The sequence below is a fragment of the Haloferax larsenii genome, assembly GCF_024730625.1.
Lineage (GTDB): Archaea > Halobacteriota > Halobacteria > Halobacteriales > Haloferacaceae > Haloferax > Haloferax larsenii.
In genome coordinates this window covers 1849890-1962368 of record NZ_CP078063.1, presented here as the reverse complement: position 1 = coordinate 1962368, position 112479 = coordinate 1849890, and the positions used below count along the sequence as shown (strand labels likewise).

The window sequence follows — 112479 nt, the reverse complement described above, 5'->3', positions numbered from 1 at the left end:
GTCCGACGGCGGCACGCGGGTTCGCGCACTCTCGAAGCTCCGAAAGCTTCGGGAACTCGTGGAGTACTACGACACACCGTACGTGGTCTCTGCGCGGCCGAGTTCGCACCTCCAGCTTCGCGCCCCCCGTGAGTTAGCTGGGCTGGGAGACGTCATCGGTTTCGACCGCGAGCAGGTTCTCGATGGACTGCGTGAGTGGGGCCGACTCGCCGAGCGCAATCGCGAACTGATGTCCGAGTCGTTCATAGCCCCGGGTGTCGAACGTGGCCGATATGAAGAAGACACTTGAGGAACACGCCGACCGCTTTTCGGACATCGCCTCCGACTACGACGACTCCCAAGACAGCGAAGCGTACCGCGCGTGCGTCTCGCTCGTCGTCCACTACGCCGACCCCTCCGATGACGACACCGTACTCGACCTCGGGACCGGAACGGGCGCTATCGCGCTCGCACTCGCACCCGATGCGAAGCGGGTCGTCGGCCGCGACATCAGCGAGGGGATGCTCGAACAAGCGCGGACGAAAGCAGCCGAGGTCGGCATCGAGAACGTCGAGTTCGGCGAAGGCCGGTTCCGCGACCCGAACGTGGACGACGCAGAGGATATCGACATCGTCGTCTCGAACTTCGCTATGCACCACCTCTCGGACGAGGAAAAGCGCGAGGCTATCGAGGTCATCGCCGACCTCGAACCGGAGCGATTCGTCCTCGGTGACGTGATGTTCTTCGGCGAACCGAACCCCGACGAACCGTTCTACTCGCCCGAAGTCGACGACCCCTCGACCGTGGGATATCTCGCCGACGCGCTCACCGACGCCGGATTCGTCCTCACGGCCGTCGAAGCCGTCCACGAGCAGGTCGGCGTCCTCGTCGCGGAACGCGCCCCACCAGTGGACGAGTAGCGATACGAGCACCTGAACACACCCAATGAAACACCTGCCCAAACATCTGCGACCGCGATGGCGATATCTCGCGGTCGAAGTCGAGACGTGGCCGGACGCGAGCCTCAACCGCGGCTCGTTCCAGCGAGAGCTGTGGTACGCCGCACAGAACCTCTTCGGCGACGCCGGGAGCGCCGACGCCGACCTGACGGTTCTCGGATTCGACTCCGACGAGTGTGTCGCCGAGACTATCGTTCGCGCTCGTCGCGGCCACGTCGACGAGGCGAGAGCCGCGCTCGCTTGCATCGACGACATCGGCGGCGACCCAGTGGGCGTCAGAGTGCGAGGCGTCTCCGGTACGGTGCGTGCCTGTTCGGAAAGGTATTTACACGGCCGGGCCGGATTTTCTGAGCAGAGAGACGTCGTGTTCGAGAACGAATCCCGGACCGCAACTGTCCGCGACTCACTCTTGGACGTAAGCGGCCCGGACGGGTTCACGGGCGCGACGCAACTCGATCTCGAGTGATATTCCATGCAGGGACAAGCGCAACAACAGGCGTACGACCGCGGGATTACTATCTTCTCGCCGGACGGTCGACTCTATCAGGTCGAGTACGCTCGCGAGGCCGTAAAGCGCGGCACCGCGAGTATCGGCGTGCGAACGCCCGAGGGTGTCGTCCTCGCGGCGGACAAGCGTTCTCGCTCGCCGCTGATGGAGCCGACGAGTGTCGAAAAGATTCACAAAGCAGACGACCACATCGGTATCGCGAGCGCCGGCCACGTCGCCGACGCCCGCCAGCTTATCGACTTCGCCCGTCGTCAGTCGCAGGTCAACCGCCTGCGCTACGGCGAGCCAATCGGTATCGAGACGCTGACCAAGGAAGTCACCGACCACATCCAGCAGTACACGCAGGTCGGTGGTGCCCGTCCGTTCGGTGTCGCCCTCCTCATCGGCGGCGTCGAAAACGGCACGCCGCGCCTCTACGAGACGGACCCCTCGGGGACGCCCTACGAGTGGAAGGCCGTCTCCATCGGTGCCGACCGCGGTGACCTCCAGGAGTACCTCGAAGAGAACTACTCCGACGAGCTAACCCTCGACGAGGGTGTCGCACTGGCACTGGAGGCCGTCGCCTCCGCCAGCGAAGGTGGCATCCGCCCCGACGGCATCGACGTCGCGACCGTCTCGGCCGAGTCCGAGCGCTTCGTCGAACTCTCGAACGACGACATCGAGGAACACCTCGTCGCCAACGACCTGCTGGCGACTGAGGAAGACGACGGCGACGACGACGACGAACCGGCCGAAGAATAGACCGCATCCCGCGGTTCGTTCTTTCTTCTGTACTACTCGACCAGTTACGACGGATCTCGCCGGAGTTCCGTCACCACCAGCCTCGATTGGGCGTTGCGGGGCGACACAGACCCGTCGCTCGACGGGGGACGGCGTCAGTCGAAAATCGCAGCAGACGGTGTGTCGTGCGCTCGGACGAAGCGTCTCAGTACTCTTCGTAGGCGAGGTTCATCAGCCACTGCGAGAAGGCGTTGCTGTTGGCGTTGATTTCCTCTTCGCCGATAAAGGGCGAGAGCATGTCTCCGGCCATCAGCATCGAGAAGGCGAGGTCGCGGGCGGCGGGTTCGAGATAGTAGGTGTTGTGCCCGTTGTAGACGGTCGAGGTTCGCTTGATGAGGTCGAGCGACTCCAGGACTTCGGCGATGCGACTCCCTTTGCGGGAGGAGATGTCGAGTTCTTTCCAGAAGTCGCTCTGGTGGATGCCGCCAGACTCGCGGATGAGTTCCAGTCCCGCGCGCTCGTCAGAAGAGAGGTCGGCTTCGGCTTCGCTCACGCTCATACAATCTACACGTGGGGCGAGTGGTTTAACGGTGACGTTCGACCGGTTCGAAGGCGGTCTCACACGGCGGCCCGTCGGCGAATTCGTACGACTGCTCGCCGTCGCCGAGCGTGATGACCGACGACGAACGCGTGCCGAATCGTTCCTCCGGGTCGTGGACACAGACGCCGTAGTCGTGGTCGCCGAGGACCGACCGCGCTCGCTCGCGCCACGCCGCCATCTCCTCACCCGGGTCGGGTTGAAGTGCTTCCCAGACGCGCCGAGCGTTGTCGGCCTGCTGTTCGCCCACTTCGGGGCGCTTCTCGGGGACGAACCACGAGTCGGGAGTGCCGACGTTGACGACGACGTGGACGCCCGGGTCGAAGTTCCGAACCGACACGCTACCGTCCCACTCGAAGAGGAACGCGGCGTTCTCGTCGGCGACGACGAGATTGAACCCGTCGTAGGTGTGGTCGTCGATGGAGTGTTCGACGAACCGGGCGGCGTCCTCGGCCGTCTCGTGTCGCAGCGCGTCGCGGACGAGGTGACCGCGGGAGCGCTCACCGCCGCCCTCGACGTCGACCCAGCGATTGGTGATACCGACGAAGACGCCGTCGTCGTTGTAGCCGACCCACGTGCCGCCCGCTTCGGCGTCTCGGGGAGCGACTATCGCGGGTCCATCACCGTCGGCAAAGTTTTGTGGTGGTTCTGCGGGCCTGTCGAGAAGTTCGTCGCGGTTGGCGGCGACGACGACTGGAGTCTCTTCGAACACCCGCCACGCGAGGATGAGTGTGCACACGGGAGTGGGTAGGGTCCCGTGGTGCAAAAATGCGTGTCTCGGAAGTGGTGTCTCTCGCGCAGTTCAGACCTCGGCTTCGCGAAACTCGATTGTCTCGTCTGAAACGACGATTGAGAGTTCGATACTGTCCGGTCGTGGGCCGAACGACTGTGTTTTCGATGGCCCACCCACGACAGACACCGAGACCTCGTGGTTCGAGTCCATCGCCGGAATGTCTTCGAACGTCGCTCCCGACTCGGGATGCGCCGACGAATACGGATTCTCCCGTGGCCCGAGTTCGAGTCGTCGCTCGAACACGGGGAGGGACTCGGCTGACGGTGTGACAACCACCTCGACGGTGACTGCCACTTTGCGGTGATTGAGGACAGTCAAGTCGTTCGCTTCCCACAGGCCCAACTCCTCGGTCGTTGTGTGTGTCGCTGTCGTCTCCGGTGTGTTCGTCGTCGGGACTGCCGTCTCGGGCGCAGTTTGCGTCGGGCTTTGGATTCGTGGTGCTGTACACCCTGCGACAGCGGTGGCTGTGAGTGTCACTGCACAGGTGAGAAACCGCCGTCTGCCCAGCTGAGAGCGGTCGCTCACTCGTCCGACAACTCCTCGACTCGCGCTTCTAACTCCTCGACGCGCTGTTCGAGGTCGTCTTCGTGTCCCGACACGCGGGCGAGAATCGACTTCACTGCGAGCCCGCCGACGAGAACGAGGGCCAGCACGAACGGAACGGCGATTGCGAGAACTCCGGGAAACTGCGGGGAGAGGACCATATCCGTGATACGCCGGAGACGTATCAAATGTTTGTCTATCTTTCGTCTTCGAACCGACTCACGTCTCGCGACGCGAGCGCGACGTTCACGGCCGCGACGTTCTCCGGCACGTCGTGGACGCGGACGATGTCGGCCCCGCGGTCCGCGGCGATGGCCGTCCCGGCGATAGTCGCCGCGAGATTGTCGCCGGTCTCTTCGCCGACGAGCGTGAACATCGACTTGTGGGAGTGGCCGACGAGAATCGGGCAGCCGAGCGCGCGGAACTCGTCGATGCGTCCGAGGAGTTCGAAGCTCTCCGCCGCCGACTTGCCGAATCCGAGACCGGGGTCGACGATGATGTTTCGTCGCGGAATCCCGGCTTTCTCGGCGAGGAGGATTCGTTCTGTGAGTTCGTCGATGACGTCCTCGACCACGTCGTCGTAGTCTACGTCTTTGTCGGGAATCACCGGCGCGTCGATGCTGTGCATGACGATAACCGGAACGTCGCGTTCGGCTGCGAGGAACCGCATCTCGGGGTCTTCGAGACCGGTCACGTCGTTGAGGATGTCCGCACCGGCGTCGAGGGCCGCCTCGGCGACGGCGGCCTTCCGGGTGTCTACGGAGACGAGTGCGTCGAGGTCCGAGATGGCTTCGATGACAGGGGTCACGCGACGAATCTCCTCGTCCACCGGCACCTCGTCGGCACCGGGGCGGGTGCTCTCGCCGCCGACGTCGATGATATCGACGCCCGCGTCCACCATCGCCTGCGCCTGTTCGACGGCGTCGTCGATGTCGTAGAAGTCGCCGCCGTCGTGGAAACTGTCCGGCGTGACGTTCAGGATGCCCATGACGGATGTCCCGTCTTCCCACGGGTAGCCGTGGTCGTCCGACGAGACGCGAATGCCGAGTTGCGCTCGAATCTCCTCGGCCAGTTGAGGGAGCGCGTACTGCTGGTCGTGCAGTTTCTCGGTCACGCGGAGGAACTGGCTCATCGTCCCCATCAGGACGATATCGATGAGTTCGCCGCCCGAGTCGTGACCGGAGGTTGCGCACTCGCCGCCCTCGGCGAGGAAGCCCTCTTTGAGGTACTGGGCCTGTCGGCGCTGAACGCGGGTGTGGACGACGCGGTGGACGCCCTTGCCACGCATGTGTTTGATGCCGCCCGAGGTGACGTTGGCGCGTTCGAGCGTCTCGCGGGAGTCGTCGAGCGTCCGGTGTCGCTTCGGGATTATCGCTCGCGTCCACGTCGTCCGCGCCTCGGCGACGCAGTACAGCGAGCCGACCACGAGGACGAGGTCGTCTTCGTCGGCGCGGGAGCGTGCTGCGTCGAGCGCAGACGCCACAGCACCCCGAGTCGAGACCGATTCGACCCCGGCAGATTCGAAGACCGACGCGAGGATATCGGCGTCTTCGGCGCGAGAGATATCGGCCTCGCAAGTGACGACCGAGTCGATATCGGGGAGTTCGGAAATCATCCCGCGGTGGTCCTTGTCGTGCATCGCGCCGTAGACGAGGTGCAGGTCGTCGTAGTCGAACTCGTCGAGGACGGTCGCGAGTTCCCTGCACGCGGCCGGGTTGTGCGCGCCGTCGAGAACGACGAGGGGGTCGGCCCCCATGACTTCGAAGCGACCGGGCCAGTGGGCGTTTCGTAGGCCGCGGCGAATCGCCTCGGCGGTGATGTCGGGTGCGACCTGCCGAGCGACGGTCACGGCGATACCGGCATTTTGGGCTTGGTACGAGCCTAAGAGCGGAACTCTCACGTCCTGCGTCTCGTCGTCGGTCTCGATTGAGACGGCCGCTTCTTGGTGGTTGACGCGGCCGCCGTACTCGACGCGAACGTCGCTTTCGGCGTCTTCGCCTTTCGGGTGGACGGTCACGACGTCGCCGACTTCGTCGCGGATGACGTCCAGTGCGTCACCTGTCGCACCGGTCACGAGCGGTGCGCCCGCCGGGGCGACTGCAGCCTTCGTCTTCGCAATCTCCTCGACGGTGTCGCCGAGGATGGCGGTGTGTTCGAGCGAGACGTTCGTGACCGTACTCGCGATGGGGTCGACGACGCTCGTCGCGTCGAGTTCGCCGCCCATGCCGACTTCGAGGACGGCCACGTCCACGTCGGCGCGAGCGAAGTACCAGATTCCGAGCGCGGTCATCGTCTCGAAGAACGTGAGGGGCGTTCCGTTTGCGGCTTGCTCGACGAGATACGGTTTCGCCTCCTCGACAAAGTCCGAGAGGGCCGATTTCGATATCTTTCGACTGTCGACGCGAACGCGTTCGCGCACGTCGTCGAAGTGCGGCGACGTGTACAGGCCGACGCTGCGACCGCTCTCGCGGAGCGTCGATTCGAGCATCCGGGCGGTGCTCCCCTTTCCGTTCGACCCCGCAATCTGCACGAACGAAACGTCCTCGTGGGGGTCGCCGAGGTGAGAAAGTAGCCGCTGTATCGACTCGGTCCCCGGCTTGATTTGGAAGCGCCGGAGGTCGAAAAGGAAGTTCACCGCCTCGTGGTACTCCATACGCGAAAATCCCGTAGGGCGGGCTTAGGCCTAACGCTCCACACCGGGCGCGGTCACTCGTCGATGTGAACGACGAGGACTGGCCGGTGGGCGTTCTCGACGACGCGCTCTGTGACGCTGCCGAGCGCGGTGAGTTTGTCGCGGCCGGTCCGTCCGTGGGTTCCCATCACGACCACGTCGATGTCGTGTTCGTCTGCATATTCGAGGATGACACGGTGCGGAACGCCTTCGCGGACGCCAGTCTTCGTCTCGCACTCACCTTCGCAGGCTTCGGCGCACGTTTCGACCGCTTCGATAGCATCGTCTCGAAGCGACTGGATGACTGCGTCCTGTTGGTCACCGCCCGCGGCGAGATAGACCCGCTGGTCGACGACCGAGAGGACGTGAACCGTCGAGTCCGGCCCGGCGAGTTCGAGCGCGTGGTCGACTGCCTTCATCGTCCCCGGACTCCCGTCGGTCGGAACCAAGATATCCTCGTACATACCCCGGAATTCTACTCGCCGCCACTTGAAGTGTCGCGTTGATTTTCACGGCCGGGGAGGGCCTTTCGTCGACCAGTGAGAAGCGGCCTCCGACTACCGCGCGGGTATCGTCTGGCGGTATCGTTCTGTGTCCTCGTGGAAGCAGTCGCCCACCATGACGGCGTCGGCACCGGCGTCGAGAATTTCGTCGACCTGCTGGCGACGCTCGATTCCGCCGCCGTAGACCAGCGCCGTGTCGTCGAGATACTGCGCCGCGGCCGCAACGTCCTCGGGGCCACCGTAGGTTCCGGAGTACTCGATGTAGAACACCGGGAACTGATAGAACGACTCGGTCGCCAGCGCAGCGCCCGCGACTTCCTCCGGCGTGAAAGTCGTCTCGACGTTCGTCTCCGCCGCCGCTTTCGAATCGAGATTCTGAATGACGTACCCCTCCCCAACAACCTTCTCTGCGAGTTCTGCGACGACCTCGCGCCCTTTCGACGCGACGAGCCCGCCGACGAGTGGAACGCTCGACCCAATCATCTCGTCTGGTTTGGCTCCGATTTCGGTGAAGAACTCGACGTGCTTGCCCACGAAATTTCCCTTATCGCCGTTGTAGACTGCCGGCACGAGGAGGTAGTCGACGGCCTCGATAGTCTCCTTGGAGACGTGGTCCGAACTGTTCGGCTCTTGAAACAGCGGCAGGTTCGGGAACGCTGCCCGAATTCGGTCGATTGCAGCGAGGCAGTTCTCCTCGGTCACTCCATCCGACCCACCGACGATGACGGCGTCAGTGTCGCCGAGCACGCTCGCGTCGTCCGGAAATTCCTTCGCTGGATCGACTTTCGTAATGTGGGTCACGGTCCCCCAGTCAAATGACACCATGGTACACAGTCAGATGGCCGCATTATCAATCTCTCGAATTGCATTTGATTTTGACATTCTGTGCGCCGGCGGGTCGAATACGCGTTGAATGAGTCCTGGCTGCGCCAATTTCGCAAGTACTACAGTTCGATTTCCGCGGCGCTCGTGGGTGGTCGTGGTGTCGGGTATCGAAAACGAGGTTGGTCAGTGGTGGTGTCGTGACGGAAATCGCGTGAGACGAGCGCAGCGAGTCTCACTGACTTCCGTCACTCTTTCGCCCCGCTCAGTCGTGCCTAAAGCACCTCTGCCCCGTAAACACCATCGCAATCCCGCGCTCGTTGCAGGCTTCGATAACGTCGTCGTCGTTCACCGACCCACCGGGCTGGATGACCGCCTCGATACCCGCGTCGGCCGCCTTCTCCACGCCGTCCGGGAACGGGAAGAACGCGTCGGAGGCCATGATGGCACCCTGCGCGTCCTTGCCCTCGGCGTGTTCCTCGGCCTTCATCGACGCGAGTTCGACAGCGTCGACGCGGGAGACCTGCCCCATACCGACACCGACCGTCTCGGTGCCCTTGGCGAAGAGGATGCCGTTGGACTTCACGTGCTTCAGGACCTTCCACGCGAACAGCATCGTCTCTAACTGCTCGTCGGTCGGCTCTTTCTCGGTGACGATTTCGAGGTCGTCGAGCGTCGGTGTCCACATGTCGCGCTCTTGGACGAGTCGCCCGCCGACGAGTGCCTTTTCCGTGTAGGTCTCGGTGCGCTCGCCGAGTTCGCCCACATTGAGGACGCGCAGGTTCTTCTTCTCGGTCAGCACGTCGAGCGCGTCGTCGGTGTAGCCGGGCGCGACGACGACTTCCTTGAACGAGTCGATGATGAGTTCGGCCGTCTCGGCGTCGCACTCACGGTTGAGGGCGACGATGCCGCCGAAGGCGCTCATCGGGTCCGTGGCGAGTGCGTCGGCGTAGGCTTCCGCGAGGGTGTCCGCGGTGGCACAGCCGGCGGGGTTGGTGTGCTTGATGACCGCCGCGGCAGGCTCGTCGAACTCCTTGATGAGATTGAGCGCGCCGTCGGCGTCGTTGTAGTTGTTGTACGACAGACCCTTCGCACCCTCGTTGAGCTGGGGTGCGCCGACGACCGAGGCCTCGTCGCACGTCTCGTCCACGTAGACGGCGGCGTCCTGATGCGGGTTCTCGCCGTACCGGAGCGTGTCGTAGCGGTCCTCGGAGGTGACGCGGCGCTCGGGAAGCCCGGCGTCCACGTCGCCCTCGACGGTGACCGAGTCACCTTCGACCGTCACGCGACCCTCAGCGAACCAGCGGACTGCGCGCGGGTAGGCCTTGAACTCGGCCTCGTAGAGAACGCGGTGCTTCAGGTCGTCTTCGTCGTCGTCGCCGTAGACGGGGACGGACTCTTGTGTGACGATTGGGCCGCCGTCGACTTCCTCGTCGACGACGTGGACCGTACAGCCGGTTGTCTTGACACCCGCGTCGAGAACCTGCTCGTGGGCGTTCATTCCCGGGAACGCGGGGAGCAGCGAGGGGTGGACGTTGAGCGTCGTCGGAGCCTCGTCGAGGAACGTCGCGGTGAGAACGCGCATGTAGCCGTCCAGACAGACGATGTCGAAGTCGTAGTCTGCGAGCGCGTCGAGGATGCGCTGTTCGTGTGATTCGCGGGACTCGTCGTCGCCGCGCTCGACGACTTCTGTCGGGACATCGTGTTCGGCCGCCCAGTCGAGGATGGGTGCCTCGGCGCGGTTCGAGACGACGACGCCGAGGTCGGCCCCGCCCGGAGCGCGGTCGGCGATATTGCGGAGGTTTCGTCCACGGTTGCTGGCGAGTCCGGCGATGGTGAGCATGTGAAAGAGGCGTGTCGCAGTCCTCAAAGTGGTTGCGGTCCGAGCGGGCGAATATATCCTCGTTTGTGTATATGTATTCGAAGACTTCGGGCGAAACGGGCGACAAATATTCACACCTATGCCTACATTCGTGTTCCGGCGCGGAGCCGAACCACCACCGTTTAACCCCCCGCACCGAGTCAGGTCAGCCATGACCGACGCCGACCGGAACGACCCGCTGTATGCGGTGTCACCGCTCGACGGGCGCTACGCCTCCCGAACAGCACCGCTGGCACCGCACGTGAGCGAGGCCGCGCTCATGCGTGCTCGTGTGCACGTAGAAGTCGAATATCTTCTCGCGCTTTCGGACCTCGACGAGACGCCGCTTTCGTTTTCGGACGCCGAGCGCGCGGACCTCAGAGCGCTCTACGAGGAGTTCGACGCCGACGACGCCGACCTGGTAAAGCGCCTCGAAGTCGAGGGCGCAGAAGGGTTCTCGGCGACGAATCACGACGTGAAGGCCGTCGAGTACTTCATCCGCACCGAGACGCCGGAGTCGGTCCACCCGTGGATTCACTTCGGGCTGACCTCCGAGGACGTGAACAACCTCTCGCACCGGCTGATGGTCAAGGGAGCCGTCGAAGAAGTCCTCGTGCCCGAACTCCGCGAGGTTCGCGACGAACTCGTCGCACTCGCACAGGAGTACCGCGACGTCCCGATGCTCGCGCGCACCCACGGCCAGCCCGCCACGCCGACGACGTTCGGCAAGGAGATGACCGTCTACGCCTCTCGCGTTGGTCGCGCACTCGCCCGCATCGAAGCCGCGAACGATGCAATCTCGGGCAAACTCGCCGGTGCCTCGGGGACTTATGCGGCCCACGTCGCCGCGTACCCGGATGTCGATTGGCGCGCCTTCTCCCGCGAGTTCGTCTCGTCGCTCGGCTTCGAACACACCGCGCTGGCGACGCAGGTCAACCCCTGTGACGACCTCGCGGCGCTGTTCGACGCCTTCCGCGGCGTCAACAACGTCATTCTCGACCTCGACCGCGACGCGTGGCTCTACGTCTCGGACCGCTATCTCGGACAGGAAGCCGTCGAGGGCGAAACTGGCTCGTCGACGATGCCCCACAAGGTCAACCCCATCGACTTCGAGAACTCCGAGGGTAACCTCTCGAAGGCGAACTCGGACCTCACGTTCCTCGCGGACTACGTGACTACCTCGCGCCTTCAGCGCGACCTCTCGGATTCGACCGTCAAGCGCAACATTGGAGCCGCGTTCGCTCACTCGCTTATCGGCTACAAGAAGACGCTGGCCGGACTCGGCAAGGTCGTCCCGAACGAACACGTCATGCGCGAAGAACTGGACGACACGCCCGCCATCATCGGCGAGGCGGTGCAGACGATTCTCCGACGCGAGGGCGACACGCAAGCCTACGAGCGGGTGAAGGAACTCACTCGCGGACGCGAAGTGACGCTCTCTGACTTCCACGACCTGTTTGCCGACCTCGACGTAAGCGAAGAGACCCGCGAGGAACTGCTGGCGCTCACGCCTGCGACCTACGTCGGACTCGCCGACGAACTCGTCGACGACGCCGACAACTGAGTAGTCGGATTCGTTTCTCGTTTTTCGCGTCTCTCTTCGTTCGCTCGCTTCGCGCGCTGTGAGACACTCGTCACTCGGTGGTAAGTAGCAGAAACGTACCGCGGATGCCGGCCAACTGGGCACGGTCGTCAGCCGGTAGCGGTACTGGCACGGGATTCGGTGAACGCCGACACGGTTGGGCTGGACAGTTGGTCCGCACGAGGCGGCGCGTCATGGGCTGGTAGGACGACGCGGGGCGTCCACCGTACTATCAATTATTTACTCAGCATAGAATAAGTCTTTTGGTGGGGTGGTGCGTTTGTCCTCATATGAAGGCTATCGCCGTCAAGCGCGGGAAAGAAAAACCGGTCGTCATCGAGAAACCGCGACCGGAACCCGAGGCAGGGGAGGCACTCGTTCGGACGCTCCGCGTCGGAGTGGACGGAACCGACCACGAGGTCATCGCCGGGGGGCATGGGGGGTTTCCTGAGGGGGAAGACCACCTCGTCATCGGTCACGAAGCAGTCGGTGTCGTCGTCGACCCCAACGACTCCGAGTTAGAAGAAGGCGACATCGTCGTGCCGACGGTTCGCCGCCCGCCTGCGTCGGGGACGAACGAGTACTTCGAGAAGGACCAACCCGACATGGCCCCCGACGGCGCGTACGTCGAGCGCGGCATCGTCGGCGCGCACGGATACATGTCCGAATACTTCACCAGCCCCGCGAAGTACCTGGTTCGTATCCCTCGGTCGCAAGCAGAACTCGGCTTTCTCATCGAACCTCTCTCTATCACCGAAAAGGCGCTCGAACACGCCTACGCGACCCGGTCGGCGTTCGACTGGGACCCCTCCTCGGCGCTGGTTCTCGGAAACGGCAGTCTCGGTCTGCTGACGCTCGCGATGCTGAAGGCTGACGACAAGGCCTACGAGTCGCTCTACTGTCTGGGCCGCCGTGACCGACCCGACCCGACCATCGACATCATCGAAAAACTCGGCGGGACGTACGTCGATTCGCGGGAGACGCCGGTCGACGAGATTCCGGAGACACACGAGCACATGGACTTCATCTACGAGGCGACGGGCTTCCCGAAGCACCCGATTCAGTCGGTGCAGGCGTTGGCTCCGAACGGCGTGGCTGCCCTCCTCGGCGTCCCGAACGACTGGTCGTTCGAAGTCGACGCCGGGGCGTTCCACCGTGAGATGGTGCTGCACAACAAGGCACTCGTCGGGAGCGTCAACTCCCACGTTCGCCACTTCGAGGCCGCGACAGTCACGTTCACGAAGCTTCCACGGTGGTTCCTCGACGACCTCGTCACTGGCGTCTACCCGGTTTCGGAGTTCGAGGAAGCGTTCGACGACGACGACACCACTATAAAAACGGCCATCGAATTCGGCACTGTATGAAGAACGTCGACGACCTCATCGCCAGCGCTGCCGAGCTGGCGGACCGAGGTCTCTCGAAAGGAGAGATTGCAGACGAACTCAACGTCTCGCGCGAGACGGCGAGCTGGTTGGTCGAGCGGAGCGGTACCGCGACCGAACCCGAACCGGTCGAAGAGCCCGACGGCCCACACGACATCCACGTCGACTGGAACGCCATCGGAAGCGGTGGCGCTCGCCTCACGTACGTCGGGCGCGCGCTCGCCGACCTGCTGACCGAGTCCGACGGCCCTGCCGAGGTCACGGTCGGTATCGAGAAAGCGGGCGTCCCCCTCGCGACTGTCGTCTCCCGCGAACTGGAGACCTCCCTCGGGTCGTACTCCCCCGCGAAACACCAGTGGGACGAAGGCGACATCGACGACATCAGCGGTGGCTTCTCTCGGAACTTCGCGCCGGTCGAAGGCCGCGAGTGTTTCATCGTCGACGACACCGTGACCAGCGGCACGACGCTCAAAGAGACCATCGAGGCCATCCGTGCCGAGGGCGGCGTCCCGCTCGCCTGTGTCGTCATCGTCGACAAACAAGGCGTCGAGGAAATCGACGGCGTCCCCGTTCACTCGCTTATCAACGTCGTCCGCGTCGGCGAGCAGTAACGTCGCCGGCGACGCGACGTATTCGGTGACGCAACGTCTTCCGTGGCACGACCATTCCGTGACGCGACGCAGTCCGTGACACGACCATTCCGTGACGCGACGCAGTCCGTGACACGACACCTTCTGTGATGCGACGATTTCTGTGACGTAACGCAGTCCACGACGCAACCCATTTGTCGTCGCGGCCGCTACGTGGTGCCATGACGTTCCAACCGGAGAGTTTCGACCCAGACGAGGTCGACGCGCGCGTCGAGGAAGCCATCGAGAACAACCACGTCGTCCTGTTCATGAAGGGGAACCGCCTGATGCCCCAGTGTGGCTACTCCGCGAAGGCGCTCGAACTCATCTCGACGTACGTCGACGAATTCGAGACAATCGACGTCCTCCCGGCGCTGCCGCACTTCCGTGAGGCACTCGACGAACGGAGTGGCTGGGAGACCATCCCCCAAACGTTCGTCGACGGCGAGTTCATTGGCGGGAGCGACATTCTCGAAGAACTCGACGAGCGCGGCGAACTCGAATCGACACTCACTGACGCCAACTAATCGCCCGACTGCGGGGGGATTGTTCCAACGAATCGCCATCAAATCGAAAGGGGAGGCAATATAAGCCTTCGCTGCGTAAGACAACACAGGTATCGAAACCGCGTGTGCCCGCACCGTGGCTCATCGTCGATACCGAAGCCAACAATGTCAGGCCGCGTATATCGACTTCATTCGACGCTGGAACTGCCACTCGAAGAGGTAATGGATTACTTCGAGAACGACCCCGACCTCCCACCGGAGGTTGAGGACGTGGACATCACGCGCCGCAACAACACTCTCATCATCAAGGCCGTCTCCGCCGACGACAACCTCAGCAAGTACACGCCGACGGCCCAACTGAAAGCGAGCGTGACCGAGAACCGCGTGTACGAGGAGGAGCCACCCCGTGCGGGTGCGCCAGCCTGGGGTGAAGAAGAAGAGGAGATTCCGTCCGAACTCGTCGAGTTCGCCTGTTTCAAAGGCGACCTCGAAACCGTACTGCAGAACACCGCGCTTCAGTACCCCATGTTCCTCGTTCTTCGGGAGATTGCCCTGTTGTCCGAGAAGGGGACGCTAACCGCGATTACGGAAGACGACGGCGACCTGCAAGCCACGCGCATCGTCGAGGGCGAGAAGCGTGCTGCCTCGGTCGAAGTCGTCGAGAACCCACAGCAGAACTCGTCCGGTGACAGCGGTGTCAACTGGCGCGACAACAAGTTCATCTCCTGACCTCGCTCGGTCTCTCGTCTCGTATCCAACGACGACGAACTGAGTGTGCGGCCAGACCCTTGTTTTGTGGTAGCACACGACGGCTACCTCCGCAGACAAAAGGAATTTATGGCGCGTAATTATATGTAATTACGAGTCATGTCGCAAGCCTTCCCAGACTACCTCGACGTCGACTACACCGACGGTGAGGGGGAGACGCCGGACGACTACCCGAGTATCGAGGACAAAATCGAAAAGGCCATCGAAGTCACGAAACAGGGCCTCGAACAGTACGAAAACCCCGCCGTCATGTGGACTGGTGGGAAGGACTCGACGCTCACGCTCTACTTCATCAAGGAAGTCGCAGAGAAGTACGACCTCGAAGTCCCTCCGGCGGTCTTCATCGACCACTACCAGCACTTCGACGAAATCATGGACTTCGTCGAGCACTGGGCCGAGGAGTGGGACCTCGACGTCATCTGGGCGCGTAACGAGGACGTCGGCGAGTACGTCGACGAGCACGGTCTCGAACCCGGCGACGACATCGACGTCTCGGAACTCTCCGAGCACAACCAGCACCACATCCGCAACATCCTGGAGTACGACGAGGACACCTTCCCGTTCCTCCTCGACACCTACGTCGGCAACCACCTCCTGAAGACCGTCGCGCTCAACGACACGCTCGAAGAGTACGACATCGACGGCGTCATCTCCGGCGTCCGCTGGGACGAACAGGAAGCCCGCGCCGACGAGACGTTCTTCAGCCCCCGCCACGACCCCGACATCTACCCGCCGCACGACCGCATCCAACCCATCCTCCAGTTCGAAGAGAGCGCCGTCTGGGACGCCTTCTGGTACTTCGCGGTCCCGGACACCGTCGAGAACTACCCCGACGACGGCTACGTCCCCGAGAGCGACACCGACCTCCCCGAGGGCGTCGAACAGGAAGACATCCCGGTCTCGCCGAAGTACTTCGCCGGCTTCCGCAGCCTCGGTAGTGAAGTTTCGACGGACAAGTCCGCCGAAGAACCGGCGTGGAAACAGGACATGGCGAACACGACCGAGCGCGCGGGCCGCGCCCAGGACAAAGAGGACCTGATGGAGCGCCTGCGCGACCTCGGCTACATGTAACACGCGGCGACCATTCTTCGACGACGAGGTTTCTTTCGGCGGTCGTTTTTTTCTTGCCTAACGGTCGATAATGGCCGCTTACCGACTCGTTAGCGCGAAAACATAGATATCCGTTCCACCCGATGAGTGAGTCATGGTTGTTGCCTTCCCGGAGTATCTCGACCTCGATTACAGCGCGGGCCGAGAACAGACCGCGTCCGACTATCCGACCCTCGAAGACAAACTCGAAAAGGCGGCCGAAGTCACCGCGACGGCGCTCGAACAGTACGAGAACCCCGCCGTCATGTGGACTGGCGGGAAGGATTCGACTGTCGTCCTCTACGTCGTCCGCGAAGTTGCCGCCGACATGGGCGTGCCCGTCCCGCCGGTCGTCTTCATCGACCACTTCGAGCACTTCGACGAGACAGAGGCGTTCGTCCACGAGTGGACCGAGAAGTGGGACCTCGACCTCGTCGTCGCCCGCAACGAAGACATCGCTCGTCTCGGTGCCGACCCGGGCGACGAACTCGCGCTGTCGGACCTGAGCGAGGAGACCCGACGCGAACTCGACCGCCTCGGCTACGAGGGTGACACGCTCGTCCTCGACGCCGACACCTTCGAGGGCAACCACCTCCTGAAGACCGTCGCCCTCAACGACGTGATTTCGGACCACGAGTTCGACGGCATCTTCTCGGGCGTCCGCTGGGACGAACAGGAAGCCCGCGCCGACGAGACGTTCTTCAGCCCCCGCCACGAGTCCGAGAAGTACCCCCCACACGACCGCGTGCACTCGATTCTCCAGTTCGAGGAGGCGGACGTGTGGGCGGCGTTCTGGAACTACATCGTCCCCGACTCGGTCGATGGCTACCCGGTGGGCCACGTCCCCGAAACGTCCGACGACCTCCCCGAGGGCATCGCTCCCTCGGACCTCCCCGTCTCGCCGAAGTACTTCGAGGGCTACCGCTCGCTCGGAACCGAATCCGGGTCGGCGAAGACCGAGGACCGCCCGGCATGGGTGCAGGACCTTGGCGCGAGCAAGGAACGCGAGGGCAGAGCGCAGGACAAAGAGGACCTGATGGGACGGCTTCGGGACTTGGGATACATGTAGAAAAATATACATTAGAACACTCACGAGGCACACTCGTGCCCTCGCTTGACCCTCCACAACGACGTCTCATTGTCCTCTCGCTCGGTGCTGCGGTCCTCTTCGCGGCTATCTTCGCACCCATTGGGTCCGTCTTTTGGACCTACGAGTACACCGCCGAACCCGTCGAACCAACCACTGCGGGACTCGACGGGTGGTTAGGCTGGCCCGAAAAGACCGCTGTGTGCGCTGGGTCCTGTACACTTGCGCCAACCGTCCGGGACGGCGGTCCACGAGTCGTCTCGAACCCGGCCTACGAGGGTGCGAACGCGTTCGATAGGGAGAAGACGCTCGTCGTGTTTCCGAACAACGACCACGCGTTCTACCGACCGAACGCCACACACTACGACAACGGCACGGTTCGTGTTGCACTCACTCCAGTCTCGAATGCCACGGCGCTCGAACTGGCGTCTACTCCAGCGAGCGCGCTCCCGCGAGGTGTGCAACGAATCGTTCGAGAAGGGACCGTTCGAACGGGTCGTCCGCTCATCGGGACTGAAGTCTGGAAACGTACCGACGCCGTCGTCTCGTACGACGGCTCGTACTACCGAGACTATGTGGCCACAGACCGTGAGAACATGAACGGCGCGCTGTTCATGGTCCGAATGGCCCTCTTTTTCACTGGGGTTGGACTCTGCTACTGGGCTGGTCGAATCGACTGACGCTGCCCCACGTTCCTTTAGCACCCACTGTGAGACGAATCGTCCCCACTGGGACCATTTGGCCCCACTTGGTTGGGAAACCCTATTATTGGGCTAGGTTGGTTCTAGCAGGAATTTTTTAGTGACAGTAGACAATAACAACCAATTGTTGGTGAGAAAGCCCAATGATTGAAACAACGATTCGAAACCCCGAGAAGCACGAGACGTTGAAAGCAGACAGCCAAGGCCGCGTCAACCTCGGCGTCAAGTACGCCGGTCGCGTCGTCGAAATCGTCGTCGCGGACTCCGAAGAAGAGCAGTCCGAGACCATTGGCCTCCAGCAGGTCATCGGCGACCGGCCGATGGAAGACCACGAACGACAGGGAATGCTGTTCGTCCGTCTGTTCGGTATCGACCACTCGCTCGTCGAAGACGGCGCTGAAGTGGTTGCCGACGACGACGACGACGCCAGTGTGCAGTCAGACGTCGTCGGTCTCTCCGACGTGGACTGGTCGAAGGGCTACCTCCTCGACGACGAGAACGTCGCTCGCTTCGAGTTCGACCAAGACGCCGACTCGCAGTTCCCGTTCAGCGAGGAAATCACGGCCGAACCCACGGGTGTGACGCTCGACGAAGACACCTACGACGACCCGGTGTACTGCTACGAGAACGACGCCGGTGACACCTCCGCGATAGCGGGTGAACTCGTCGCGCACGTCAAGCGTATCTTCGGATACGACCCTACCGAGGAGTTGTCGAACGTCCGCGTTCACCCCGACCACGCTCCTCGCCCGGTGATGTTCCGAGACCCCGACAGCGAACGATATATCGCGATTGCGCCGCGCGTCCCCGAGTAAGCCGAAACTCCACACCGTAGCGCCTATCTCCCCCAACCCGCTATCGCCCCCATGGCATCCGAGTGGGTCAGCCTCTTCTCCGGCGGGAAGGACTCCTCGTGGGCGCTTTACCGCGCGCTCGAAGAGGGACTGAACGTCTCCCGTCTCCTGACCGTCCACCCAAGCGACGACTCGTATATGTACCACGTTCCCGCGACGGACCTCACCGCCCTCGCGGCCGAGAGCATCGGCATCGAGCAAGTGAACGTCCATCCCGGCGACCTCGATGCGGCCGCCGCCGAGGACTCCGGCGCACAGGGTGACGCGGAACTCGAACCCCTCGAAGCGGCCGTCTCGGACCTCCAGTCGGAACTCGACGTCGCGGGCGTCACCGCGGGCGCTATCGAGAGCGAGTTCCAGACGAACCGGATTCAGGGAATGTGCGACCGCCTCGAAATCGACCTGTTTGCCCCGCTGTGGCAGGAAGACCCGTGGGACCTCGGCCACGCGATGCTCGACGCTGGCTTCGAAATCACGCTGATTCAGGTCGCGGCGCACGGCCTCGACGAGTCGTGGCTCGGCCGAACTCTCGACGCGGACGCACTCGCCGAACTCGCCGAACTCAACGACGACTACGGCGTCCACATCCTCGGCGAAGGCGGCGAGTTCGAGACGTTCGTCACCGACGGGCCGCATATGGACCGCCCAATCGAACTCGAATACGAGACGGTGTGGGAACGGACGCGCGGCCACCTCGACATTACCGACGCTTACCTCGGATAAACCGGTCGTCCGGGGGCGTCTCGGTCGGTACTCAGGAAACGTCGTAACTCACGACCGAGAAGGAGAGAAACCGAACCGATACAACGAGTTACTCTTTGTACCCGTTCGTCAACTGCGAGTGCGCGCCGATGAGCGCGTTCGAGAGGTCGAGGTTCTCGATTCGAGTCTCTTCGTCGACGATAGAGCCCTTGAGTTCGGCGTTTCGAATCGTCGCACCGGGGAAGACGACCGACTCTTCGAGGTGGGAGTCCTCGACGACCGCGTCGGCCATCACGTGGACGTTCGTGCCGAGCGTCGAGTTTTCGACGGTCGCACTCTCGTGAACGAAGTTCTCGCCGTCGAGATACCAGGCGACCGCGTCGAGATAGCTCTGGGGCGTTCCGATGTCGAACCACGCGTCGTCGAAGGTGTACGCAAAGAGGTCACCGTTTTTCTGGAGCCACTGCATGAACCACCCGGGTTCGTCGGGGTTGTTGTCGCCCGCGAGGTACTCGTCGAACTTCGGGAGGTCGTCCGCCGGGAGCGCGTAGCAGGCAATCGAGACGAGCGTACTCTTCGGGTCATCGGGTTTCTCCTGGAAGTCGATGACGCGGTCGCCGTCGAGTTGGACCAGCCCGTAGGATTTCGCGCGTTCGCGGCTTCCAACGTCGTAGGCGGCCAGACACGGCGCTTCCTTCTCGTAGAAGAAGTCGACGAAGTCGCCGACGTCGAAGCTGATGAGGTTGTCGCCGGCGATGACGACGAGGTCTTCGTCGACTTCCTCGCGGTCGATGAGTTGGGCGAGCGCGCCGACGACACCGAACTTCTCGTCTTCGGCACTCGTATCTTCGACAGAGAGCGTCGGCTTTTCGAACGGGGAGTCGGCGAGATACTCCTCGAACGCACCGGCGAAGCGCTCGTTCGTACTCACGAACACCTCCGAGACGCGGTCGTCGGCTTCGAGGTCCTCGAAGATTGTGTCGATGACGGTGTCTTCACCCACCGGCAAGAACATCTTCGGGCGATGTTTGGTAATCGGCCACAGACGCGTCGCGTACCCACCTGCAAGGACGACTGCTTTCATACCCTTGAGGTCCCGCCACGAGTTCAAGGCCTTTTTGCATCCTCTCTATTCTACTGACAATTCGCAGTCCGATTGGGCAGAAGGGATTTTCCCTTCGCCTCCCAAGGAGTCGATATGACCGACCGGGAGTCTTCTGCGACGACTCGACAGCGTATCGCCGACGCGCTCCGTTCTGACCCCGCGACAGCCTCCGAGCTTTCGACGACGGTTGGCGTTCCCGCCTCCTCGGTGTACGGCCATCTCCAGCACGTCGCACGGTCGATTCACGGCGACGACGACGAACAGTTCCTCGTCGCCCCGCCGGAGTGCCGAGACTGCGGCTTCAGCGCCTTCGACGACCCGGTGAACTACCCCTCGCGGTGTCCCGAGTGCCGAAGCGAGGGAATCGAAGAAGCCGTGTTCAAAATCGAGTAGCGACCCTCAGAACTGCGCGATATTTCTGTTGTGGTACTCGAGGTACGTCCCGTCGAGTTCGTGGTCCTCGCGGAGGTGTAACGTCGTTCCATCGAGTGACTGTTCGTAGGCGTGCGAGATTACGAGCGTGTCCGGGTCGACTGCAATCGTTCCGTAATCGAAGTCTGCGTGGTGGTCGGGACAGAGTACGAGCAGGTTCGAACGGACGTCTGGCCCCTCGTGTGGTTTTCCGAGTGGTTTGAGGTGATGGGCTTCTGCGTACCCTTGGTCGACCGCCCGACGGCGACGTGCACCGCAGACTTGACAGGTGAAGGAATATCGCTCTTTCAGGTCGAGCGCCTGCTGTGTGTTCCGAATGACTCTGCTCCGGGTCGATTCGGTTCGCTCAGGAGAAGCTAAGTCCGCTCCTGCTTCGACTGGGTCTACCCGCTCGCGTGCGTCCCGACGTCGCTGGAGCGTGAACCGGAACACGTCCCGGTCGCTCGAATCGAACGGTCCCTTTTCGCAGCGAAGGACTTCGACTTTCCCTTGGTATTCCCACTTGCCGTCGCCGCTTCCTCGGTGAAAAAAGAAGATTGGAAGCGGTGCCTCGATTGCATTTGCGAGGTATTTGTTCCCCGCGGTGAGCGTTTGGTCTCCGGTGCGACCCTCACCGATGTAGGTGAACTGCCCACCCGTGACGTCGTCGGCGTACGGACCGGTTTCCGAAGAAAATAGTCGAAGATAGCGCTGGTCGTCCTCGTCGTAGCAAATCTCGATTCCGCGGCCGGTCATACCTCGGTCGAACCGACGCTCGAGTTCTGCCCCGTCGAATTTCTCACCCGGCTCGAGCGAGAGTTCAGAGAGTTTCACACGAGCGCTAACGCCCGACCTGTCAAAGAATATTGCTTCTCGCCCGGTCGCGATGTCTCCTCGCTATTCGAGGTCCAGCTCGTCCAGCAGCGTCTGTGCCCCTGCCGCCGACGACCCCGGACCGCGGGCCGTAATCAGGTCGCCGTCGATGGTGACACTGGTCTCACTGTCGAGTTCAGCGTCCCAGTTGCCGCCGACGGCCTTCACCTCGTCTTCGACCCAGTACGGGAGCTTCCGACCGTCCGGAAGCAGGTCGGCGTCGTCGACGATGTCTTCCTCCCACTCGTTCGGGAAGCCGGTCACGTCGCGGCCGTCGACGAGGTACGAGCCGTCGGCTTCGCGGGTGAACGCGAGGATGCCGACCGCGTGGCAGACGACGAGAGCCTTACTCTCGTCGCCCGCAACAGCCTGCAGGAGCGCCTGTCGAGCGTGTCGGTCCTGATTGACGTCCCACGCGGTTCCGTGGCCGCCGGGGAACACGACCGCGTCGTATTCGCGGGCGTCGGCCGCCGCGAGTCGCTCGGGGTTCTGCAGTCGCTCGTCGGTTTCGTGGACCTCCACGACGTGCTCGGCGAGTTCCTCACCGACAGCATCGGGGTCGACAGAGCGCTCGTCGACGACCGGAACGTCGCCTGTCGGTGTCGCAACGGTGATATCGACGCCCGCGTCGGTCAGCGTCGTCAGCGGTTCGATACATTCCTCGCCCCAGTAGCCATGCTCGCTTACGATAAAGAGTGCTGACGTCATCGACGCGAGGTACGGACTGGGGATAAAAAGGCAGCCGGGAGGCGGAAACCCGCTGTGGGTTCTCGCCGAATCGTCGCAGTGCGTTGCTTAGTCGTCGCTTACGGGCGATTCGACAGTCACGCTCTCATCGACGAGGTGACAAGCGGCGGTCGACCCTCGCTCCGACGTTTCGAGGGCGGGGGCGTCCCGTTCGCACACGGTGCTAAACGCCTCGTCGAGGGTCCGTTTCGCGTTGTCGTGGTCGCCGGAGACGAGTGCGTCGAGGCCTTCCGAAAGGACTGTTTCTGCCGCCGCGTCCGAGAGCGTCTCGGGGATGTCGAACTCGCGTCGGAGTTCGCGCTTGACGGCGTCGTCGGGAACGGCCTCCGTGTCGTTTGCGACCCCCTCGGCGACGAGGAACGAACGCACGTCTTCGACATCGAGACCGCTATCGACGCGGAGTCGCAGGTCGAGGACGTGCCGCCACTCGTCTTGGTCGAGGTCGAACTCCGCGGGTGGGATGACCTCGGGACAGCGCGTGTGGAACCGGCAGCCAGACGGCGGATTCGACGGACTCGGCACGTCGCCGGTGAGTTCTATCTGCTCGTTGCGGCGGGTCGGGTCCGGCGTCGGAATCGACGAGAGGAGTGCGCGCGTGTAGGGATGTTGCGGGTCGGTAAACAGCGTCTCCGTGTCCGCAACCTCGACGATTTCGCCGAGGTACATCACGGCCACGCGGTCGCACACCTCGCGGACCACGCCGAGGTCGTGGCTGATGAACACGATAGCGAGGTCGAACTCGTCTTGCAAGTCGCGCATCAGCGAGATAATCTCGGCCTGGATGGACACGTCCAGCGCGGAGACCGGCTCGTCGGCGACGATGATGTCCGGATTGAGGACCAGCGCCCGCGCGAGGGCGATGCGCTGTTTCTGCCCGCCGGAGAACTCGTGTGGGTAGCGGTCGAAGTCCGACGCCGATAGTCCGACGCGTTCGAGCAGGTTCTCGACGATGCGACGGCGACGACTTCGGTCGCGCATCCCGTGGATTTCGAGCGGTTCGGCGACCGACTCGCCGACGCTCATCCGCGGGTCGAAACTCGACGACGGGTCTTGGAACATCATCTGCGCCCGTCGGCGGAAGGACTTCAGTCGCGTGTCGTCGAACTCGGTGATGTCCTCGCCGTCGAAGACGATATCGCCGTCTGTCGGGTCCTCTAACCGAAGGAGCGACGTCGCGGCCGTGGACTTGCCACAGCCGGACTCGCCGACCAGTCCGAGCGTCTCGCCAGATTCGACGTCGAAGGAGATGCCATCGACCGCTTTCACCCGGCCGACTTCCTTCTTGAGGACGCCCTCTGTAATCGGGTAGTGCTTCTTGAGTCCGCGAACCGACAGCAGTGGGTCAGAACTCATCGGTCGTCACCTCCGGATTCGCTCGCGTCTGCGGGCGTTCCGCCCTCGGAACCCCCATCGGTCGCAGTCGATTCCGAGACGGCGTCGCCCCGGATGACCGAGGCGTCGTATCCCGGACCGTAGTACACACAGGCGGCTTCGTGGTCGGTCCCCACGTCGAGCGGTTCCGGATGGTCGCCCGTGCGACAGTCGGCAGTCGCGTGCGGACACCGCGGATGGAATCGGCACCCCGCGGGCGGGTTCTTCGGGTCGGGGAGCGTGCCGCCGATGGGTTCCATCGACTTCCCCTGTCCGGGGAGACACCCGAGTAGAGCTTTCGTGTACGGGTGCGACGGCTGTTCGAACACGTCGTAGACGGGGCCGGTCTCCATCACCTTCCCCGAGTACATGACGACGACTCGGTCCGCGATTTCGGCGACGACGCCGAGGTCGTGGGTGACGAAGACGATGCTCATTCCGAACTCGTCTTGTAGGTCGCGGAGGAGTCGGAGAATCTGCGCTTGAATCGTCACGTCGAGCGCCGTCGTCGGTTCGTCGGCGATGAGGAGGTCCGGGTCGGCAGCCAGCGCCATGGCGATGACCACGCGCTGTTTCATGCCGCCGGAGAACTCGTGGGGGTAGTCGTCGATGCGGGCGGTCGCCTCCGGGATGCCGACGCGGTCGAGGAGGTCGATAGCGCGGTCGCGCGCTGCCTCTTTCGACACGTCTCTGTGGAGACGAATCGCTTCGACGATTTGCGCCCCGACCGGGTAGACCGGGTTGAGCGCGCTCTGCGGATTCTGGAAGACGTGGGCGATTCGGCCGCCACGAATGTCTTCGAGGCGCTTTTCGGACGCCTCGGTGAGGTCTTCGCCGTCGAACAGAATCTCGCCGCCGGCGATTTCTCCCGGCGGCATCGGGATGAGTTTCGTGATGGACTCGCAGGCGACCGTCTTCCCCGACCCGGACTCACCGACGACACACACCGTCTCGCCGCGCGCGACGTCGAAGGAGACGCCGTCGACGGCGCGAACAGTGCCTTCGTCGGTGTTGAACTGGACGTGCAGGTCGCGGATAGACAGAAGTGGGTCAGTCATGCATCTCCCTCCGAGCGTGGGTCGAGCGCGTCACGCAACGCGTCGCCGACGAAGTTGAACGCCAGCACGGTGAAAAACAGGAACACGCCGGGAATCGTCGCAATCCACCACGCGCTGTCGAGGTCGCCGCGACCCGAGGAGATGACCTGCCCCCACGACGGCGTCGAGGGGTCGGTCAGTCCGAGGAACGCGAACGTCGCTTCGAACAGGATAAACGACGGGATGAGAAGCGTCGCGGCCGTGATGACCGTGTTCGACACGTTCGGCATCAGGTGTCGGCGGATTATCCAGCCGTCCGAGGCCCCGGCGTTTTCGGCGGCCTGAATGTACGATTCTTCGCGTCGCTGGAGCGCTTCGGAGCGAACCAGTCGGGCGATACCGCCCCACCCGAGGAAGCCGAAAATCGTGATGAGTAAGAACAGACTCGGCTTGAACAGGTAGGTCACGATGAGGAACAGGAAGAACGTCGGGAACGTCTGCTGGATGTCGACGTAGCGCATCAGCAGTTCGTCGACGAGACCGGAGAAGTACGCCGCCGACGTGCCGACGACGGTCCCGATGCTGATGACGATGAGCATGGTGATGAGACCGACTTGCATGCTCACGCGCATGCCGAAGACGACGAGTCTGGCGATGCCTTTCCCGTCGCTGGTCGTCCCGAGTGGGTACTTCCACGTTCCGTGACACAGTCCGTCTGCGGCCTGTCCGACACAACTCGTGGGGACGCTGGAGTCGACGCTGAGGAACACCGGCGGTTGATACGCCGCGAGGACGTTCAACTCGGGTTTCGCGATGAGCATCGGCCCGAACGTCCCGAGGACGAACACCACGAGCAGGTAGATGGCGCTGATGACCGCAGCGCGGTTCTTCTTGAATCGCCGCCAGTAGTACGCCGTCAGACGGCGGTTTTCGGCGAGCGGCCACGCTACGAAGAACACGCCCGCGAGGAGCGTGAGGAGGAACAGCCAGTTCGTCCCCGAGACGAGTGCATCCTCGGTAAGGAACACGTCGTAGACGACTGCGACGAGGTACGCCAACGAAGAGACACCGAGTGCCAGCGTCCGCCGGGGGAAGCCGAGTCCACCCACGTCGTCCCAGTCAACATCCTCGAATCGCTCGGTTGCGGCCGTCTCGGAGCGCGTATCGGCCGCCATTATCGGTCACCGTAGCTGATTCGCGGGTCCAACACGGTGTAGGCGATGTCTTGGACGAGATTCCCGATGATTGCGATAAACACCGGGATGAGCGTCGTCGCCATGACGAGCGCCGTGTCCTGTTGGATAATCGCTTTGTAACTCAACAGCCCGAGACCGGGAATCTGGAAGACCACCTCCGTGATGTACGCCCCGGCGAACAGCAGGCCGAGGATGTCGGCGACCAAGATGGTCATGAGCGGCACGAGCGCCGGTCTGAAGATGTGCCGGACGAGGACGCGCCAGTCGTCTGCGCCCTTCGCCCGCGCCGTCTTCACGAAGTCGGCGTGGACGTACTCCAGCGCCTCAGCGCGGGAGTAGCGCATGTTGCCGGCGATGGCTCCAGTCGAGAGGACGATGATTGGCAAGATGAGTTGCTTGGCGTTCGCAACCGTCCAGACACCTCGTCCTGTTTGGTAGTAACTGGGTAACCACCCCAAGTCCACGGCGAACACCAGTATCAACATGATACCGAACCAGAAGTTCGGGATGCTGATGCCGAAGAAGGCTGTGAACGTCCCGAAGTAGTCGGTCAGCGTGTACTGGTGAGTCGCCGAATACAGCCCGATTGCGTACCCGGCGATGATGGAGATAAGCGTCGCTGGAACGGCGTACATCAACGAGTAGGGGTACGCCTGGGCGATGGCGTCTAACACCGGTTGGTTCCGCGTGAACGACCACCCCCAGTTGAGCGTCGCCATGTTCACCATGTAGTTCTTGTACCGGGTCAACAGCGGTTCGTCGCGGCCGGTAATCTCGTCGAACGTCTCCTGTGCCTCGTCCACGTCGCCACCTTGGGTCGCGGCTTTGAACGCGAAGGCCGTCTGGCCGTCACCGGGAGCGACGGCAAGGAGGCCAAAGGTGATACTCAAGATGAGATACGTCGCAATCACTGCCCACGCGACGCGGCGAGCGACGTACCAATGCATGCTCATCGGGGACCCTCCAGATTCACTCGAATTTGTAGTCGCCCGACAGGTTGTCGGCGAGCATCTGTTTGGCTTGCGCAGCGCCGTAGTTCTCGCCGATGCCGGTCTTTTCGACCTTCGAGTCGTCGAACCAGTCGGAGTATTCAGGCTGGTGCGTGTGCGCGACCTTGGCGTAGCCACGGTCGATGTTCTCGACGATGGTCTTCTTGTTCACACCCAGCGAGAGCGCCTTGCGGACTTCGCGGGTGCGCAGTTGGTCCCAGCCGTTGGCGCGCTGGTTGTACGCGAGAATCGAACAGAACGCGTTGGGCGTCTGGATGACCTTCGTCGACGAGAGGTCTTCGAACTTCTTCGCCTTCGAGGAGGGGAGCATCAACTGGTCGATTTCGCCAGTCTCGAACGCCGACAGTCGAGTCGACTGCTCGCCGAACACTTGCATCTTGTACTCCTCGAAGTTCGGCGTGCCGTCGTAGCCCTCGACGTCGCGGAGGTAGTAGTCCTCGTTGCGCTTGGCGACGAACACGGACTCTCGGTCCCAGCGCTCGAAGGTGTACGGCCCGAGGTTGCCGGAGTAGGTAATCTCCTGAATCGCCGTCGATTGGTTGAGTTTGTTGCCGCCGTCGTCCATGTCGCGGTACTTCTCGACGAGACCCTTCGGCAGGCACATCGCACCCCACATAATCGGCTTCTTGATGAACGCCGGGTCGACTTCGGGGAGCTGGATTTCGAAGCTCAGTTTCCCCGTCTTCTCGACCGGGATTGGCTCTTCGCCACGGAACCATTTGGACTGGTTCACGTCGCCCGCCCAGTTGTCCTCGGCCTGATGGACTTCCTTGATGTAGTACACCCAGTCGTCGGCGGTCATCTGGCCGTAGTCGCCACCCCACTGGAGGTTGTCACGGAGGGTGAACTCGTAGTTCTGCTTGTCGTCGGTGTCGATGGACTCGACCCATCGGTAGACGACTTCGTTGTTGTTGTCGAACGAGTACGCTCCGTCGAGCGTGAGCCCGAGACGGTCCGAAGACGACTCGTCGTTGATGCGAATCGGATTGAGCGTCTTCGCGTCCGTACCGGCACCGTAGCTGTAGCCGCCGGACATCGTCGCCGAGCCACCGGATTCGCCACGGAAGTACTGCTGGTAATTGTATCCGATGCTTTGCCCGGGTTTGATACCCTGCACGTCCTTCTGGAAGCCGTTGAGGTCCACGGAGAACTCGTAGAAGTTCACCGGTTGGTCGTGGCTGAGGACGCCGAAGACGTTGGCGAGGAGTTCCTGACGCTTTGCCTCGTCAGTCTCCTGGGATGCTTCGTCGAGCATGCCCGCGATGTCCTCGCTCGGGCGATAGCCGTAGAAGTTGACCGTAGACTGTTTTCGCTTCTTCTCGCTCGTCCAGAAGGGTCGAATCGAGGTCGGCGTTCGGGGATAGGAGTTGAAGCCGATGCCGAGCATGAGGTCCCACTGCTCTTGGCTCGTGGCCTCGTCGCGCGGGCCGGCGTTGAACGAAGAACGCTCCTCGCCGTCTTCGGGTTTGTACGTGTTCTGGGCGTACTTCGACAGCATCGTGTTGAACGGAACACCCGTCAACTCGACACCGATTCCCATCTTCCCATACTCCTGTTTCATGAACTGGGCGATGGTCTTGGTCGTCTCGCTGCCCGTGCTGTAGACCATGCTCAGCGAAACCTGTTCGCCGTCGGGTCCGACCAAGGTGTCACCGAGGTCCCCGGCGGGCGTCGCGGTCGAATCGCCGCCACCGCCACCGCCGTCGCCAGCGGTGGTCGTGGTGTCGTCGTTCCCACCAGTACATCCTGCAAGACCGACAATTCCACCCGCACCAAGCGTCCGAAGGAGTGACCGTCTATCTAGATTGACATTGTTACGTGATGCCATATCGTCACTGACAGTCAATAATGTAAATAACCTTCGATTATTTATGGTATGACACCGACACCCCGAAGCTGTCTTCGAAAACGAATGAACTATTTAATTGAGGCCAAAGAAGTGATAAACTCGATTCAACCGAGACGACAATGTCTCAATCGGCGATGTATCTATATTCCGTAAATACAAAGTGAGGAAAAAGTCCGCGCTTCAGTCGTCGCCGTGTTGGTCGACGATGACGACTTCGCCGTCTTCGACGGTGACGTTGATGAGCGTCTTGACGTGGTGTCCGGAGTCGTCGAGTTCGTTCGGCCCGGCCTTCTTGATGATTGCCACGGTGTCGACGACGTCCGCACCGATGTGGTCGAGCGCGTCGAGGACGGCCTTCATCGTGCCACCCGTCGAGAGCACGTCGTCGAGGACGAGGACGCGGTCGCCCTCGTTGACGTCGTTGATGAACATGTCGCCCTCGGAGTACCCGGTCTGCTGGTGGAGCGAGACCTCACCGTCGAGACCGTACTCGCGCTTTCGGATGACGACGAGCGGAATATCGGTCATGAGCGACACGGCGGTGGAGATGTGAATCCCCATCGCTGCGGGCGTGACGATTTTGTCGACGTCTTCGAGGTTGGCCTTGCGGATGATCTTGATGACGATTTCACGGAGGAGCCCGGGCTTGAGCATCGGAACCCCGTCGCTGATGGGATGCACGAAGTACTCGTAATCGCCTTTTTCGATGATCGGCGCGTCGAGAAGGGACTGACGCAACTGGTCCATGACGCCCGTTCCCGGTGTTCGGCATAAAATGTGGCGGTTCGCGGTCTCACGGAGAGGCTGACCCACGATGGACGGTATCGAGTCACGCACGCCTCGACGGTGAGATACGCCGTCGTAGCCACTCAAACCGGCGGCACGCCGCTCACAAAACGGCCGACGTGAGAGTTGTCACTAAACGGCCGACGTGAGAGTTGTTACTCTCAGGAGGATAACTTGGGTTTGGGACCGAAACGGTCCCAGTGGAGTTACATTCCGCCGAGCAACTGAGACGCCGTCCGAACGAGGGGTTCGACGTCCTCGTCTGGGTCTACGAACAGTAGCATTCCGCGGCCGCCACAGTACACTTGGAGGACTCCGTGGCCGTCTTTCTCGTCGAACTGGTACTCGACACTGTTTTGCACCGGACTGAGTCCGGAGAACAGGCCGCGCTCCATGAACTCTCGCCGTGTCTCTTCGGCGAGGTCACTCAGATGGTCGATGAGTTCGGCTTTACTCCCGAACGACCGACGAACGGACTCTCCCACGTGGAAGAGATTGAACGACGTCGCACCATAGATGGCGACCAACGAGACATCCCCTTGTGCTGTCTCGTTGATTGCATCCATCGCGACGTCGCTGTCTGGTCCCGGTCCGTTCACGGATGCCATCCGCGCCGGATCGATTATCATAACTCAACCCCCGTGCCCTGACGCTGCGCGTCTCCCTGCCCGGAGCGCGCGCCTGGACTATTCATGGATTCCTGATAGTCAGTTACCGGTATAAATGTAGAGGTGGAATTTCTCGAACTGAGAATCGGCCAAATTTGCTTCAATTTGTTGAACAAACCCGTCAGCGACCGCGTTAGACTTGTTCACTCCTGCCGATTTCCCACTTACTCGGTAGGTCGCCCGTCTGCGTCTCCCGAATCGATGGCCTCACCATCGAGCGAGAGTTCAGTCGAAAAACCGTCTGTCGTCAGTGTGATGACTGCCTCGTCGAACGAACACTCGTACCGTCGGTAATGTGTTCCATCTGCTTCGACCTCGGTCGTCGAGTCGACGAGTCCGCGCGTGGTCAGTTTGTCGAGTCGGCGGTAGACGGTCGGAAGCGACAGGTCGGTGGTCGATGCGAGTTCTTTCGCTGACTGTGGTTCGCGCCGGAGCGCAGTGAGAAGTGCCCTCCCTTCGGTGTCACCGAGAATGTCGAGTAGGTCGTCGCTCGACACGGGTCCGTCCATCGTGATTCATTTCTCCGAGAGTGCATATAAAGTAGTTACGCCCCGGAAATCCATCCACCGGGGCGCTTCGAGGAGGGCATCGCACGCGAGGACAATCAGACCGCGACTGAGGACCGAAGCGAGGGGACGCCGTTGGCTGCAACACCAATGCTGGATGGCAACTGACCGCCCCACCAATAGTGAAGTGGTCGTCTGGAAGGTTCGAGAGCCACCGTACCACCACCACAGCGAACCAGTGTCCTCGTGAGGACTCGTGGCCGCTGTATACGTGACTCCTGAGCGCGCCTCCGGCTGGGTGACTCGTGGACTCCCTGTCCCGGGCCAAAATAACACCCGACGCGCGAGTCGCGCTCTAGTACGTATACTAGTGGTCTGAGGATATAAATTTCACGCTCGTCCAACTTTCGTGAATTGCAGAGGATACCTTTAGAAATGATTCTCGATGTCCCGCAAGTCGCGTTCGTCACGAACTCGCTCTCGAAGTAAGCGGGTCGATAATTGTTCGAGAGTTTGTTCACGCCGAAGATGAGAGGGGCGAAATCAGATTGTGGTGCGCGAATTTATCGAGCAATATCTATCGATTCGTTATCGAAAGGAGAAATTTCGACGAATCCGTCCGAGAGATTAATCTACCGAGAGACCGCTCGTGACCGCAGAATTCGAGGTATTAGGACAAACAAGCATAAAGAACCATTACAATAAACGAATCCGCAAAATAACCGAGCATATTATGTTGAATCGTCCTATAGACTGGGGCAAGCAACTCGGCCGGATAGTCAACGGCCGTCTTACCAACCATGCTCGAACGAACGCTGATACTCGATGGCTGCCGCGATTCGACCGATGAACACGACGTTTCGACCGCCACGCTCGGACGAGGTTGGGTCGAACCGCTCGACACGGTAGAGACGACTCGACCCGAGCAGTCCGCGGTCTACTCGGCAGGTGGATAACAGATGGGAAAGACACTCGAACGCGACCTGGGTATCTATTCAGTACTCGCTATCAGCATCGGTGCGATGGTCGGGAGTGGAATCTTCATCCTCCCGGCGCTCGCTATCGACATCGCCGGCCCCGCAGTCATTCTCGCGTACGTCATCGCGGGCGTTCTCGTCCTTCCGGCGGCACTTTCGAAGTCCGAGATGGCGACCGCGATGCCCGAATCCGGCGGGACGTATCTCTTTATCGAGCGCGGTATGGGGCCGCTTCTCGGCACCGTTGCCGGTATCGGGACGTGGTTCTCGCTGTCGTTCAAAGGTGCTCTCGCCCTCGTCGGTGGCGTTCCGTACCTCCTGTTGCTGTTTGATGTCTCTTCGAGTGTGGTGACGCCGGTCGCACTAGCGCTTGCGGCACTCTTGGTGCTCGTCAATCTCGTCGGGGCGAAGCAGACTGGTCGCCTCCAGGTCGTCATCGTCGTACTCATGCTCGCCGCGCTCGTGTGGTTCGTCCTCGGCGGCACCCCGAGCGTCCAACCGGCGAACTATCAACCGTTCTTCAGCGGCGGCGTCGGCGGGTTGCTCGCCGCGACCGGTCTCATCTTCGTCTCGTATGCGGGCGTCACGAAAATCGCAAGCGTCGCCGAAGAAGTCGAGAACCCCGGTCGTAACATCCCACTCGGCATTCTCGGGTCGCTCGTGTTCACGACGCTTCTCTACACGCTCATCGTGGCCGTTATGGTCGGCGTCACAGACCGGGGCGCGCTCGCTGCCAGTTCGACGCCGATGGCACTTGCCGCCGAAGCGACGCTGGGGACACCCGGCATCGTCGCCGTCGTCCTCGCGGCGATTCTCGCACTGGTGAGCACCGCAAACGCGGGCGTGCTCTCTTCGTCTCGGTATCCGTTCGCCATGAGTCGGGACAACCTCGTCCCACCGTCGTTAGCGACCATTAGCGACCGGTTCGGAACGCCCAGCACGTCCATCACGCTCACCGGCGTCGTGTTGCTCCTGCTCATCGCGTTCGTCCCACTCTTGGAAATCGCCAAACTCGCCAGCGCGTTCCAACTGCTCGTGTTCGTACTCATCAACGTCGCAGTCATCGCGTTCCGCGAAGGCAACGTCGAGTACGAACCGTCGTTCGATTCGCCGCTTTACCCGTGGATGCAACTGTTCGGTGCGGTCAGTGGTCTCGTGTTGTTGACGCAGATGGGCACAGTTCCGCTCGTCGGCGCAGTCGTCCTCGTGGGTGCCGGTGTCACGTGGTACTACGTGTACGCACACGGGAGAGTCGACCGCGAAGGCGCGGCTATCGACGCAGTCCGACAGGAGGTTGCACAGAACGCCGTCGACCGAACCCAAGAGACGATAGGCTCGACGGCCGACGAATACCGCGTCCTCGTCGCGCTCCCGAACGAAATCTCGAAAGACAGAGAGCGCTCGTTGGTTCGCGTCGCCGCCGACCTCGCTCGCGGACGCGATGGTCGCGTTATCGTCAGCCGATTCGACGAGGTCCCGGACCAAGTGCCATTGGCGCACGCCTCCGAAATACAGTCCCCTGCGGACGTTCAGTTCGAGCGTCAGACCACCGAACTCGGTGACGACTTCGACGTCACGGTCGACTGCGGAACCATCGTCAGCCACGACACCAAACACGCGGTGGTCAACTACGCCGACCACTCCGGTGCCGATATGGTACTTATGGAACAGCCCGACCGCTCGGCCAGCGTTCGAGAGCGACTCCTCGGAAACGACATCGACTGGATTCTCCGACACGCCACCTGCGAGGTGGCTCTGTTTGAGGACCGCGGTCTCGACGACATCGAGACGGTCGAACTGCTGACGAGCGAAGGCCCGTACGACCCGACGAAAGTCGCCGTCGCGGACGCGCTCGCCAGTCAGGCCGGTGCAGAGATTCACCTGAGTCACGAGTCCGACGCGGGCGCATCTGCCGCCCAGGAGACGAGCCTCCGAGAGTACAAATCGCAGATTGCCGAACTCTGTTCCGTGCCGGTCAAAACGGGAGGCTTGGTCTCCGATGGTGGTGACATCCCCGCAAAGACTGGCGAAATCCTCATCCTAAGTGTCGAAGACGAAGCAGCGGCGAGAGTTGGCCGCGGTGGAAACACCATCGTCGACAACTGGGAAGGCTCGGTTCTCGCCGTTCACGGCCGCGACTCGATGCGACGCAGTCGAATCGCACGCGCACTCGACCGGTGGGTCTTCTGACCATGACACGGCGTTACCCGCTCTCGGACGCGTTTTCGACTGCAGGAGCGCCTCTGAGGGAACAAAACACCTATTTTAAGCACGTCCATTCGTTGGTGCATGGCGACAATCTCGGTAGACGATCTCGACAAATACATCCTCTATGCGCTTCAGAAGGACGCTCGACACACCTCCGGAAGCGATATCGCGGAGGCGTTCGGCGTCTCGGCGAGTACGGTTCGAAACCGAGTCGGAAAGCTCGAATCGAAGGGTGTCATTCGGGGCAGTCACCTCGATATCGACTACGAGGCGCTGGGCTACCAACTCCACACAATTATCTTCTGTACCGCGCCGATTCCCGAGCGAGAGCAACTCGCAAAGGCGGCACTGGAAGTCGACGGCGTCATCTCGGTCCGCGAAATCATGACCGGCGAGAAGAACGTCCACATAACCGCACTCGGCCGCAACAGCGACGATTTGAGCCGAATCGGTCGCGAACTCAGCGCGCTGGGCTTCGAAATCGCCGAGGAGGAACTCATCCGCAACGAGTACACCTCCCCGTACAGTCCCTTCGGCAAGGGGTCGACCGACGAAGACGACGACTGACCGCCAAATCGCTCGCCGGGACGGCGTTCGAGAACCGAACTAATCCACAGACAGTGTGTCGAATCGCCAATACTCGCCATCCGATAGCGGAAAGCGTTTTGCCTGCCTTTTGTAAGTGGGAAATAGTGCTTATGAGTCAGTATCTGAATCCGCGGCGAACTGTCTCGAACGGCGTCGGAGGTGGCTGATGTCAGAGACGAGCGCACGTATTCTCGTCCCTGTCGGAGAGTCCTCGACGTTCAGGAACACGGCCGCGTACGCAACTCGTGAAGCTCGGCGCGTCGCCAGCGAAACGGGCGAAGAAGCGACCGTTCATTTCGTCTATCCGGTCCGCTGGCAGTTGGTCGACGAACTCGAACGGTCGGCGTCCGAAGAGGTCGCCGACATACTCGACCGAGCGCGTGTCTGGGCGGCCGAGGACTTGGACTACGACGACGACGGTGAAATCGACGACGACGGCGTGCCGGTCTCGATAGAGACGGCTGTCGTCGGCGAAGACCGATATCTGTTTTCGCCGAGCGACTTCGCGGACGTGCTTCTCGAATACGCACGCGACCGCGACCTTGGCCGTATCATCGTGGACCCGGAGTACCAGCCGGGCGGGAGCGCTCCGATGCTCCAACCGCTGGAACTCGAACTCTCGCGGTCTGATCGCATCGTCGAGGAAGCGCCTGTCGACCGCGTCGTCGAGCGTGGACGGTTTCCGAGCCGTTCGAACCTGTCGAAAGCCCTCGTGATGTTCGGCGCGTCGTTCAGTTTCTACCTGCTCTTAGCCGGTGTCCTCGACACGTTCAACCTCTTGACCGGCGCGGTCTCGGCGGGTATCGTCACCACCGTCTTCTCTCGTATCACGTTCAGAGAGACGCCGAAAGCGGGCCGTCTCCTCAGGCGGACCGGCCGGTTCATCCTGTACGTTCCGTACCTGCTGTGGGAGATTCTGAAAGCGAACATCGAGGTCGCGTACATCATCCTCCACCCGAGCTTGCCTATCGACCCGAAGATACAGCGATATCGGGCGGCTATCTGGGACGACCTCTCGGTGACGACGCTGGCCAACAGCATCACGCTGACGCCGGGCACGCTCACCGTCGACGTCGACCGCGACAGTCTCGTCATTCACTCGCTTACCGGCTCGGCCCGCGACGGACTCGCTGACGGAACGCTCGAACGCGCCGTGCGGTTCATCTACTACGGCCGCGCAGCCGCGCGTATCCCGAGCCCGCGAGAGCGCGGAACGGTCGAAGACGAATCGGTCCCACCGACACCGGAGGAACCCTAACGATGGTGCTCGAAGGTTTTTCGACGTTCCAAACGATTCTGCTCGGCGGGGCGGCCGCGTTCGCGACGTTCGCCATCGTGCTGCTCTACCGTGTGGTCCGCGGTCCCACCATGGAAGACCGCGTTATCGCCATCAACGCCATCGGGACGAACACCGTCGTCGTGTTGGCGCTCGCCGCGGCGGCGTTCGGCCAACCGGGGTACCTCGACGTTGCGCTCGTCTACGCGCTGTTGAACTTCCTCGCGAGCATCGCAATCTCGAAGTTCATCGTCGAACGCGGAGGTGTGCTCTGAGATGACGCCGCTCGAATACCTCGTCTCGGGGCTCGTCCTCGCGGGTGTGTTCTTCGGCTTCGTCGCGGTCGTCGGCATCATCCGACTGCCCGACCTCTACACCCGCGCTCACGCTACCTCGAAGAGTGACACCCTCGGAACGGTGCTGTCGCTCGGGGGAGTCGTACTCCTCTTCGGGGCGGACGTCGCCGCCGTCAAGACGGCGCTCCTGCTCTTGTTCATGTTTATCACTAACCCGACGGCCGCTCACGCCATCACTCGGGCGGCCTACGAACAGGGTATCGAACCGTGGACCGCAGACGACGGAGGAGGTGACTGACGTGCAACTGACGTTGTTCGCGCTCCTGCTCGCGTTCGTCATCTTCGCCGCGCTCGCGGCGGCGTTCCTCCGGGACATCCTCAGCGCCATTATCGCGTTCGCCGGGTTCAGCTTCGGCATCGCGCTGGTGTACGTCCTCCTGCGCGCACCCGACGTGGCGCTCACCGAAGCGGCCGTCGGCGCGGGCGTCACGACCGTCCTGTTCCTCTTGACCATCGTTCGGACGGTTCGCCCCGGTGGCGACCGCCTCTTCGAGCGAATCAAGTGGGGTCCAGCGGCGGTAGCGACAGTCCTCGTCGGCGTGTTGCTGACGACGGTGAGCTCGTTACCGCGTATCGGAGACCCGAACTCGCCGGTCGCAACCTCCGAGGTGACGCGCTACTACCTCGAAAACGCGTACCCGCAGACCGACGTCGAAAACGTCGTGACGGCGGTGTTGGCCGCCTACCGTGGGTTCGACACCCTCGGCGAGGCGGCGGTCGTGCTGGCCGCCGGAATCGCGGTCCTCGTCGTCCTTCGCAAGGAGGTGTACGTATGAGTTCACTCGATTTCAGCCCCCGTGCATACGTCGAAAGTACGATTATCATGACGACGGTTCGCGTCGTCAGCCCGTTCGTCTTCACGTTCGGGCTCTTCGTCATGTTCCACGGCGCGGAGTCCGCGGGCGGTGGCTTCCAAGGTGGAGCCATCGTCGCGTCGAGTATCATCATGCTCGCGTTCGCCTTCGGTATCGAGCCGACGCGAGAGTGGCTCGACGACGACTTCGTTCGCGTCGTCATCGGCGGTGGAGCATCGACGTTCGCACTCATCGGGTTGGGTGCGCTCGCCTTCGGTGGACCGTTCCTCAACTACTCCGCCTACGGAATCAGCCACGGTGTCAAATACGGCATCGAACTCGTCGAACTCGGCATCGGGGCGATTGTCGCGGGCGTCATCGTCTCGCTGTTTATGAACCTCGCTGCGGGGTTCTCCGACGAGGAGACGGACGGTGATGAAGCATGATTGACCTGCTTACGACCCACTACAACTACATCGCGAGCATCCTCTTGGTCGGCATCGGTCTCTACGTCGTCATGGGGAGTCCCAACCTCGTTCGGAAGGTCATCGGTATGAACATCTTCCAAGTTGGAATCTTCCTCTTTTTCGTGACCACCGGCTACGTCGACGGCGGCGTTCCGCCCATCGTCGGCCACACCGAGGGTCCAATCGTGAGCCCGCTCCCACACGTGCTCATTCTCACGGCGATTGTCGTCGGGGTGAGCCTGACCGCCGTCGCGCTCGCACTTATCGTTCGAATCTACAACGGCTATGGCTCTCTCGACGAAGATGTCATCAAGGAGGTACAGGTAGATGACTGACGCACTCGTCTTGCTCATCGTCCTCCCGATTGCGGCGGCGATACTGCCGGTGTTCCTCGGCATTCTCTCCGACCGCGCCGGGTGGTACGTCGCACTGGCGATGTCGCTCGCCCACCTCGGGTTGTCGGCAATCGTCGCCAACGCAGTGGATACGAGCGGCCGTATCTCGTATGCGGTCGGCGGGTTCCAACCGCCGTTCGGTATCGAACTCGTCGCCGACGGCATCTCGGCACCGCTGTTGGTGCTCATCTCGATTTCGACGCTGGGCGTCGTGGTGTACGCGCGACGCGCCGGACCGCACTCGAACGCGTTCTACAGCGAACTGGCGCTTCTCACCGCGGGTATCTCCGGTGTCGTTGCGACCGCCGACGTGTTCAACCTGTACGTCTTCTTGGAGATTACGGGGCTGGCGACCTACGCGCTCGTCGCGAGCGGTCGGTCGCCCCGCGCCGCGGTTGCGAGCCTGAAGTACCTGTTTGTCGGTACCATCGGTGCCTCGCTGTACCTGCTCGGGACCGGCTACCTCTACATCGCCACCGGGACGCTGAACATGGCTTCCCTCTCGGAGGCAATTGTCGCCACTCCGGCAGGATACGCTTCGCCAACCGTGCTGACTGGGTTCGGCCTGATGGCGACGGGATTGCTGGTCAAGGTCGCCATCTTCCCACTGCACACGTGGCAGCCCGGCGCGTACGCCGAATCGCCGGACACCGTGAGTGCGTACATCTCCGCGCTCGTTTCGACCGCCGCGGCGTACGGGCTGTTCCGCGTCACCTACACGGTCTTCACCCGCGACTTCCTCGAAGCGGTGCCCATCGCGGCGGACGCCTTCGTCCTCCTCGGGAGCGTGAGCATCGTCGCCGGGTCGGTACTCGCGGTCATGCAGTCCGACCTCAAACGGATGCTCGCGTACTCGTCTGTCTCGCAGTTCGGTCTCGTCGTCACCGCAATCGGAATCGGGAACAAGACGGCGCTTATCGGCGCGGTGGTCCACCTCATCGGCCACGCCGTGATGAAAGGCGGTCTGTTCCTGGCGCTCGGCGTCTTCGCCGCGTCGGTCGGCGCTCGAACGATGGACGAGTTCAAGGGACTGGCCGCTCGCGAACCGGTGACGAGCGCGGCGTTCGCCGTGCTCGCGTTCTCGATGGTCGGCATCCCGCCCGCAATCGGCTTCATCGGCAAGTGGAACATCGTCGTCGGTGCGGTCGAAGCCGGGTCGTGGTCGGTCGCGCTCGTCGTCGTCGTCAGCACGCTCCTGACGCTCGCGTACTTCGGGCGCGTCATCGAGCGGATGTACTTCACCCATCCCGACGAGACCGACGTGGCCGACGCCAGCGTCTCGGCCGACGGCGGCCAGCCAGCGAGCGACGTCTCGCTCGGAATGCGAACCGTCGTCGTCGTCGCTGCTGTCACCGCGGTCCTGCTCGGCATCGCCGGGTCTGACCTCATCGACATCATCCGGCCTGCACTGGAGGTGTACTTCGTATGACTGAACTCGACTCACTGAGACCGCTCGCGGCTGTGTTAGCCCCCGCGGTCGGTGTTCTCCTCATCGTCGCACTGAACCGTCGCCCGAACCTCCGCGAGGGCGCGACCATCGCCTCGTCTATTTCGACGCTCGCCATCGTCGCCAGTATGGTGCCGGCCGTCCTCGACGGGTCGACCTACGTGACCGAGCTCGGGGCGTTCGTGCCCGGCGTCTCGTTCACGCTCACCGCCGACCCGCTCGGGATGATTTTCGGCCTCTTGGCCAGTCTCCTCTGGGTCGTCACGAGCTTCTACAGTATCGGCTACATGCGCGGCCTCGACGAGCACTCGCAGACGCGGTACTTCGCCGCGTTCGCGGGGAGCGTCAGCGCCGCAATCGGTGTCGCGTTCGCGTCGAACCTCATCGTCCTGTACGTGTTCTACGAACTGCTGACGGTGGCGACGTACCCACTTGTCACTCACGACGAGACCGACGAAGCGCGCAAGGCCGGTCGAAAGTATCTGGCGTACACCTTCGGTGGCGGCGTCGCCGCGCTCGCGGGCACTGCGCTCGTGTTCTTGACGACCGGAACTGTCGAGTTCACGCCCGGCGGCATCGCCGCGCTCGCGGGCGCAGACCCAGTTCTCGCTCGCGCCGCGTTCGGTCTCCTCATCGCCGGGTTCGGCGTGAAGGCGGCCCTCATGCCGGTTCACTCGTGGCTCCCTGACGCGATGGTCGCCCCGACGCCCGTTTCGGGCCTCCTGCATGCTGTGGCCGTCGTCAAAAGCGGTGTCTTCGGTATCGCGCGCGTCATCCTCGACGTGTACGGCCCGGGCACCGTGGAGTCACTCGGTGTCGGCCTGCCGCTCGCCGCCGTCGCCGCGTTCACCATCCTCGTCGCGAGTATCATCGCACTCAGACAGGACAACCTCAAACGTCGACTCGCGTACTCGACGGTGAGTCAGTTGTCGTACATCGTGCTCGGTCTCGCGTTGCTCTCGCCTGCGGCGCTCGTCGGTGGGTTGCTCCACATCCCCGCCCACGCGTTCATGAAACTCACGCTGTTCTTCTGTGCGGGCGCGATTCACGTCGAGACCCACACCGACGACATCAGCGACATGGCGGGTATCGGGAGACGGATGCCACTGACGATGATTGCGTTTACCATCGCGAGTCTCGGCATGGCGGGCCTGCCGCTCGTCGCCGGGTTCGTCAGCAAGTGGTACCTCCTCATCGGGAGTCTCGACGCCGGACAGACGGTGTTCGCCCTCGTCTTACTCACGTCCGGCCTGTTGAACATCGGCTACTTCTGGCCGATTATCTACCAGGCGTTCTTCCAGACGCCCGAGGACTCCGATGCGAAACCGCTCATCGAGTTCCCCATCGGCGGGGTGACCGCCCGCGCCGACGGCGGACGGAAGAACGCGACGCTCACCTCTGAAAGCGAATCGACGGGAGAAACCTATGCAGTCGACCAACACCCCAGCGACCACCTCACTGAGGATGCACACGACCACGATGACGAGCACCACGGCGGCCCGCCAGCAGACGGCTGGGAACGCCGCGCGCTCGGCACCGAGAGTACGTGGTTCATCATGGCACCGATTGCGACGGCCGCGACCGGCGCGCTCGTCCTCGGCATCGTTCCCTACACGGCAGTGTTCCTCGCGCTCGTGCAACAGGTCGTCGCTGGCGCGACGGGGGTGGTGTTCTGATGGCGAGTAGCCTCACGCTCTTGCCACCCGCGTTCGTCGTCCTCGCGGTGGCGATTATCATGCCGTTCGTCTCGCGGCGAGTCGGCCACGGACTCGGTATCCTCGCCACCGGAGCGGTCGCCGTCTGGTCGCTTCTCGCACCGGCCGGCGTCCACCTCCCGGTGTCGTTCCTCGGCTTCGAGGCCGTCTTGTTCAACGTCGACGACTTCTCGCGGCTGATGGGCATCATCTTCGGCATCATCGGCGTCGCGGCGATCCTGTACTCGTACTCGTCGGACGCGCGAAATATCCAGACCGCGTACGCCCTCGGCTACGTCGGGACGAGTCTCGGAACCGTCTTCGCCGGTGACTGGCTGACCATGGTGTTCTTCTGGGAGCTCATGGCCGTCACCAGCACCCTCTTAGTGTGGGATTACGGCGGCGACGCGGTCCGTGCGGGCTACCGCTACGCTATCGCCCACGGTCTCGGCGGCAGTCTCCTCATGGGCGCTATCGTCTGGCACTACACCGAGGTCGAGTCGTTCCTCTTCTCGGCGACGAACGGCATCGCGCCGGGTATCCCCGCGGCGCTCGCCGCGGTCGGTATCGGCGTCAACGTCGGCTACGTCGGACTGCACACGTGGCTTCCCGACACGTACCCCCGGCCGCACTTCGCCGCCTCGGTCTTCCTATCGGTGTTCACGACGAAGACCGGCGTCTACGGTCTCGCCCGCGCCTTCCCCGAGGGCAACCTCGCAATCGCCTACATGGGGACGGCGATGGCGCTGCTCGGGGTCATCTACGCGCTGCTCCAAAACGACATGCGACGGCTCCTGTCGTATCACATCCAGTCGCAGGTCGGCTACATGGTCGCGGGTGTCGGTATCGGAACCGCACTCGCAACTGCTGGTGCGTTCGCCCACGTCTACAACCACATCCTCTACAAGGCGCTGTTGTTCATGACCGCGGGCGTCGTCCTCTCGCGAACCAACGAGGAGAACCTGAAGTACCTCGGGAATCTCCGCGGCGCGCTGCCGATTACCGCACTCGCCTTTACCATCGCCGCGTTCTCCATCAGCGGCTTCCCCGGCTTCAACGGCTTCGTCAGTAAGGGGATGATTACCGCCGCGGCGCACAAAGAGCACCTCTACGGTATCTTCTACATCCTCCTCGCCGCGGGTGTCGGGACGTTCATGTCCTTCATCAAGTTCGGCTACTACGCGTTCTTCCGCGACGCGAACCGCGACTGGTCGCTCGAACGCGCACACACCGGACAGGCGGTTGCGATGCTCGGCGTCGCCGCGCTCTGTGTCGTCTTCGGACTGTATCCCGACGCGCTGTTCAGCATCCTCCCAGGCAGCACGGCCAAGGCGCACCCCTTCACGCTGAGCCACCTCGGCGAAGGGTTCGCGCTCGCCGCGCTGGGCGTCGTCGGCTTCGTCGCGCTCAAAAAGCCGCTGTCGAAGGTCGGTGACGTGCCGGACATCGACGCGGTGTTGAACCCGGCACTGTTCTACGGCACGCGGGTCCTCGTCCGCGGAACGACCGACCTGTTCGCCGCCGTCGACCGCGCCGTCTCGTCCGGGTCGTACGCGGTTGCGACCGCCATCGCCGACCCCTACCCGACGGCCCGCCGGATTGCGGGCGCGCTCGGTGACGCGGACGCGAAGGACATCACCACCGGAAGCCTCCGAGCCACCATCGCGACGAGTATCGTCCTCGTCGTGGTGATTCTCGGTGGCTACCTCGTCGGCCTCCTCGGCTGACGAGGCGACGAGTCGGCGCCGACGCCGACGACTTTTTTTAGGAGAGTTCGCGTTCGAGTTCCGACGCGACGCGAGCACCGAGTTCGGCTTTCGAGCCAGCGAACTCGCCGATATCGTCGTCGCGGACGACGAGCGCACGCGTTTCGTCCGACCCCATCACCGAGGCGTCGTTGGCGACGACGAACGCGAGACTGGCGCGGTCCATGATTCGCCGCGCCTGTTCGACCATCGCGTCGTCGTCGCCGGACGTCTCGGCTTTGAAGCCGACGATAGGGAGGTCGGGATGTGACTCTCGAACCGTGTCGATGAGCTTCGGCACTGGCTGGAGGTCGAGTGTGATGGCGTCGCCGGAACGAATCTTCTGGTCTGCGGCCTCGACGGTGAAATCCGAGATGGCGGCCGCAGAGACGAGGGCGTCGGCACCGGCGTCGACCGCCGCTTGGACGGCGTCGAGCATCTCTGCGGCGGATTCGACGGCGAGCACGTCGGCGTAGTGAACGTCGTCGCCGTCGTGGACGAGCGTCACGTCGGCACCGCGAATCGCCAACGCGCGGGCGACGGCGCGGCCCGTTCGCCCCGACGCGCGATTCGAGAGCGTCCGGATTGGGTCGACCGATTCGGTGGTCGACCCGGAGGTGACGACGACCGACTCTCCGGCGAGCGTCTGTTCGGTCGTCGCCTTCGCGACGCCCGTGACGATGGCCTCCTCGGTCGCGATTTTGGCCTTCCCCTCTTCGAGCCGCGGGTCGACGAACTCGACGCCCCACGACTCGACGCGCTCGATTGACTCCAAGACGCCCGGGTGGTCGTACATGGGTTCGTGCATCGCGGGCGCGACGACGACTGGCACATCTGCGCCGAGCGCGGTGGTCGCACAGGTCGTGATGGGCGTGTCGTCGATGGCGGCGGCCATCTTCCCGACGGTGTTGGCCGTCGCGGGCGCGACGAGGAACACGTCCGCCCACCCCTCGCGGCCGCAGAGTTCGACGTGTTCGACGCGGCCGGTAATCTCGGTGACGACGTCGTGCTCGGTGGCGAACTCGACGGCCCACGGGTGGATGATACTCGTCGCGGCGTTCGACATCACTGCACGAACGGACGCCCCCTGTCGGCGGAGTTCGTGCGCCAACTCGACGACTTTCACGGCCGCGATACTCCCGGACACCCCGAGCGCGACGTTGACACCTTCCAGCATTCACTCGTCTCTGCGCCCGCTATCGATTAAAAAGATTCGCGTCTGTGGCCCGTTCGGAGGCCGCCGTTATTCGTCGAGCCGGCCGAGTTCGTCTTCGACGAGACTCGGGTGGGTCCGCTGTGGCTCGGGGTGGTCGTCGGCGAAGAACTCCTGTATGACCTCGCGCGACTCGCGTTCGCGGCGGTCGCGCTCGTCGGCGTCGATTTCTTCGCACGCCGGAGGGACCTCGCGCCCGCGACCCGTGAAGTAGCCCTCGGGCGTGACCCAGTCGTTGTAGAACGCCGTGCCGGTGTCGTGGACGAGCGTAATCGCGGTCTCCGCGGCGTCGCCGGCGGCGACGACCGTCTGGTGGTAGATTTCGGTGATTCGACCCGCTGCATAGAGGCCGGAAACGGCGGTTCGGCCGAGGTCGTCGACGTCGACGTACGTCTTCGACCCGGCGCTTCGGAGTTCGACGCCGGTGTCTTCGAGATACGACGCGTCGGCCCACGAGGCGGCGATGACCCGCGTTGCAGCGATGGTTTCTTCGCCGCCTTCGGTCTCGACCGTCGCTTCGAAAAGCGGGTCGTCTTCGGTTCCGAGCACGTCGAGGTCGACGACGAGACCGGTCAGGAAATCGGCACCCGAGCGGTCGGCCTGTTCGGTCAGGAGGTCGGTGAAGAGTCTGCTGTTGACGCCCGCCGGGAAGCCGGGGACGTTTTCGAGGTGCGCGTTACGTCGAACGATGGACTCACCAGCGTTCACGACGAGCGTGTCGAGGCCCGCGCGGGCGAGAAACGTCGCCGCGGTGAGGCCTGCGACGCCACCGCCGACGACGAGGACGTCTCGCGGATTCGTCTCAGACATGCGCGGCGGTACACTCCCCGAAAATAAAGGTTCGCCGTTAGTCGCTTTGGCCCGGCCGCTCCGAGCGAAGCGGTGCAGCCGAATCGTTCAGCCACCGGTTTTCGACGGCATCGACGCTGACGAGACCAGCCGATTCGCAGTGTGTCCCCGTCTGGAGGCGGAGTCGCCACCGGGAGTCGGACAACGCTTCTCCGTCGAAGAACCGGACCGACTGACCGGGCGTCCGTCGGAGGAGGTCGACAGCGATTGGGAGGGTAGGGAGTCGGCCAGTCCGCTCCGCGAGCGCGTAGTCTCCGAAGGTGAGTTCCCACGAATTGGGCTGGGTCGTGTCGGTGCTGTCAGATTCGCTCTCGTCAGCGGCGGACGCTGTCGTCTGTGAATCCGCCGTCTCTGACTCGTGAGTCACTGAACGAAGCGAGTAGCCTTCGATGAACGACGCCGATTCGAGGTTCCGGAGCGTGGCTTCCACCGGGTTCGACATCGGCGCGGAAGCGAACCGCTCGGCGGCCGTCTCGACCACTGTCGTCTGTTCGGAAACGGACAGCCGAACGTCCATCTCGCTCATCATGCTCCACAGCATGGTGAGACAGAAGTCGTCTTCGTCGGAGACGACTTCGGCGAGCGTGAGGTACGTCTCCATCGCCGCGGATTCGACACTGCGCGTTCCCGTCTCGGAGAGTGCTTCGAAGACCGAGCCGGTGACGTCGTGACAAAACGAGATGTACCGCGTCCGCTCGTCGACCGAGTCGGTCACGCGCGACGCGACAGGTCCGTTCGATTCCTCGTGGACCAACGGGTCGTAGTAGGGGACTGCGGGGTCGTACCGGCGGAGTGCGGCCCGGTACTTCTTGGCGAGGTCGGCCGCTTCGCTCGCCGCATCACGGTCCGGAAACCGGAGTCCGGATACGACCGACGGTTCAGTACCAAGCTTCCCACACACCACCATGTAGTCGCCGTCGGGCCGGGACAGAGACCGAACCTCCGCCCGGATATCCCGCAGCGTCCCCCCGACCATCTCATTGTTAGGTATCGAAAGGCCCCGATTATAGGTTCCGATGTTCGTGACGGCTGGACACAGTGACCCGAGACAGGCGCTCCCACAACGCTTAGTTGGTCTCGGGCAAACTCAGTGTCGTGGACGAGATAGCCGTCAGCACCGTCGTCTACCTGCCTCCCGAGGAGGTCTACGAGTTTCTCGTGGACTTCCCACGGTACGCAAACTACTCCAAGCACCTGACCGACGTGCGGCAGTTCGGCGACGGGACGCCCGGAACACGCTACCACCTCCAGTTCGCGTGGTGGAAACTCACCTACACCGCCGAGTCGCGGGTGACAGACGTCGACCCGCCGAACCGCATCGACTGGACGGTGACGAAAGACATCCACGCGACGGGGCACTGGCGTATCGAGGAACTCGACGACCTCCCGGACGACGCCCCGAGTGACGCAGCGACGGCCTCCAGAGTCTTCTTCGAAGTCGAATACGACACCCAAACGGTCTCGGCCGGCGATATCGACCTCCCGCGGTTCGTCTCTCTCGGCTGGGTCGTCGACAAGGTTCGGCCCGTTCTCCAGAAAGAAGCCGAACGAATCGTCGAGCGCATCGTCGCCGACTTAGAGGGCCAACCCCGGCGTGTCGAACTGACAGTGCATCGCTAAGCAGGCGACTGCGCGTTGTTCGGCGGCCACGTCTCCGGCTCCGACGACACAGCCTAGCGTGGGTGGGTCTTCCGCGGTGACCACCGAAGGGAAATGCACATACCCACCGCCGATACAAAGATGGGGTATGATAGGGGCTGGTCCCTCGTGCGCGTGATTATTATCGGCGCTGGACAGGTCGGGTCGTCGATTGCGGCCGACCTCGACCACACTCACGAAGTCGTCGTCATCGACTGCGACTCCGAACGGGTGGACGAACTGAACTATTCGCTCGACGTGCTCGCCATCAACGGCGACGGTACCTCGGTGGAAACGCTCGAAGAGGCCGGTATCGAGAGCGCGGACATGGTCATCGCCTCCACGGACAACGACGAGACGAACATCGTCGCCTGTGCGACCGCCAAGGCGATTTCTGAGGCGTTCACCATCGCCCGCGTGAAGAACACGGAGTACCTCCGGACGTGGCAGCGCTCCGAGAAGGCCTTCGGCGTGGACTTCATGGTGTGTACGAACCTGCTCGCCGCCGAGTCTATCGTCCGCGTCGTCGGCCTCCCGGCCGCACGCGACGTCGACCCCTTCGCAGGCGGGCAGGTCCAGATGGCCGAGTTCGAAATCGACGACGACAGCCCCGTCGCGAACCAGACGGTCCGCGAGGCCGACCGATTCGACTCGCTCACGTTCGCCGCCATCCTCCGCAACGGCGAAGTGACGATTCCGCGCGGTGACACCGTCATCAGCCCCGGCGACCGCGTGGTCGTCATCGGCAGCCCCAAGAGCGTCCAGCAGTTCGCGGCGACGATTGCGCCCGAAGAGTCGCCCGGAACCGCCGAGGAAGTCGTCGTCGTCGGCGGGAGCGAAATCGGCTATCACGTCGCCCGACTCCTCGAAGAACGCGGGTTCAAACCACGACTCGTCGAGCACGACGCAGAGCGCGCCCGCGAACTCGCCGAACTCCTCCCCGGAACCATCGTCATGGAGAGCGACGCGACCGACGTGGACTTCCTCGAACGCGAACACGTCGGCGACGCCGACCTCGTGGTCGCCGCGCTCGACTCCGACGAGAAGAACCTCCTCGTGTCGCTTCTGGCCGGTCGTCTCGGCGTCGAACGAACCGTCGCCGTCATCGACACGACGCCGTACGTCGAACTGTTCGAGGCCGTCGGGGTCGACATCGGCGTCAGTCCCCGAGAAGTCGTCGCCGAGGAGATTACGCGCTTCACTCGCGAGGGTGGTGCCGAGAACGTCGCGCTCATCGAGACGGACAAGGCGGAAGTCCTCGAAATCGAGGTCGACGCCGACAGCATCCTCGCGGGAACACCGATTCGAGAGTCGATTGCCGACCTCCCCGAGGGTGTCGTCATCGGCGCGATAACGCGCAGACGCGAGTTCATCACCCCGCGGGGTGACACGGTCATCGAACCCGGCGACCACGTCGTCGTCTTCGTCGATAGCACGGTCATCGGCGACGTGTCGCCGAAGCTCTGAGAACCGCGATAGCGCCCGCCGCGACACGGATTCACGGACCTGTCGCCGAATCCGAACAGGCAAAACCCCGGCGCACGGAACGTTCTGCCACAGATGAAACTTCGCGTCGACTATCGAGCAAGCCTCCGTCTCGTGGGGACGGTGTTGAAGTATCTTGCAGTCCCCCTTTCTTTCCCACTTGTCGTCTCACTGTATTACGGCGAGTCGGTGATGCCGTTTGTCGTCACCATGGGGCTCACCGTGCTCGTCGGCAGCGGCCTCGAACAACTCTCGGAATCCCCCGATATCGGTGCCCGCGAGGGGTTCTTGATGGTCGCAGCGACGTGGTTTGCCGTCACCGTGGTCGGAGCGATTCCGTTCCTCATCGAGGCCAACGGCATCCCCTTTGTCACGTCGGCGATTCACCCCGAATCGACGCTGGCGAATCCGGTGAACGCGTTGTTCGAGAGTATGAGCGGGTTTACGACGACGGGAGCGACCGTTCTCGGCGACATCTCGTTCGACTCCCACACCCGCGGCATCATGATGTGGCGACAGCTCACGCAGTGGCTCGGCGGGATGGGTATCGTCGTCCTCGCGGTCGCGATTCTCCCGGAGCTGTCGGTCGGGGGCGCACAGTTGATGGACGCCGAAGCGCCCGGCCCCGGCATCGAGAAGCTCACCCCGCGCATCGCGGAGACGGCCCGTGCGCTGTGGGGCGCGTACCTCGGCCTCACCGTCCTCGAAATCGTCCTTCTGTACGGTCTCTACCTCACGGGCTTCGCGCCGAACATGGACGTGTACAACGCCATCGCCCACGGCTTGACGACGATGCCGACAGGCGGGTTCTCTCCCGAAGCGCGGAGTATCGAGGCCTTCTCAGCCGCCGCTCAGTGGGTTATCATCCCCTTCATGGTCGCTGCGGGGACCAACTTCGCCCTGTTTTGGCACGTCCTCACCGGTGACCCGAAGAAACTCGTCCGCGACACCGAGTTCAAGTTCTACCTCGGTGTCATCGGCGTCATCTCGGCGATTCTCGCCGCCGTCCTCTTCCTCGGTGACGGCCTCGTCTCCGTCGCACCGTCGGATGGGACGTACGACCAACTGTATCTCGAAGGCGTCCGCAACGCCATCATCGGCAGTCCCGAGTCGTCGCTGCGACAGTCGGTGTTCCAAGTCGTCTCTATCGTCACGACGACTGGCTACGCGAGCATGGACTTCAACGCGTGGAGCGCGCCGACCCAGTACGGCCTCCTGTTCGCCATGTTCATCGGCGGCTCCGCGGGGTCGACCGGTGGTGCCATCAAAATCGTCCGGTGGTACGTCATCCTGAAATCGCTCCGTCGAGAGCTGTTCACGACGGCCCACCCCGAGGCGATTCGCCCCGTCCGACTCGCCGGGCGCGCGGTCGACGAGCGAGCCATCCGCGGTATCTACGCCTTTACGCTCCTGTATCTCGTCTTGTTCTTCGTCTCGACCGGCCTCGTCCACCTCGACGCCGCGCGAATCGGGTTGCAGGTGAGCGTCCTCGAATCGATGAGCGCCGTCGCCGCGACGCTCGGGAACGTCGGGCCGGGCTTCGGGGTCGTCGGCCCGATGGGGAGCTATCTCGACTTCTCGAACAGTTCGAAGCTCTACATGGTCCTCCTGATGTGGGTCGGCCGACTGGAGATTCTGCCGGTGCTCGTGTTGTTCACGCCCGAGTACTGGCGACGATAAGCGGGGCCGAAAAGCCGCCTTCGAACGCTACGGGTTCAACCCGTAGAGGACAGACCGGAAGAACACCAACACGGGGATGATTTCGAGGCGGCCAATCCACATGTTGAAGAGGAACATCGTCTCGGCGTAGGGGTTCATCGACGGCCCGGTGATGCCCGTGGAGATGCCGACGTTCCCCTGTGCGCTCGCAACTTCGAAGAGCGCGTCCGCGTAGGTGAACTCCGGTCCGGCGAGGTTCACGAGGAGGACGCTCGACGCGACGAGCAAGAGCACCCAGAGCATCGAGACGATAGCCGCCTCGGAGAACTCGCGTTCCATCTCGGACCGAGAGAGGCGGCGACCGTTCATCTCGATGTTGACGACGGTGCTCTCGGGCAGGAACACGCGAGAGAACTGCCACTGGATGCCGCGAGAGATGGTGTATCCGCGAATGATTTTGATGCCGCCGACGGTCGACCCGGCAGCGCCGCCGAGGGTCATCGCACCGGAGAGAAGTAGTTTGCCGCCGTCAGACCACTGACCGAGAGGAGCGGCCTGAAAGCCCGTACACGAGAGCGCGCTCACCCAGTGGAACGCCGAGTCGCGGATGGCGTCCGCACCCGGCCCGCCGACGACGCCCGCGAGACCGAAGTAATCGGTCGTTTCGACGAACGCGCTTCCGGCGGTCGCCGGGAGGGAGACGAGGTTCTGGAGCGTGAGTCCCGCGATACCGACGCCGAAGATGACGAGCAACCACCGGGTCTGGAGGTCCGTCCACAACTTGTCGACGTCCCGGTTTCGAAGGATGGTGTAGTGGACGGGGAAGGCGATTGCGCCGAGCGCCATGATGGGAAGCAACACCGTCTCGATGAGCGGCGAGTCGTACGTGCCAATCGAGTTGTCGGTGACGGCGAACCCGCCGGTCGAAAGTCCGGTCATCGCGTGATTGAGCGCCTGCCACGCGACTTCCCAGAGCGGGAGCGTCGAGCCGTAGGCACTCGCTCGAATGGCGAAAAAGAGGACGACCACCGACAACAGGGTGTAGCCGACGAAAATCTTCCACACCGTCCGGACGGTGGAGACGACGCTCGGGTGAATCTTCTCTTCGCGTGCCTCGCCGCGGTAGAGGGCGTAACTTCCGCTTCCCGGCCGAGAGAGAATCGAGACGGTGAGGACGATGACGCCCACGCCGCCGACCCACTGGATGAGAGAACGCCACCACTGAATCGTCCGCGGCAGCGACGGTTCGTGGATACCCATCGTGAGTCCGCTGCCGGTCCATCCGCTCATGCTCTCGAACAGCGCGTGCAGCGGGTTGCGGAAGTAGACGAGACTCGACTGGGTGTACTCCACACCGGCGGGGACGAGCGCCGAAAAGGCCGCGTCGGGGGCGAAGTGCGCCGTAAGGTAGAACGGGAGCGACCCGAAGGAAGCGGTAGCGAACCATCCGGCCGCCGCGATAATCATCCCGTGTTTCATCCGCGGTGCGGGGGCCGACTGGAAGGCCTTTCGAGCGCCCAAACCGACGGCGGCAGTGGCACCGGCGGCGGTGAAAAAGGCGAGCGCGGCGTACCATTCGCCGAATCCGACGGCGACGAGCACCGAGACGGTCATCAACAACGACTCCATCGCGAGGAGCGACCCGACGTCGCGGGCGATGACCGCGAGGTCGAGGGGCCATCCGGCGACGGTTCGGCCGCGGCGAACCATCAGTGGTCCTCGTAGTGACCGAACACGTCGGTCACGTCGGGTGTCGCACCCTGTCCGGAGTAGACGGTCAGGAGGTCTCCGCCGTGAATGGTCGTCCCGCCGCGGGGCGTGATGGGGGTTTCGTCGCCGTCGCGTTCGACAGCGACGATGAGCGTATCGCCGTCGAGGAGGTTCTCGCGGGCCGCGTCCTGAATGGTCAAGCCAGCAATCGGCGCGTCCTCGTCGACGCGGATTTCGAAGACTTCGGCGTGTTCGCCGACCCGCATGTAATCGACGATGGAGGGGCGTTTCACCGCGCGGTAGAGATACTCGGCGATGAGTCGCTGCGGGTTCTCCATCGTGTTGACGCCGATTTGGCGGTAGAGGCTCATGTGCTCGGGGTTGTGGACGACCGACACGATGTCGGGGATGTCCAGTTCCTTCGCCAGCAGACAGACCATGATGTTGGTCGCGTCCTTGTCCGTCGTCGTGATGATGGCGTCGGCGCGGTCCGCTCCGGCCTCCAAGAGCGTCTGTTTGACGGTCGCATCGTCGTTGAGGACGAGACAGTCGAACGTTGCCGCGGCTTTCTCGGCTTTATCCTCGTCGCGCTCGACGACGACCACCTCGTTGCCACCCTCGGTGGCAATCTCTATGAGCGGCGTCCCGATGTTGCCAGCACCGACGACGATGATGTACATGACGTTCCGCCGTGGGCGTCGGGGCGTGGAAAAACTATCGGCATGGCGGTGGGTTTTCGGCTCCCGAAACGTACGCTGTCTTCGCTCTCGATTGGGAAACGAACCTCACACACGTTTTGGAATCCACAACGGCGGCGCGGTCGGGTCCATCGAGAGTGACGAATTCCAGGTGAGAACCATCAGACCCGACGCGAAATTTGTCATCTTCAATCGTGTTTGATACCGTATGCATCGGCCGGTCACCCGACTCGCTCCGGGGCCGATTCCCGTCTGAACCGGACAGCCCCCTGAAAGCTTATTCCGAGGCGTGCTCGGAGTACGAAGTATGTCCCCCGCTACGCCCTCCCGACGGGACGTGCTCGGTCTCGGCGGCGCGACGCTCGCCCTCCTCGCAGGCTGTCTGGGGAACCCGACGGTACCCGGAGACGAGTCGCCGCCGTCAGAACAGCCCTCCACCACAGGGCCAACAGACGCGACGACAGCCGACCCGGCCGACGTAACCGTCTCGAACGTCCAACTCACCCCGGAACTCGTCGCCCTCAACTCGCCGGACTCCATCGGGACGTTCGGCGACAGAGACGAGCAGTTCGTCATCGTCACCATCCACGTCGATGGTGAGTCCGGCCCTCGGGGAGACGCGTTCTCGCTCTCGACGGAGAATCAGACCTTCTCGCCGACGCCGCCCGACGATTTGCCGGCGTACGGTCGGCTGTGGTCCCGTGGGCTCGCATACGGCGCTGATGACGAAGAACGAACGTCGGGATATCTCGTCTTCTCGGTGCCAAAGCCACTCGACGCCACCACGGTCGTCTTTCGAGGCCCCAACGGGAAGTTCGAACTCGGCGCTGACGCCCGCTCGACGCTCGCGCGACCCCCGACTGACTTCTCGGTCACCGAGGTCTCCGCTCCCGAGCGCGTCGAAAGCGGCAGCGACGTGACGCTGTCAGCGACCATAACGAACACCGGGTCGGAAGCTGGGACGTTCGTCGGCGCGCTCAACCGCTCTGGGCCACTCGTCGCCTATACACCAATCAAACGCGTCGAAGCCGAACTCACGGCGGGTAAATCGACCACGTTGACGTACTCGTACATACCCTCTCTCGACGGCGGCACTGAGTCGAGACCGATGTCTCTATACCTCAACTGGCGCGGCGGGTCGGTGTCGACCGAAACGACGGTCGAACCGCCGTCGTGATGGTGTGAGAGGCGGGGAAACCGCCGTCGTAAGTCTGAAAGCGGGCGACCCGCCTTCCGAAAATTAGTTCTCGACCGCGGATGCAGCGCGGACGATGGTCTCTTCGCCGAACTTCGGCCCGATGAGCTGAAGTCCGACTGGGAGTCCGTCGGTCTCGCCCGCGGGGACGGAAATCGCGGGGAGGTTCGCGAGGTTCACCGGGACAGTGTTCGCGTCGGCGAGATACATCTGCAGCGGGTCGTCGAGGCTCTCGCCGAGTTCGAACGGCGGGACGGGCATCGTCGGCGACGCCAGCACGTCAGCGTCCTCGAAGGCGGCGTCGAAGTCCTGCTTGACCCACGCGCGGGCGTCCTGGGCCTTCGCGTAGTACTTGTCGTGGTAGCCTGCGGAGAGGGCGTACGTGCCGAGGAGGATACGGCGCTTGACCTCGGAACCGAAGCCCTCCTCGCGGGCGCGAGCGAAGGCGTCGTTCCAGTTGCCCTCGTAGCCGCCGGACTTGCCGTATCGGACGCCGTCGAAGCGCGCGAGGTTCGAAGAGGCCTCGGACATGGCGATGACGTAGTAGGCTGCGACCGCCTTCTCGGTCGAGGGCATGCTGACCTCGTGGTACTCGGCACCCTGTGCTTCGAGTTCGTCGAGGGCGTCCCAGAACGCGGCTTTGACGCCCTCGTCTGCGCCGTCGACCAGTTCGGTCGGGACGCCGATAGTGAGACCCTCTACGTCGCCGTCGGCGGCCGCGGCGAAGTTCGAGTCCTCGCCCTCCTCGCGGGTCGTCGCGTCGCGCTCGTCGGGACCGGCGATGACGTCGAGCAGCGCGGCGGCCTCTTCGACAGACGGTGCAATCGGGCCAATCTGTTCGAGTGAGTTCGCGTAGGCGACGAGTCCGTAGCGCGAGACGAGGCCGTAGGTGGGCTTGATGCCGACGACGCCACAGAACGCCGCGGGACAGCGGATGGAACCGCCCGTGTCGGTTCCGAGCGCGAGGTCGGCCTCACCGGCGGCGACGGCGGCCGCAGAGCCACCGGAAGAGCCACCGGGGACACGAGACTCGTCCACCGGGTTCTTGGTCGGACCGTAGGCCGAGGTCTCGGTGGTGGTCCCCATTCCGAACTCGTCCATGTTGGCCTTGCCGACGATGGTCGCGCCCGCGTCCTTGAGGCGTTCGACGACCGTCGCGTCGTACGGCGGGACGTAGTCTTCGAGCATCTCCGACCCGCAGGTCGTACGCAGGCCCTCGGTCGAGATGTTGTCCTTCACGGCGATGGACTTCCCCGAGAGCGGGCCGTCATCGTCGCTTTCGACCGTCTCCTTCGTGATGAATGCGTTCAGAGACATCAGGACACCCGTGGGCCTTTGAAGAAGCCGTCTTCGGTCTCTGCGGCGTTCGAGAGCGCCTCCTCTTGGGTCAGTCCTTCGCGGACCTCGTCGGCGCGCATCACGTTCACCAGTTCGTCCTCGCGGTCGACTTCGGGGACTTCGTCGAGGGCATCGAAGTACTCCAGGATGTCCGCGAACTGCGCCGCGAACTCCTCGACTTCGTCCTCGTCGAGGTCGACCCGCGCCAACTCGGCGACATGTCGAACCTCGTCGGCATCGACGGGCGTATCGCTCATGTATCGGAGGTGTCGGAGACCGGGAGTAAGGGTTTCGGTGTGCGCCGTTTCGTCTGGCATCCGGTTCACCCGAACGCCCCTCAGCCCTATTCCGTCCTTTCCTAGCCGTCAGATATAAGTAATCGCCCTCGATACAAATGAGTGAGAACGACCGTTCGCAGTTGCTTCTCTGCAACCCAAAATGACAGAAAGTGTTCGACGTTTTACGACCGATAACGCGCGCGTGCGCAACAAGAACGAAGCCGAAACCGAAGACACCCGAGACCGAACCCTCGAATGCCCAGAGTGTGAGTCAGAGACCCTCGTATCCGACACGGAGCACGGCGAGACCGTCTGTGACGACTGTGGTCTCGTCGTCGAAGAAAACGAGATAGACCACGGTCCCGAGTGGCGAGCGTTCAACTCCACGGAGAAAAACCAGAAGTCCCGCGTCGGCGCGCCGACGACCAACATGATGCACGACAAGGGGCTGTCGACCAACATCGGCTGGCAGAACAAGGACGCCTACGGCCGGTCGCTGTCCTCGCGCCAACGCGAGAAGATGCAGCGCCTTCGCACGTGGAACGAGCGCTTCCGCACCCGCGACTCCAAGGAACGCAACCTCAAGCAGGCGCTCGGCGAAATCGACCGCATGGCCTCCGCGCTCGGCCTTCCCGAGAACGTCCGAGAGACCGCCTCGGTCATCTACCGTCGCGCCCTCAACGACGACCTGCTCCCCGGCCGCTCTATCGAGGGCGTCGCAACGTCCTCACTCTACGCGGCCGCTCGCATGGCCGACACGCCGCGCTCGCTCGACGAAATCACGAGCGTCTCGCGCGTGGAAAAGGACGAAATCGCCCGAACCTACCGCTACGTGGTACGCGAGCTCAAGCTCGAAATCAAGCCCGCCGACCCCGAGCAGTACGTCCCGCGATTCGCCAGCGAACTCGGCCTCTCCGACGAGCCGGAACGCCGCGCACGCCAACTCCTGAAGAACGCCAAAGAACAGAGCGTCCACTCGGGCAAGTCGCCGGTCGGCCTCGCCGCCGCCGCCGTCTACGCCGCGTCGCTCCTCACCAACGAGAAAGTGACCCAAAACGAGGTCTCCGAGGTGGCCAACATCTCCGAAGTGACCATCCGCAACCGCTACCACGAACTCCTCGAAGCCGAAGAGAAGGCGCAAGTCCCCTAATACGGTCGCCAGTTTCGAGCCGCGTTCCAGCCGGAGTCGATTTTCGAAACATCGATACAGCTCCCTCGATAGCGTCGCGCATGGAGACGACCCGACACTTCACCGCCACCGTCTACATCGTCAACGACGGCGCTGTCGCCCTCCACGAGCACAGACGCCTCGGCATCCGCATCCCGCCGGGCGGCCACGTCGATAGGGACGAACTCCCGCACGAAGCGGGACTGCGAGAAGTCGAAGAAGAGACCGGTCTCGAACCCGAACTCGTCGACGACACGCCCGCGGTCCCGGCACCGGACGGTGAAGCCCTCCCGCGACCCCGCGAGCAGATGCTCTACGACATCAATATCCACGACGACGGGTCCGTCGGCCACCAACACATCGACCACATCTACTACGCCCGCGTCGAGTCGCGCGATATCGACCCCGCGCCGGGCGAAGAGGGGCCAGAAGTCTGGGAGTGGTACGGCCGCGAGGACCTCCGCGAGAGCGACCTCGACCCCGACACGGTACAGTTTGCACTGGACGCAATCGAGGTTGTCGAAGCCGCGGACTAAGCGACGAGTCAGTTATTCCACCAGCGACCGGACGTATTTCTCGACGTGGTCGTCCATCCGGCGCTTGAAGCCGGCCTGTCGGGCGAGGCGGTCGAGTTCCCGAGACGCGTACGTGCCGTACTGAACCGCCTTCTTGTCTTTTTCTGCGACAGATTCGGGGAGCACCTCGTGGGCGGCTTCCCGGAGCGCGACCTTTCGTCGGTCGCCATCGACGAGTAACTCGCCGGGGAGCGGCAGCGCAGCCTCGACGACCCGGTCGTGGAGAAGCGGCGCGACGGGTTCGACGCCTGCGGCACGAAGCACCAACACGTCGCGTTCGAGTTGGTCCGGAAGCGTCTGTATGACTTCGCGGGCCGCGCCGCGCGTCGTCTCGGCCTCGACGCGGGGGTCGTCGGGTGCCTTGGCGACCTTAGCGTATCCGCCGAAGAGTTCGTCTGCGCCCTGTCCGACCGCGAGGCGGTCGTAGCCGTCGGCGGCGACCTGCTCGGCCAGCAAGTAGAGCGGGAGGACGATTTGCACGTCCATCGGGTTGGTTCGACCGAGCGCCGCGACGATTTCCGGGACGGCGCGCTCGATAGCGTCGTGAGTGAGTTCGACGACGCGAAGGTCGAGGCCCATCGCGTCGGCGGCCCCGCGCGCGGCGTCGATGTCGTGCGAGCCCTCGAACCCCGCGACGTAGCAGGGTGCGTCGGGGACGCCCGCGGCGACGACCGCCGAATCGACACCGCCGGAGAACGCGACTGCGAGACCGTCGTCGTCGATATCGCGGACAGACTCCAAGACGGCGTCTCGCACGGCGGCCAGTGCCTCGTCGCGGTCGGATGCGACAGGAGGGTCTGGAAGCGTCCAGACCGCGCGGGTCTCGCTGTCTGCGTCTGAACTGATAGGGCGAGCGTAACCGGCAGGGACCGACACCGGGTCCGAGAGGTCGCGGCGGTCGAAGGCCCACGAATCCGGGTCGTCGCGGTCCCAAAAGAGCGGTTGCCGACCGAGAACGTCTCTGACGAGTTGGCCGTCGAGTACACCGGCGAATCCCGCGGTTCCGGGCAACGAGTCACCACTTGCGAGGGCCTGTCGAACGACAGACTCGTCGGCACCGCGCATCACAGGAGGTCAGACAGGGCGTGTTTCACACGGCGTTTCGCGCCGCCGGCGGCCTGCTGGAACGAGATGCGCCACGGCGTCTTGCTGCCGACGACGCTGGTCCGGCCGTCGAGGATGGCGTCGAGAATCGACTCGACGCTCCGGGTGTCGGTTCCGACTTCGGTGACGGCTTGACCGACCATCTCGGCGATGTGGGCGTCGCTTCCGGCGGTCATCGGCAGTCCGCGTCGCTTCGCGAAGCGTTCGGCGCGCTGGTTTGCGATGCCCGTCAAGAGCCGCGAGTTGTACGTCTCGATGGCGTCCGCCGCGGCGAGTTGGTTCCGAGAGATGTGCGGGGCGACGCCGTGGCGAGACTTCTGGAACGGATGTGGAACGATGGCGATACCGCCAGCGTCGTGGATGCGGTCGAGCGTCTCATCGTACGAGAGCCCCGCGGGGATGAGTTCCTCGACACCGAGTGCCAAGACGTGGCCCGCAGCGCACGTGACTTCCATCCCCGGAATGCCGACCAGTCCGTAGTCGTCCGCGATAGCCGCCGCTTCGAGACTCGCGTCGATCTCGTCGTGGTCGGTCACAGCGAGCGCATCCAGACCCACCGCGACCGCCTGTTCGAGGAGGTATTCGACCGGGTCTCGCCCGTCGTACGAAAGCGAGGAGTGCGAGTGCAACTCGACCGATAACACGTGGTACCCTAACAACGGGGTCTAAAAAAGCGCCCCGGTCCCGGTTCGATAGCCGACTCCCGGCGGGTGCACGCGGTGACAACGCCGTCTCCGTGAAACTCTCCGATACGGGACTTACCGATAGAACGTGAAAAAATGTCAGCACATAGGTATAATATCCCAACCGACGAACGTCTAGCGTGGTGGTGAGCCACGAGTGTCGTGGCGGGTCCACCGAGGGGTGAGTAGAGATGACAGTACGAGATATTGCACGACCGAAGGACGAACTGGTGACAGCGAAGCACGACACACCGGTACGCGAGCTGGCGAAGCTGATGGAAGACCGAACCGTCGGCTCCATCGTCATCGCGGACGGTGACAACATCGAGGGCATCGTCACGGACCGCGACATCGCGCTGAAATGCGTCGGCTCGGGCGGCGGCCTCGAAGGAATGACCGCAAAAGACGTGATGACGGAACGACCCTTCACGGTCGACGCCGACATGGGCGTCTTCGACCTGTTCCGCAAGATGCGCGAACACGGCGTCCGGCGTGCGCCGATAACCGACGGTGGGAAACTCACGGGCATCGTCACGATGGACGACCTGCTCGTCTTGCTCCAAGACGAGATGAGCGAACTCACCGAGATTATCCGCGCCGAATCGCCGCCGTACACGCCCGCGTGACCGGCGTCGTCGACAACGCGTGAACTCGACCATCTTTTTGAGCACGTTTGTGCACATAGAAAGGGTTTACAACCTGCGTTCTGACCATACCAGTGAATGACGCTTCCCGACGCGGACCGCGACCTCGTCGTCGCCGAACTCGGCCGCGACCCGACACCGGCCGAGGCGGTGCTCTTCGAGAACCTCTGGAGCGAACACTGTGCCTATCGGTCGTCTCGCCCCCTCCTGTCGGCGTTCGACTCGGAGGGAGACCAGGTCGTCATCGGCCCCGGTGACGACGCCGCTGTCGTCGCACTCGACGACGACACGTACATCACCCTCGGCATCGAGAGCCACAACCACCCCTCGTACGTCGACCCCTACGACGGCGCGGCGACGGGTGTCGGCGGCATCGTCCGCGACACGCTCTCGATGGGCGCGTACCCCATCGCCCTCGCCGACTCCCTGTACTTCGGCGATTTCGACCGCGAGCACTCGCGGTATCTCCTCGACGGCGTCGTCGAGGGAATCGCCGACTACGGGAACGCCATCGGCGTCCCGACGGTGACCGGCGCGACCTCGTTCCACGAAGATTACGAGGGTAATCCTCTCGTCAACGTCGCGTGTGTCGGCCTGCTCTCGGCCGACCGCCTCGTCACCGCCGAAGCACAGAAAGCCGGGAACAAACTCGTCCTCATCGGCAACTCGACCGGCCGCGACGGTCTCGGCGGCGCGTCCTTCGCCAGCGAAGACCTCGCCGAAGACGCCGAAACCGAAGACCGCCCGGCCGTGCAAGTCGGCGACCCCTACACCGAGAAACTCCTCATCGAGTGCAACGAAGCACTGCTCGACGAGGACCTCGTCGAATCCGCCCGCGACCTCGGCGCCGCCGGTCTCGGCGGCGCGTCCTCCGAACTCGTCGCCAAGGGCGGCTTCGGCGCGCACATCGACCTCAACGAGGTCCACCAGCGCGAACCGAACATGAACGCCTTCGAGATTCTGCTCTCGGAGTCCCAAGAGCGCATGTGCTACGAGGTCACCCCCGAGAACGTCGAGCGCGTGCAGGAACTCGCCGACAAGTTCGACCTCGGAAGCGCCGTCATCGGCGAGGTCGCCGACGGCAACTACGTCTGTACCTTCGACGGCGAGACCGTCGTGGACGTGCCGCCGGAGTTCCTCGCCGAAGGCGCGCCGATGAACGACCTCGACGCGACCGAACCCGAACCCGCCGAGCGCGACCTGCCTGAGGCCGACCTCGAAGACGCGTTCGAAGCGGTCGTCGCCGACCCCAACACGGCCTCCAAGCGGTGGGTCTACCGCCAGTACGACCACGAAGTCGGGCTTCGGACGGCGGTCCGACCCGGCGACGACGCCGCGATTCTCGACATCCCCGAAGCGGACACGAAACTCGCCTTCACCGCGGGTGCAGACCCCAACTGGACGAGCGCGGCCCCGTACGAGGGGTCTCGCGCCGTCGCCTTCGAGAACGCGACGAACCTCGCCGCGAAGGGCGCGACACCCCTCGCAACCGTGGACTGCCTGAACGGTGGCAACCCCGAGAAACCCGACGTGTACGGCGGCTTCAAGGGCATCGTTGACGGCCTCGCCGACATGTGCAGTGCGCTCTCGGTCCCGGTCGTCGGTGGCAACGTCTCGCTGTACAACGACTCCGTCTCGGGGCCGATTCCGCCGACGCCAACCCTCGCGATGGTCGGCACGGCAGACGGCCGAACGCCCGGCCTCTCGCTCTCTGGCGACGGCGACCTGTTCGTCGTCGGCACCGCGGGCGACGCGCTCGGCGGTTCGACCTACCTCGAAACCGTCGGCGGCGACGACGCATTCCCCGAACTCCCCGACGCCGAAGACGCCGCGACCGCCGTCGAGACGATTCACACTGTCGCCGCGGACGAATCCACGCTCGCCGTCCACGACGTGAGCCACGGCGGGCTCGCCGTCGCGCTGGCCGAGATGGTCACCGAGGAAGTCGGTGCGGACGTCGCGGTCGAAGACGTGATTTCGCTCTTCGACGAGACGCCCGGCCGCGTCGTGGTCGAGACGACAGACGAAGACGCGCTCCGTGACCTCGCGGGTGACGTGCCCGTCGTCGAACTCGGCACGACGACCGACGACGGCACGCTCACGCTCTCTGTCGGCGGCGAGAAACTCACCTACGAGGCGGGGACGATTGCCGACCTGCGCGACGTGCTGACCCGCGAACTCGACTAAAAAGACGAGAGGGTCGTCTAGGGTTCGAGGACGACCTTTCCGCTGCTCTTTCTGTCTTCGATGTACTGGTGCGCCTCGGCGGCGTCTTCGAGTGCGAACGTCTCGCCGACGATGACGTCGAGTTCGCCGGACGCCAGTAGTTCGGAGAGTTCGGGGACCGCGCCGAGGACCGACTGCGGGCGCTTCTGCATGGCGTTTCCGAGATGGAATCCGATGACGGACTTGTTCTCGAAGAGGAGTCGCGTCGTGTCGGCCTCCGCCACCTCACCCGAGGCGGCACCGTAGGTGACGACGCGGCCGAAGTCCGAGAGCGCGTCGAGGCTGTGTTGGAACGTCTCGCCGCCGACGCCGTCGAGTACGAGGTCGAGCCCCTCGCCGTCTGTCTCGTCGGCGACGACGTCGCGGAAGTCCTCCTCGGTGTACTGAATCGGGTGGTCGAGACCGAGGTCGGTCGCGAGGTCGAGTTTCTCCTCGGTGCTGGCGGTGCCGAACGTCTCTGCGCCCGCGAGGTCCGCGAGTTGGACTGCCGCGGTTCCGACACCTCCGGCGGCCGCGTGAATCAGCACCTGCTCGCCGTCTTCGAGGCCGCCCCACTCGTGGAGGCAGTTGTGGGCCGTGAGGAACTGCACGGGGAAGCCAGCGGCCTCGGCGAACGAGATGGACTCGGGGACGTCGAACAGCGCGTTCGCGGGGGCAGTGACGTACTCGGCGTAGGCCCCGGTTCCGGTCATGGCGACGACGCGCTCGCCGACCTCGCGTTCGACACCTTCACCAACGGCGTCGATGGTTCCCGCGGCCTCCAGCCCCGGCGTGTACGGTGGGGTTGGCCCGTCGCGGTAGTGGCCGCGCCGCTGCATGATGTCGGCGAAGTTAATGCCTGCTGCCTCGACGGCGATTCGAACCTCACCCGGACCGGGGTCGGGCGTCTCGGTCTCACGCACGTCGAGCGTATCGCTTCGTCCGTATTCAGTGACGACGATGGATTTCACGTCACCCGTTGGTCACGGCTCTCATAAAAGCGGAGAGAAAGCGGAAGTTCGTACAAATTGCCGGTTCTACGCGAGGATGAACGGGAGGCCGAACGTGACGGCGACGCCCACGACGAGAACGATGAAGCCGGTCGTAACCTGTCCCATCGTGAAGTCTTGCATCGGGGAGGTGACGCGGCCCTCCTCGCCCGAATGGTGGTCGTCGTGGTCGTGGTCGCCCGAATGATGGTCGTCGCTCATGTTCGAGGCGACGTATTCGCGGTACAAAAACGCACCTAACCGTCGGTGCTGGGTGTCGCTGGCGCGCCCTGAAATCGCCCACTGTAGCGATATGCAAGCAGGCCGCACTCGGCGCACAGACCTAAGTCTCATCCGGCACTCACGTCTCGTATGACTTCGACCCCCGAAGGCGGGGCGCGTCGGTGGTGGAGAGAGGCGGTCGTCTATCAGGTCTATCCGCGGAGTTTCAACGACACCGACGGGGATGGCGTCGGTGACATCCGGGGAATCGTCGAGAAAGCGGACTACCTCGCGGACCTCGGTATCGATTGCGTCTGGCTCAACCCCGTCTACGAGTCGCCCAACGTGGACAACGGCTACGACATCTCCGACTACCGCGCCATCATGGCCGAGTTCGGGACGATGGCCGACTGGGAAGAACTTCGGGATGCGCTCCACGACCGCGGCATTCGGCTCATCATGGACCTCGTCGTCAACCACACCTCCGACGAGCACGCGTGGTTCGTCAACTCTCGCTCGGCGACAGACGCCGACAAGCGAGACTACTACTGGTGGCGCGAAGGCCGCGACCCCGAAGAGACCGACCTCGACCCCGACGACTACGATACCCCTCCCGGCGTGGACGAAGTCCCACCGAACGACTGGGAGTCCTTCTTCGGCGGCCCCGCGTGGGCGTACGACGAGGGCACAGGCGAATGGTATCTGCACCTCTTCGACGAGCGACAACCGGACCTGAACTGGTGGAATGCGGCCGTCCGCGAAGAGGTGTTCGACATGATGCAGTGGTGGCTCGACAAGGGTATCGACGGCTTTCGGATGGACGTCATCAACCTCATCTCCAAACCGGACGGACTGCCGGACACCGACCCGGAACACGACATCCGGACCATCGACCGCGTGACGAACGGCCCGCGAATTCACGACTACCTCGGCGAGATGCGCGACCGCGTCCTCGACGAGGACCTGTTGACAGTCGGTGAGATGGTTGCCGACGAACTCCCAGTCGAACTCGCCAAACGCTACACGACGCCCGGCCCCGACGGAGACGGTCTCTCGATGGTGTTCCACTTCGAGCACATGCTTCTCGACAGAGGCGACCACATCTGGGAGACCGCAGAGTGGACGCTCCCCGACCTGAAGGCCGTCTTCGACCGCTGGCAAGCGGGCCTCGCCGAGGAGGGGTGGAATTCGCTGTACTTCAACAACCACGACCAACCCCGGCAGGTCTCTCGGTTCGGAGATGACGGCGCGTACCGCCGGGAGTCGGCGATGGTGCTCGCGACACTTCTGCACACCCTTCGCGGGACGCCCTACATCTACCAGGGCGAGGAGTTGGGCATGACCAACTATCCCTTCGAATCGCTCGACGAGTTCCGCGACGTGGATACGCTCAACCCCGTCCGCAGAGCCATCGACGGAGGAGTGATATCGGACTTCGACTCGGTGAAAGACGCAGTCTGCACCAACAGCCGCGACAATGCCCGCACGCCGATGCAGTGGGACGACAGCGAGTACGCGGGGTTCACGGCCCCCGATGCCGAGCCGTGGATGCCGGTCAATCCGAACAAGGACGAAATCAACGTCGCCGACGCCCGCGCCGACCCCGAGTCGGTGTGGCACTACTACCGCGACCTCATCTCGCTTCGAAAGGAGCGCGACGTGATTGTTTACGGAGACTACGAGCCCCTCACGCCCGACCACGAGTCGCTGTGGGTGTACACGCGGACGCTCGACACTGAATCCGGAGACGACCCGGACACGGCTACCGGCCGAGACACAAACCGAGACACGAACCAAGACACCATCCTCGTCGTCCTCAACTTCGACAGCAGCGAGACGCGATTCGAACCGCCAGACGAACTCGACGGCCGTCCCGCCGACGTCCTGCTGTCGAACTACGACACGACTGTCGAGGCGGTCGAGTCCGAGACGCTCCGCCCGTGGGAAGCCCGAATATACGACCTCAGCCGCCGGTAGCGCCCCCAGTGCGCTATTCGGCCAGTGAGCGCATCTCGAACTGCTGTTCTTCGACGTTCTCCCCGGCGAGGGACGCCTCCGTAACCGCAGGCTGCGACGCCGCTCCTGGAACGACGCGCAGGTTCGACACGTCGCCGACGACAGTCCGAATCGTCCGGTCGATTCGGTCGCCCGCCTCGGACGGGACGCCCAACGACACCTCGCGGAAGTGACAGTCGTCTGAGTCGCCGAGTTCCGAGACGAGGTCGCTGTCGGGCGACTGCAGTTCGATTCGGAAGCCCCACGGCGTGACGAGGAACGTCCGGCGCTCGTTTTCCGTCACCGACCAGTCGCGGGCCGTCGCGCGCTCGACGACCGCGGACATGTCCTCGACGACGACACCGACGTGGTCGAACGCCAACTTCGGACCGGGTGTGAGTGTCACGTCTGCCGTGCCGCCGCGATTCGTCTGGAGGCGAAGTCGAAAGTCACTCGGCTCGTCTTCCTCGGGAGCCAGCGCGACCGACTCACCCTCGACAGAGCCAAAGCGCGCCGCGGGCGTGATTCCGAACGACGAGAGGGCCGCCGCGGCAGCGTCAACGTCAGGAACGTGATAGTGGAGGTGGAACACCTCGGGTGGATTCATACCTCTGACAACTCGGACACCGACATGAAGCTGGCGCTGCGCGAACTGCCGCCAGCGTCGCCTGCCGTAGCCGAAACCGTGAAGCGACTCATCCGCCAACGATTCGGTAGCGAATGCTCACGAAGCGCATCATACCCTGTATCGACGTCGACCTCGACGAGGACGGCAATCCGGCGGTCTACACCGGTGTCAACTTCGAGGACCTGAAGTACACGGGCGACCCCGTCGAGATGGCAAAACTGTACAACGAGGCCGGTGCCGACGAGTTCGTCTTCCTCGACATCACCGCCTCCGCCGACGGCCGCGAGACGATGCTCGACACCGTCTCGAAGGTCGCCGACGAGGTGTTCATCCCGCTGACCGTCGGCGGCGGCATCCGAACCCGCGACGACATCAAAGAGACGCTCCGCGCCGGTGCCGACAAGGTCTCTATCAACACCGCCGCACTGGAGAACCCCTCGCTCATCGAAGAGGGTGCACGCTCGTTCGGCAGCCAGTGTATCGTTATCTCGGTCGACGCTCGCCGTCGCTACGACGAGGAGGGCGAGTACTACGCCGAAGTCGATGGCGAGTCCTGCTGGTTCGAGTGCACTATCAAAGGCGGCCGCGAGGGTACCGGCGTAGACGTAGTCGAGTGGTCCCGCGAGGCCGAATCGCTCGGCGCGGGCGAGCTCTTTATCAACTCTATCGACACCGACGGCACGAAAGACGGCTACGACATTCCGCTGACGAAGGCCGTCTGCGACAACGTCTCGACGCCAGTCATCGCCTCGTCCGGCTGTGGCGGCCCCGAAGACATGTACGAGGTGTTCACCGACGCAGGTGCCGACGCCGGTCTCGCCGCCTCTATCTTCCACTTCGACGAGTACTCCATCCGCGACGTCAAGGAGTACCTCGACGACCACGACGTTCCGGTCCGGCTGTAAGCAGGGGAGCGCGGCCTTTTTGCCGAAATTCTTCCGGTCGTGCGCTCTCGGTGCAGTCGAAACCAATCTTCACCTCATCGGCGAGCGTACGTCTCGTGTATGACTGACGATTCGTGGCGAACTGCCCTTCTCCAGCACCGCGAGCAGAAAGACCGCTTCCTCGCGGCCGACCAGCACTCGCCGATTCCGCCCGACCAGCGCAAGTATTTCGATGGTCTCGACTACTTCGACCCGGACCCGGCCCTTCGGTTCGAACTCACCCTCGAACAGTACGACGACCCCGAGACCATCACCATCGGAACGACGACCGACGGCGAGCGCGACTACCTCGTCTGGGGGACGTTCGAATTCGAAATCGACGGGGCGGCGTACTCTCTCGACGCCTATCGTACGACGCCCGAAGAAGACCGCCTCTGGGTGCCCTTCCGCGACGAGACGAACACCGAAGAGACCTACGGCGCGGGCCGGTATCTCGACCTCGAAGCGGCCGACCGCACCGACGACGGGCGGTGGGTGCTCGACTTCAACTACGCGTACAATCCCTTCTGTGCCTACTCACCGCAGTACGAGTGCCCGCTCGTGCCCATGGAAAACTGGCTCGAAATGCGTATCGAAGCCGGGGAGATGGACTACGAGGGACCGGAGAGCAGTGGCGGGAGTCGCGCACACGGTCACGGTCACAGGCACGAACACGAACACAGCCACGACCACGAACACACAGACTGAGCACCCCGCGACGCTCTTGATGACTGCACCAGTAGCTCACGAGTCGAGTGTGAAAGGGAGAATCCGGGCGTGCGCTTAGATTGCGGCTTCGTAGGCTTCCGTGAAGGCGTCGGCGGTGTGCTGAACGCCAGCGGCGGCCTCGGCGAGCGCGTCGAGCGGGTCGACGCCAGATTCGGTCTTAATCGAGAGGACAGGGTCGGTCTGTCCACCGGACTGTTCGGGGTTCACGTCGTAGGTCGCCGCCGTGACACCGTCGGTTTCGAGGAGTTCACCCTTCAGCACGTTCATGAAGGTGTGGTCCTCGCCACCGATTTCGATGCGGAGTTCCTCGTCGGTCTTGTCGATGACCCGCAGTTCCATGGCTCTCCGTTCCCTCCAGCGGCGTTTTAACGTTTCGTCTCGGGTACAGCGACCAGCTCCGACGCCTCGGCGTCAGCATCGGCGAGCGCGTACTCGGTCCCGTCCTGCTCGACGACGCCCGCTTCGACCAGGTGGTCGAGGTGTGCGAACGCCTCGCCGGGGCCGTGGAGGATGTGGATGTTCGAGAGGTCGCCGAAGAGGTGCGCACTGACGGTCCACGCGTCCGCGGGGCCGTGTTCGTCGAGCACCGAGAGGACGCGCTCGGTGCGCTCGCGGTGGTGGTCCGCGATGACACGCGCTCTCCCCGCGGGGTCGTCGATAACGTCGCGGTGGCCCGGCCACGCCCGAGCGAAGTCGAGGTCGACGAGGCGGTCGAGACTGTCGAGATACGTCGCGAGCGGGCGGTCGACACGAAGGTCCGCACCGCCGACGTTCGGCGTGTACTTCGGCAGAATCGCGTCGCCGACGAACGCCTCGCGCCCTTCGTCACCATCGAACGCGTAGGCGCTCAACCCGGCGGCGTGACCGGGGAGGTGGACGACTTCGAGTTCGTCGTCTCCGGCGGCGATTCGGTCGCCGTCCGTGACAGGCGTCACATCTACCGTGTCGCCGCGGAGTTCCTCGTGGCCGCCGAGGAACGTCGTCAGCTCGTCGAGTGGCTCTTCTGGAATGCCCCACTCCTCGAATCGACGTTCGCTGATGCGCCGCTCCTCGGCGAGAGCGTCCTCGTCACCGGCGACGAGCGCAGCGTCGTCTTCGTGTACGTACACGTCAGCGTCGCTCTCCGCTTGGATTTCACCTGCAAGTCCGGTGTGGTCGGCGTGCCAGTGCGTCAGGACGATTGCGTCGATGTCGGCGACGTCGTAGCCGAGCGCGTCGAGGCCGTCGTGGAGGTCCTGTCGAACTGCATCGGTCGCGACGCCGACGTCGACGAGCGTCGGTCTGTCACCCGGAATGAGATAGGCGTTGTTCCGCCCTTCGAAGACGGTGTTACCAAGCGGGATACGTTCCATACCGCTTCCTTGCCGTCAGTGTTCATGATTTTTCCGAACGAATTCGATGCCGACCGACTCGGCCAATCGCCCGGTACATTCAAAAGCCGCCGTCGCATCGAATCGCACGTCGAATGCCGGTGGACTTCTACGAACTCCTCGGCGTCGAACGCGACGCCGAGACGGGGGAAATCAAGCAGGCGTTCCGTCAGAAGGCGCGGGAGTACCATCCCGACGTCAACGACGACGAACGAGCGACAGCGCAGTTCACCGTCGTCCGGAAGGCCTACGAAGTCCTCACCGACGACGCCGAACGCGCCGACTACGACCGGATGGGACACACGAAGTACGTCAACAAGCGGCTCGACGGACTGACGAAGTTCAAGTTCCCCGGTCGCGCCGGCGACGATGGGTCGGCCTCCTCGTCGTCGCAGTCGAGTTCCTCGTCGTCGCAGTCCTCACAGTCGTCTCGGAGTGGGTCGTCTACATCTCGGTCCACCGGGTCCAGTCGAACGTCTTCGTCGGGGTCGCGCGGGTCTCGGCGGTCGTCGAACCGGTCGTCGAGTTCGTCGTCGTCCAATCGGACATCCTCGTCGCGGTCTCGTTCGTCAAGTTCGTCGAGTTCGTCGCGGTCCTCTCGGTCGAGTCGAAGCTCTAGCCGGTCTTCGACGGCCTCGTCGTCGAATTCGTCTGGCTCCAGTCGTCGGTCGTCGCGGTCCTCGCGTTCTTCGGGGTCGTCCCGAACGGGGTCGTCTCGCAGGAGCCAGCGCTCCAGTGGCAGTTCGTCACAGGGAGGTACCACAGGGACCAGTCGTCGATTCGGGGGCGACGAGCCGTCGTCGACCACGTCGTCAGATAACACGAACCCGCTGTGGTACGGGTGGGGGCTCTCGCTTCTCGTCTTGGTGTCGTACCTCGGAAGCCTCGGATGGTACGTCGCGCGCGAGGGGATGGCCCTCGTGGCGATGCTCACCTCGCTCGATACTGCCGCCCCGGCCGCGACGCTCTTGGCGACATCGCCCCTTTCGTTCCCGAGTGTCGCTGCGCTTCAGACGACCGCTGTCACGTCGCCGACGATGCTGGCCGTGCCGGTGACTGCTATCGTCCTCCTAGTTTCGCTTTTCGCGGTCGTCAAGCGGTTCGGCCACGCCTGGGCGACGTGGCTCTACGTGGTCGCGGCGGCGGTCCCGATTGGCATCGTCGCCGCGGCGATGCTCGGCGTTCCACGCCCCGTCGCGGTCGACCTCCTCGGACTCGCGGTCTGTCCGGTCGTCGGGGCCGGTGGGTTCGTCGTCGACGTGGGGCGCTATCTCTGGGCGTCGCGGTAGCGGACCGCGGTCACGACGCAGGAGCGTCGATTCGAGGGTTCTGCGGAGACACGATTTTACAGTCAGCGACCGTTGCGGGCGTATGACCACGCTCGGCGGCAGCGTCCACCGATTTCGCCTCAGAGGAGTGAACGCGTACCTTGTCGAGGACGGGGACGAACACGTCCTCATCGACGCCGGGACGCCGTGGGACCGCGACCGAATATTCCGCGGACTGTCACTCGCCGGGTTCGACCCGAGCGACATCGACTCCGTCCTTCTGACGCACTACGACCCTGACCACGTCGGAACACTGGGTGCACTCGGTCTCCGCGACTCGGTCCGAATTCACGCCGCCGAACCGGACGCGTCCTACGTGACTGGTGACGCGAAACCCTCGTTTGCGTCTCACAAAGGCGCATTTCATCGTCTCGTTGGGCCCTTCCTTCGCCGCCCGACGAATTCCGTCGAGACCATCGACGACGGCGACGAAATCGGCGGGTTCGTCGTGTACCGAACGCCGGGACACACCGGCGGCCACACTGCATTCGTCCACGAGGAACTCGGCGTCGCGTTCGTCGGTGACATGGTCCGCGAGTCCGGCGGGAAACTCGTTCCCTCGCCGTGGCTACTCACCGCCGACACCGGCGCGAATCGCGCCAGCATCCGCGACTTCGCCGAGCGGTGTCCCCCGGTCGATGTCGTGGCGATGGGTCACGGAACCCCAATCGAAGAACACGGGTTTGGCGCGCTGAAACGCGTCGCCGACCGCGTTTGAACGCTCAATCCGGTACTAATTTCAATGACTCAACCCGTCGGATAGAGCATGCGAAAGCCCTCCAGGCGGTCGTTTCTCACAGGCGGTGCCACGCTCGGACTCGCGTCACTCGCAGGGTGTACTGCGCCCAGTATCGAGACGCGCGAAGCGGAGACACGCGTCGTCTCCCCGGACGGGTTCGAATCGCTCGAAGTGCGAAATCGAAACGGAACCGTCACCATCGAACCGTGGGAGCAGAACGACGTCGAAGTACGGGTCGTCAAACGCGGATTCGTCACGGAAGACCTCGACTCGGTTCGCGTCGATATCGGCGGTGACGAGTCGCTGACAGTGGAGCGAGTCGTCCGCGGCGACGACCCCGAGCCTGTCGTCGTCGAACTCGAAATCCGTGTTCCGTCGGCGTTTCCCGTGTCTCACGCGTCGACGTCGAACGGCTCTGTCGACGTCCGCCGGACCGCGGGCGACCTCGAAGTCCAGACGACAAACGGCGACATCGACGTGCAGCGCGTCGACGGATTCGTCGATGCGACAGCCAGCAACGGGAGTGTCTCGGCTCGCGGCGTCGCCGGCCTCGACGGAGTACGGACGACAAACGGGTCGATAACGGTCGACGTGTTCTCGATTCGCAGCGATACGAGCATCGAGACGTCGAACGGGGAGATAGACGCCGCGCTCGCGAGCGACCTGGACGCCGAACTCGTCGCCCAAACGTCGACCGAGTCTATCGACGTGAGTGGACTCTCGCTGGCCGATGCCAGCATCTCCAGAACACACGTCGATGGGACGCTCGGAGACGGTGGGCCGACGCTCACAGTGTTGACGAGCAACGGGCGTATCGAGCTATCGCTCTTAGGAGAGTAAAGAGCGGGGACCGCGGCCGAGCGCAGGTCCCCGGACTGACCAAGCCACTGCGAGGAGCACCAATCTCACAGTTGCCTGACGCGCCCGGCGGAGTTACTCGAACCACGCGCGTCAACTGCACATTTGACACTGGTTGTAAAAAGTCCTTTGTTTCCGCCAATTAGAACCATGGCATCCAGAAGCACTGTCTAAATGTGCCATTATGTGACCCATTTAGCCCAAATCACTGAACATCTAACAACCATCATGGTTCTTACTGGACGAACAGAAGGTAGAATCGTGATGATTTCTAAAAATCGTACGACCAAGCCCCGAATGCGGCAAAAATAGAGGTTATCTGACCAGGTACGGGTCGGAACCGGGGATGAATCGACCGAGGTCAGATTCGCGGCGGAAGTCGGTCGATTGGAGCGTCACCAAACCGGTCACGAGTTCGTCGTCGTCGCCGTCGTCCCACTCGATTGGGTCTTTGATTGGGACGATGAGGAAACCGCTTCCGCGGAGTTCCGTTCCGTGGAGTGCGTCCATGTCGATGTCGGTCTTCCAGGCGACCGCGGAGTAATTCTCCAGGACCTGTTTGGTCGCGACGGCACCCACCGGTAAGAGGACGTGTGCGGCGATAGCGCGGAGTTCGGCGTCGAAGAACCGCTCCATGTCGGTGTAGTCGGCTTTCGTCGGTTGGCCGTCGGGGACGCACATGTGGAGATACGAAAAGAACGTGGCGTCCACCGTCGGTTCGTCGCCCGTCGCGTCGAGAAGTCCCGCCTCGTGAAGTGCCGATTGGAGGCGTTTTCCCGCCTCGTCCGTGAACGGGACGCCGGTTTCGACGCCCCCGTGGACACCGGGGTGGTCGCCGATGACGTGAAAGTCGGCGTTCGCGTCACCGTATCCTGGGACGAACTGGTCACACGACGGTCGCATGTCGAACGGGTTACGTGTGCGATCGGTTACGTTCCTCACGCTGTCCTCTGTGCATGCAATCGATAAAGAAGACGTGGTTTACCGCCCGTTTTGACACGAACGAGTGTAATTGTCGTTACCTAGAGTTCGACCCCAGAGGGGATGAGACTCTGGCCGCGAAGCAGGTTTCCATCCACGTCGTAGACCAAGAAGGTGGACTTCTCGAACGTCTCGAAGTGGTCGCCCTCGATTGCGACGTCGACACGGTATCGACCGTCGTCGCCGTCGGAGGTTCGGCCGTACTCGCGCGCAGCACCGATAAACTGGAGTACGTCCTCTGCAGGTGCGTTGAGTTCCATCACGTAATCCCCGGTCACCCGGTTCGTGACGCTCACGACCCCTGTCGTCTCCGGGTCGTCGACGGGTCCCTGCAAGCGCAGTGTGGCGTCGAGTTCCTCGGCAGCGAGAAGTTCACCGTCAGGGCCTACGAACCGCTCTCGGAGTTCCTCGGCGGGGCCGTAGAAGTCGATAGAAACCGTCGGTTGGAGAGGGGGCTCGTCTTCCCCGTACCAATCGACGTCACGGACGTCGAGTTCGAAGTAGTCACGCCGCATTCCGTACCTCTCGTTATATTGCGCCACGTATTAACGTGACGCCATTTGCGTGTCGGGCTTTTAACGTGAGTATCGAGTGACTGCGGCGTCCCCGACGACGCGGTGTCGTCGTCACCACTGTCGGTAGCTTTTACCCATCGGCACGTGGCCATTCGGTATGGTCTGGGTCCGTTCCGAACACGCGGGTGCCCTTTCGGTCGTCGCGACGTGGCTCTGCGCACTCCTCCCGTGGAATCTGATGTACTCTCCGAATATCGCTGACGGAAGTCTGCTTTTCGTCCGGTTTCCGTTCTTTCAGGTCCGATTCGCGTGGGGAATCGACGTGGCCCAACGAATCGCCCTGTCGGACCCGCTGTCCGCCGTGGCGTTTCAAGCCGGGCAGCCCATCGCCGTCGGCTATAAAGCGTGGTCGGTCGGTGCCGCGGTGATGGCGATTGCAGTCCTCTTTTCGGTCGTGTACTACACCCAAGAAGAGCGCGTCGAGGACGGGCCTGTCGACCCGGTTCGAGTGCTTGGAGGGCTTCTCGGCCTCGCGGGAGTGGTTCTCGCCGCCTCGACGTATCTCCTCGCTACCCGCGGGTTCCCCGGAATTCCGGTCCCGCTCGGCGTGGTTCTCCTCTTCGTCTTCGCTGGTGTCCTCCTGACTGTGGAGCGAGCCTGACAGTGGACGGCGGGGACTATTTAAGTTCTGACCGACCATACCACCCAACCGACTGATTCGGGTGACGATGCAACGAGATACTGCGAACGACGCGGGACAGCCTATCGAGACCCCTCCCGAACGGGGTATTTTCCGTCTCCTCCGCGACGGCGACTTCGATGCGGCCGCGGCCGAGACCGAGCGCCTCCTCCGGCGCACCGCAGAGATGCTTCGCGGGTCACAGGTCGACGTCCGGCCGTTGAATCCGGACGACACTCCCCTCGGGTCGTTCGACGTGCCGGCCAACCACGAGGAAATCGACCGTTACTGGGTGAACGCTCCGTTCGCGTACGTGGTCATCACTTACGATACGGACGCGACCGCACACGAGTACCACGTGGTCGAACCCGACCTCGGCACGTTCGAAGCCGAACTCCTCCAACGCGTCCGCACGGACATCCGCGACCCGCTGTTGTATCGTCAGAACGCCGACCCCACACAAGAGAGCGCCCTGATTTCGGAGCTCACGACGCTGCTGGAGCAGTACGGGCTGGAACTCGACATGAACTCGTTTTACACGCTCCTGTACTACCTTCGGCGCGACTTCCACGGGTACGGTCGCCTCGACCCCTTGATGCACGACCCACACATCGAGGACATCTCCTGTGACGGGTACGACCTCCCGCTTTTCGTCTACCACGACGACTACACCGACATCGTGACGAGCGTCGTCTTCGAGAAGGAGGAACTCGACAACTTCGTCATCCGACTCGCCCAACGGTCTGGTCGTCACATCAGCGTCGGCGACCCGGTACTCGGCACGACGCTTCCGAACGGTGCCCGCGCCGAACTCGCACTCGGCGAAGAGGTGACTCCACGCGGGTCGGCGTTCACCATCCGGATGTACGCCGAAGAGCCGTTTACGCCCATCGACCTCGTCGAATACGGGACGTTCTCTATCGAGCAGATGGCGTACCTGTGGCTCTGTATCGAGAACAACAAGAGCCTCATCTTCGCTGGCGGGACCGCGTCCGGGAAGACCACCTCGATGAACGCGGTGTCGATGTTCGTGCCTCCGCGGTCGAAGGTCCTCTCTATCGAGGACACCCGCGAACTGGCACTCTACCACGACAACTGGCTGTCGTCGGTCACGCGCGACCGCATCCACGAGGGGACCGACATCACGATGTACGACCTGTTGCGGTCGGCGCTCCGCCATCGCCCCGAGTACATCATCGTGGGAGAGGTTCGCGGGAACGAGGCCGTGACGCTCTTTCAGGCGATGAACACGGGCCACACGACGTTCTCGACGATGCACGCAGACAGTATCGAGACGGTCATCAACCGACTGGAAAACGAGCCAATCAACGTCCCGCGTGCGATGGTCCAGTCGCTCGACCTACTGTGTGTCCAGACGCTCACCCGCCTCGACGGGGAGCGTGTGCGCCGGTCGAAGGCTATCGGCGAAATCGGGACCATCGACCAACGAACTGGCGAACTCGACTACTCGGCGGCGTTCTCGTGGGACCCCGAAGACGACTCCTTCGACCAAAACGACAGTTCGCTTCTCGACCAGATTCAACGCGAAAACGGGTGGTCGCGGACGGAACTCCGACGCGAACTCCGACAGCGCGAGCGCTTCCTCCAGTACCTGCTCGACAAAGACGTCTCGGACTACCGGCGCTTTACCGCCCTCATCAACGAGTACTACGCCGACTCGGGCGACGTGATGAAGCGCGTCGAGGCCGACGAGGACTTTTCGGACGCGGGCGTGGGGCTTTGAGATGGACTTCGGCCTGTACTACCTCCCGCTGGTCGCCGCGGTGCTTCTCGTCTTACCGGTCGTCCTCGCCCCGGTAAGCCGCCGCGCCGACTTGCTCGTCTCGCAGGTCGCACTCCCACTCTTCGGCTTCTACGTCGCAAACGAGAACCCACGGCGGCGCATGCAGCGCTGGCGACTCCGCGCTGCCCACGTCGACGTGACCCACCGCGTCTATGCGTCCCGAACGCTCCTCATGGCCGCGGTCTTCGGTATCGCCGGGAGCATCTTCGGCGTCTACGCTGCGGGAGGGGTGCTTCAGGCGCTCTCGGTCTCGGGCGAGGCGATTCGGACGGGCCTTCCGCCGGCGCTACAGTTCCTCGGGAACCTCACGACGCTCGACGAACTCTCGCTTCGCGACCTGTTCGTCCTCTTGTTGTTCTCCAGTGCGACGATTGGCGCTCTCCTCTCGCTCGGCGTGTACTGGATTCGGTGGTACTACCTCACCGAGCGGACGAAGACCCGCTCGACCGAAATCGAGGCGACGATGCCGCGAACGGTCGCGTTCATCTTCGCGCTGTCGCGCTCGGGGATGCCGTTTCCGCAGGTGCTCGAAACGCTCGCGCGGAACGAAGCCGTGTACGGAGAAGCCGCACGTGAGGTCGCAATCGTCGTCCGCGACATGGAGGGGTTCGGAACCGACGTGCTCACCGCGTTGCAGACGATGTCCGAGCGAACGCCGAGCCCGAGTCTCGAAGAGTTCGCGGAGAACCTCGCGAGCGTCCTCGGAAGCGGTCGGAACCTCTCGTCGTTCCTCCACGAGCAGTACGAGCGATTCGAAGCGGAAGCGGAGGCACAGCAACAACAGTACCTCGAACTCCTCTCGACGTTCGCCGAGGTGTACGTCACCGTCCTCGTCGCCGGCCCGCTGTTTTTCATCACCGTCCTCGTCGTCATCGGCCTCGTCCTCGCGGAGACGCTCACGTTCATCAGATTCGTCGGCTACGTCGGCATCCCGCTGGCGAGTTTCGGCTTCGTCGTCTACATCGACAGCGTCACCCAATCACTTCGCGGAACGGTCTCGAACGACGGCGAGAGTACCGCAGGCGACTCGGTGCTGAGTGCAGGCGGGGTGCAGGCGGGCCAACAACACTCGGTGACTGACGGCGGAGAATCGACGACGGTGCAGCGAAATCGAGAGCTACTCGCAGCCTACGACCGCCTGTACTGGGTCCGAAAGTGGCTCAATCGCCCGCTGGAAACGCTCAGTCGCTACCCCGCCGCGACGCTGGTGGTGACTGCCCCGCTCGGTATCGCCTGGGTCGTCTTCCAGTCGAACGTCGCACCCGGCATGCCGCCCGCCGATATCGTCGCTGCGGTCGACCGCCACGTGGTCGAAGCGACCATCGTCGCGCTGCTCGTCATCGCGGGCGTCCACGAGGTTCGAAAACGCCGGATTCGGGCTATCGAGCGGAGTATGCCCGACTTTCTCGACCGGCTCGCCAGCGTCAACGAGGCGGGACTGACGATTATTCAGAGCCTCCGTCGCGTGTCGTCGTCCGACCTCGGACCACTCGGCGAAGAGATTTCGCGCACCGTCCGCGACATCGACTGGGGCGCAGACGCCCGGACGGCACTCCATCGGATGGACCAGCGGACGCAGAGTCCGATGGTCTCGCGCTCCGTCACGCTCATCACGAACGCCATGCGCGCGAGCGGCGACCTCGCGCCCGTGCTCCGAATCGCGGCCGACGAGGCACAGGACAGTCGCCGTCTCGCCCGCGAACGCCGACAGGAGATGGTCACCTACCTCATCGTCATCTACATCTCGTTTTTCGTCTTCCTCGGCATCGTCGTCGCTCTGACGGTCTCGTTCATCCCTGCGGTCGAGCAGGCGAGCGCCGGTAACGTCGGGGCTGGCGAGGTTGCCGGCGTCTCGTCGGGGGCGTTCTCCGGTCTCCGTGACGTGGACACGACCGCCTACACTGTCCTGTTCTACCACCTCTCGGTGATTCAGGGCCTCTGTTCCGGCCTCATCGCGGGCCAGCTGGGCGAAGGGCAGGTCGCCGACGGCATCAAACACGCGGCGGTCCTGTTGATATTCACCTACGCCGTCTTCCTCTTCATCTGACTGCACGACCGGGAGGCGGTGTCGTGGTGCGGGTGGCGTGGTGCGGCGTGTTCACACTCCGTCCGACTGTGACACCGGCGGCGACCCGTGCGGTCTTTGTCGTGGTGTCTCCATCGACCGACATGGACGAATCCCGAGCGGCGGTTCGCGAGACGTACGACCGCATCGCATCGCACTTCGCGTCCACGCGCGAGTATCCGTGGCCCGAAGTGGAGTCGTTCGTCACCGAGTCGACGGCGGACTCGCCTGCAACCCGCGCGCTCGACCTCGGGTGTGGAAACGGGCGACACGTCGAACTACTCTCCTCGCACGCGACCGACGTGGTCGGACTGGACGTGAGTCGGGGCTTACTGCTCGAAGCGACCTCGCGGGCGAGCGAGCGAGACTTCGAGGCGCGACTCGTGCAGGGAGACGCGGCGCGCCTCCCCTTTTCCGACGACGCCTTCGACTTGGCCGTCTACGTGGCGACGCTTCACCACCTCGCCCCCCGAGAGACTCGCGTCGAGAGCCTGAACGAACTCGCGCGCGTCCTCGATTCGGACGGGCGAGCGGTCGTCAGCGCGTGGAGCACCGCCCACGACACCTTCGACCGGGAGGACGGCTTCGACACCGAAGTGGACTGGACGCTCCCCGGTGGCGAGACTGTCCCCCGCTTTTACCACATCTACGCGCCCGACGAGTTCGACGAAGACCTCGCCGCGAGCGACCTGTCCGTCGTCGAATCGCGGGTTTCGAGCGGGAACTGTTACGCCGTCGTCTCCGGGTTGTAAGCGGCGGTCGTTTCGATTACCACGACTGTTGGTAACACGAGGCGAGTGGATACTGCGAGCGCACAGGAGGTGTGGGCTTAAGACGGGTGCGACAAATCAGATTGTATGACCGAAGCCGACGAACGACAGGAGTACGAGGTTGTCGTCGTAGGTGGCGGCCCTGCCGGGTTGCAAACTGCGCTCTACACGACGCGACTGGGACACGACACCGCACTCGTCGACCGCGGTGGCGGCCGCGCGGCGATGATGCTCGACACCCACAACGTCATCGGCGTCACCGAGGACGTCTCTGGAAACGAGTTTCTCGAAACCGCCCGGTCCCAACTCGAAGACTACGGGACCGACATCCACCGCGACTTCGTGACCGAGGCCGAGCAGTTGGACGACGGCCGATTCCGTCTCGTCGCTAACGACGGTGCGTTCGTCGCCGAGCGCGTCGTTCTCGGCGTCGGATTCAACGACAAACGCCCCGAACCACCACTTCCGAGAACCGGCAAGGGACTGCACTACTGTCTCCACTGTGACGCCTACATGTTCGTCGACGAGTCGGTGTACGTCATGGGCCACTCTGACTCCGCGGCCTACGTGGCGATGATTATGCTCAACTTCACTGACGACGTCGACATCCTCCTTCGCGGTGAGGAGCCGTCGTGGTCCGACGAGACGGACGAACTCGTGCGCGCACACCCCGTCGATATCGTCTCCGAGGAGATTTCGGGCATGAACAAGCGCGACGACGGCTGGCTGGAGAGCTTCGAGTTCGAAGACGGGAGCGTCCGCGAGTACAAGGGCGGCTTCGCGATGTACGGCTCGGAGTACAACACGGCGCTCTTCGAACAACTCGGCGTGGAACTGAACGACGACGAGACGGTGCCGGTCGACGACCACGGCCGGACGAACGTCGAGGGCGTCTTCGCCGTCGGCGACATCACACCCGGGCACAACCAGATTCCCGTCGCAATGGGGAAGGGAGCAAAAGCCGGTATCGCCATCCACATGGAACTCCGCGAGTTCCCGAAGAGCCTCGACGAGATTCGCGCCGAGGGCGCTGTCGGCGAGGCGGACGTGCCCGGCATCTCGCCGGAGTTGCTGGCGAAAGCAAAGCAGTTCAACACCTCCCACGCTGACGACTAACACGGTTTATCCGGGTTATTGACCCCGTAATTCGGCGAAATCCAAGGAAATTCGGGGTTCGTAAATACTCCCCTCAAGTTCTTGGAGCAACTACTGTCTGTTACGATGAACACTCACAGATTTGCGACTGTTCTCGTCGCACTCCTGGTCCTCTTGGCCGGGTGTGCAGGCGGGAGTGGAACACTGACTGATGCGCCGTCTGGTTCCGACAGTGACGGGACCGCTTCTGGAGACCAAGCCACCCAGACGGGGACACTGAACTTCTACGTGAGCGACGAGCAGAACGCAATCGCCGACTTCGAACACCTCAACGTCACCATCGAGCGCGTGACGTTGATGAAGGCGAACAGCGACTCGGATGGTGACTCCGAAGACGCCGATGCAGAGGCCGATGCCGAAGCAGAATCGGAGGCCGAAGCTGAAGCACAAGGCGAATCTGACGAGGAGTCTGGCGAGGACGCGAACACCACCGCGAACGACTCGTCGACGATGACGGCCACTGGAACGGCCGTCGTGACGGCCAATGGCTCGGCGAACGCCTCAGCGGACGCTGACGCCGATATCGAGGCTGAGGCCGAAGCTGAAGCAGAAGACGACGACGCGGAAGACGATAAAGCAGCAGACGACGACGCAGGTGACGGTGGGAAAGTCACCTACGAGGTCGACAACGTGACCGTGGACCTGACCCAACTGCAGGGCGACAAGGCATCGCTCGTGGGTAGCTACGACGTGCCCGAAGGCAACTACACGAAGGTGTTCGTCCACGTGGGCGAGGTCAACGGGACGCTCAAGACGGGCGAGCAGGTGAACGTCAAGCTTCCGAGCAACAAGCTCCACCTCAACTCGAACTTCGAAGTCGGCAACGGTGAGGACGTGGACTTCGTCTTCGACATCACCGCGTTCAAGGCTGGCAACAGTGGGAAGTACATCCTCAAGCCCGTCATCAGCGAGTCCGGGACGAACGTCCCCATCGAGGACGTCGGCGCAGATGCGGCCGAATCCGAAGGCGAGCGCGAATCTGAAGACGAGTCCTCGGACGCCGCATTAACCGCGAGTTTCGATGGCAACGTCACAGTCGGTGAGAACGCGACGCTCGTGGTCTCCCAGAACGGAACGCCCGTCGAGAACGCCACTGTCAGCGTGAACGGCGAAGATGCTGGGACGACAGACGCCGACGGGGAACTCGTGGTCACCATTCCCGACGACGACGACGAGGTGACGGTGAAAGTGACTGACGGCGACGCCGAAGCCGAGTTGGAGTACGAATTTGGCGAAGACGACGAGAAGAAGCCCGATAACCCCGGAAAATCGGGAGACACGGACGCCTGACGAAAAAGGTAACATCCTTATTGGGGCGTCGAGAATGAAGGAATAGACGTTGCCTCAGAGCGCCGGTGTCTCGGCCGACCGAAGGTCGGTCGAGGCTCGGCGCGAACGAGTGTAACGAGTGAGCGCCGGTGGTCTAGTGGCAGGACCTGAGCCTTCCAAGCTCATGGCCCGGGTTCAAATCCCGGCCGGCGCATTCTACGACGAACCAACCCTGCGAGAGACCTCTGTGTCTCTCGCTCTGTGAGGAGTGAATGCGGACAGAGGGATTTGAATCAGGGAGCAAATCTTTGATTTGCGACCGAGGTTCAAATCCCGGTGAGGCAAAGCCTCACCGACGTACCACTCGTTTTACTCGCGGGGCTCCCGGCCGGCAAACGACCGTAGGGGAGTGCGCCGTCCGATATCCCGCTCGCATACGCTCGCGGGACTCCCGGTGAGGCCTCGCCTCACCGACCTTCGCAAACCTTCGGTTTGCTCAGTCCCGGCCGGCGCACGTTCTGAACGAAACCAAACGAGGAGTCGTCAGACGCCGAGCTCACAACTGAAGCAACGAGCGAAGCCGGGTGAGCAACCCGCCTTGCAGCTCGAAGACCTGCTCCATCTCGGCTTCGGACAGTTCGAAGTCGAAGATGTCGATGTTCTCCGCCAAGTGGCGCTCCTGAGACGCTTTGGGAATTGCAGCGACGTACTCCTGTTGGACGAGCCACCGCAGGGCGACTTGCGCTGGCGTCTTTCCGTGGCGAGTCCCAATCTCTTGGAGCATCTCGTCCGATAGCCCGGACCCCAGATTCAACGGGCTGTACGCCGTCAGCAACACGTCGTTTTCGATGCAGAACTCCAAGAGACTGCCCTGACTCTTGAACGGGTGGTACTCGACCTGGTTGGTGAGTATCGGAGTTTCGGACGCCTCCATCGCCTCCTGTAACTGGCTCACCGAGAAGTTACTGACGCCGATGTGGTTCACCGCTCCCTGGTCTTGCAGTTCGTTCATCGCCCGCACCGACTCACTGACGGGGACCGACCGACTCGGGGCGTGAATCAACAGCAGGTCCACGTACTCCATTTGAAGTCGGTCGAGACTCTCGGCGAAGGAATCCAGCACGTCGTCGTATCGGAGGTTCCCCCGAAGAAGCTTCGTGACCAAGAAGACCTCGTCGCGGTCGACGCTCGACTGAGCCACGGCGTCGCCGACCGCATCCTCGTTTTTGTACATCTGCGCAGTGTCGATGTGTCGATACCCCAGTTCCAACCCGGTCATCACCGCCTGCCGACACTCGTCACCCCTCATGCGGGCGGTTCCGAGCCCCAACGCCGGAACTGCCACCCCGTGCACCGAAACGGACTCCATAGGCTGTACTTCGCGTCAAGAATGCAAGAAGATGCTGCCGGTGCAGTAAGAGCTGGGTGGATTCCGAGTAAGCCATTTCTAATATCTTGTCACTCTACTAACTTTTTGAGAGACACATCACTCGAAACTCCCGCATACAGAGTCGTACATAGCAATACGGACGACTAACGTCGCAATCGGCCGTCATCTTTTTCTTAAATTATCGAACAGGAACGAACGCAGTGGAATCACGTTCCGATACCCTTCGAACCATACTCACAGTAGCAGTACTGCTTCTCGTGGCTACGACGTCGCCTGCGGCCGCCCTGACCGCAGCCCCGGCCGGTACGAACGCCGGTCCCACCGCTCCGGCGGACGTCGATACGAACGCGACCACGAACGCAACGAACGCGACGACACTCACGGTGTTGACGTACAACGACGTGCAGACCGCCGCGTCGAACCCGACGCGGATGGGTCGGCTGGTCGGCGTCGTCAACGACCGGCGGCAGGCACACGATAACCCGACCGTCGTCGTCGGTGGCGGCGACCAGGTGAGTCCGAGTTCCTTCTCGCCGACGAGTCAGTGGCGCGTCCCCGTGGACGTGCTCAACACACTCGGACCGGACGCGGAAGTCGTCGGTAATCACGACCTCGACTACGGCTTCGGCGCGGTCGAGAACTACAGCGCCGCCTCCGAGTTCCCGTGGTTGGTCGCGAACGTCGTCCACGAGGACGGTAGCGGCATCCCGGGAACGAAGAACTACACCATCGTCGAGCGTGACGGCGTCCGAGTCGGCATCGTCGGTCTGGTCGACGACGCCATCAAGTCGAAGACGGCAGTCGACTTCGACGAACAGGGATACCGCGTCGCCGACTTCTCCCGCGTCGGGAGTCGCGTTGCGACGAAGCTCAAAGACGAGAAGGACGTCGATGTCGTGGTCGCAGCGGCCCACATCGGTGTTCCCGAGTCCAAGGAACTCGCTCGCAACACCGACAACATCGACCTCATCGTCACCGGTGACGACGAAGTCGCCTACGCTCCGAAGACCGTCGACGGAACCACTATCGTCGAGGCCGAGGCCCGCGGCGCATACGTCGGCGAGGTCAACCTCTCTGTGACCGACGACGGCGTCTCGCTCGCGAGCGGGCGACTCGTCACGGTCGACGAGAATTCGTCGGTGAACCAGACCGCCGAGACAATCGTCTCCGACGCGCGGTCGTCACAGCTGGGTGAAGTCGTCGGTCGGACCAACACGACCCTCGACTCGCGGTTCGCGTCCAACTACAAAGACGAGACCGCGTGGGGCAACCTCATCACCGACGCCTTCCGCGACCAGACCGGGTCGGACGTCGCGGTGACGAACGCCGGTGGAATCCGCGGCGACTTCGTCATCGACCGCGGAAACGTCACCTACGACGACGTCTACACCTCGCTCCCGTTCGGGAACTACCTCGTCACCAAGCGAATGACCGGTGAGCAACTGCGGGAACTCCTCGCGAGTCAAGTCTCGACCACGGACGACAACTACGGCGCACAGGCACAACTGCAGGTAAGCGGCGTCTCCTACGAGTACGTCCCGTCCGAAAACGCCAGTCCGGTCGTCCGAGACGTGTACGTGAACGGCGAGCAACTCGACGAGGACGCTCACTACAACGTCACCGTCAACTCGTACATGGCCGGCTGGGCCTTCGAGGACCGGTACGGATGGAGTATGGCGGAACTCCCGACCACGAGCGAAGACTACACGCTCTACGGGACGGTCGTCGCGCAGTACATCGACGCCAACTCGCCGGTTGCACCCGAGGACACCAACCGCATTCGGCGCGTCGACAGCCACCTCGGAAACGTGACGGTGGCGAACCCGCCAGCCCACGCCGCGAAGGAGACAGTCACCGTCCGGAAGTCGGTCTCGTCCGACAGTGATTCGGTGAACGCCTCGTCGGTCGTCCTCCAGAACGCGACCACCGGGGCGCTCGACGCCGAGTCCGCAACTGTCGAAGACGGCGAGCTGGTCGTGACGTTCGACCAAGACGAGTTCCGGCGGCTGAGTGACGCCAGCCAAGAACTCGAACTGTACGCCGGATACGAGAGTTCCGTCTACGGAGACGGCTACTTCCAGCACGCGGTCGCGAACGTCGACGTAAACGTGCCGCCGGGACAGGACGATTCACACCCCGGCGGTCAACCGGGGTCCGGCGATGGTGGTCCGCCGGTCTGCACAGTTTAGCACACCAACCTGCGCGACGACGGGCGCACAACTCGCGTCATGATACACGACACGACCGTCTTTTTTTCTGTACATTTCTACCAACCAGAGTAACGACTATGTGGAATCGTGATAGTTGAATCAGTATGGCAAGCAGTTCCTCAGAACCGATGTCTCGCTGCCGAAAGTGTGGCTACTCGGCTGTCTCGGGTGGTACTGAGTGGAGTCGAGTGGAGTCGTCACTCGGGACGATGACACAGTGTCCCGAGTGCGGTAGCACCGACGTAATGACCGGACTCTAACGTCGAGAACTATCGTCCTGACACTGGTGGCTTCGGTGGTGTCACCACGAGGATTTCGAGTGGCCCTCGCTCTCCGACGGGGGCACTATTGCTGTCGCGGTGTCGACACGTGAGTCCGTCTCCAGTGCCGCGGCTTACTCGCATCCACGTTTTACACCCTGAAACGGCCACAACTGCCGGTAGGCGCGACCGTACGGCTCTCTGTGAGTGTCACGACGACGCGAACTGCCAGCGCGGCAGACCGCCTCTCTTATCTTCCCCGCGAACGTAACCGAACATAATGTTGACACCCACCCCACTGTTTCCGGGGCTCCCCGGCGGCCCAGAACTACTCATCGTCCTGCTCATCGTCGTCCTACTCTTCGGTGCGAACAAACTCCCGCAACTTGCTCGCTCCTCCGGGCAGGCGATGGGCGAGTTCCGCCGCGGTCGACAAGAAATCGAAGAGGAGCTGAAGGAAGGCGCTGAGGGCAGCGAGGACGAAGACGAAGACGAAACCACGACGGCCGCCGAGTCCGACTCGGAGACGGTCGAAGCGAAAGACGAGAACTAATCGCGTTTTGAGCGGGGTCACTTCCGCTTCGACACCCGAGGCGTGTGAGTAGCGACGCTGTTCTTGTAACGACAGACCACGTCACCACGGAATCGAACGAGTAACGGCGCTCTCGCTCAGCGTGTGAATGAGGTATGAATGGGTGGACAGTGAGGTTGCCCGGCGTTCCGACGTGGGGAATCTCGGTTGCCTTCTCCACCCCGCGATCCCTCGAGCGACGCACGTCCGATGGTCCGCTGCTCGCTTCCGCGCCTGGCGGGGTACCACCGATGAACCGCGCGAACCCTTCCCTGCGGAAGGGGTACGCGGAACCGCTGTCCCCGAAGGACGAGGTTTCTACGTTGGCTTCCGAGGCCCGCGCCGGTCTGACCGGACGCGCCCGTGTTCGGTCCCCGCTAAAGACCTATTTCGCGGGTGAAGAGCAGGGCCTAACTGCCCGACCTAGTCCACCCCTTCCTAATCCACGGACTGTTAAGGGCCTTTCGACTCGTCGGGAGGAAAATCGTGGGACACCGTCGGGGTGTCTCCAGTGGCAGTCCAGCCACAGATAGCTCCAGCGACGATTCGGTCGGAGTGACGTTGTGGTTCGCTTAGAGGACGCTTCTGGCGTATCCCGCGGTTCCGACGAAGAGGAGCGACGCGGCTCCGAGGACGCTCCAGCGGTGATAACTAATCCACGAGTACTGCTCGGGGAAACTGAACAGGACCGTCGGGTCGATTGCGAACGCCCACGTGGCCGAGATACCGAGCATCGTGAGCGCGAGAACGAACGCCAGACCGGCAGCGGTCGCGGGGTCGGTGCGTTCTTGTCGCCCGGAGAGGAGAACGATGACCTCGACGAGCGCCAGCAATCCGACGATAGCGATTCCGACGGGCCCCGAGGCGTAGTAGGCGGCCATCGGGCCTGCGCCGGATTCGACGGCGACTGCTGGCACCGCGACGGCGGCCGCGAGAAGGACCGAGCCGACGAGGCCGACAGTCGGGGCGGTGCGTTCGATATCCATAGAAACCCGTTCGAAAGACCGACTGATAAACGGTTTGAGACGTGGTCGGGGGACAGCCACAGCGGGTGCCGAGGCGTGACCGCGAGGGGATTGCCCGGTTTTAAATCTCGGTGCGACGACGTGCGCGTATGGACCGCGTAGCGATTATCGGCGCATCGATGACCCAGTTCGGGCAACGAGACGCCTGGATTCGCGAACTGCTCGCCGAGGCGGGACAGGCAGCACTCGCGGACGCCAACGTCTCGCCCGACGAAGTCGAGCACCTCTACGTCTCGAACATGGCAAGCGGCGAGTTCGAAGGGCAGACCGGCGTCCCGAACGCTCTCGCCCACGACCTCGCGGCGATGCCGGCGTACACCGCCCGAATCGACCAGACCTCCTCGTCCGGCGGCGCGGGCGTCTACGCCGCGTGGCAGTCGGTCGCCTCCGGCGCGTCCGACATGACGATGCTCGTCGGCGGCGAGAAGATGACCCACCGCTCGACCGCCGAGGCGACAGACGTCATCGCCTCGCTGACGCACCCGGCCGAGTACAAACACGGCGTGACGCTCCCTTCCTTCGCGGGACTCACGGCGCGTCTCTACCTCGACACCTACGACGCCCCGCGCGAATCGCTCGGGAAAGTCGCCGTCAAGAACCACAAGAACGGCCTCGACAACCCACACGCCCAGTTCCGTAAGGAAGTCGACCTCGACACCGTCCTCGACTCGCCCATCGTCGCCGACCCGCTTCGCCTCTACGACTTCTGTCCCATCACGGACGGCTCGGCGGCGCTCGTCTTCTGTCCCGAGTCGGTCGCGCGCGAATACACCGACGACTACGCCGTCATCTCCGGTATCGGCGGCGCGACGGACACCCACGTCGTCCACGAGCGCGCGGACCCGACCACGATGGGCGGCGTCGTCAACTCCTCCGAAATCGCCTACGAGATGGCCGACCTCGAACCCGACGACGTGGACGTGGCGGAACTCCACGACATGTTTACCATCCTCGAATTCCTCCAGTCGGAGGACCTCGGCTTCTTCGAGAAAGGTGAAGGCTGGAAGGCCGTCGAAGAGGGCGTCACGGACCGCGACGGCGAACTGCCCATCAACACCTCGGGCGGGCTGAAGTCGAAGGGACACCCGCTCGGCGCGTCCGGTGTCGCACAGGTGTACGAGATTTACAAGCAACTCATCGGTGACGCAGGCAAGCGACAGGTCGAAGCGGACGTCGGTCTCGCGTGCAACGTCGGCGGCTTCGGCAACTGCGTGACCACGACCATCATGGAGTCCCGATAATGTCCGACGACAACCCCCCGATGGAAGCGTACCGCTACCCCGACGGGAGCATCACCTACCCCGGCCACCCGGTCGGTCCCGGCGGCGAAGAACCAGTCGGTACCGTCGACCTGAGCGAATACACGGCGACGGTCCTGACGTGGACCACGTCGACGGCGACCCCACCGGGCGTTCGACAGCCCAACACGCTCGCTATCGTCGAGTTCGACGTCGACGGCGAACCCGTGCGCGCAATCGGACAGGTGACGACCGAGGACGTCGAAATCGGCGACGAAGTCGAACCGGTGTACGCCGAGGAACTCCGCGAACCCGGTGCTGGCATCCGCGAGCCGGAGAGCCAGGAGTGGGACGGCTACCAGTTTACGCCGGTCTAAACACGCGCAATCTCCCGTTTTCTGTTCGGAGCAGTCTGGGTTGTTTCTCCCGGAGCCAATGTTGATGCTGCTACACGTTCAACGTCGCGTATGAATCATTCGCGCAGCGTCACCTTCGCCCGCGACACAGTCGTCGCGGCGGCCGTACTGGCCGGGTTGTACGGTCTCGCGTTCGGCGTTCAAATCCCTCCGTTCCAAATCCCGGGCTACCTGCTCATCGTCGGCTTCGACCTGCTCGAAGTCGTCTTCGGGCCGGTCCAGCGTCATTTCGACCTCGTGTTTGGCGCATACCTCGTCGGCCTCGGAGTCGTCGGCGCGGCAGTTGCCCAGTTACTCCGCTTCGGGAGTCGCCGAACTGACGTCCCGCAGTGGCGACTCGCAGTCGCGAGCGCGCTGGCTCTCGTCGGTGTCCTCTCGTTCCTGTTCGCCGCGAGTGTGCTCATTACGACCACGCAGACGACGCCCGTGTTAATTACCGGCGCTGTCGGGCTCACACTCATCGCGCTGGCAGGATGGGTTTCGGGGCTCCTCCGTGTCGAACTCGGGCCGCGTCAGTAATCGTCCCAGTGTAAGTGGTTCTTCCCGACCGACTCAGTGGTCGCTCGGGGCCGTGTCGTCGCCGTCGCCGTCGTCACCGTCGTTCCCGTCATCGCCGTTGACCTCTTTCTTTATCGACTCTAACTCGGCGTCGACATCGACTTTAGGGCCGTCTTCCGTGTCGTCGACCGAGTCAGAGCCTTCTTCGGTCACGTCGATGCGGACTGGGCCGGTCCCGTGGTCCATGCTGTCGTCGTCGCGGGCGCGCCGGTCGTCACCGCCGCGCTGCCACTGCGACTCGAATCGCTGTTCGTCCTGCCGCCAGCGGCGCTCGCGCGTGGTTCGCTCCCGTTCCGCGTCGGCGATGCGCTCGTCGAGTTCGTCCGCGAGCGACCGGGCGCGCTCCAGTACGTCTCGCGCCTCTGGATTCGACGGCAGGTCGGCTTCCGAGAGCGCGGTTCGCAGTTCCGTCAGGGCGCGGTCGACGCCCGTGACGGCGCTTCGAGGCACGTCGCGTATTCGCGCGTCGACGTCGTTTCGGGTGTCCTCCATCGCACGAGACGGGTCCGAAAGGCGCATCAGTCGCCGGAGGAGTTCGAGCGAGGCGATAGTCGCTTCGAGGACGGCGATGACCGTCGGGATGGTGTACGATTCGGTAAAGCGGAGTATCTCGCCGAAGCTCGGCGGTTGCGGTGTTCGCGTCCTGCGGCGACCCTCACGGTCGCGTTCCTCACGAAGCTCCGTCCCGAGTTCGTCGAGCGTGTCACCGAGTTCGTCGAGCAAATCGAGCACGTCGTCGTCCCGGCGTCGGTCACTCATGGGCGGGGGTTGGGTCGCCGGGGGGATAAGCGTTCGAGCCGTGTCGGTCGCATTCCTAGTCGACGGAGCCGACGAACGCGCGTTGCTCTGCGAGGACCTCGGGGTCGAGCGTCCACACGAGGTCGCGTTCGTCTCGGTTCAATGCGGCGGCGACAGCCCCGTCCGGTCTCACGACGAGGGAGCGGCCGGCGTACTCGGACTCTGCGGCCCCCGTGCGGTCGGTCCCGCCGGTTCCGGTCCGGTTCGCGCCGACCAACCATCGGACGCCGTCGAGGGCGCGGGCGCGACAGAGAAGCCGCCAGTTCTCCGAGTGCGCCGCGGGCCACGCACCGGCGACGAACAGCGCATCGACGCCCTTCTCGGTCATGGCTGCGCTGTCGGCGACGAAGTTCAAGTCGTAACACGTCAGCAGTCCCGTCTTTCCGACGGGCGTCTCGACGGTGACGAGTTCGTCGCCGGGCGTGACGACGGCGGCTTCGTCGCCCCAGAGGTGTCGCTTTCGGTAGGTCGTGGCAGCCCCGTCCGGGCGCACGTAGGCAACCGCGTTGTGGAGCGTCTCGCCAGCCTGTTCGAGGTAGCCCGCGAGGACAGACACGTCGTTTTCGGCGGCGACCGCCGAGAGGGTCTCGGTCGCCTGCGCGGTCGTGAGCGCGGCGCTGTAGGCACGAGTGTCGGAGACGAAGCCCGTCAGGGCGTATTCGGGAAAGAGCGCCACGTCGACGCTGTCGGGCAGTGCGGCCGTTCGCTCGTGAATCGCTGCCTCGTTCGCGGCCGTGTCGAGGTCGGCGACCGAGAGTTGCGGGACGGCGACGGTCGGGTGGGTCACGCCCTAAGAGACGGCGAGCACGCCAAAAAAACACCCCGTCATGGTGGCACCCATCTCCGCCCGCCGCGACGCGAAGCGAAGGGAAACGCTCTTTTTACAGACGGACGGACTTCCGGCATATGAGTGACGGGGACGACGATACGACAGCACTCTCGCCCGAGAGCCTCGACGAGCGTCTGACCGAGGCCGAAGAGGCCCTCGAAGCGGCCGAGACCGAAGCCGACCTCGATGACGTCGAGGCCACACTCGACGACATCGACGCAGACATCGACGCCGCCGACCTGCCCGAGGCCGACGACGAAGACGACGAGGACCCTGCCGAGGAGCTTTCCTCGCACCTCTCGGACCTTCGCGACGACCTCGAAGCCCAGCGCGGCCCGTACGCCGAAGACGCCGTTTCTGAACTCGAAGACGCTACGTCTACGATTTCCGACACCCGGTGGACCGAACAGGGTGAAGGCGAAATCGTCGAGGTCGTCGAAGCGTTCGTCGAGGACCTCAACGACGTGCTCGACGCGAGCGTCACGCTCGAAGGAAAGGGCGCAGACGCCCTCAACAGCGCCATCGACGACGCTATCGAGGCTATCGAAGCGGCGTCCCTCGACGCCGACGAGGACGCAGAGACCATCGCGGACCTCCTCGACGTGACCGACGCCCTCACGGCCGGTCTCGACGACTCCCAAGAGTGGGACGACCTCGAAACCCGCGAAAAGCTCCAAGCGCAGGGCTTCTACGACGTACTCGGCCACTACAAGGACTACCCGCCGGAACTCTCTGCGCTCAAGGAACACGAAAAGCGCGGCAACGTCGATATGATTGCCCTCGCCTTCGATAGCTTCCAGTCCGACTTCATGGAGGAGTACTGCATCGAGGCGTTCACGCGAATGAACGACGATGCAGCCTTCGACGCCGTCGAACCGCAGGCCAAGCGCCGCGACAAGGGCGCTATCAAAGCAATCGGGAAGATGGCCGCCGAAGACGGCATCGAGATGCTCGTCGACTACGTCGACAGCGACAACGACCCGGCGCTCCAGAAGGTCGTGTTCAAGGCGCTCGGCGAAATCGGCTCCGAGGAAGCGACCCAGCCTATCGCGGACAAACTCGTCACGGAGAACGAAAACGTGCGCTCGGCCGCTGCGCGTTCGCTCGGCCTTCTCGGTGACACCCGCGCCGTCGACCCGCTCACGGACGTGCTCGCGGACGACGACGTCGACTCCGTGCGCGCCAGCGCCGCGTGGGCGCTCCGCCAGATTGGCACGCAGACGGCCCTCGAAGTCGCCGCCGAATACACCGACGACCGCTCGTACATCGTCCAGCGCGAGGCCGAACTCGCCGCCGAGTTCCTCGGTGACGACGTCGAAGCCGAAGCGACGGTCTGAGACGAAAACGCTTCGTTTTCTGTCGCGGTCCAATCCACGTGAGCGGTAGCTAGTGGCTGCGAACCTTTTTGAGCCATAGCGGGCCCATCGCGGCGTGTGTTCCATCGGGTCGTCCTCGTCACACTCCTCGTCGTCGCCACCGTCGCGCCTGCACCGATAGCGACGGCGACCGACCACCCCGACGCCCGTATCACCGCCGCACTCCCCAATCCGACGACGCCGGACGACCGCGGCGAGTTCGTCGTCGTAGACGCCCCGAAGGGCGCGAACCTCTCCCTCGACGATGGCGAACAGCGCGTCTCTCTCGTCGCGCCCGGCGGTCCAGTCGCCGTCGCATCGGACCCGAACGCAGCCGCAGCCCTCACCGACCACCCAATCGTCTCGCCCGGCCTCGAACTCGCCAACGGTGGAGAGGCGATTACGCTCCGCGTCGATGGCCGCGTCGCCGACCGACTCGTCTACGACCGAAGCGAGGAAGGGGCGGTTCTCACCCGCCGCGACGGTGAGTGGTCGTGGTGGCCAAGAGCCCTCTCCAGAGAGCCAGTTACGACTCACCACGAGGCGAACGCCACACTGTTCGTCCTTCCCGACTCTCCCGCGGTCCCCATCGAGACACTCCGCAGCGCAGAGCGCCGGCTCTTGCTCGCTGGATACGTCGTCTCCTCGTCCCGCGTCGCGGACGAACTCGTTGCAGCCCACGAGCGCGGCGTCCGCGTGGAAGTCCTCGTCGACGACGCACCAGTCGGTGGCTTCCCGAAGCAATCCGCGCGCGTGCTCGACAGACTCGTCGCCGCAGGGGTCACCGTTCGCGTCGTCGGCGACCCGCACTCGTTTCATCACGCGAAGTACGCCGTCGTCGACGACAGGGCGCTCGTCACGACAGAGAACTGGAAGCCCGCCGGAACGGGAGGCGCAAAGAGCAGAGGGTGGGGTGTCGTCGTCGATTCGCCCAGCATCGCGTCCGACCTCTCCAACACGTTCCGAGACGACGCCTCACTGCCGGCAACCCGGCTGTGGGAGACGTTCCGCGTCGGTCGCCAGTTCGTCGTCACAGACGTGTCGAACGGGACGTACCAAACCCGCGTCGCTCCGGAGACGGTCCGTGCCGACCGCATCTCCGTCCTGCGCGCGCCGGACAACGCCGAAGGAGCGGTCATCGACAGACTCGATGACGCGACCGACCGAATCGACGTCATACAACCGACTGTCGAAGCGGACGGCCCGTTCGTCCGCGCGCTCAAGCGCGCCGCAGCGCGTGGCGTTCGCGTCCGTCTCCTGCTCGGCAGTGCGTGGTACGTCGAAGAAGAGAACCGCGCGCTGGCGACGCGATTGAACGACTGGGCAGACCGAACCGAAAGCCCGCTCGCGGTTCGCATCGCCCGACCAGCGGGGCGGTACGGCGCAGTCCACGCGAAAGGCGTCGTCGCCGACGACACGGCCATCGTCGGAAGCATGAACTGGAATCGCCACTCCGCGCGAGAGAACCGCGAAGTCGCACTCGCTATCGACGACCCCGCTGCGGCCGACTACTATCGGCGCGTGTTCGCGGCCGACTGGCGGGCGAGCGAACGCGGGCCACCGATGAGCCTCCTCGCAGGTGTCGGTCTCGCCGCACTCGTCGGACTGCTGGCGCTCAGACGGGTCGAGTTCGCGGACTAAAATGAATCGTGGAGTCGTAGTCGCGGGCGGTTCTGCGATGCCGGCGGCTTACGCCGTCGTCGACAGTTCTTCGTCGATGTCGGCTTCGGCCATCTTCTCGACGAGGCTGTCGATGACTTCCTCGCGCATGCCGCTGACGAACTTGATGGAACCGACGACGAGGTGGCCACCGCCGGAGACGCCGCCGCCGACGACTTCCTCGTTCAGTTCGGCGACCATCCGCGGAATGTCGAGGCGGACGCCGTCCGAGCGGAGCACGGCGAAGTCAGGGCCGTAGCCGATGGTGATGACCGGCTCGCCCGTCTCCGTGACCTTGCGGTCGTGAAGCTTGCCCGTCGTCTTCCCCGGCGCGGGGTAGGTAAAGCGGTGGGCCCACTTGTCGAGGTCGATGCGGTAGAGGTTCGCACCACTGTCGAGTCGCTCGTGTTCGAGGTTGGGCTCGGCCGCTTCGAGCTGGCGGTCGACGTCGCGCTCGGCGCGCGTCGAGAGGAACTCGACGAGTTCCTCGTGGCGGTCGCGGTCGTCGCAGCCGACGTTGAGCACGTCGTTGACGATGGACGCGCCGTCGTTGTAGCGCAGCCAGTGGGCGGCGTAGTCGAGTGCCTCGCCGATGTCGAGGAGTCCCTCGCGGTCGTAGCCCTCTGCTTCGGCCAGCGCGACGTAGTCGTCCATGACTTCGGCCTTCGAGCGGTCCGAGAGGCCCGCCACGGCGGGGACGTGACGAAGGTCGTCGGTCACGTCGGGGTAAATCATCCGCGCGAGTTCGACACACATCATGCCCGTCGTGATGCGGTAGTCCTCGTCGTGCAGGTACGGGTTGACGTGCGCGTCGAGAAGCGGGTCGACCGCCTCGGGGTCGGGGTGGTGGTGGTCGACGACGGCGATGGGCACGTCGTAGTGCGCGAGGTTCTCGTAGGCGGGCACGTCCTCCTCGGTCGAGCCGTTGTCGAGCATCAGGAGGAAGGGAAGCTTCTGCCCGTGACGGGCGCGGCCTTCCAGCGCGAAGTTCAGGTCGCGAGTCACGTCCTCCATCTCGTAGAACGGTGCCTTACTCGGCAGGCGCTTGAACAGGTGTCGCGGTGCGTCGGGGTCGTCGTGGACTTCGGTGATGAGGCGTTCGAGCGCCAGTTGAACCGGCACCGACGCGCACATTCCGTCGCCGTCTGCGTGGTGGCGCACGCGAATCGGACGCCCTTCGAGGACGGTCCGGCGAAGCAGTTTGGCAACGTCTTCGAGGTCGTCGCGGAGCTTCTCGAACGCGGGCCACTCGACGAGCGGTTCGACCGGCTCGGGTGCGGCGCGTTCGTCCAGCGCGTTCTCGATACGGGCGCGCACGTCGTCGGCTTTCTCGCCTTCGAGCAGGGTGAGGCCGTCGACTTCGAGTTGGCGCGTCCCCTCGTGGTCTTCGACGTTGCCGGTCATGCGGACCGCGTCGTCGAGTTCGACGTTGGGGAACGCTCGGACGCCGGCTTCTTCGAACGCTGCGGCGGCGACGATACCGGAGTCGTCGGCGATGCGGAAGACGGTCGGGCCGCCGGTCTGTTTGATTTGGGCGACGGTTCCCTCGATAGTGACCGTTTCACCGACCGTCAGGTCGGAGATAGGCGTAATCGTCGGTTCGTGTTCGACCGTCCGTGTTCGGTAGTCGTCGGGCGTCTCCTCCGCGAACGCGATGTCGCCGTTCTCACGGATATCTTCCAGACGGACGACGAGACGGTCGCCGACCTCGTAGTCGGTCGAGAGGTTCGATTCGTGAATGAGTCCAGAGACGGAGTCGGAGATGTCCACGAAGATGCCGTATTCGACCACGCCGTTGACGACTGCGTGGTAGTACGCGTCGGTCTCGACGTCGTCGACTGTACAATTCGGTGCAAGATCGAAGACGATAGGTCGTGAGTCCGAATTCGGACCCGAGTCGGCGCCGGAATACCCGGCGTGCTCGTCGCTCATAGGTTCGCTAGGTCCGGGGGTAGTGTTAAGCTTTACAAAAGCGTTTCGTGGGTTCGAAAGGTGGTTTTCCTCGGTTCGCCGGGTCGATACCTCCCTCTCGGGGTGCTCAGTATCCAATCGCGTTCAGTGCCTCTCGAACGTCCGAGACGTACGCAGACCCGAAGACTCGGACGTGTTCGAGGAGCGGAAAGAGCGCGTAGACGGGCGCTCGGTCCTCGAAGAATCCGGGGGCGATGGGCCGCTGTTCGGCGTAGGCGTCGAAGAAGGCGTCACCGGCACTGTCGAACCAGTAGACGTAGGCGAGCTCGACCTCCGGATGGCCGTAGTAACACGCCGGGTCGAGAAACGCGACGACGCGACTGTCGCGCACGACGAGGTTCCCCACCCACGCGTCGCCGTGAACGAGACCGGGTTCGGTTGGCTCGGAGACGAGGTCTTCGAGGTCGCGGGCGACGGCCTCGATTCGCTCGGCGGTCGAATCGGGAAGGCCAGCAGACCGGGCAGCCTCACACCACGGGCGGAGGCGCTGGTCTCGGAAGAACGAAATCCACGAGTCAGTCCACGGGTTCGGCTGTCGGTACGGTCCGGAGAGCGTGTCGTACGGGAACCCGAATTCGGGAGCGCTTTCGTCGTGCAGTGACGCGAGGTGGGCGGCGAAGTCGCGCTCGGCGTCCGCGTTGAGGTCGTCGTCGCCCGCAACGTAGTCGAGGACGAGCAGGTCGGGGTCCGCGTGGTGGACGGTCGGAACCGGGAGGCCAGCCTGCGCGAGCGAGTCGAGCATCTGTCCCTCGACGTCGAGCGGGGTCGGGCCGGTTTTCGCGACGACCGGCGCTCGGTCTGCAAAGTCGAGGACGTACACGTGGCCAACGTGACCTCCTTCGAGTTCCGTCACGGTGTCCGGGGCGTCGTCTGTCCCGAGTGCGTTGGAGACGCGGTCGGTGACAGTGGCGGTCGGGGTCACAGGTCGCGTTCCGCGTGGCGGGTACCTCAGTATGACGGTAGAACTCGAGGCCGAGGAGTCGCCGTTCCGGAACTCTTAGATGGAGCGCCCGCCGACGAACCGATATGCGACTCTTCCGGTCGCGGGAGGTCATCGGCATCGCCGCCGACGCGCTCGACTTCGCGCTCGAAGCCTCCGCGGAGACCCACCCCAACGAGTACATGGGACTGCTCCGCGGCGAAGATGCCCGTCGAGTCGGACTCGACCGCGATGGTCTCGTCGTGACTGACGTCCTCATCATCCCGGGGACCGTCTCCGACCCGTACAGTGCGACGGTCAGAAACGACCTCGTGCCGAACGACTTCCGGGCGGTCGGGTCGGTTCACTCACACCCGAACGGCGTGCTTCGCCCGAGCGATGCGGACCTCGATACGTTCGGAAGCGGCACGGTCCACATCATCATCGGCGCACCGTACGGCCAGAACGACTGGGAGGTGTTCGACCAGTCCGGCGAGGTCCGCGACCTGCCGGTCTACAACGTCGACCTCCCGGACCCGGAATCGTTCTTCGACTTCACACAGGAAGACATCGACGAGGAGCTGGACACATGAGACGAGTTATCGCACAGGGGACGTTCGACATTCTCCACCCCGGCCACGTCCACTATCTCTCGGACGCGGCCGCGATGGGTGACGAACTCCACGTCATCGTCGCCCGTGCAGCAAACGTGACGCACAAACCACGACCAATCCTGAGCGACCAACAGCGAACCGACATGGTCGCCGCCCTCGACGTGGTGGACGAAGCTCACCTCGGCCATCCCGACGACATCTTCGTCCCAATCGAGGAGATTGCGCCGGACGTCATCGTCCTCGGCTACGACCAACACCACGAAGAAGCCGCCATCGAGTCGGCCCTCGAAGAGCGCGGCATCGACTGCGAAGTCGCCCGCGCGAGCCCTCGTGACCCCGCCCACGACGACGAACTGCTTTCGAGCGGGCGCATCATCGACCGTATCGTCGAGCGTCGCTGCTAAGGGCCACACCGCATTCTCACGCACGCGAGTTACTGGGCCGTTTCCCTGCCGAGCGACGGCTAGCGTTGCAACTCGGGAGTGAGAGAATATGGAAGGAAGGAGACGCTTACTGGCCGGAGTTCTGCTGCTTCTGCTCGTCGAGCCAGTCTTGGTACTCGTCCTGCGAGACGACTTCGACCGTGAAGTACATCTGCGAGTGGGCGACGCCACAGTACTCAGTACAGTAGCCCTGGTAGGTGCCTTCCTCGTAGGCGACGGTCTTGATGGTGTCCGTCGCACCCGGCATCGCGTCCTGCTTGAGGCCGAGTTTCGGGACGTGGAATCCATGTATCACGTCCTGTGATGTCACCTGGAAGTAGACGGGGCGGTCCTTCGGGACGACGATTTTGTTACCCGTCGTGAAGTTGCCCTCTTCGGGGTAGTACATGTTCCAACCCCACTGGTAGGCTTCCGCCGTAACGACGACGGGGTCGTCGCTCATGTCGATGTCGTTCCCCTGGTGGGTGACGTTCTCGTCGGCGAGGACACCGTACGACGCGACACCGACGAACAGCAGCACAATCGCGGTGGCGATAGTCCAGGTGATTTCGAGACGCCGGTTCTCCTTGGTCGGCAGAGCGCGCTCGCTGTTACGGTACTTGATGACCGTATAGATGAGGATGGCCTCGACCAGCACTGTAATCGGGATTGCTACGTAGAGGAGCTTCCCGTTCAGCTGGTTGATGAGTTCCGATGTGGCAGACGCCTGCGCCGCAACGGGGGTGGCGACAAGTGCCATCGCGACCGTCGCAAGCAGGGACGCGAGCGCGAAACGCGTCTTTCTCATGCTGAACGGGAGTTAGGAACAACCGCATAAATGCGTACCGACTCTCACGCCAGATGGTTGTACCCACCCCCTGTATACCATGGGCCTTTCGGTACCTGTCCGGTAGGAAAAAGCGCGGGTCCTAAATACGGGACGGTCCAAACGAATCGTAGGTGAATTACGTGGCCACGACTCGCGCTTCGAACAGGTTCCACGGTCTCCTCGCCGCGACGGCGATGGGGGTCTATCTTCTCTTGCTCGTCGGCGCGACCACGGCGCTCACGGACGCGACAGCCGCGTGCGCCGCGTGGCCGGCGTGCGGGGACGGCCTCTCGCTTCCGACGTCGACCGACGGTTGGATTGCGCTCGGGCACCGCCTCGCAGCCGTCTTCGTCGGACTGCTCTCGGTTGCCACGCTCGTCTCGGCGTGGCTGAGCGACTCGTCGCGCCGAGTGAAAGCGGCGGTGACTGTCGCGGCTGTCCTCTATCCGGTACAGGCCGGAATGGGTGCGCTCGTCGCGACGACCGGCACGACCCAACTGCTCTCGACGGTCCACCTCGTCGTCGGGATGGGAATCTTCGGCGGTCTTCTCGTCGCGCTCGCGTGGACGCTCGAAGAAGCCACCGGCGACCCGACCGACCGACCAGCAGAGCAGCCATCGATGGACGAACCGCTGGCAGACGACGGGGAACGCCCGCCGATTCCGACCGACCCGGTCGCGCGGGCGAAGGCGACCGCGTGGGCGTACTTCCGTCTCATGAAACCGCGGCTGATGTGGCTCCTCTGTCTCGTCGCGTCGGCCGCGATGGCGCTCGCAGGAACCGTCTCGTCCGGCTTGACGCCGCAGGTCATGGTCGCTACGCTCGGCGGTGGCGTCCTGTCTATCGGCGCGTCGGGGACGTTCAACCACGTCCTCGAACGTGACATCGACCGCCGGATGCAACGCACGAGCGACCGCCCGCTGGCGGTCGACCTCGTTCCCGTCCGCAACGCTATCGCCTTCGGCATCGCGCTGACGGTTATCTCGGTCGGCCTGTTCGCGTCCGTGAACTGGCTGGCGGCCGTCCTCGGTCTCGTCGCCATCGCGTTCTACAGCGTCGTCTACACGCTCATCTTGAAGCCGAACACCGTCCAGAACACGGTCATCGGTGGCGCGGCGGGCGCGCTCCCGGCACTCATCGGCTGGGTGGCCGTCACGGGCAACGTCGGACTCGGCGGCTTCGTCCTCGCGAGTGTCATCTTCATGTGGACGCCAGCGCACTTCTACAACCTCGCGTTGGCCTACAAGGACGACTACGCCCGCGGCGGCTTCCCGATGATGCCGGTCGTCCGCGGTGAGACGGAGACGCGCAAACACATCATCTGGTGGCTGGGCGCGACGCTCATCACCGCCGCAGGACTGGCCGTCATGGACGCACTCGGCGTGGTGTACGTCGTCACAAGCCTGCTTCTCGGCGGCGTGTTCCTCTACTTCGTCGTCCGCCTGCACTACGAACAGGACGACACGGCCGCGTTCCGCGCCTTCCACGCCTCGAACGCGTACCTCGGCATGTTGCTCCTCGCAATCGTCGTGGACACGCTCGCGGTCTGATACGACTCCAACCACTCACCCATGGCAACTGCACGCGCACTTCCCTCTCCGTCGCGGTCGACACTCTTCCGCGCCGCATTCGCGGTCAACACCACGCTGATTCTCGCGTTCGTCTATCTGCTCTTCACGCAGGCGAGCGTCGGAGCCCCGCGATACGCCATCTACGGCGTGACGTGGGTCGCCGTCGGTCTCTGGGTGCTGTTCGACACGGAAGTCGCCCCGGCATCGACAGCGACGAGACGAAAGGCTGCGGCGGTCGGATTCGGCTACTTCGCACTGCTGGCGGTCGCTGGGGGCCTCGTCACGACTCCCGTTCCGGGCGGCACGGGCGGCCTCCGCGTCGCGTTCCTACCTCCGGGATGGGGACCAGCGCTCATCTACGGCGGTGACCTGTTCAACCTCGTCCTCATGCCCGCTCGCGTCGTCGGCTACGCCGCGCTCGCGTACCTCGTCTACGACACGGTCATCGAAGCGGCAGGAGCCGCCGTCTCGGGCATCGTGGGGCTGTTTTCCTGTGTCTCGTGTTCGTGGCCTATCGTCGCCTCGCTCGTGACCAGCGTCTTCGGGAGCGGAACCGCCATCGCCGCCACGGTGACGACGCTCTCGTACGACCTCTCGACTGCCGTCTTCCTCGTCACGGTGGTCTTGCTGCGCTGGCGACCCGGCTTCGGTCGATAACTGTTGCCGACCGCGGTCAGTGCTGTGCTGACTGTGGGCGACGGTGTGTTGGCCGCCCCCTCGTTTTTCAGTCTCCGACGAGTACGACCGCCTATGACCGCCATCGAAATCGAGTACTGCGTCCCCTGCGGCTTTCTCGACCGCGCAGAGGAGATTCAACACACGCTCCTCCAGCAGTTCGGCCAGCAAATCGAACGCGTCGCGCTCGTGACCGGCGACCACGGCGTGCTCACAGTCTCAGTCGACGGCGAGCGAGTCTGGGACAAATCCGAAGACGAGTACGACCCGGACCTCATCCTCCGGCGGGTTCGCCCACACGTGGGTACCTGAGCCGGTGGACCCGTGAAGTCGCTGGAACACGCGGTCGTCGGTGCGGTCGTGGGGAGCGTCGCGGCTGTCGCACTGCAACCGCCCGGTGGCGTGCCGTTTCTGGTCGTCGGGGCAGTCATTCTCAGCGTCTTTATCGACCTCGACCACTTTCTCATCGCCCGCGTCGAGCGCGGCGACTGGCAGAACCTCCGCACGGCCGTCACCAACCCGCGCGTCGGTCTCGTCGAGCAAGAAGGCGTGTTCCCCGAGTTCGGCCCGCGATTCAATCTCCAGCGACTCCTGAGCCACCACCTCATCGGCGGTGTCGCGGTCGGCGGGCTCGCACTCGCGGGTGAAACGTCGCTCGCGGGGTTCGTCGGCGTCGTCCTCTACGCGCACGTCGTCTGCGACTTCCTCCGAGACCTCGAACTGGCGTGATTCCTCTGAGTCCTCGAACCGGCCTAAAAGGAGAGCGCCGCAGACAGCGAGGTGGCGTCAGTGTCCCCAGCGCCGCCCGTCGTCGTCGTACCGGGCGTTCATGATGCGCTGCCACTGGTCGTCAGAGAGGTCGACGTCGGCCGCACCGACGTTCTCGCGGAGTTGCTCGGGTGTCCGCGCGCCGATGATGGGCACGACAGTCGCGTCCGGGTAGTCCATCAGCCAGCGCAGGGCGACCTGTGCGGGACTCGCGTCTACCTCGTCGGCGACGGCACGAATCTCGTCGAGGACGTGCCACCCGCGCTCGGAGACGTAGAACTGCTCGAATCGGTCGTCGAACGACCCGCGCGCGCCGTCGGGGGCGACGTACTTCGAGGGGTCGTCCGGGTCGGCGCGCTCGTACTTTCCCGTCAGGAAGCCGCCCGCGAGCGGCGAATACGGGCAGATAGCGAGTTCCTGGTCCTCACACACGTCGAGGTAGTCTTTCACGTCCTCGTAGTAGCCCGCGTGGAACAGCGGTTGGGTCACGTCGAAGCGGGCGTAGTCGTTGACGTCGGACTTCCAGAGTGCCTTCGTGAGTTGCCACGACGCCATCGTCGAGGCACCGAGATAGTTCACTTTCCCCTCTTCGACGAGCGCGTTCAGCGTCTGAAGCGTCTCCTCGATTGGCGTCTCGTCGTCCCAGCGGTGGATGTAGTAGAGGTCGAGATAGTCCGTCCCGAGGCGGTCGAGCGTCCCCTCGATTTGGTTGCGGATGTGCGTCCGCGAGAGACCGCGTCCGTTCGGGTTGTCCTCGTCGAAGGGGAAGTACACCTTCGAGGCGACGACGTAGTTCTCGCGGTCGCGCTCGTCGAGCCAGTTGCCGATGTACTCCTCTGAGGTCCCGTTGACAGAGCCGTAGACGTTCGCGGTGTCGATGAAGTTCCCGCCGAGTTCCTCGAACGTGTCGAGGAGTTCGTGTGCGTCTTCTTCGTCTGTCTCCAGTACGCCGCCCGTCTGGCGACCGAAGCGCCACGTGCCGAAACAGAGTTCGGAGACGCGCGTCCCGGTCGAACCGAGTCGTCGATAGTCGAGGCTCATACTTGGTGTCACGATGTCCGGCGACTAAAGGGTGGAAGTTGCGGCGAGGGACACGGGTTCGAACCGAACGAGCGTGTGTGACTCGCCCGCACGCTTTTGCGTCCTCCCGACGACATGTAAGGTATGTTTAGAGTCGCAGGTGTCGGAGTCGGGACACTCGGACTGGTAGAATGCCGCCTCCTCGACGAGATGGACGGCGTGAGCATCGTCGCCGGAGTCGACCCGGACGACGACACGCGCGAGCAGTTCGCAGACGAGTTCGACGTCCCCGTCTACGAGACGGTCGAGGAGCTTCTCGACGGGGAGTTCCTCGACGCCGTGACAATCGCATCACCCCACACAGAGCACTTCGACCAGGCGCTCGCGGCGCTCGAAGCTGGGGTCCACGTCCACCTGGAAAAGCCGATGGTGACAGACCTCGCCGGCGCTCGGGTGCTCATCGACCGCGCCGACGCAGAAAGCCTCACGCTCGCTGTCGGCTACCAGCGACACTTCGACCCGCGGTACGTCGAACTCCGGCGCATCGTCGATTCCGGGCGCATCGGCGACCCACACATGGTCGTCTGCCACCTCGAGCAGGAGTGGATTCAGTGGACCGAAAACGAGTGGCGAAGCGACCCGTCGCTGTCCGGCGGCGGCCAGTTGTACGACTCCGGGTCACACCTGCTCGATGCGCTGCTCTGGGTGACGCGGTCGAAGCCAGTCACCGTCTCGGCCGCCGTCGACCACCGCGGGTACGACGTGGACGTGAACTCGGCGCTGGCGGCCGTCCTCGACAGAGACGGCGCGCGACTCACCGCGAGCATCGCCGTCTCGGGAGCGGGGTCGAGCATCCCCGAACCCGGCGAATCGCTCAGAATCATCGGCACCGAGGGGATGGTCACGTTCGACGGCGAGACCATCGAAGTGACGGAAGGGGACGTCATCTACCGGGCGACACCATCCGAACCCGACTTCGAGACGTTGACGCGAAAGAAACTCCGCAACTTCGTCGACGCCGCACGCGACGAGGCCGACCTCGCGATTCCTGCGACCGACGGGCTCTACGTGACGGCGCTGACAGAGGCAGCCTACGAGTCGGCGACGACCGGGCGGCGCGTCAACGTCGACGGCGACGCGTGAGTTTCACGCTCCAGTAAGCCGACTCGCGCTCCGGGCGAACGCTGTCGATGGCCGTCGAATCGAGCGTTGATTCCGAATCCCTTACCACCCGACGCGTCCGTCCGATACGACATGAACGAGGTACTCGTCGCCGACGACCTCAGGAAATCCTACGGAGACGTGGAGGCGCTGTCGGGCGTCTCGCTCTCTGTCGCCGAAGGTGAGGTCTTCGGTCTCATCGGCCCGAACGGCGCGGGGAAGACGACGCTCGTCCGCGCGCTCACAGGCACGACGACGCCCGATTCGGGGTCTGCATCCGTGCTCGGCAGCGACCCGACGAGCGTGGACCGCCAGCGACTCGGACTGCTCCCGCAGGACTTCACACCGGCCGGTCGGCTGACGGCGCGCGAACTCGTCGCCTACTACGCCGGACTCTACGACGACGCGCGCGACCCCGACGAACTCCTCTCGGACGTCGGCCTCGCCGACGCCGCCGACACGTGGTACGAGAACCTCTCGGGCGGCCAGCAGCGCCGCGCCTGCATCGCGCTCACGCTGGCGAACGACCCCGACGTGCTGTTCTTGGACGAACCGACGACCGGCATCGACCCCGCCGGGCGGCGGTCCCTGTGGTCGCTCATCGACGACCTCGCAGCGCGCGGAACCACCGTTTTCCTCACGAGTCACTCGATGGCCGAAGTCGAACGGCTCGCCGACCGCGTCGGCCTGCTCAACGAAGGCCAGTTGGTCACTGTCGGCCGGCCCGACGACCTCGTGGCCGAACACGGCGGCGAAAACAGGCTCGTGGTGAGGACTGCCGATTCGCTTTCTCTCGACGACGTTTCGCTCCCTCCGTCGCTCGCTGCTGAAGTGACCGCCGAGGGAGTCACCGTCTACGGCGTCGGCCCGCGCGAGATTGGCACGACCGTCACCGCGCTCGACGACGCCGGCATCGTCTACGAATCGCTCGTCTGGAAACAGCCCGGCCTCGAAGAGGTGTACCTCTCGCTTACCGGCGAGCAGTTCGAGGGTGCCAGACCGACCGCCGCCGCGGTCGCAGGAGGGAGCCAATGAGCGCTCTCGCTCGCGTCGCCTCGGAGTTCGTCGCCTCGTGGCACTCGTTCCTCCGGCGGCGAACGGCCGTGTTCTTCACGTTCTTCTTCCCCGCCATCATCGTCGTCATCTTCGGCGCGTTGGTGCAGACACAACCGACCGGCGGCGGCCTCTTCGCTGAACCGAAGGAGTACTACATCGCGGGCTATCTCGCGGTCGTCGTGCTCTTCACGCCGCTGTCGCGGGTCGGCAGCACCATCGCCCGCCACCGCGACGGCAACCGATTCGAGAAGTTGGCGACGACGCCGCTCACACGCGCGGAGTGGCTGCTCGCCCACTCGCTCGTCAACGTCGTCGTCATCGGTCTCGCTGCCTTGTTGCTCCTCGGCCTCTCGGTGCTCGTGACGGGTGCGTCGATTCCCGTGTCGGCCGCGACGCTCGCGGTGATTCCGTTCGTCGCGCTCGGTGTGACGCTCTTCTGTGGCCTCGGAGCCATCATCGGGAGCCTCGCCGACTCCCAAGACGGCGTCATCGCCGCGTCGAACGCTATCGCGCTTCCCCTGCTGTTCCTCTCCGAGACGTTCGTCACGCCCGACTTGCTCCCGGCGTGGTTCGTTCCGGCACTGAATCTCTCGCCACTGACGTTCTTCGCGCGCGGTGTGCGAGCCCTGACGTACACGGGCGGCGAGTGGGCGACCAACCTCGGCATCCTCGCCGCGCTCTCCGTGGCTTTCTTCGTCGCGGGCACGCTGGCGATTCCGCAGACTGACTGAAGGGAGCGCAGACCTGCTGTGGGCAACCAGCGCCCGCGGCGCGAGGGCACCGCCGACGCCCGCAAACTCAAGCCTTAACCCACGGCCGCCCCCACGTGGGGGCATGGTCGATACTGAGACGTACACCATCGAAGGACCGAGCGGTGACTCCGAAGAAATCGAACTTCCCGAAGGTCTCGTCGACATCTTCGCAGAGCAGGGCGAAGAGCCCACGGACGTCGTCGCCGACGTTCTCGTCCAGGCGTTCGCACAGCAGGCACACGTCGTCGCTCACCACAGCGAAGGCGAGGTTGCGAGCGACATCGCCGCAATCAACGACGCAATGGAAGACCTGTTCGAAGAGCGGTTCGGCGTCTCCCTCGCCGACGCGCTCGGTCACTCGCACTAAGCGACGAGTCGAAGTAGCAGCCGTTTTTGCAGCGATTCTTTTCGAGGAGAGGGATACGGTTTAGATGAACGCCAGCGGAACCATCACCGCGAACCCGGCGGCGAGACCGGCGAGGAGTTCTGCCTTCCCGCCGCGAGGGAGGTGTTCGCCGAGTTCCAGCGCCTCGGGGATGAACTCGGTGAGGACGAGAAACACCATCGCGCCCGCCGCGAAGCCGAATCCGAACGGGAGGAACTCGCGGGCGACGCGGACGAAGTAAAACGCGATGACCGCGCCGATTGGTTGCGGTAGGCTGGAGAAGATAGCCCACCAGACGAGTTTCCAGTTCGGGACGTCCATCGACCGAAGCGGGATGGAGATAGCCAGCCCCTCGGGGATGTTGTGGATGGAGATGGCGATGGTCATGAACACCGCGAGCAGCGGGACGGCGAGCCCGAAGACCTCGAACCCGCCTTCTAATCCGAGGTCGGCGAAGGAGACGCCGACGGCGACGCCCTCGGGGAAACTGTGGACAGTGAGGATGCCGAGAATCATCACCAGTTTTCGGAAGTCGGCTTCCTCGTACTTCTTCGGGTTAACCTCGGCACCTTCGATGACGTAGTGGGCGACCACGACGAGGACGACGCCGGCCAGTAACCCGACTCCAAGTTGCAGGGGCGTGCCGTTGGCGAGCCCCTCGAAGACGAGTCCGAACACCGACGCAGACACCATAATCCCCGACGCGACACCCCAGAGAGCGACGTTCCAGCGGTCGCTCACGTCCGAGACGAAGAAGAACGGCAACGCCCCCAGACCGGTCGCGATAGCCGTGACGAGACCAGCGACAAACACGAAGACGAGAGCGGCAAATGGGTCCATACGCACACTACCAGTTGGGTGCCGATAAATATTATCATATTTTAGATAGATTTTGGCGGGCCTAAACCGAATAGGCAGCAGAAACGCGCCTCTGAGGTTTCGTCTGGCCTAAAAACTGCCTCAATAGTAGTATATGATTTATGATAGTTGTGCGAGGCTTGGGGGGTCGAGTGTTCGGTTCGAAGGCCTCGGAAGACGGCTCGTGGGAGGCGCAACTCGGCGCAAAAGAGCGATGAAAATCGGTGTTCGGGTCGGAAGGGGCCTCAGTCGTCGGCCGCCGATGCACCCTCCGGTGAGTCGGAGTCGCTGCCCATCGGCGAGACCGGTGAGGCCGCGACATTGCGTGCCGAACCCATCCAGCGTTCCACGTTGGCGGAGACGTAGTCGCGGGCTCCGAATGCGACTGCGCCACCGACACCGATAGCGAGCGCGGCGGCGAGGCCCCACGCGAACGCCTGGGCGATGGTGAACAGGATGGCAACGTCGATACCCATCGTGCTCAGACCGATGACGACGGCGGTGAAGTACAGGAACATCCGCGTCCCGATGGCGAAGAAGCTCGTGTACGAGGTCTCGGTCGCCGCGCGAGTGCGCATGATGGCGTCACCGATGAAGTCGGCGACGACGAACCCGAGGACGATGACCAACAGCCCGGCTACGAACGACGGCGCGTAGGACACGGCGGTCGCGACCCACTCAGAGAGCAGGTCTATCGCCAGCACGTTCGCCGCGGCGAGCGTGGCGACGGCATAGACGAACCACTTGCCGAGCGTCCCGAAGGACTTCGAGACGGCCTTCTCTGTGCCGCCCAGAATCTTTCCGACCGGGGTTTCGAGGACGGCCTTGTCTATCTGAATGCGGTCTGCGAGGCGCGTGATGATACTCGCGGCAATCCGCCCGAGGAACCATCCAATGAGCAGGACGATAACCGCGCCGACGAGACGCGGTGTGAACGCCAGCGCCGAGTTCACGACCTCGGTGATTGTCTCTGGAATTGTGACTTGTAGGACGTACATAGCCACCAGTTGGTACGTCCCAGGAGAGATTAGTTAGGAGTCGAAAAGTGCGTATAAAATGCTCTGGTAATTCATACGCTCCGAATTCTTCGAAGTTCGGAAAATCGAGACGAACGACGGAGCCGGGGTCGTGACTCTCTCGTCGAACGGAACGACACGAGCGCGCGAACGTCTCTCGGTTCTGGGTTCGGCTGCCGGAATTAATCATCTCCAGCGTCGTCGGGGGTCGTGGCCGCGTCCGACTGCGCTGCCGCGATATCTCCGAGGTGTCTCGCGATTTTCTCGAACGCGATGACGAGGCGCGCGGCGTACCACAGCACGACGACCCCGAGGGCGAGAAACACCCAGAGAAGTATCTGCTGTGCGATGAGGATGGCGTAGACGAACGTCAAGAGGAGAAAGACGGCGATGCCGATTTTCGCACCGGTCGTCTGATGGAGCGGTGTCCTGTCAGTGGGGGACGACATGTCCCGTCGTTTATTGGGCGTACGTATATCTACCCGGGGTGGTCTGGGGGGATGAGACTGGACGAATCGAAGGATATTCCCCCTCGAATTGCTCCTCATTAATCAGCAATCTTCCCGATTAATTGCGGCACTGTAGAGTGCCACCAAAGGCCGTGAGACGGCCCACACCACCGAATTTATCAAGCAAAGCTGGGTATCTGCACGTGATGGGAGATCTATCTGAGTTGTTCGCACCGACGCGCATCGCAGTGGTCGGTGCGACAGAGCGCGACGGGGCCATCGGCCGGGCAATCATGGACAACCTCATCGCCGATTTCGACGGCGACGTGGTTCCGGTCAACCCCAAGTACGACGAACTGTTCGGTCTGCAGTGCTACGGCGATGTCGGCGAGACCGACGCCGACGTCGCTATCATCGTCGTTCCGCCGAAGGTCGTCCTCCCCGCGATGGAGTCCGCGGGCGAAGCAGGTATCGAGAACGTCGTGGTCATCACCGCCGGGTTCGGTGAGACCGGAAGCGAAGGCGCTGCTCGCGAACAGGAACTCCGCGACATCGCCGAGAAGTACGACATGAACGTCGTCGGCCCCAACAGTCTGGGCATCATGAACACCGACGTCGGCATGAACGCGACGTTCGGCCCGGACATGGCGCTCGACGGCAAGATGTCCTTCATGAGCCAGTCCGGCGCGTTCATCACCGCCGTCATCGACTGGGCCAACGACGAGGACATCGGCTTCAAGGACATCGTCTCGCTGGGTAACAAGGCCGTCCTCGACGAGGCCGACTTCATCGAAGCGTGGAACGACGACCCCGACACCGAAGTCGTCATCGGCTACCTCGAAGGCATCAGCGCGGGCCGCGAGTTCATCGACTCCGCCCGCGAAGTCACCAAAGAGACGCCTATCGTCCTCGTGAAGTCCGGGAAGACCGACGCCGGTGCGCAGGCCGCGTCCTCTCACACGGGCACTATCGCCGGCTCCGACGCGGCGTACGAGGCCGGTCTCGAACAGGCGGGCGTCATCCGCGCCGACTCCGTCCAGCACCTCTTCGACACCGCGCGCGTGCTCGAACACCAGCCACTCCCCGAGAACAAGGACGTCGCCGTCATCACGAACGCCGGCGGCCCCGGCGTCATGACGACCGACGCCATCGGCGAGTCGGAACTCGAAATGGCCGACTTCACCGACGAGACGCTCGAACAGTTCTCCGAGACGCTCCCGCCGGAGGGCAACATCTACAACCCGGTCGACATCGTCGGCGACGCCGACAACGCCCGATTCAAGGACGCACTCGACGTTGCGCTCTCCGACGAGAACGTCGGCAGCGCAATCGTTCTGACGGCACCGACGGCCATCCTCGACTACGAGCAACTCGCCGAGGACACCGTCGAACTCCAAGAGAAGTACGGCAAGCCAATCGCCGCCTGTTTCATGGGTGGCGAACGCGTCGACCCAGCTTCGGACCTGATGAAGGACGCCGGGATTCCGAACTACTTCGACCCCTCGCGCGCCGTCGACGGTCTCGAAGCCCTCGCGCAGTACGCCGACATCAAGCAGCGCGAGTACGACGAACCGACGGACTTCGACGTTGACCGAGAGCGTGCCCGCGAGATTCTCGAATCCGTCAAAGAGCGCGACGACACCCGCCTCGGCGTCGAGGCCATGGAACTGCTCGACGCCTACGGCATCGAGACGCCCCACGGCGAAATCGTCGACGACCCGGGCGACGCCCTCGAAGTCGCCGAGGAAATCGACGGCAACGTCGTCATGAAAATCGTCAGCCCGGACATCCTCCACAAGTCCGACATCGGCGGCGTGAAGGTCGGCGTCGAAAACGAGGACGTCTTCGACGCCTACGAGGACCTCATCACGCGAGCGAAGAACTACCAGCCGGACGCCAACATCCTCGGCGTGCAGGTCCAAGAGATGGTCGACCTCGACAACGGCGTCGAGACCATCGTCGGCATGAACCGCGACCCGCAGTTCGGCCCGCTCATGATGTTCGGTCTCGGCGGCATCTTCGTCGAGATTCTCGAAGACACGACGTTCCGCGTCGCCCCCGTCTCCGAGTCCGAAGCCGACGAGATGACCAAGGAAATCGACGCCGCACCGATGCTCCGCGGCGCTCGCGGCAACGACCCCGTCGACACCGAGGGCATCGCGGAGACCATCCAGCGTCTCTCACAGTTGGTCACGGACTTCCCGGCCATCCTCGAACTCGACATCAACCCGCTGGTCGCACTTCCGGACGGCGTCAAAGCGGTCGACGTGCGCCTGACGGTGGACCCAGACGAACTTTAAACACCTCACCAACCTAATCAGTCAACAATGAACACGGTACTCGTCACTTCGACCGGAGAAAGCACCGGCAAGACGGCCATCACGCTCGCACTCGGCCTGCTCGCGAAGGAACGCGGTCTCGACGTGGGCTACATGAAACCCAAGGGGACGCGCCTCCAGTCCAGCACCGGCAAGACGCTCGACGAAGACCCGATGCTGGCGCGCGAACTCCTCGACATCGACGCCGAGATGCACCAACTCGAACCCGTCGTCTACTCGCCGACGTTCATCCAGGGTGCCATCCGCGGCAAGGAGAACAACGAAGAACTCTCCGAGGTCATCTCGCACCACTTCGACGACCTCTCGGCCGACAAAGACCTCATGCTCGTCGAGGGCGGCGGGTCGTACCGCACCGGCGGTATCGTCGACCTCACGGACGCCGACATCGCCTCGCTGCTCGACGCGGAAGTCGTTCTCGTCGCCGACTACAGCCACCCGAGCGACCTCGACGACCTCGTCGCGGCCGTCGAAGACATCGGCTCGGACCGACTCGCCGGCGTCGTCTTCAACCGCGTCAACGACTCCGTCTACGACGAACTGGAGACCGAAGTCGCGCCGTTCCTCGAAGCGCGCAACGTCCCCGTCCTCGGCGTCGTTCCCGCCGAGAAGGACCTCGCGGGCGTCACGGTACAGGAACTCGCCGACGAACTCGGTGCCGACCTCGCGACCGACGCGCCGACCGACGCCTTCGTCGAGCGCTTCCTCGTGGGTGCCATGGGCGGCGACGCTGCCCTGCGATACTTCCGCCGCACCAAGGACGCCGCGGTCATCACCGGCGGCGACCGCGCCAACATCCAGCGCGCCGCGCTCGAAGCGCCCGGCGTCAAGTGTCTCATCCTCACCGGTGGCCACCGCCCCGTCGGAGCCGTCATCGGCAAGGCAGAAGAGAAGGGCGTCCCCGTCCTCCTCGTCACCGGCGACACGCTCTCTGTGACCGACCGCGCCGAAGACATCGTCAGCACGGGTCGCACCCGCGACGAGCGCACTGTCGAACGGATGCGTGACCTGCTGTTCGAACACGCCGACACCGACGCCATCATCGGTGGCATCGAGCCATCGAACGACACCGACGGCGACGACGAGTAACTCTCCCCTCCGGTTTCGATTCTTTTCTACAGAAGTAGTCAACAAATTGAGAACCACCGAAGCAGTCATGTCATCATAGACTAACGACTCCCCAATGGCTGGTGTACCACCAGCACCTATTGCACTCCTCGTGGGTGTGGCCCTCGTCGCGCTCGTCGTTGCGAAGGCGTTCGTGAATCGGCGGCGAGACCGTCCAGGAGCGACTGAACTGGGAGTTCTGCTCGCTGTCGTTGCCACGTGGTGTGGGCTCTACGCTGCGCAACTTGCGGCGACCACGACGGCGACGATGGTCTTTCTGTACCAACTCATCTATCTCTGTATCGTCGCGGTTCCACCGCTTTGGTTCCTGTTCGCGTCGTCGTACACCGGAAAACAGTCACTCCCGCTGTTAGGATGGCTCGCTGCGGGCATCATCTCGGTCGGGTGTTTCCTCGGCGCACTGTTGTGGCCCGAGACGACGCTCGTCTGGACCGACGTGGAGGTCGTATCGATTGGCCAGTTGCGAGCGCTTTCGTTGGACAAAGGACCGGTGTTCTACGTGTTCATCGTGTACGCCTACACGCTCTTGCTCTGGGGTGCTGCCCGAATTGGCCGTTACGCAATCACGACGCGCGGTCGGGCCAGAAATCAGACTCGCGTTATCGCGTTCGCGTTGTTCATCGTGTTAGTGCCGAACGCCGCGTTCAACACCGGACTCGCCCCGTTCGAATTCGACCCGACGCCCTTTGTCTTCACCCTCTCGATGTTGCTGTTCGTCGCCGCCGACTTCCGCTACGGACTGTTCAGAGCACACCCTCTCGCCCGCGACATCGCCCGCGAACACGTCATCGAGGAGATGGTCGACGGCGTGCTCGTCGTCGATAGAGCCAACATCATCACCGACGTCAACCCGGCGGCCGCAACGGCACTCGGCGTGTCACCCCGAAGCGTCATCGGCGAGAAACTGGACGTGGTCCTGCCGGGCCTCGCGACTCGCATCGAGAGTGCCGACTCCGAAAGCGAGACGTACTATCACGCGTCGAGCGACGTCACCTACGACGTCCGAGTCTCTCGGTTCTCTCGTCCGAGAAACGGACTGCAGGGGCAAATCGTGACGCTCCACGACGTCAGTGAGACACGACAGCGAGAAGAGCGTCTCTCCGTTCTCAACCGCATCCTCAGACACGACATCAGAAACGGACTCAACGTGGTCGGTGGCTTCGCCGACCTCGTCGCCGACACTGACGCTGACGCCGAGATGCGCCAGCACGCCGCCGCACGCATCAAACACCGAACCGACGAACTCCTCGACCTCGCAGAGAAGATTCGGGCGATAGAGAAAGGCCTCGACCGACAGAACGAACGCCAATCGACAGAACTGATGGGTGTGCTCGACACCGTCGTCGAACAAATCGAACGACGGTGGCCTGAGGCGACAGTCACGCTCTCTGGTCCCGACGAAGTCACCGTACTCACCACGCCAATCGCCGAAGCCCTGTTTCACAACCTCGTCGAGAACGCCGCAGAACACGGCGGCGAGTCGCCGACGATAGACGTCGTCGTCACGACGGCCGACGACTGGGTGACTGTCGAAGTGACCGACGACGGGCCTGGAATCCCGAAGAAGGAACTCGAAGCCATCGAATCCGGGGAGACGCAGTTAGCCCACGCGAGCGGTATCGGCCTCTGGCTCGCGACGTGGCTCGTCCGGCAGTCCAGCGGGACAATCGAGTTCGACGCGACCGACGAGGGGACAGTCGTCACCGTGCGCCTCAGACGGGCGAGACCCGACGACGAGACCGTGCCTGCGTAGCCTCCGCTTCTCTCCAGTTCAGACTCTCCAGTTCAGACTCGCCAGTTCAGACTCGCCAGCCGCGGTCGGTGTCGTTCAACAACTCTGCGCCGTCCTCGGTGACGACCACCAGGTCTTCGATGCGGACGCCGAACTCGCCGGGGAGATAGATACCGGGTTCGACGCTGAAGACGTTCCCCACGTCGAGTTCGCGGTCACTGCCGGCGACGATGTACGGTTCTTCGTGCACGTCGAGGCCGACGCCGTGCCCGGTGCGGTGGATG

At 63.5% G+C, this 112479-nt stretch carries 115 protein-coding genes, 1 tRNA gene, 1 other RNA gene and 1 pseudogene (2 of these 118 running past the window's edge); 69 read left to right on the top strand and 49 right to left on the bottom strand.

Going from position 1 to position 112479, the window contains the following annotated elements; all coding sequences use genetic code 11:
- The 4 genes in view from KU306_RS10205 to psmA are tightly spaced (at most 25 nt apart) and all read left to right on the top strand, a layout consistent with a single transcriptional unit that may run on beyond the window.
- A protein-coding gene (locus tag KU306_RS10205; RefSeq protein WP_007539318.1) for an RNase P subunit p30 family protein crosses the window boundary here: on the top strand, positions 1 to 289 show its final stretch. The gene continues 407 nt to the left of window position 1, outside the view; 289 of the gene's 696 nt are visible here — the last part of the coding sequence; its start codon lies beyond the left edge, outside the window; its stop codon occupies positions 287 to 289.
- On the top strand, positions 273 to 899 hold the full coding sequence (locus tag KU306_RS10200) for a class I SAM-dependent methyltransferase (protein ID WP_258301874.1): 627 nt from the start codon (positions 273 to 275) through the stop codon (positions 897 to 899). Before KU306_RS10205 ends, KU306_RS10200 begins: the two co-directional genes overlap by 17 nt.
- A 25-nt stretch (positions 900 to 924) precedes the next feature.
- Positions 925 to 1404 (top strand): Rpp14/Pop5 family protein, encoded by a 480-nt coding sequence (locus tag KU306_RS10195; protein ID WP_007539314.1) that lies wholly within the window; start codon positions 925 to 927, stop codon positions 1402 to 1404.
- A gap of 6 nt (positions 1405 to 1410) precedes the next feature.
- Positions 1411 to 2187 carry an archaeal proteasome endopeptidase complex subunit alpha gene (gene psmA, locus KU306_RS10190; RefSeq protein WP_007539312.1) on the top strand — a complete coding sequence of 259 codons (777 nt, stop codon included), beginning with the start codon at positions 1411 to 1413 and terminating at the stop codon, positions 2185 to 2187.
- 184 nt (positions 2188 to 2371) lie between these two features.
- On the opposite strand, the gene KU306_RS10185 is transcribed toward psmA, so the two are convergent.
- From KU306_RS10185 to purH, 8 genes are all read right to left on the bottom strand, one after another.
- The gene (locus KU306_RS10185) at positions 2372 to 2725 is read right to left on the bottom strand and encodes a helix-turn-helix transcriptional regulator (protein WP_007539311.1); all 354 of its coding nucleotides are present in this window, start codon (positions 2723 to 2725) and stop codon (positions 2372 to 2374) included.
- Positions 2726 to 2750: 25 nt separating this feature from the next.
- Positions 2751 to 3503, bottom strand: a complete 753-nt coding sequence (locus tag KU306_RS10180; protein WP_258301873.1) for an NRDE family protein — start codon at positions 3501 to 3503, stop codon at positions 2751 to 2753.
- A 63-nt stretch (positions 3504 to 3566) separates the two neighbouring features.
- A complete protein-coding gene (locus tag KU306_RS10175; RefSeq protein ID WP_258301872.1) occupies positions 3567 to 4082 on the bottom strand; it encodes a hypothetical protein in 516 nt (171 codons plus the stop codon).
- Positions 4079 to 4261, bottom strand: a complete 183-nt coding sequence (locus tag KU306_RS10170; protein ID WP_258301871.1) for a hypothetical protein — start codon at positions 4259 to 4261, stop codon at positions 4079 to 4081. The genes KU306_RS10175 and KU306_RS10170 overlap by 4 nt, the downstream gene beginning before the upstream one ends.
- A 35-nt stretch (positions 4262 to 4296) precedes the next feature.
- Complete coding sequence (folP, locus tag KU306_RS10165; protein ID WP_258301870.1) at positions 4297 to 6753, bottom strand: dihydropteroate synthase; 2457 nt, start codon at positions 6751 to 6753, stop codon at positions 4297 to 4299.
- Between the two features lie 53 nt (positions 6754 to 6806).
- A complete protein-coding gene (locus tag KU306_RS10160) occupies positions 6807 to 7235 on the bottom strand; it encodes a universal stress protein (protein WP_007539305.1) in 429 nt (142 codons plus the stop codon).
- A gap of 93 nt (positions 7236 to 7328) precedes the next feature.
- Positions 7329 to 8096, bottom strand: a complete 768-nt coding sequence (locus KU306_RS10155) for a geranylgeranylglyceryl/heptaprenylglyceryl phosphate synthase (protein WP_258303392.1) — start codon at positions 8094 to 8096, stop codon at positions 7329 to 7331.
- A 265-nt stretch (positions 8097 to 8361) separates the two neighbouring features.
- Entirely contained in the window at positions 8362 to 9939 is a 1578-nt protein-coding gene (gene purH / locus KU306_RS10150; RefSeq protein WP_258301869.1) for a bifunctional phosphoribosylaminoimidazolecarboxamide formyltransferase/IMP cyclohydrolase, read from the bottom strand.
- Between the two features lie 190 nt (positions 9940 to 10129).
- On the opposite strand from purH, the gene purB reads away from it, so the two are divergent.
- The 10 genes from purB to KU306_RS10100 all read left to right on the top strand — a co-directional run bounded on the left by purB (position 10130) and on the right by KU306_RS10100 (position 19278).
- Positions 10130 to 11521, top strand: coding sequence for an adenylosuccinate lyase (gene purB / locus KU306_RS10145; RefSeq protein ID WP_258301868.1), 1392 nt, complete (start codon positions 10130 to 10132; stop codon positions 11519 to 11521).
- Positions 11522 to 11829: 308 nt separating this feature from the next.
- Positions 11830 to 12903 (top strand): glucose 1-dehydrogenase, encoded by a 1074-nt coding sequence (locus KU306_RS10140; RefSeq protein ID WP_007539275.1) that lies wholly within the window; start codon positions 11830 to 11832, stop codon positions 12901 to 12903.
- Positions 12900 to 13532: a transcriptional regulator GfcR gene (gfcR, locus tag KU306_RS10135; RefSeq protein ID WP_007539273.1), complete on the top strand. Its 633-nt coding sequence runs from the start codon at positions 12900 to 12902 to the stop codon at positions 13530 to 13532. Before KU306_RS10140 ends, gfcR begins: the two co-directional genes overlap by 4 nt.
- 200 nt (positions 13533 to 13732) lie before the next feature.
- Positions 13733 to 14077 (top strand): glutaredoxin family protein, encoded by a 345-nt coding sequence (locus KU306_RS10130; RefSeq protein ID WP_007539271.1) that lies wholly within the window; start codon positions 13733 to 13735, stop codon positions 14075 to 14077.
- 144 nt (positions 14078 to 14221) lie between these two features.
- Positions 14222 to 14785 carry a DUF7110 family protein gene (locus KU306_RS10125; protein ID WP_049918540.1) on the top strand — a complete coding sequence of 188 codons (564 nt, stop codon included), beginning with the start codon at positions 14222 to 14224 and terminating at the stop codon, positions 14783 to 14785.
- Positions 14786 to 14923: 138 nt separating this feature from the next.
- The gene (locus KU306_RS10120) at positions 14924 to 15895 is read left to right on the top strand and encodes a phosphoadenosine phosphosulfate reductase family protein (RefSeq protein ID WP_007539267.1); all 972 of its coding nucleotides are present in this window, start codon (positions 14924 to 14926) and stop codon (positions 15893 to 15895) included.
- 133 nt (positions 15896 to 16028) lie between these two features.
- Complete coding sequence (locus KU306_RS10115; RefSeq protein ID WP_258301867.1) at positions 16029 to 16982, top strand: phosphoadenosine phosphosulfate reductase family protein; 954 nt, start codon at positions 16029 to 16031, stop codon at positions 16980 to 16982.
- 35 nt (positions 16983 to 17017) lie between these two features.
- On the top strand, positions 17018 to 17680 hold the full coding sequence (locus KU306_RS10110; protein WP_258301866.1) for a DUF8127 domain-containing protein: 663 nt from the start codon (positions 17018 to 17020) through the stop codon (positions 17678 to 17680).
- Positions 17681 to 17844: 164 nt separating this feature from the next.
- Complete coding sequence (locus KU306_RS10105) at positions 17845 to 18516, top strand: hypothetical protein (protein ID WP_258301865.1); 672 nt, start codon at positions 17845 to 17847, stop codon at positions 18514 to 18516.
- A 51-nt stretch (positions 18517 to 18567) separates the two neighbouring features.
- On the top strand, positions 18568 to 19278 hold the full coding sequence (locus tag KU306_RS10100; protein ID WP_007539260.1) for a diphthine--ammonia ligase: 711 nt from the start codon (positions 18568 to 18570) through the stop codon (positions 19276 to 19278).
- Positions 19279 to 19366: 88 nt separating this feature from the next.
- Here KU306_RS10100 and KU306_RS10095 read toward each other — a convergent pair whose 3' ends face one another.
- Complete coding sequence (locus KU306_RS10095) at positions 19367 to 20341, bottom strand: nucleotidyltransferase family protein (protein WP_258301864.1); 975 nt, start codon at positions 20339 to 20341, stop codon at positions 19367 to 19369.
- Between the two features lie 114 nt (positions 20342 to 20455).
- On the opposite strand from KU306_RS10095, the gene KU306_RS10090 reads away from it, so the two are divergent.
- Positions 20456 to 20755 carry a transcriptional regulator gene (locus KU306_RS10090; RefSeq protein WP_007539256.1) on the top strand — a complete coding sequence of 100 codons (300 nt, stop codon included), beginning with the start codon at positions 20456 to 20458 and terminating at the stop codon, positions 20753 to 20755.
- Positions 20756 to 20761: 6 nt separating this feature from the next.
- Here KU306_RS10090 and KU306_RS10085 read toward each other — a convergent pair whose 3' ends face one another.
- From KU306_RS10085 to KU306_RS10040, 10 genes are all read right to left on the bottom strand, one after another.
- Positions 20762 to 21607: an SRA domain-containing endonuclease gene (locus KU306_RS10085; RefSeq protein ID WP_258301863.1), complete on the bottom strand. Its 846-nt coding sequence runs from the start codon at positions 21605 to 21607 to the stop codon at positions 20762 to 20764.
- A gap of 63 nt (positions 21608 to 21670) precedes the next feature.
- A complete protein-coding gene (locus KU306_RS10080; RefSeq protein WP_258301862.1) occupies positions 21671 to 22354 on the bottom strand; it encodes a type 1 glutamine amidotransferase domain-containing protein in 684 nt (227 codons plus the stop codon).
- Between the two features lie 87 nt (positions 22355 to 22441).
- Positions 22442 to 23746 (bottom strand): ABC transporter ATP-binding protein, encoded by a 1305-nt coding sequence (locus tag KU306_RS10075; RefSeq protein ID WP_258301861.1) that lies wholly within the window; start codon positions 23744 to 23746, stop codon positions 22442 to 22444.
- Entirely contained in the window at positions 23743 to 24822 is a 1080-nt protein-coding gene (locus KU306_RS10070) for an ABC transporter ATP-binding protein (protein ID WP_258301860.1), read from the bottom strand. The genes KU306_RS10075 and KU306_RS10070 overlap by 4 nt, the downstream gene beginning before the upstream one ends.
- The gene (locus tag KU306_RS10065; RefSeq protein WP_007539248.1) at positions 24819 to 25976 is read right to left on the bottom strand and encodes an ABC transporter permease; all 1158 of its coding nucleotides are present in this window, start codon (positions 25974 to 25976) and stop codon (positions 24819 to 24821) included. The genes KU306_RS10070 and KU306_RS10065 overlap by 4 nt, the downstream gene beginning before the upstream one ends.
- On the bottom strand, positions 25976 to 26950 hold the full coding sequence (locus KU306_RS10060) for an ABC transporter permease (RefSeq protein ID WP_007539246.1): 975 nt from the start codon (positions 26948 to 26950) through the stop codon (positions 25976 to 25978). The genes KU306_RS10065 and KU306_RS10060 overlap by 1 nt, the downstream gene beginning before the upstream one ends.
- A 16-nt stretch (positions 26951 to 26966) precedes the next feature.
- Positions 26967 to 28835 (bottom strand): ABC transporter substrate-binding protein, encoded by a 1869-nt coding sequence (locus KU306_RS10055; protein ID WP_258301859.1) that lies wholly within the window; start codon positions 28833 to 28835, stop codon positions 26967 to 26969.
- A gap of 201 nt (positions 28836 to 29036) precedes the next feature.
- Complete coding sequence (gene hpt / locus KU306_RS10050; protein WP_007539242.1) at positions 29037 to 29603, bottom strand: hypoxanthine/guanine phosphoribosyltransferase; 567 nt, start codon at positions 29601 to 29603, stop codon at positions 29037 to 29039.
- Positions 29604 to 29848: 245 nt separating this feature from the next.
- Positions 29849 to 30250, bottom strand: coding sequence for a hypothetical protein (locus KU306_RS10045; protein ID WP_007539240.1), 402 nt, complete (start codon positions 30248 to 30250; stop codon positions 29849 to 29851).
- A gap of 224 nt (positions 30251 to 30474) precedes the next feature.
- A complete protein-coding gene (locus KU306_RS10040) occupies positions 30475 to 30819 on the bottom strand; it encodes an ArsR/SmtB family transcription factor (protein WP_007539238.1) in 345 nt (114 codons plus the stop codon).
- 797 nt (positions 30820 to 31616) lie between these two features.
- On the opposite strand from KU306_RS10040, the gene KU306_RS10035 reads away from it, so the two are divergent.
- From KU306_RS10035 to KU306_RS09980, 12 genes are all read left to right on the top strand, one after another.
- A complete protein-coding gene (locus tag KU306_RS10035; RefSeq protein ID WP_258301858.1) occupies positions 31617 to 31772 on the top strand; it encodes a hypothetical protein in 156 nt (51 codons plus the stop codon).
- Between the two features lie 3 nt (positions 31773 to 31775).
- Complete coding sequence (locus tag KU306_RS10030; protein WP_258301857.1) at positions 31776 to 33983, top strand: amino acid permease; 2208 nt, start codon at positions 31776 to 31778, stop codon at positions 33981 to 33983.
- A 99-nt stretch (positions 33984 to 34082) separates the two neighbouring features.
- Complete coding sequence (locus tag KU306_RS10025; RefSeq protein ID WP_007539234.1) at positions 34083 to 34568, top strand: Lrp/AsnC family transcriptional regulator; 486 nt, start codon at positions 34083 to 34085, stop codon at positions 34566 to 34568.
- Between the two features lie 187 nt (positions 34569 to 34755).
- Positions 34756 to 35847, top strand: a complete 1092-nt coding sequence (locus KU306_RS10020; protein ID WP_258301856.1) for a monovalent cation/H+ antiporter subunit E — start codon at positions 34756 to 34758, stop codon at positions 35845 to 35847.
- Between the two features lie 2 nt (positions 35848 to 35849).
- Positions 35850 to 36140, top strand: coding sequence for a cation:proton antiporter (locus KU306_RS10015; RefSeq protein ID WP_007539230.1), 291 nt, complete (start codon positions 35850 to 35852; stop codon positions 36138 to 36140).
- Position 36141: 1 nt separating this feature from the next.
- Entirely contained in the window at positions 36142 to 36459 is a 318-nt protein-coding gene (mnhG, locus tag KU306_RS10010) for a monovalent cation/H(+) antiporter subunit G (protein WP_007539223.1), read from the top strand.
- Entirely contained in the window at positions 36452 to 36997 is a 546-nt protein-coding gene (locus tag KU306_RS10005) for a DUF4040 domain-containing protein (protein WP_007539222.1), read from the top strand. Before mnhG ends, KU306_RS10005 begins: the two co-directional genes overlap by 8 nt.
- Positions 36994 to 37461 carry an MnhB domain-containing protein gene (locus tag KU306_RS10000; RefSeq protein WP_008323656.1) on the top strand — a complete coding sequence of 156 codons (468 nt, stop codon included), beginning with the start codon at positions 36994 to 36996 and terminating at the stop codon, positions 37459 to 37461. Before KU306_RS10005 ends, KU306_RS10000 begins: the two co-directional genes overlap by 4 nt.
- Positions 37458 to 37817, top strand: a complete 360-nt coding sequence (locus tag KU306_RS09995) for a cation:proton antiporter subunit C (RefSeq protein WP_007539220.1) — start codon at positions 37458 to 37460, stop codon at positions 37815 to 37817. The genes KU306_RS10000 and KU306_RS09995 overlap by 4 nt, the downstream gene beginning before the upstream one ends.
- A complete protein-coding gene (locus tag KU306_RS09990) occupies positions 37810 to 39306 on the top strand; it encodes a monovalent cation/H+ antiporter subunit D family protein (protein WP_258301855.1) in 1497 nt (498 codons plus the stop codon). The genes KU306_RS09995 and KU306_RS09990 overlap by 8 nt, the downstream gene beginning before the upstream one ends.
- Positions 39303 to 41000, top strand: a complete 1698-nt coding sequence (locus tag KU306_RS09985) for a cation:proton antiporter (RefSeq protein ID WP_258301854.1) — start codon at positions 39303 to 39305, stop codon at positions 40998 to 41000. Before KU306_RS09990 ends, KU306_RS09985 begins: the two co-directional genes overlap by 4 nt.
- Positions 41000 to 42745: a Na(+)/H(+) antiporter subunit D gene (locus KU306_RS09980; RefSeq protein WP_258301853.1), complete on the top strand. Its 1746-nt coding sequence runs from the start codon at positions 41000 to 41002 to the stop codon at positions 42743 to 42745. The genes KU306_RS09985 and KU306_RS09980 overlap by 1 nt, the downstream gene beginning before the upstream one ends.
- Before the next feature lie 37 nt (positions 42746 to 42782).
- On the opposite strand, the gene coaBC is transcribed toward KU306_RS09980, so the two are convergent.
- The 3 genes from coaBC to KU306_RS09965 form a co-directional block, all read right to left on the bottom strand.
- Entirely contained in the window at positions 42783 to 43940 is a 1158-nt protein-coding gene (coaBC, locus tag KU306_RS09975; protein WP_258301852.1) for a bifunctional phosphopantothenoylcysteine decarboxylase/phosphopantothenate--cysteine ligase CoaBC, read from the bottom strand.
- A gap of 66 nt (positions 43941 to 44006) precedes the next feature.
- Positions 44007 to 44786: an FAD-dependent oxidoreductase gene (locus tag KU306_RS09970; RefSeq protein ID WP_258301851.1), complete on the bottom strand. Its 780-nt coding sequence runs from the start codon at positions 44784 to 44786 to the stop codon at positions 44007 to 44009.
- 37 nt (positions 44787 to 44823) lie between these two features.
- Entirely contained in the window at positions 44824 to 45801 is a 978-nt protein-coding gene (locus KU306_RS09965) for a DUF7551 domain-containing protein (RefSeq protein WP_258301850.1), read from the bottom strand.
- 119 nt (positions 45802 to 45920) lie between these two features.
- Here KU306_RS09965 and KU306_RS09960 point away from each other — a divergent pair, with 119 nt between their 5' ends.
- The 3 genes from KU306_RS09960 (at position 45921) to KU306_RS09950 (ending at position 49628) form a co-directional block, all read left to right on the top strand.
- Positions 45921 to 46445, top strand: coding sequence for a type II toxin-antitoxin system RatA family toxin (locus KU306_RS09960; RefSeq protein ID WP_074792646.1), 525 nt, complete (start codon positions 45921 to 45923; stop codon positions 46443 to 46445).
- Between the two features lie 147 nt (positions 46446 to 46592).
- Positions 46593 to 47930, top strand: a complete 1338-nt coding sequence (gene trkA, locus KU306_RS09955; protein ID WP_007539207.1) for a Trk system potassium transporter TrkA — start codon at positions 46593 to 46595, stop codon at positions 47928 to 47930.
- A 93-nt stretch (positions 47931 to 48023) separates the two neighbouring features.
- The gene (locus tag KU306_RS09950; protein WP_258301849.1) at positions 48024 to 49628 is read left to right on the top strand and encodes a TrkH family potassium uptake protein; all 1605 of its coding nucleotides are present in this window, start codon (positions 48024 to 48026) and stop codon (positions 49626 to 49628) included.
- A 27-nt stretch (positions 49629 to 49655) separates the two neighbouring features.
- Here KU306_RS09950 and KU306_RS09945 read toward each other — a convergent pair whose 3' ends face one another.
- Entirely contained in the window at positions 49656 to 51317 is a 1662-nt protein-coding gene (locus tag KU306_RS09945; RefSeq protein ID WP_258301848.1) for a TrkH family potassium uptake protein, read from the bottom strand.
- Positions 51317 to 51997: a potassium channel family protein gene (locus KU306_RS09940; RefSeq protein ID WP_258301847.1), complete on the bottom strand. Its 681-nt coding sequence runs from the start codon at positions 51995 to 51997 to the stop codon at positions 51317 to 51319. Before KU306_RS09940 ends, KU306_RS09945 begins: the two co-directional genes overlap by 1 nt.
- Before the next feature lie 325 nt (positions 51998 to 52322).
- On the opposite strand from KU306_RS09940, the gene KU306_RS09935 reads away from it, so the two are divergent.
- Complete coding sequence (locus tag KU306_RS09935) at positions 52323 to 53192, top strand: CARDB domain-containing protein (RefSeq protein WP_258301846.1); 870 nt, start codon at positions 52323 to 52325, stop codon at positions 53190 to 53192.
- Between the two features lie 63 nt (positions 53193 to 53255).
- On the opposite strand, the gene gatA is transcribed toward KU306_RS09935, so the two are convergent.
- Positions 53256 to 54527 (bottom strand): Asp-tRNA(Asn)/Glu-tRNA(Gln) amidotransferase subunit GatA, encoded by a 1272-nt coding sequence (gene gatA / locus KU306_RS09930; RefSeq protein WP_007539190.1) that lies wholly within the window; start codon positions 54525 to 54527, stop codon positions 53256 to 53258.
- Complete coding sequence (gatC, locus tag KU306_RS09925; RefSeq protein ID WP_049907601.1) at positions 54527 to 54805, bottom strand: Asp-tRNA(Asn)/Glu-tRNA(Gln) amidotransferase subunit GatC; 279 nt, start codon at positions 54803 to 54805, stop codon at positions 54527 to 54529. Before gatC ends, gatA begins: the two co-directional genes overlap by 1 nt.
- Positions 54806 to 55028: 223 nt before the next feature.
- On the opposite strand from gatC, the gene KU306_RS09920 reads away from it, so the two are divergent.
- Together KU306_RS09920 and KU306_RS09915 are read left to right on the top strand one after the other, a co-directional pair.
- Positions 55029 to 55976 (top strand): transcription initiation factor IIB, encoded by a 948-nt coding sequence (locus KU306_RS09920; protein ID WP_258301845.1) that lies wholly within the window; start codon positions 55029 to 55031, stop codon positions 55974 to 55976.
- Positions 55977 to 56056: 80 nt separating this feature from the next.
- Complete coding sequence (locus KU306_RS09915) at positions 56057 to 56530, top strand: NUDIX hydrolase (protein WP_258301844.1); 474 nt, start codon at positions 56057 to 56059, stop codon at positions 56528 to 56530.
- 12 nt (positions 56531 to 56542) lie between these two features.
- Here the strand turns inward: KU306_RS09915 and KU306_RS09910 are convergent, their stop codons facing one another.
- The gene (locus KU306_RS09910; RefSeq protein WP_007539183.1) at positions 56543 to 57634 is read right to left on the bottom strand and encodes an asparagine synthase C-terminal domain-containing protein; all 1092 of its coding nucleotides are present in this window, start codon (positions 57632 to 57634) and stop codon (positions 56543 to 56545) included.
- Entirely contained in the window at positions 57634 to 58317 is a 684-nt protein-coding gene (locus tag KU306_RS09905) for a PHP domain-containing protein (protein ID WP_007539181.1), read from the bottom strand. Before KU306_RS09905 ends, KU306_RS09910 begins: the two co-directional genes overlap by 1 nt.
- 230 nt (positions 58318 to 58547) lie before the next feature.
- Here KU306_RS09905 and KU306_RS09900 point away from each other — a divergent pair, with 230 nt between their 5' ends.
- Positions 58548 to 58982: a CBS domain-containing protein gene (locus KU306_RS09900; RefSeq protein WP_007539179.1), complete on the top strand. Its 435-nt coding sequence runs from the start codon at positions 58548 to 58550 to the stop codon at positions 58980 to 58982.
- A 96-nt stretch (positions 58983 to 59078) separates the two neighbouring features.
- Positions 59079 to 61187, top strand: a complete 2109-nt coding sequence (gene purL / locus KU306_RS09895; protein WP_258301843.1) for a phosphoribosylformylglycinamidine synthase subunit PurL — start codon at positions 59079 to 59081, stop codon at positions 61185 to 61187.
- A gap of 17 nt (positions 61188 to 61204) precedes the next feature.
- Here the strand turns inward: purL and KU306_RS09890 are convergent, their stop codons facing one another.
- Positions 61205 to 62176: a quinone oxidoreductase family protein gene (locus KU306_RS09890; protein WP_258301842.1), complete on the bottom strand. Its 972-nt coding sequence runs from the start codon at positions 62174 to 62176 to the stop codon at positions 61205 to 61207.
- 66 nt (positions 62177 to 62242) lie between these two features.
- Complete coding sequence (locus KU306_RS09885; protein WP_425499522.1) at positions 62243 to 62443, bottom strand: DUF7550 family protein; 201 nt, start codon at positions 62441 to 62443, stop codon at positions 62243 to 62245.
- Between the two features lie 123 nt (positions 62444 to 62566).
- On the opposite strand from KU306_RS09885, the gene KU306_RS09880 reads away from it, so the two are divergent.
- A complete protein-coding gene (locus KU306_RS09880) occupies positions 62567 to 64393 on the top strand; it encodes a glycoside hydrolase family 13 protein (protein ID WP_258301840.1) in 1827 nt (608 codons plus the stop codon).
- A gap of 13 nt (positions 64394 to 64406) precedes the next feature.
- Here KU306_RS09880 and KU306_RS09875 read toward each other — a convergent pair whose 3' ends face one another.
- Positions 64407 to 65018: a VOC family protein gene (locus tag KU306_RS09875; RefSeq protein WP_258301839.1), complete on the bottom strand. Its 612-nt coding sequence runs from the start codon at positions 65016 to 65018 to the stop codon at positions 64407 to 64409.
- Positions 65019 to 65131: 113 nt separating this feature from the next.
- Between KU306_RS09875 and hisF the strand changes: the two genes are divergently transcribed.
- Both hisF and KU306_RS09865 read left to right on the top strand, forming a co-directional pair.
- Positions 65132 to 65944, top strand: a complete 813-nt coding sequence (gene hisF, locus KU306_RS09870) for an imidazole glycerol phosphate synthase subunit HisF (protein ID WP_007539167.1) — start codon at positions 65132 to 65134, stop codon at positions 65942 to 65944.
- A gap of 99 nt (positions 65945 to 66043) precedes the next feature.
- Entirely contained in the window at positions 66044 to 66670 is a 627-nt protein-coding gene (locus KU306_RS09865) for a DUF1684 domain-containing protein (protein ID WP_258301838.1), read from the top strand.
- A gap of 75 nt (positions 66671 to 66745) precedes the next feature.
- On the opposite strand, the gene KU306_RS09860 is transcribed toward KU306_RS09865, so the two are convergent.
- Positions 66746 to 67030: a DNA-directed RNA polymerase subunit L gene (locus KU306_RS09860; RefSeq protein ID WP_007539164.1), complete on the bottom strand. Its 285-nt coding sequence runs from the start codon at positions 67028 to 67030 to the stop codon at positions 66746 to 66748.
- Between the two features lie 26 nt (positions 67031 to 67056).
- On the bottom strand, positions 67057 to 68043 hold the full coding sequence (locus KU306_RS09855) for an MBL fold metallo-hydrolase (RefSeq protein WP_258301837.1): 987 nt from the start codon (positions 68041 to 68043) through the stop codon (positions 67057 to 67059).
- A gap of 113 nt (positions 68044 to 68156) precedes the next feature.
- On the opposite strand from KU306_RS09855, the pseudogene KU306_RS18985 reads away from it, so the two are divergent.
- Positions 68157 to 68291: pseudogene (locus tag KU306_RS18985) on the top strand (DnaJ domain-containing protein); the annotation flags it as partial.
- A gap of 53 nt (positions 68292 to 68344) precedes the next feature.
- Here the strand turns inward: KU306_RS18985 and KU306_RS18980 are convergent.
- Positions 68345 to 68824, bottom strand: coding sequence for a hypothetical protein (locus KU306_RS18980; protein ID WP_309138755.1), 480 nt, complete (start codon positions 68822 to 68824; stop codon positions 68345 to 68347).
- Between the two features lie 103 nt (positions 68825 to 68927).
- On the opposite strand from KU306_RS18980, the gene KU306_RS18975 reads away from it, so the two are divergent.
- The 3 genes from KU306_RS18975 to KU306_RS09840 all read left to right on the top strand — a co-directional run bounded on the left by KU306_RS18975 (position 68928) and on the right by KU306_RS09840 (position 70968).
- A complete protein-coding gene (locus tag KU306_RS18975; RefSeq protein WP_309138748.1) occupies positions 68928 to 69350 on the top strand; it encodes a molecular chaperone DnaJ in 423 nt (140 codons plus the stop codon).
- Positions 69351 to 69432: 82 nt separating this feature from the next.
- Positions 69433 to 70107, top strand: coding sequence for an MBL fold metallo-hydrolase (locus KU306_RS09845; RefSeq protein ID WP_258301835.1), 675 nt, complete (start codon positions 69433 to 69435; stop codon positions 70105 to 70107).
- Positions 70108 to 70155: 48 nt separating this feature from the next.
- Positions 70156 to 70968, top strand: coding sequence for a DUF4097 family beta strand repeat-containing protein (locus KU306_RS09840; RefSeq protein WP_007539153.1), 813 nt, complete (start codon positions 70156 to 70158; stop codon positions 70966 to 70968).
- Between the two features lie 333 nt (positions 70969 to 71301).
- On the opposite strand, the gene KU306_RS09835 is transcribed toward KU306_RS09840, so the two are convergent.
- Positions 71302 to 71928, bottom strand: coding sequence for a uracil-DNA glycosylase family protein (locus KU306_RS09835; RefSeq protein ID WP_258301834.1), 627 nt, complete (start codon positions 71926 to 71928; stop codon positions 71302 to 71304).
- Between the two features lie 80 nt (positions 71929 to 72008).
- Positions 72009 to 72482, bottom strand: a complete 474-nt coding sequence (locus KU306_RS09830) for a DUF5793 family protein (RefSeq protein ID WP_007539149.1) — start codon at positions 72480 to 72482, stop codon at positions 72009 to 72011.
- Between the two features lie 157 nt (positions 72483 to 72639).
- On the opposite strand from KU306_RS09830, the gene KU306_RS09825 reads away from it, so the two are divergent.
- The 7 genes from KU306_RS09825 to KU306_RS09795 all read left to right on the top strand — a co-directional run bounded on the left by KU306_RS09825 (position 72640) and on the right by KU306_RS09795 (position 80438).
- Positions 72640 to 73143 carry a DUF7549 family protein gene (locus tag KU306_RS09825; RefSeq protein WP_258301833.1) on the top strand — a complete coding sequence of 168 codons (504 nt, stop codon included), beginning with the start codon at positions 72640 to 72642 and terminating at the stop codon, positions 73141 to 73143.
- A gap of 67 nt (positions 73144 to 73210) precedes the next feature.
- Complete coding sequence (locus KU306_RS09820) at positions 73211 to 74905, top strand: type II/IV secretion system ATPase subunit (RefSeq protein ID WP_007539146.1); 1695 nt, start codon at positions 73211 to 73213, stop codon at positions 74903 to 74905.
- A 1-nt stretch (position 74906) separates the two neighbouring features.
- The gene (locus KU306_RS09815; RefSeq protein ID WP_258301832.1) at positions 74907 to 77012 is read left to right on the top strand and encodes a type II secretion system F family protein; all 2106 of its coding nucleotides are present in this window, start codon (positions 74907 to 74909) and stop codon (positions 77010 to 77012) included.
- Positions 77013 to 77134: 122 nt separating this feature from the next.
- Entirely contained in the window at positions 77135 to 77782 is a 648-nt protein-coding gene (locus KU306_RS09810) for a class I SAM-dependent methyltransferase (RefSeq protein WP_170836862.1), read from the top strand.
- Positions 77783 to 77887: 105 nt separating this feature from the next.
- A complete protein-coding gene (locus KU306_RS09805) occupies positions 77888 to 78916 on the top strand; it encodes an NAD(P)/FAD-dependent oxidoreductase (RefSeq protein ID WP_258301831.1) in 1029 nt (342 codons plus the stop codon).
- A 105-nt stretch (positions 78917 to 79021) separates the two neighbouring features.
- Positions 79022 to 80245 (top strand): DUF4382 domain-containing protein, encoded by a 1224-nt coding sequence (locus KU306_RS09800; protein WP_258301830.1) that lies wholly within the window; start codon positions 79022 to 79024, stop codon positions 80243 to 80245.
- Positions 80246 to 80367: 122 nt separating this feature from the next.
- A tRNA-Gly gene (locus KU306_RS09795) sits at positions 80368 to 80438 on the top strand.
- Positions 80439 to 80780: 342 nt separating this feature from the next.
- On the opposite strand, the gene KU306_RS09790 is transcribed toward KU306_RS09795, so the two are convergent.
- Complete coding sequence (locus tag KU306_RS09790) at positions 80781 to 81593, bottom strand: aldo/keto reductase (protein ID WP_258301829.1); 813 nt, start codon at positions 81591 to 81593, stop codon at positions 80781 to 80783.
- 278 nt (positions 81594 to 81871) lie between these two features.
- Here KU306_RS09790 and KU306_RS09785 point away from each other — a divergent pair, with 278 nt between their 5' ends.
- Positions 81872 to 83803 (top strand): bifunctional metallophosphatase/5'-nucleotidase, encoded by a 1932-nt coding sequence (locus tag KU306_RS09785; RefSeq protein ID WP_258301828.1) that lies wholly within the window; start codon positions 81872 to 81874, stop codon positions 83801 to 83803.
- Between the two features lie 561 nt (positions 83804 to 84364).
- On the top strand, positions 84365 to 84637 hold the full coding sequence (locus tag KU306_RS09780) for a Sec-independent protein translocase subunit TatA/TatB (protein WP_007539131.1): 273 nt from the start codon (positions 84365 to 84367) through the stop codon (positions 84635 to 84637).
- Positions 84638 to 84777: 140 nt separating this feature from the next.
- Here the strand turns inward: KU306_RS09780 and ffs are convergent.
- Both ffs and KU306_RS09770 read right to left on the bottom strand, forming a co-directional pair.
- Positions 84778 to 85089, bottom strand: an RNA gene (ffs, locus tag KU306_RS09775) — signal recognition particle sRNA.
- A 138-nt stretch (positions 85090 to 85227) separates the two neighbouring features.
- Complete coding sequence (locus KU306_RS09770; protein WP_007539129.1) at positions 85228 to 85641, bottom strand: DUF7548 family protein; 414 nt, start codon at positions 85639 to 85641, stop codon at positions 85228 to 85230.
- 128 nt (positions 85642 to 85769) lie between these two features.
- Here KU306_RS09770 and KU306_RS09765 point away from each other — a divergent pair, with 128 nt between their 5' ends.
- From KU306_RS09765 to KU306_RS09755, 3 genes are all read left to right on the top strand, one after another.
- The gene (locus KU306_RS09765; protein WP_007539127.1) at positions 85770 to 86921 is read left to right on the top strand and encodes a thiolase family protein; all 1152 of its coding nucleotides are present in this window, start codon (positions 85770 to 85772) and stop codon (positions 86919 to 86921) included.
- Positions 86921 to 87295, top strand: a complete 375-nt coding sequence (locus KU306_RS09760; protein ID WP_007539125.1) for an OB-fold domain-containing protein — start codon at positions 86921 to 86923, stop codon at positions 87293 to 87295. The genes KU306_RS09765 and KU306_RS09760 overlap by 1 nt, the downstream gene beginning before the upstream one ends.
- Before the next feature lie 90 nt (positions 87296 to 87385).
- Complete coding sequence (locus KU306_RS09755) at positions 87386 to 87853, top strand: hypothetical protein (protein WP_258301827.1); 468 nt, start codon at positions 87386 to 87388, stop codon at positions 87851 to 87853.
- Between the two features lie 33 nt (positions 87854 to 87886).
- On the opposite strand, the gene KU306_RS09750 is transcribed toward KU306_RS09755, so the two are convergent.
- Entirely contained in the window at positions 87887 to 88651 is a 765-nt protein-coding gene (locus KU306_RS09750) for a DUF7547 family protein (protein ID WP_258301826.1), read from the bottom strand.
- Between the two features lie 55 nt (positions 88652 to 88706).
- Positions 88707 to 89477 (bottom strand): carbon-nitrogen hydrolase family protein, encoded by a 771-nt coding sequence (locus tag KU306_RS09745; protein WP_007539119.1) that lies wholly within the window; start codon positions 89475 to 89477, stop codon positions 88707 to 88709.
- Positions 89478 to 89596: 119 nt separating this feature from the next.
- Here KU306_RS09745 and KU306_RS09740 point away from each other — a divergent pair, with 119 nt between their 5' ends.
- Together KU306_RS09740 and KU306_RS09735 are read left to right on the top strand one after the other, a co-directional pair.
- Positions 89597 to 90856, top strand: a complete 1260-nt coding sequence (locus KU306_RS09740; protein ID WP_007539117.1) for a HEAT repeat domain-containing protein — start codon at positions 89597 to 89599, stop codon at positions 90854 to 90856.
- A 96-nt stretch (positions 90857 to 90952) separates the two neighbouring features.
- Positions 90953 to 92515 carry a phospholipase D-like domain-containing protein gene (locus KU306_RS09735; RefSeq protein WP_258301825.1) on the top strand — a complete coding sequence of 521 codons (1563 nt, stop codon included), beginning with the start codon at positions 90953 to 90955 and terminating at the stop codon, positions 92513 to 92515.
- Positions 92516 to 92563: 48 nt separating this feature from the next.
- Here KU306_RS09735 and recJ3 read toward each other — a convergent pair whose 3' ends face one another.
- Positions 92564 to 94465 carry an exonuclease RecJ3 gene (recJ3, locus tag KU306_RS09730; protein ID WP_258301824.1) on the bottom strand — a complete coding sequence of 634 codons (1902 nt, stop codon included), beginning with the start codon at positions 94463 to 94465 and terminating at the stop codon, positions 92564 to 92566.
- 106 nt (positions 94466 to 94571) lie between these two features.
- Positions 94572 to 95426, bottom strand: a complete 855-nt coding sequence (locus tag KU306_RS09725) for a fructosamine kinase family protein (RefSeq protein ID WP_258301823.1) — start codon at positions 95424 to 95426, stop codon at positions 94572 to 94574.
- 104 nt (positions 95427 to 95530) lie between these two features.
- On the opposite strand from KU306_RS09725, the gene KU306_RS09720 reads away from it, so the two are divergent.
- Together KU306_RS09720 and KU306_RS09715 are read left to right on the top strand one after the other, a co-directional pair.
- Positions 95531 to 96016: a Mov34/MPN/PAD-1 family protein gene (locus tag KU306_RS09720; protein ID WP_007539110.1), complete on the top strand. Its 486-nt coding sequence runs from the start codon at positions 95531 to 95533 to the stop codon at positions 96014 to 96016.
- On the top strand, positions 96013 to 96441 hold the full coding sequence (locus tag KU306_RS09715; protein WP_007539108.1) for an FAD synthase family protein: 429 nt from the start codon (positions 96013 to 96015) through the stop codon (positions 96439 to 96441). Before KU306_RS09720 ends, KU306_RS09715 begins: the two co-directional genes overlap by 4 nt.
- A gap of 106 nt (positions 96442 to 96547) precedes the next feature.
- Here KU306_RS09715 and coxB read toward each other — a convergent pair whose 3' ends face one another.
- Positions 96548 to 97267, bottom strand: a complete 720-nt coding sequence (coxB, locus tag KU306_RS09710; RefSeq protein ID WP_258301822.1) for a cytochrome c oxidase subunit II — start codon at positions 97265 to 97267, stop codon at positions 96548 to 96550.
- 161 nt (positions 97268 to 97428) lie between these two features.
- Between coxB and cyoE the strand changes: the two genes are divergently transcribed.
- The 4 genes from cyoE to KU306_RS09690 all read left to right on the top strand — a co-directional run bounded on the left by cyoE (position 97429) and on the right by KU306_RS09690 (position 100263).
- The gene (gene cyoE / locus KU306_RS09705) at positions 97429 to 98838 is read left to right on the top strand and encodes a heme o synthase (protein ID WP_007539104.1); all 1410 of its coding nucleotides are present in this window, start codon (positions 97429 to 97431) and stop codon (positions 98836 to 98838) included.
- 21 nt (positions 98839 to 98859) lie between these two features.
- Positions 98860 to 99516 carry a DUF7546 family protein gene (locus KU306_RS09700; protein WP_007539102.1) on the top strand — a complete coding sequence of 219 codons (657 nt, stop codon included), beginning with the start codon at positions 98860 to 98862 and terminating at the stop codon, positions 99514 to 99516.
- Between the two features lie 93 nt (positions 99517 to 99609).
- Positions 99610 to 99846 (top strand): Rdx family protein, encoded by a 237-nt coding sequence (locus KU306_RS09695; protein ID WP_007539100.1) that lies wholly within the window; start codon positions 99610 to 99612, stop codon positions 99844 to 99846.
- A 12-nt stretch (positions 99847 to 99858) separates the two neighbouring features.
- Complete coding sequence (locus KU306_RS09690; protein ID WP_258301821.1) at positions 99859 to 100263, top strand: hypothetical protein; 405 nt, start codon at positions 99859 to 99861, stop codon at positions 100261 to 100263.
- A 57-nt stretch (positions 100264 to 100320) separates the two neighbouring features.
- On the opposite strand, the gene KU306_RS09685 is transcribed toward KU306_RS09690, so the two are convergent.
- A complete protein-coding gene (locus KU306_RS09685; protein WP_258301820.1) occupies positions 100321 to 101343 on the bottom strand; it encodes an aldo/keto reductase in 1023 nt (340 codons plus the stop codon).
- A 123-nt stretch (positions 101344 to 101466) separates the two neighbouring features.
- Here KU306_RS09685 and KU306_RS09680 point away from each other — a divergent pair, with 123 nt between their 5' ends.
- The 4 genes from KU306_RS09680 to KU306_RS09665 all read left to right on the top strand — a co-directional run bounded on the left by KU306_RS09680 (position 101467) and on the right by KU306_RS09665 (position 104658).
- Positions 101467 to 102465, top strand: a complete 999-nt coding sequence (locus KU306_RS09680) for a Gfo/Idh/MocA family protein (protein ID WP_258301819.1) — start codon at positions 101467 to 101469, stop codon at positions 102463 to 102465.
- Between the two features lie 111 nt (positions 102466 to 102576).
- A complete protein-coding gene (locus tag KU306_RS09675; protein ID WP_258301818.1) occupies positions 102577 to 103518 on the top strand; it encodes an ABC transporter ATP-binding protein in 942 nt (313 codons plus the stop codon).
- Positions 103515 to 104270 carry an ABC transporter permease gene (locus KU306_RS09670; RefSeq protein ID WP_007539091.1) on the top strand — a complete coding sequence of 252 codons (756 nt, stop codon included), beginning with the start codon at positions 103515 to 103517 and terminating at the stop codon, positions 104268 to 104270. The genes KU306_RS09675 and KU306_RS09670 overlap by 4 nt, the downstream gene beginning before the upstream one ends.
- 103 nt (positions 104271 to 104373) lie before the next feature.
- Entirely contained in the window at positions 104374 to 104658 is a 285-nt protein-coding gene (locus KU306_RS09665) for a DUF7545 family protein (protein ID WP_007539089.1), read from the top strand.
- 60 nt (positions 104659 to 104718) lie between these two features.
- Here KU306_RS09665 and KU306_RS09660 read toward each other — a convergent pair whose 3' ends face one another.
- From KU306_RS09660 to KU306_RS09650, 3 genes are all read right to left on the bottom strand, one after another.
- Entirely contained in the window at positions 104719 to 105516 is a 798-nt protein-coding gene (locus KU306_RS09660) for a ZIP family metal transporter (protein WP_007539087.1), read from the bottom strand.
- Between the two features lie 263 nt (positions 105517 to 105779).
- On the bottom strand, positions 105780 to 106532 hold the full coding sequence (locus KU306_RS09655; protein ID WP_007539085.1) for a mechanosensitive ion channel family protein: 753 nt from the start codon (positions 106530 to 106532) through the stop codon (positions 105780 to 105782).
- Positions 106533 to 106732: 200 nt separating this feature from the next.
- Positions 106733 to 106999, bottom strand: coding sequence for a DUF8066 domain-containing protein (locus tag KU306_RS09650; RefSeq protein ID WP_258301817.1), 267 nt, complete (start codon positions 106997 to 106999; stop codon positions 106733 to 106735).
- A 206-nt stretch (positions 107000 to 107205) separates the two neighbouring features.
- Here KU306_RS09650 and KU306_RS09645 point away from each other — a divergent pair, with 206 nt between their 5' ends.
- The 3 genes from KU306_RS09645 (at position 107206) to KU306_RS09635 (ending at position 112216) form a co-directional block, all read left to right on the top strand.
- On the top strand, positions 107206 to 109299 hold the full coding sequence (locus KU306_RS09645) for an acetate--CoA ligase family protein (protein ID WP_258301816.1): 2094 nt from the start codon (positions 107206 to 107208) through the stop codon (positions 109297 to 109299).
- A gap of 27 nt (positions 109300 to 109326) precedes the next feature.
- Entirely contained in the window at positions 109327 to 110424 is a 1098-nt protein-coding gene (locus tag KU306_RS09640) for a phosphotransacetylase family protein (protein ID WP_007539079.1), read from the top strand.
- 94 nt (positions 110425 to 110518) lie between these two features.
- A complete protein-coding gene (locus tag KU306_RS09635; RefSeq protein WP_258301815.1) occupies positions 110519 to 112216 on the top strand; it encodes a sensor histidine kinase in 1698 nt (565 codons plus the stop codon).
- Between the two features lie 46 nt (positions 112217 to 112262).
- Here the strand turns inward: KU306_RS09635 and KU306_RS09630 are convergent, their stop codons facing one another.
- On the bottom strand, positions 112263 to 112479 hold the 3' portion of the coding sequence (locus KU306_RS09630) for a M24 family metallopeptidase (protein WP_258301814.1). 890 nt of this gene lie beyond the right edge of the window; only the last 217 of its 1107 coding nucleotides appear in the window; its start codon lies off the right edge, out of view — the gene reads right to left on this strand; the stop codon is at positions 112263 to 112265.

Excerpts from the sequence above, each read along its gene's own strand:
- KU306_RS09675 (WP_258301818.1), top strand. The coding sequence starts at position 102,577 with ATGAACGAGGTACTCGTCGCCGACGACCTCAGGAAATCCTACGGAGAC.
- KU306_RS09800 (WP_258301830.1), top strand. The coding sequence starts at position 79,022 with ATGAACACTCACAGATTTGCGACTGTTCTCGTCGCACTCCTGGTCCTC.
- KU306_RS09750 (WP_258301826.1), bottom strand. The coding sequence starts at position 88,651 with ATGAGTGACCGACGCCGGGACGACGACGTGCTCGATTTGCTCGACGAA.
- coaBC (WP_258301852.1), bottom strand. The coding sequence starts at position 43,940 with ATGCTGGAAGGTGTCAACGTCGCGCTCGGGGTGTCCGGGAGTATCGCG.
- KU306_RS10200 (WP_258301874.1), top strand. The coding sequence starts at position 273 with ATGAAGAAGACACTTGAGGAACACGCCGACCGCTTTTCGGACATCGCC.
- KU306_RS10020 (WP_258301856.1), top strand. The coding sequence starts at position 34,756 with ATGTCAGAGACGAGCGCACGTATTCTCGTCCCTGTCGGAGAGTCCTCG.
- KU306_RS10080 (WP_258301862.1), bottom strand. The coding sequence starts at position 22,354 with ATGACGTCAGCACTCTTTATCGTAAGCGAGCATGGCTACTGGGGCGAG.
- KU306_RS09985 (WP_258301854.1), top strand. The coding sequence starts at position 39,303 with ATGACTGAACTCGACTCACTGAGACCGCTCGCGGCTGTGTTAGCCCCC.
- hpt (WP_007539242.1), bottom strand. The coding sequence starts at position 29,603 with ATGGACCAGTTGCGTCAGTCCCTTCTCGACGCGCCGATCATCGAAAAA.
- KU306_RS10030 (WP_258301857.1), top strand. The coding sequence starts at position 31,776 with ATGGGAAAGACACTCGAACGCGACCTGGGTATCTATTCAGTACTCGCT.
- gatC (WP_049907601.1), bottom strand. The coding sequence starts at position 54,805 with ATGAGCGATACGCCCGTCGATGCCGACGAGGTTCGACATGTCGCCGAG.
- purH (WP_258301869.1), bottom strand. The coding sequence starts at position 9,939 with ATGCTCACCATCGCCGGACTCGCCAGCAACCGTGGACGAAACCTCCGC.
- KU306_RS09940 (WP_258301847.1), bottom strand. The coding sequence starts at position 51,997 with ATGTACATCATCGTCGTCGGTGCTGGCAACATCGGGACGCCGCTCATA.
- KU306_RS09805 (WP_258301831.1), top strand. The coding sequence starts at position 77,888 with ATGACCGAAGCCGACGAACGACAGGAGTACGAGGTTGTCGTCGTAGGT.
- KU306_RS10105 (WP_258301865.1), top strand. The coding sequence starts at position 17,845 with ATGATTGAAACAACGATTCGAAACCCCGAGAAGCACGAGACGTTGAAA.
- coxB (WP_258301822.1), bottom strand. The coding sequence starts at position 97,267 with ATGAGAAAGACGCGTTTCGCGCTCGCGTCCCTGCTTGCGACGGTCGCG.
- KU306_RS09770 (WP_007539129.1), bottom strand. The coding sequence starts at position 85,641 with ATGGATATCGAACGCACCGCCCCGACTGTCGGCCTCGTCGGCTCGGTC.
- KU306_RS09715 (WP_007539108.1), top strand. The coding sequence starts at position 96,013 with ATGAGACGAGTTATCGCACAGGGGACGTTCGACATTCTCCACCCCGGC.
- KU306_RS09810 (WP_170836862.1), top strand. The coding sequence starts at position 77,135 with ATGGACGAATCCCGAGCGGCGGTTCGCGAGACGTACGACCGCATCGCA.
- KU306_RS09660 (WP_007539087.1), bottom strand. The coding sequence starts at position 105,516 with ATGGACCCATTTGCCGCTCTCGTCTTCGTGTTTGTCGCTGGTCTCGTC.
- KU306_RS09790 (WP_258301829.1), bottom strand. The coding sequence starts at position 81,593 with ATGGAGTCCGTTTCGGTGCACGGGGTGGCAGTTCCGGCGTTGGGGCTC.
- KU306_RS10100 (WP_007539260.1), top strand. The coding sequence starts at position 18,568 with ATGGCATCCGAGTGGGTCAGCCTCTTCTCCGGCGGGAAGGACTCCTCG.
- KU306_RS10045 (WP_007539240.1), bottom strand. The coding sequence starts at position 30,250 with ATGGCATCCGTGAACGGACCGGGACCAGACAGCGACGTCGCGATGGAT.
- KU306_RS10040 (WP_007539238.1), bottom strand. The coding sequence starts at position 30,819 with ATGGACGGACCCGTGTCGAGCGACGACCTACTCGACATTCTCGGTGAC.
- KU306_RS09865 (WP_258301838.1), top strand. The coding sequence starts at position 66,044 with ATGACTGACGATTCGTGGCGAACTGCCCTTCTCCAGCACCGCGAGCAG.
- KU306_RS09945 (WP_258301848.1), bottom strand. The coding sequence starts at position 51,317 with ATGGTTCGCCGCGGCCGAACCGTCGCCGGATGGCCCCTCGACCTCGCG.
- purL (WP_258301843.1), top strand. The coding sequence starts at position 59,079 with ATGACGCTTCCCGACGCGGACCGCGACCTCGTCGTCGCCGAACTCGGC.
- KU306_RS09950 (WP_258301849.1), top strand. The coding sequence starts at position 48,024 with ATGAAACTTCGCGTCGACTATCGAGCAAGCCTCCGTCTCGTGGGGACG.
- KU306_RS10170 (WP_258301871.1), bottom strand. The coding sequence starts at position 4,261 with ATGGTCCTCTCCCCGCAGTTTCCCGGAGTTCTCGCAATCGCCGTTCCG.
- KU306_RS10095 (WP_258301864.1), bottom strand. The coding sequence starts at position 20,341 with ATGAAAGCAGTCGTCCTTGCAGGTGGGTACGCGACGCGTCTGTGGCCG.
- KU306_RS10055 (WP_258301859.1), bottom strand. The coding sequence starts at position 28,835 with ATGGCATCACGTAACAATGTCAATCTAGATAGACGGTCACTCCTTCGG.
- KU306_RS10075 (WP_258301861.1), bottom strand. The coding sequence starts at position 23,746 with ATGAGTTCTGACCCACTGCTGTCGGTTCGCGGACTCAAGAAGCACTAC.
- KU306_RS09900 (WP_007539179.1), top strand. The coding sequence starts at position 58,548 with ATGACAGTACGAGATATTGCACGACCGAAGGACGAACTGGTGACAGCG.
- purB (WP_258301868.1), top strand. The coding sequence starts at position 10,130 with ATGACCGACGCCGACCGGAACGACCCGCTGTATGCGGTGTCACCGCTC.
- KU306_RS09915 (WP_258301844.1), top strand. The coding sequence starts at position 56,057 with ATGGAGACGACCCGACACTTCACCGCCACCGTCTACATCGTCAACGAC.
- KU306_RS09965 (WP_258301850.1), bottom strand. The coding sequence starts at position 45,801 with ATGGTCGGGGGGACGCTGCGGGATATCCGGGCGGAGGTTCGGTCTCTG.
- KU306_RS09760 (WP_007539125.1), top strand. The coding sequence starts at position 86,921 with ATGTCCGACGACAACCCCCCGATGGAAGCGTACCGCTACCCCGACGGG.
- KU306_RS09830 (WP_007539149.1), bottom strand. The coding sequence starts at position 72,482 with ATGCGGCGTGACTACTTCGAACTCGACGTCCGTGACGTCGATTGGTAC.
- KU306_RS10160 (WP_007539305.1), bottom strand. The coding sequence starts at position 7,235 with ATGTACGAGGATATCTTGGTTCCGACCGACGGGAGTCCGGGGACGATG.
- hisF (WP_007539167.1), top strand. The coding sequence starts at position 65,132 with ATGCTCACGAAGCGCATCATACCCTGTATCGACGTCGACCTCGACGAG.
- KU306_RS09845 (WP_258301835.1), top strand. The coding sequence starts at position 69,433 with ATGACCACGCTCGGCGGCAGCGTCCACCGATTTCGCCTCAGAGGAGTG.
- KU306_RS09840 (WP_007539153.1), top strand. The coding sequence starts at position 70,156 with ATGCGAAAGCCCTCCAGGCGGTCGTTTCTCACAGGCGGTGCCACGCTC.
- KU306_RS10000 (WP_008323656.1), top strand. The coding sequence starts at position 36,994 with ATGAGTTCACTCGATTTCAGCCCCCGTGCATACGTCGAAAGTACGATT.
- KU306_RS10065 (WP_007539248.1), bottom strand. The coding sequence starts at position 25,976 with ATGGCGGCCGATACGCGCTCCGAGACGGCCGCAACCGAGCGATTCGAG.
- gfcR (WP_007539273.1), top strand. The coding sequence starts at position 12,900 with ATGAAGAACGTCGACGACCTCATCGCCAGCGCTGCCGAGCTGGCGGAC.
- KU306_RS10090 (WP_007539256.1), top strand. The coding sequence starts at position 20,456 with ATGACCGACCGGGAGTCTTCTGCGACGACTCGACAGCGTATCGCCGAC.
- KU306_RS09780 (WP_007539131.1), top strand. The coding sequence starts at position 84,365 with ATGTTGACACCCACCCCACTGTTTCCGGGGCTCCCCGGCGGCCCAGAA.
- KU306_RS09670 (WP_007539091.1), top strand. The coding sequence starts at position 103,515 with ATGAGCGCTCTCGCTCGCGTCGCCTCGGAGTTCGTCGCCTCGTGGCAC.
- KU306_RS10025 (WP_007539234.1), top strand. The coding sequence starts at position 34,083 with ATGGCGACAATCTCGGTAGACGATCTCGACAAATACATCCTCTATGCG.
- KU306_RS09755 (WP_258301827.1), top strand. The coding sequence starts at position 87,386 with ATGAATCATTCGCGCAGCGTCACCTTCGCCCGCGACACAGTCGTCGCG.
- KU306_RS10070 (WP_258301860.1), bottom strand. The coding sequence starts at position 24,822 with ATGACTGACCCACTTCTGTCTATCCGCGACCTGCACGTCCAGTTCAAC.
- KU306_RS10130 (WP_007539271.1), top strand. The coding sequence starts at position 13,733 with ATGACGTTCCAACCGGAGAGTTTCGACCCAGACGAGGTCGACGCGCGC.
- KU306_RS09655 (WP_007539085.1), bottom strand. The coding sequence starts at position 106,532 with ATGTACGTCCTACAAGTCACAATTCCAGAGACAATCACCGAGGTCGTG.
- folP (WP_258301870.1), bottom strand. The coding sequence starts at position 6,753 with ATGGAGTACCACGAGGCGGTGAACTTCCTTTTCGACCTCCGGCGCTTC.
- KU306_RS09820 (WP_007539146.1), top strand. The coding sequence starts at position 73,211 with ATGCAACGAGATACTGCGAACGACGCGGGACAGCCTATCGAGACCCCT.
- gatA (WP_007539190.1), bottom strand. The coding sequence starts at position 54,527 with ATGTCTCTGAACGCATTCATCACGAAGGAGACGGTCGAAAGCGACGAT.
- KU306_RS10115 (WP_258301867.1), top strand. The coding sequence starts at position 16,029 with ATGGTTGTTGCCTTCCCGGAGTATCTCGACCTCGATTACAGCGCGGGC.
- KU306_RS09910 (WP_007539183.1), bottom strand. The coding sequence starts at position 57,634 with ATGCGCGGTGCCGACGAGTCTGTCGTTCGACAGGCCCTCGCAAGTGGT.
- KU306_RS09880 (WP_258301840.1), top strand. The coding sequence starts at position 62,567 with ATGACTTCGACCCCCGAAGGCGGGGCGCGTCGGTGGTGGAGAGAGGCG.
- KU306_RS10125 (WP_049918540.1), top strand. The coding sequence starts at position 14,222 with ATGTCAGGCCGCGTATATCGACTTCATTCGACGCTGGAACTGCCACTC.
- KU306_RS09695 (WP_007539100.1), top strand. The coding sequence starts at position 99,610 with ATGACCGCCATCGAAATCGAGTACTGCGTCCCCTGCGGCTTTCTCGAC.
- recJ3 (WP_258301824.1), bottom strand. The coding sequence starts at position 94,465 with ATGAGCGACGAGCACGCCGGGTATTCCGGCGCCGACTCGGGTCCGAAT.
- KU306_RS10185 (WP_007539311.1), bottom strand. The coding sequence starts at position 2,725 with ATGAGCGTGAGCGAAGCCGAAGCCGACCTCTCTTCTGACGAGCGCGCG.
- KU306_RS09685 (WP_258301820.1), bottom strand. The coding sequence starts at position 101,343 with ATGAGCCTCGACTATCGACGACTCGGTTCGACCGGGACGCGCGTCTCC.
- psmA (WP_007539312.1), top strand. The coding sequence starts at position 1,411 with ATGCAGGGACAAGCGCAACAACAGGCGTACGACCGCGGGATTACTATC.
- KU306_RS10140 (WP_007539275.1), top strand. The coding sequence starts at position 11,830 with ATGAAGGCTATCGCCGTCAAGCGCGGGAAAGAAAAACCGGTCGTCATC.
- KU306_RS09860 (WP_007539164.1), bottom strand. The coding sequence starts at position 67,030 with ATGGAACTGCGGGTCATCGACAAGACCGACGAGGAACTCCGCATCGAA.
- KU306_RS09650 (WP_258301817.1), bottom strand. The coding sequence starts at position 106,999 with ATGTCGTCCCCCACTGACAGGACACCGCTCCATCAGACGACCGGTGCG.
- mnhG (WP_007539223.1), top strand. The coding sequence starts at position 36,142 with ATGACGCCGCTCGAATACCTCGTCTCGGGGCTCGTCCTCGCGGGTGTG.
- KU306_RS10015 (WP_007539230.1), top strand. The coding sequence starts at position 35,850 with ATGGTGCTCGAAGGTTTTTCGACGTTCCAAACGATTCTGCTCGGCGGG.
- KU306_RS09720 (WP_007539110.1), top strand. The coding sequence starts at position 95,531 with ATGCGACTCTTCCGGTCGCGGGAGGTCATCGGCATCGCCGCCGACGCG.
- KU306_RS10060 (WP_007539246.1), bottom strand. The coding sequence starts at position 26,950 with ATGAGCATGCATTGGTACGTCGCTCGCCGCGTCGCGTGGGCAGTGATT.
- KU306_RS09825 (WP_258301833.1), top strand. The coding sequence starts at position 72,640 with ATGGTCTGGGTCCGTTCCGAACACGCGGGTGCCCTTTCGGTCGTCGCG.
- KU306_RS09765 (WP_007539127.1), top strand. The coding sequence starts at position 85,770 with ATGGACCGCGTAGCGATTATCGGCGCATCGATGACCCAGTTCGGGCAA.
- KU306_RS09680 (WP_258301819.1), top strand. The coding sequence starts at position 101,467 with ATGTTTAGAGTCGCAGGTGTCGGAGTCGGGACACTCGGACTGGTAGAA.
- KU306_RS10120 (WP_007539267.1), top strand. The coding sequence starts at position 14,924 with ATGTCGCAAGCCTTCCCAGACTACCTCGACGTCGACTACACCGACGGT.
- KU306_RS09665 (WP_007539089.1), top strand. The coding sequence starts at position 104,374 with ATGGTCGATACTGAGACGTACACCATCGAAGGACCGAGCGGTGACTCC.
- KU306_RS09980 (WP_258301853.1), top strand. The coding sequence starts at position 41,000 with ATGGCGAGTAGCCTCACGCTCTTGCCACCCGCGTTCGTCGTCCTCGCG.
- KU306_RS09995 (WP_007539220.1), top strand. The coding sequence starts at position 37,458 with ATGATTGACCTGCTTACGACCCACTACAACTACATCGCGAGCATCCTC.
- KU306_RS09740 (WP_007539117.1), top strand. The coding sequence starts at position 89,597 with ATGAGTGACGGGGACGACGATACGACAGCACTCTCGCCCGAGAGCCTC.
- KU306_RS09640 (WP_007539079.1), top strand. The coding sequence starts at position 109,327 with ATGAACACGGTACTCGTCACTTCGACCGGAGAAAGCACCGGCAAGACG.
- KU306_RS10035 (WP_258301858.1), top strand. The coding sequence starts at position 31,617 with ATGCTCGAACGAACGCTGATACTCGATGGCTGCCGCGATTCGACCGAT.
- KU306_RS09700 (WP_007539102.1), top strand. The coding sequence starts at position 98,860 with ATGGCAACTGCACGCGCACTTCCCTCTCCGTCGCGGTCGACACTCTTC.
- KU306_RS09635 (WP_258301815.1), top strand. The coding sequence starts at position 110,519 with ATGGCTGGTGTACCACCAGCACCTATTGCACTCCTCGTGGGTGTGGCC.
- KU306_RS09935 (WP_258301846.1), top strand. The coding sequence starts at position 52,323 with ATGTCCCCCGCTACGCCCTCCCGACGGGACGTGCTCGGTCTCGGCGGC.
- KU306_RS09855 (WP_258301837.1), bottom strand. The coding sequence starts at position 68,043 with ATGGAACGTATCCCGCTTGGTAACACCGTCTTCGAAGGGCGGAACAAC.
- KU306_RS09645 (WP_258301816.1), top strand. The coding sequence starts at position 107,206 with ATGGGAGATCTATCTGAGTTGTTCGCACCGACGCGCATCGCAGTGGTC.
- KU306_RS09970 (WP_258301851.1), bottom strand. The coding sequence starts at position 44,786 with ATGTCTGAGACGAATCCGCGAGACGTCCTCGTCGTCGGCGGTGGCGTC.
- KU306_RS09815 (WP_258301832.1), top strand. The coding sequence starts at position 74,907 with ATGGACTTCGGCCTGTACTACCTCCCGCTGGTCGCCGCGGTGCTTCTC.
- KU306_RS09990 (WP_258301855.1), top strand. The coding sequence starts at position 37,810 with ATGACTGACGCACTCGTCTTGCTCATCGTCCTCCCGATTGCGGCGGCG.
- KU306_RS09875 (WP_258301839.1), bottom strand. The coding sequence starts at position 65,018 with ATGAATCCACCCGAGGTGTTCCACCTCCACTATCACGTTCCTGACGTT.
- KU306_RS10195 (WP_007539314.1), top strand. The coding sequence starts at position 925 with ATGAAACACCTGCCCAAACATCTGCGACCGCGATGGCGATATCTCGCG.